This is a genomic window from Paenarthrobacter sp. NPDC089307 (assembly GCF_040685055.1).
Lineage (GTDB): Bacteria > Actinomycetota > Actinomycetes > Actinomycetales > Micrococcaceae > Arthrobacter.
Genome location: NZ_JBFBHE010000007.1, coordinates 171,123 through 284,673, shown reverse-complemented (window position 1 = coordinate 284,673; position 113,551 = coordinate 171,123). Strand labels below are relative to the sequence as shown.

The window sequence follows — 113,551 nt, the reverse complement described above, 5'->3', positions numbered from 1 at the left end:
TGGACTGGAATTCCGCCCCCTTGGGCGCCGAACCCGTCGGGTTGGATATGGACAGCTTCACGTAGCCGTTGGCGTCCGGGTTGCTGACATTATTGGCATCCCAGCTCGCGTTGTACATGGGCGCTCCGCCCCAGAAGCGCTTCTGCCAATTGAATCCCTTCCACGCAAAACTTCCCACCGGGCCAGGATCATCAGCCATGGGCGTGGTGTCCGCCGCATGCGATGGACCTGTTCCCGCAAACATCGACAAGGCAACCGCGGCAATCACGGCCATCCCCATTGCTTTTCTTCCCCCACGTGGAAGGAGCCTCACTGACAGTGCCATAGCTGTTTCCTCCTGCTGATGCGCCCAGAATGCCAGCGGCTGGTCCCGCTGGCCGCAGTACTGTCCATCCCCCGGAGAACGTACAACTCCTCGATTATCGAGTAGCCGGCGCCATGCAGGAAGCGAAATTGGCACGCAAAATCCCGGAATTAACATCGATTGGATAACGGTGGCACTTAGCGGCGTAGCCTTGAGGTGTTCCTTGAAATGTGCAGGCATCTTGGCCGGGGAGGCAACATTACTATCCGCAGCGCGGGCATCATCCTTTTCCGGCAAGCTGGCGCCGGGCAATTGGAGCTATGGATAGCCCATATGGGAGGGCCGTTTTGGTCGCGAAAAGATCAGCACGCCTGGTCAATTCCCAAGGGTGAATTTTCCGACGGCGAAGACGCGTTGACTGCCGCTCGACGCGAATTCACCGAGGAAATCGGCACGCCACCCCCTCCGGGCGAGTACGCAATGTTGGGAGTGTTCAAACAGCCTTCCGGGAAGCTCATCACAGCGTTCGCCGCTGAGGCCGGTGATTTTCAACCTGAAAAGATCGTCAGCAACACGTTCCCCATGGAATGGCCAAAAGGCTCAGGTTCCATCAAGGAATTCCCCGAAATCGATGACGCCCGGTGGTTCGAGGAAGCCGTGGCCCGGACCAAGCTTGTCAAAGGACAATTGCCCATTGTGGACGCCTTGGTCCATCACCTGCACGCGGGGAGCTAGCCGCTCTTACGCGCGATGAACTGCCGGATCCATTCGACAGTCTCCGGATGGTCCAGGTGAAGCCCATGCCCCGCACCAGGTACGCGGACAAGGACCGAACGAGGGATGTGCTCGCGGAGAAGCAGGGCGTTCGGCAAGGGCGCCAGCAGGTCATTGGTGCCGTGGAGTATCAGCGTAGGAGCGGCGATGGAGCCGAGTTCGCTCCAGGCATTGTGCTCGCGGCTGGCTTTGAAGTGGCGTGCCTTGGCCCAGGCCGAAGCCCGGGAGTTGAAGAAGGTGTGGGTGGCTTCGGGGTTGTTCCGTGCCCATTCAGCATCGAAAAAGTGCGGCTGCAGGCGGGTCATGTCACCGCTCACCAAGGCCTCCAGCGCTGCCTTGTCCGGCTGGGTTCCCGCATCCGGCCACTTTCCGCCACTCGTCGCGGCGAGGACCAGGGTACGGACTTTCTGCGGGTGGTCGATGGCCAGCCATTGCCCAATGCGCCCGCCCATCGAGTGACCGTACACGTGGGCTGAACCCGCGTCGGCGGCGTCGAGGACCACGGCTGCGTCTTCCGCCAGGAGCCGAGTGGTGTAGCGATCAGCTTCGCCGTTCCCACTCCGGCCAATCCCGCGGTGATCAAAGCGGATGACGCGGTAAGAGCGGGACAGAAGTTCCGCCGTCGGGCCCCAACCATCCAAGGCCGTGGCCTGACCGGCGATGAGGAGCATTGGCTCGCCTTCGCCTTTCGATGTCCAGGCGAGTTCAGCGCCGTCGGAGGCTTCGGCAAAGTTCACCGTGCCACTGTATCCCTGCCAGTCCAACGGCGCTGCGGCGCAGGACACAAGGAGCCAACCGCGGAAGACACCGCTGGTGGTCGAGGGTTAGCGTTGAGACATGACTGACTTCAGGTACGACGTCGAAGTGCTGCACCTTTTGGTGTCGCCCGCGCACGCCTACTTTGGCCGCGCGCGCGAAGGTGCGGCGGACGTTCCAACAGCCGACGCCGATCGGGCTGAGGTGGTTGCCGGCAAAGGAATTGTTGGGGACAGGTTCTTCGGCAAGGCAGCACACATGGACGCAGCAGTGACCTTGTTTTCGATTGAGGCTCTCGAGGCCATGGCCGCGGAGCTTGGTGCCGGGCCTTTCGACCCCCTGCGGACCCGGCGGAACGTGGTTATACGGGGTGTCGAACTCGCTCCACTGCTTGGGCATGAGTTCAGCATCGAGTCCGACGGCGATGCGGTGCGGCTGAAGGCCGGGCGACCGGCGCATCCTTGCGCATGGATGGACCAAATGCTCGCGCCTGGCGCCCACAAAGCGATGCGGGGGCGCGGTGGCGTGCGGTGCCAGGTGATCTCAAGCGGGGTGCTCCATCGTGGGCCGGCCGTTCTGCACAGCACTGTGCCCCTGGATCCAGGCAAGGCCGGCGACGCCAACGTGTTGCGGCCATCCCGCTTGCCGTAGTGGGAGGCGCAATCCAATATCATCAGGTTCCTGTCTTTCCTGGGGTGACCCGCATAGGGTGAACAGGTGGAGACCGTAAGCAGCATGGAGGCCGTAAGAAGAACAGTGCAGGCCGTTGCAGGCAAGGCCTTGGCTGGGGTGTTCCAAGCCATCAAAGTTGCGCGCCCCCACCGGCCAATCCACCCCAAGGGAATCCGCTTGGTGGGCAGCTTGGACCGGGACCCGGGCGCACGTGAGCCTTCTGGCATTCCCTGGCTGGACGCGGCAGGCAGCACGATGGTTGAAGCCCGTATCTCCCGGTCGATTGGGCTACCGGACGCTTTCCCGGACATCATTGGTCTCGCCGTGCGCTTCACTGAGGAGGACAAGGTCTCGAACCTGCTGCTGGCTACCACCGGCCCCACGGGACTTGGCCGTTTCATCCTCCGGCTCCGGCGGAATGCGGCGGCCGCTTTTTTCTCCAGCATGATGCCGTACAAGTCGCAGACAGGCCCGGTCCTCATCGCCGCGAGGACAATCGGCGGACCGGAGAAGCTGCCAATGAAGCCGGACGCTTTCCGCTCCCTCCTTGGCAAAGGGCCCTGGACGTTGGAACTTGGTCATGCCAGCCCGTTCGGCGCGTGGAACAGGTTCGGAACTCTGACGCTCTGGCTCGCGGACAACGCCGACGACACGGCTGAACGGTTCGATCCGGTGCTTCATCCCTTGCCCACGGCGGGGACCTACGACTGGACGAAGCGGCTGCGGGAACCTTCCTATGCCGTGGCCCGGCGTCGAAGGTAGCGCTCAGACCTCCGCCACCGGCGCCGCAAACTGGGCCTCGTACAGCCGGGAGTACGCCCCGCCGGCAGCAAGGAGCTCCGAGTGCGTGCCCTGCTCCACGATTTGCCCGTCCTCCATCACCAGGATGAGGTCGGCGTCGCGGATGGTGGAGAGACGGTGCGCAATCACGAAGCTGGTCCGGTCCGAGCGCAGGGCATTCATGGCTTTCTGCACCAGCACCTCGGTCCGGGTATCCACGGAACTGGTTGCTTCGTCCAGGATCAACACGGAAGGCCTTGATAGGAACGCCCTGGCAATGGTCAGCAGCTGCTTCTCGCCTGCCGAGACGTTGCCGCCTTCGTCGTCGAGTACGGTGTCGTAGCCCTCCGGCAGGGACCGCACGAACCTGTCCACATACGTGGCCTGGGCTGCTTCAATAATCTCGGCTTCGGAAGCCGTGGGCCGGCCATAGGCGATGTTGTCGCGGATGGTGCCGCCGAACAACCACGTGTCCTGGAGGACCATGCCCATCCGCGAGCGCAGTTCCTGCCGGGAGATTGAAGCAATGTCCACGCCGTCGAGCGTTATCCGTCCGGAATCCAGCTCGTAGAAGCGCATCATCAGGTTCACCAAGGTGGTCTTGCCGGCACCGGTGGGCCCAACTATCGCGATACTTTGCCCGGGTTCGGCCACCAGGCTGAGGTCCGTGATCAGTGGCTTGTCCGGCGAGTAGCGGAAGGACACGTTCTCAAAGACGAGCCGCCCCCGGCCTGCGCCGGCGCCCGACGGAGCGGGTTCGGCCGACTCTTCCTCCTCGTCGAGCAGATCGAAAACGCGCTCTGCCGAGGCAACACCGGATTGGAGCATGTTCGCCATGGAGCCGAGCTGCGCCAGCGGCATGGTGAACTGCCGCGAATACTGGATGAATGCCTGCACATCACCCAACTGCATGGAACCGGACGCCACCTGCAGGCCGCCCACCACGGCAATTCCCACATAGACGAGGTTCCCGATGAACGTCATGGCCGGCATGATCAAGCCGCTGACGAACTGGGCACCGAAGCTTGCCTGGTAGAGCTCACCATTCTTGGCGCGGAACTTCTCCTGAACCTCGTTCTGCCGGCCGAAGACTTTCACCAAGGCGTGCCCTGTGTAGGTTTCCTCGATCTGCCCGTTGAGCTCACCAGTGTTCTTCCACTGGGCCACGAACAGCTTTTGCGACCTCTTGGCAATGAAGAGGGTGGTTCCGAGCGTCAGCGGGATGGTCACCAGGGCAATCAGCGCCAGCAGGGGCGAGAGCAGGAACATCATCACCAGCACGCCCAGCACCGTCAGCAGGGACGAGACCACTTGGCTGATGGATTGCTGCAGGCTTTGGGAGATGTTGTCGACGTCGTTGGTGACGCGGCTCAGGAGTTCGCCGCGCTGGATGGAGTCGAAATAGCGAAGGGGCAAACGATGGATTTTGGCTTCGATGCGTTGGCGGAGCCGGTACACAGTCCGCTGCACGACGCCGTTGAGCACGTACGCCTGCATCCAACCGAACGCTGAAGCCAGGACATACAGGGCCAGCGCCCACAGCAGGACCGAGGACAGCGCAGCGAAGTCGATTCCGACGCCGGGCGTGAGGGTCATGGCACTGAGCATGTCGGCTTTGCTGTTCTCACCCGAGGCACGGAGTCCCGCGATGACCTGGTCCTTGGAGACCCCGGCGGGCAACTGCTTGGACACGATGCCGGCGAAAATCAGGTTGGTTCCTTCGCCCAAGAGCCGGGGCCCGATCACGGACAAGGCAACGCTGGCTATTGCGAACACCAGCACCAGGGTCAGCCACAGCCGTTCCGGCCGCAGGGTTCCCAGGAGACGCAGAGCCGAGGCCTTGAAGTTGGAGGCCTTCTCGGCCGGTATGTTCATTCCAGCGAAGGGTCCTCCCCTGCCCGGGCCCATTCCCGGGCGCTGGGGTCCGCGACCGCCGGCTGGAGCAGTGGTGGTGCTCATGCCGCCTCCTCCGCCGCGAGCTGGGAGGACACGATCTCCCGGTACGTTTCGGACGTTTCCAGAAGCTCATCGTGCGTGCCCTGCCCGACTATCCTGCCGTCGTCGAGTACCAGAATCCGGTCTGCCTCGGCGATGCTGGAGACGCGCTGGGCGATGATCACCAAGGTAGCGCCGTTGGTATGGCGTTTGAGCGCTTGCCGGAGTCGGGCGTCCGTGGCTGTGTCCAAGGAAGAGAACGAATCATCAAAGATGTAGAGCTCAGGCTGTTTTACCAGCGCCCGGGCAATCGCCAGCCTCTGCCGCTGACCACCGGAGACGTTGGTCCCGCCCTGTGAGATGGCCGCGTCCAAGCCACCTTCCATTGCGCGCACAAAGTCATCCGCCTGGGCCACCCGCAGTGCCTGCCAGAGTTCGTCCTCGGTTGCGTCCGGCTTACCGTATTGAAGGTTGCTGCGTACCGTTCCGGAGAACAAGTACGGCCTCTGCGGCACCAGGCCGATATGCCCCCACAGCAGGTCCGGGTGGAGTTCCCGCACGTCCACCCCGTCCATTCGGACTGACCCTGTGGTGGCATCGAACAGGCGTGGCATGAGGTTCACCAGCGTGGTCTTGCCGGCTCCTGTGCTCCCAATGATCGCAGTGGTTTGCCCGGCTTTCGCCGTGAACGTCACACCGCTCAGCACAGGCCGTTCGGCGCCGGGGTAGGCGAATCCGACGTCGCGCATTTCGAGTTCCCCGCGGCGGATGCCGCCGGTGACAGGATTCGACGGCGGCCTGACGCTGGACTCGGTCTCCAGCACCTCCCCGATGCGGTCGGCAGAAACGGACGCGCGCGGGATCATCACGGCCATGAAGGTGGCCATCATGACCGACATGAGGATCTGCATGAGGTAGCTCAGGAACGCGATCAGGGTTCCCACCTGCATGGAACCGTCCTCGATCCGGAACGAACCGAACCAGATCACGGCCACACTGGAAACGTTCATCACCAACATGACCACCGGGAACATGAGCGCCATCAGACGGCCGGCCCGCAGCGCAACATCAGTGACGTCGTCGTTCGCCTTGCCGAAACGGGAGGTTTCCATGTCCTCCCGCACGAACGCGCGCACCACACGAATGCCCGTGAGTTGCTCGCGCAGGACCCGGTTCACGGCGTCGATGCGGACCTGCATTTTGCGGAACAGCGGCACCATCCGTGACACGATCAGGCCAACAGCCACCAGGAGGACGGGCACGCAGACTGCGATCAACCACGACAACTGGGCGTCCTGCCGCACGGCCATGATCACGCCGCCGATGCTGAGCATGGGCGCCGCGACCATGAGCGTGCAGGACATCAGCACCAGTTGCTGTACTTGCTGGACGTCGTTGGTGGACCGGGTGATCAGGGAGGGCGCTCCAAACCTGGTGACTTCCTGTTCCGAGAATTCACCCACCCGGCTGAAGATGGCGTCGCGGACGTCCCGTCCCATTCCCATGGCAGCCTTGGCACCGAAGTACACGGCAACCACGGCGCAGGAGATCTGCAGGAGCGTGATCAGCAGCATCAGGCCACCCATGCGCAGGATGTAATCCGTGTCCCCCGCGGCAACGCCGTTATCTATGATGTCCGCGTTGAGCGTAGGCAGGTACAAGGACGCGATCGACTGCGCCAATTGAAAAACCACGACGGCGGCCAGCAGCCGTTGATGCGGCCGCAGGAAGCGAACCAGGATCTTCCAGAGCATGCTGTCTCCGAGCTTTCGATGTGAACCGAAGGCCAGTTTACGTCTGGTTGCTGGGGGCAACTAGAGGGAATGGGGGCATTGTGGACACAGCCTGCAAACCCCGCAAAGTCGGCCTCAGTCGTTGATCAGCGCGAACGTCCGCATAGCATTGAGCTTTCCTGCGAAAAGGACAGCGGCGTCACTCAGTTCCCTTTCAGCGAGCTTTCGGCTGCCGTCCACGTCGCTGTTCAGGACCGTGGGGGCAAAGCGGATGTGCGTCGCGTCCCGGATACCCACAAAGTTCAGCCAATCGGCGAAATAGGTGCTGCTGAAGTCCGAACCAAAAGCTGCCGGAACACCGGGCGCGTACACACCGCTGGTGTGGATGGCCACTGCCTGCTTGCCTTCCATGAGGCCCGTATAGCCCTGTTCCGGATCGAACCCGAAGCTCCACCCGGGCTGCGTGACGATGTCGATCCACTGCTTCATGGCGTAGGGAACGCCCGAGTTCCACATGGGGATGTTGAAGACGTAGGCGTCCGCTGCGGCGAACTGGTCAAAGACTGCACGGGCCGCTTCCCACGCGGCGATCTGCTCCGGCGTTTGCTCCTGGCCCGTAAAAACGGCCATTTTCGCGGAGGCGGCGACGCGGCCGAAAGCCGGCAGCACGTCGTCGAAAAGGTTCAATGTCTCCTGTTCGAAAGCCTCCGGAGCTGCTGACTGGACCGAATCGATGAAGTGACGTGCCAGTTGCAGCGAGTCGCTGTTGCCGTAGCGGGGGGAGGCATTGATGTGGAGGATGGAGGGCATGTGTGTTCCTTTCAAACCGGGGCTTTCTGACCCTCATTGATCCTCGCCCGCCTCCCCGCAAAGCGTAAGAACGCACTTTGTTGTGCCCAAGGCACCCCGAGGTGCCTGCGATGATTGGGAACATGACACTCACGGCTGACCAGGCCCGGCAGAAAGCGCGGCACCAGTACAACGCCTCCCTGGCACATTGTCCGGCCCGGCAACTGCTGGAGGCCATCAGCAGCAAATGGGTGACGTTGGTGATGCTGGCCCTGGAAGAGGGACCGCAACGCCACAGTGAATTGCGCAGGCACATTCCCGGAGCCAGCCAGAAAATGCTGACCTCCACGCTCCGGTCCCTTGAGCGCGATGGCCTGATCCACCGGGAAGTCACTGCGTCCGTCCCTGTCCGGACTGACTACTGGCTCACTCCCCTGGGCCGGTCCCTCCTGCCGATCATTTTCGGCATGAAGGAATGGGCTGAGGACAACATGGACGCTGTATCCGCGTCGCGACGGCTCCACGATGCGGAGAGCGCCGCCACACCAGAGGCCCCTATTTCTTGAGCCGCAGCTTCAGGGCTTTGGCGCTTTTCGCCAGATACTTGCGCTCCGCGGCTTCCGAAGCGGTGCTTTCCTGTGCGTGCAGCACTCCGTAGGTGAACCCCGAACTCTCCAGACCGGGCGTAGAACCAAGATCCAGCAGTTCCTGACGGGCCACCACGCTGTCGTGGTGGGTCCCCAGAATCGACTGCACCTTGTGCGCAGCCTTGCCAAGCTTTGCGGCACGCTTGCCATGGATGCTCTCCGCAGCGGCCGCCGCAAAACGAAGTTTCTTCGCAGACTTCCGGACTTCGTGAAGGGCTTCGTCGCGGTGGGGCCCGACGGCGGCACCCACCGCCGTGTCATGGCGTTTGCGGAGCCGCTTGACGGCTTTGTTGACGAGCTTTGCCGTGGTCTTCCGGGCCGGAGCCTTGCCCTTTTCACTCAGGGCCGGCGACTCGATGAACTCTTCGAGGTCATCCAGGAGGTGGAAGTAGCCAGGACTGGTCAACCGTGTATGAATGGCGGCCTTTGCTGTATCAGCCCTGAGCACCATCCGTTGTTCAAGCTCATCCTGGAGCGGGCCCAGGACCAGATATTCGGGCAGGTCATCAAGAGCGTTCCGTAGGCGCTGGTGCAGGACCTCGGTGTCCCGGTACCGGCCCAAGGTCTCCGCCAGCGACTTCAATCCGCTTTCAAGTTCACGGACGGGTTCCGGGACGAACAGCTCCCGGTAAGTGTGGAGGACAGAGCGGATGCGCCGGGTGAGCGCCCGCATCTGGTGGACGGAATCGTCCCGGCCCAACCGCACATGGGAGTCCTGGAGGAGCAAGCCCGCAAGTTGCCTTTGAAGATAGCTGAGTATGGGAGTGGCCGCCGGTTTCTTGCCAGTGGCCTTGCGGGAGCCCTTGCCCGCAGCGTCGTCCATTGGGGGCAGCTGGCCAGCTTTCCCGGGCGCGGGCCAATCTTCGCCCAGAGCGGTGGCCAACTTGGAACTTCGCTTGCTGGGCGTAGCGCCGGCTGCGGAAAGCTGGCTGGTCAGGGTGTCCAAAAGGGCGTCACCATTGCCGTCGGAGGCTGCGAGTTCTACTTCCCATTCCCGCCATTGGAGCTGATGTTCCGCCCCGACTGTGACGTGGGCGCGGACGTGGTCATCAACGAAGTCGGCCAGGCGCTCTCCGTCGCTGCCATAAAGGGCGTAGCTCTTGCGGTCCGTGTGCAGTGTGGCCACCGCCCCGACCGCGTGTGCCCGCGTGTAGGCAAGAATGCGATCCATGAGCTCCAGGGGAACGGTATCGGCGCTGCCCAAGGGAGCATGGATTTCAGTCCGCTTACCCGGGCCCAGCGGCAGTTTGAGGTGCCACCCGGCGTCGTGTCCTCCGGTGCGGCGCCGCAGGGTGATTCCATGGCTGGCGAGGGCAAGCTGCCTGGTATCGAAGTAGGTGGCGTCCAGTGTGTGGCTTACCGGTTCGCCGACTCGTCCCACGCCGTCGATTGCGTCCAGCGCCGGAAGCGGAGTGGACTCCACGGCGTCGAACTTCTGCTCTGCCTCCACGCTGCTGGACGTTGCCATGGCCCTCATAACTCCCTTTTACGGTTACCCCAAGTATGCCGCGAGGGCCGGCCCGTTGTAATGGCCGGCCCTCGCTTGGAGCTGAAACTTACAGAGGTGCTCCACCCGTGTCATCCACATCGCCGCCGGACACTGTTCCGCGCCAGGCGCCGCTCTCATGTCCTTGGGCCTCAATGAACTTCTTGAATTTGTCCAGGTCGGCACCCACCCGGAGTTCGTCCACGCCCAGGGCCGATCCTGCCTTTTCGGCAAGCCCTTCGGGCTCCCAGTCGATGGCCACGGTGACCCGGGTCCGTGCGTCCTCGAGCGGCACGAAGCTGACGGAGCCCGAGTTCCGCGGGCCGTCAACGCTTGCCCAGCTCACCAGTGCGTCGGGAACCTGCTCGATGATCTGCGCGTTGTACTCCCGCTTGACACCTCCCACATTGGTGGAAAAGTGCAGGGCCGTGTCATCGATCTGTTCCACCGCCTCCACGCCATTCATGAATTGCGGGAAGGACTCAAACTGCGTCCATTGGTTGTAGGCCACAGATACGGGCACATCTACGTCAATTGACTTATTCACCGTTGCCATGGATTTTGCTCCTTGGATCTAGTCTCTGTTTCCAGATTCGGGATTCGCGGCGGCGCACCAGCTGGCTGGCTGCTTAACCAGTGGCGCGCCAGTCCAAGCGCGCCAGCCAAAGCTCCTAGCCGGCGTCGAAGTTTTCTTCGTCGTCGTCGTTGGGCGACTCTTCCTGGGGAAGGTCGCTTCCACTGCCGTCCGGCAATTCATCGGCGTCTTCCGGCGAGGATGACTGCTCCGCCTGGGACTGTTCATCGATGCCGCCGAAACGGCCTGCGCCGGGTTCTCCCGAGCTGTCCGAGTCTTCCGGATCCAGGTGGCTGAGGTTCGGCGCGCCTGTACCCTCCCCGAGTGCGGCCTCGTCGATGTCTTCCTCTACGCGGGGCTGGGCCTGGCCTCCGCCTGCTTCCTGCTCTGCCGTAGGAGTGCCATAGCCTCCTACTTCCTCTTCCGGTGTTGCGTCCTGCTTGTCCATGTGACGTGTCCTTTCCGATGCGGCGAACGTGTTAATGGAACACTTCGAACCTATAAGGATGCTTAGTGGCATGTCCATGCCTTTGACGAAATTATCAGTAAACTTAGCAATTTCCTGCTTTTTGCCTTATCGTGTCAGCCGCGCGTCGTAAGCAGTGAACCCAGGCCTCAACGCCACCTCCTGCGGACCCATCGCAGCGATGTCCTCCCACAGCACAAGGAATGAACCCCGGTGCCACCAGCGGAACAGTTGGGCCACCGGCCAAGGCTGCGTCAGTCCCTGCCGCTCGTAGCCAAGAAATGACGACGCCGTCCGCGGACTCACCACGATTCCCACAAGCCTGGCCGGGCTCAGGAGCTGGCCGGCGCCAGCATCCAACGCGAACCGGAAGTCAGAGACCTCACCCAATCGCTGTCCCTCGCCGTCCACCACGTCACTGCCCAGGATGTCATTCAGGTTCATGGCTGCCTCCAGGGATCCGCGCGATGACATGGGTCCGAAGCCACCGCTCCACCCACGAGGCATCCAGCGAGTCAGCGCGGACGCCCAACGTCACCACAGTGTCCACGCCGGCCACCACCTTCCAGGGAATCCGGATCAAACGGCTCGACGGCGGCCTGCCGCCGAAGATCCGCGTCCCCAATACCGGCCCGGTCGTCAGAGCCGTAATCTGCGGTGCCGGTGTTCCCTCCGGGATCTTTTCGTTCGGTGCGGGACCACTCAACTCGATGTCGTCAACGGTGGTGACGGGGACGCCGTCGACGTCCAATACCTGCCTGTCCAGAAGGTGCAGTTGGGCATCGAGCACCAGGCCCGCCTGGTAGGGCGGGGTGTGAATTTCCTGCGGTTGGACCCGCTTGGCTTTGCTCATGCTCCCGCTCCTGTGGCGATCATCAGTGGAATGGCGGCCAGGGAAGCGGCCAGGATGATGAACAGGTAGATCACTCCGGCGATGTTCACCGCGCGGCCGTTGACATGCTTGCCCATGTATTGCGGATCATTGGCCACGATCAATATCGGAAGGTAGGTCAGGGGAAGGGCGATCGCCGAAAAGACGACGGAATACTCAGTTACCAGGATGGGATCGACGCCCGTTGCCAGCACCGCCACCCCGGCCAGCAGCACCACGATCATGGACACGTGGAAACGGGCGGCCTGGGCCGGACGCCGGAACTTGCCCCACGACCACCCAAAGAACTGCGCCAGGGTGTACCCGCTGGATAGCGTCGTCTCCAAAGCGGCACCAAACGTCGCTGCCACCACGCCCAGGATCAGGACCGCCAGGGCAAGCTGGCCGCCGGCCTGCGCCACGGGGAGCGCAACTTGGGACAGCGAAGTGACGCTGATGCCGGCAGGGAGAAGAACGACGGCGGCGCACCCGGCGATGGCGATGGACAGAAACCCGCCCAGCGGAAAACCCAGGAGGACGTTGATCCGGGACTGAACCAGGTCCTTGATCTTCCAGCCTTCCTCCACGGCTCCCGATGAGAAGAAGAACACCTCATACGGCGTCATCGCGGCCCCGAACAGGGCAATCGCGTAATACCAGTAGACACCGGCTCCCTCCTGCCCAGGGACGGACGGAGAAAACGCCTGACCCGCCAGCGCGCCCCAGTCAGGCTTGAGGAGGAACAGCGCAACGGCGAACACCACCAACGACAAGCCCACAAGTCCGGTGACGTTCTCCATGATGCTGAACTTCACCCGCCACACCACCAGCCACACGGCCAGCAAAGCGAACGGAACCCAGAGCATATAGGACACCCCGCTGGCCAATTGGAGGGCCAGGGCGATGCCGCCGATTTCCGCGGTGACGGTCATGACATTGATCAGGAAGGATGCACCCAGGTTGGCCAATCCAGCCCTTGGCCCAAGGCGCTCCCGGATCACCTCGAAAGTGGCCCTGCCGGAAACTGCAGCCACCCTGCCGGACATATTCGCGAAAAGGCAGATACCCACTACGCCCACCAGCACCACCCATGTCAGGGACATCCCGAACCGGGAGCCCACCACTGCATTGGTCACAAGGTCCCCGATGTCGACAAAGCCCCCGATCGCCGTCAGGATGCCCAGTGCAACACCGAGGAGCCGTTTCACTGGATGCCGGCCTTGGTCATGAGGCTGTCGAGTTGCTCAGTGGCAACGCGGAGTTCCCCCTGCACGCTGGACAGTTGGGCTTGGCCCTGCCCGTCGTTGGGGCCACCGGAAGATGAGGCCAGGGCATCCCGCGCGTGCAGGAGCGCCCTGGAAATGGAGGAGAAGGCGGTCAGGGCGTCGTTTCGGAGTACGCGCTCTTCCTGGGTTTGCGCAGATAGTCCGTGGACCTCGTTCGTCGCGGACTCCACATCGCCCAACATGTCGTCGGCGGTGGTAGAGGCGGCGGCCGCCGTCGTGCTGTCCGCAATCCTGAGGTCCACCGCCAGGCTTGCCGCGCGCACAGCGGATGAAACCTCTTTTGCAGGGTTTTCCAGCGCCTCCGCTGAGGGACGCTGGGAGCAGCCGGCCAGCAGCGCTGCCAGGATCACCAGGATCGGGAGGACAAGGGTCCGGAACCGCGGCGCTTTGCTCATGACGGCTTCGGAATCTCGCATCCGCCCTGAGGATTCAAACCGGTGTAATTCAGTGGCCCGGCAACAATATTCAAGGCAATGGTGGCCACCTGCGAGCATTGGGCGGGCGGGGCGCTGTAGTATCCGCGTTGACCGGCGGCGACTGCGCCTATAACGAGCCAAACAACTACCAATAGCCCGATGATTGAACCGATTCGCATTTCTACCCCAATCGCTAACTGACAACGCTCAGCAATTAGTGACAAACCGTAGTCTTGGGTTCCAAAGGAGCGCGGCGGCGGACCGGATAACTCCCGTCCGCCGCCCGCTGATCCGATCAATCCGTTGGATTGGTTTCGGTTGTTAGACCGCGGTTGTCCGCGGTCCCTTCATCCTTTTCTTCTGCCGGCCCGGGTGGATTGGCAGATTCGCTGGGACCAGCATCGACGGCGTCATCCTGACTTCCCGACGATGCGTCACCAGTATCCTCCAGGCCGCTGGTTTCTGGCACCCCGGGCTCCCTTGGAATGGGATGTCCTGGGGTGGTGGTTCCATCGCGAACCTCGGAAAAACCGGCAACTTCGCTTGGATCAGTTGTCATACACGCGACCGGCCCCGGCCGACCACCCAACCAATGAGTGCCAGCACGAGCAGGATAATTCCTACCCAGAGCAGGAAACTGAGGGCCTGGTTCAATCCACCTACAAGAAGGAGGATGATCGCGATTACGCCGGCGATTATCAAAAGTGTGTTCATTGAGGTACGCATCCCTTCAATAACTGTTTATCTATTCAGGAAGGCGTCCGCTGATACTCCACACCGTGTGGAGCGCCACCCATGCCAACGGCCACCGATTGGAGAAATTCATCTCCATATTTCTTACGTACCCTTCCGGAAAAGGATTCAAACGAATCTTTGCCCGTCAGCAGTACGTTCATAGCATCATGATAGGCGTGCATCCTCCTTTGGCGTAGTAGTTCGTCAGGAAACTTACTACCGTTTCGTGGAGCCTGTCCAGCGCCCCTCCGTCACGAGCCTCGAGCGGGGCTGTGGCCCGACTCACGGCACAAGGCAGCGCCCCTCTTCGTTGGACAGGAAATGAGGGGAGGGCCCACGCATCTCTACGAGTTTTCGTACAGATAACGCCCGGAAGAAGGCCTCTAAAGGGCGTTATCTGTACGAAAACTCCCGGGCCTTAGTCGCGCGGGCGCATCAGCGGCGGGTTCAGCACCGCGCGGATGGGGTGGCCCGCCGTCGGACGCGATTCGGGTGCGAGCCTGAACAGCGCGGCTGGGCGGCCGGCGTCGCCTGTTGTCATGCGGCCCGTGTCCTCCAGGAAGCCAGGCGTCCCGGTCGCCTTCCGGTGGAAATTCCGCGGATCCAGGCGGGTTCCCCAGACCGCTTCGTACACTGCCCGGAGCTGGGCGATGGTGAATTCCTCACCACAGAAAGCTGCACCCAGGGGCGAGTATTCAAGCTTCGACTTGGCCCGTTCCAGCGCGTCATCGAGGATTTTCGCGTGGTCGAACGCAAGCTCCAACTGCCCGTTGACCACGTCCCGGACCGGGTACCACGCTGCGTGCTCGGCGTCGCTGCCGGCCGCTAGCACCGGGAAGTCGGGCGCCAGCAGCAGGTGCGCGACGGTCAGGACATCGCCGCGCGGGTCGCGCCCCTTTGGCCCGTAACTCCCCAGTTGCTCGAGGTGCCCGGGAAGTTGCTCGACGCCGGTCTCCTCCGCAAGTTCCCGGACCGCCGCCTCCAGAAGGTCCTCGCCGGCGAGGACGAAACCGCCCGGCAACGCCGGCCTGCCGCGGAAGGGCTCGATGAGGCGCGTGATCAGCAGGACGTTCAGCTCGCCGTCGCGCACTGTGAGGGCGACGACGTCGACAGTCACCGGGAAGCGTTCGGGCGCTGGATGAGTGTGAGGCATGAACCAATCCTAGGCGAGTTATCGTCATGTTGACAATAAAGCGGGAGGCTCCTACAGTTTAGTTATCGTCAAATTGACGACAACTAAACGAAAGAGGCGAACATCATGGCAACCATCAAGCGCTACCCCTGGATCAGCCACTTCCTCGGCAGCCCCACCGGCTACGTCGTCCACCTGCAGAAGGGGACGGTCAAGCACCAGGGAGTCGGCCAGGCGTTCTTCTTCCGCCCCGCCAACTCAGTGCTCAGCGAGGTTCCCGTGGACGACCAGGAACTGCCCACCCTCTTCCACGCCATCACCCGCGACCACCAGGACGTCAGCGTTCAAGCCAACGTGACCTACCGCTTCATCGACCCCGTGGCCGTTTCAACCCGGCTCGACTTCGGGCTGCAGACCGCCGGCAAGGCACCGGCCACCGGCCGCGAGCAAGTGTCCACGATCATCGGCCAGCTGTGCCAGAGCCACGCAATCGACCAGATCGCCACCACCACCCTTGCCGAGGCCTTGGAACGCGGCGTCAGCCAACTCCGCGTTGTTCTCAGCGACGCTTTGCGGGCCGATGCTCGGCTCCAGTCAACCGGCATCGAAATCCTTGGCGTGCAGGTCCTGGCCATCCGGCCCGAGGCGGACGTCGAACGTGCCCTGCAGACGCCGGTCCGCGAGCAACTCCAGGCGGAAGCCGACCGCGCTGTTTACGAGAGGCGGGCAGTCGCCGTCGAACGTGAACGGGCCATCTCCGAGAACGAAATGGCGAGCCAGATCGAACTGGCCGTCCGCCGGGAGAACCTGGTGGCGCAAGAGGGTGCAAACGCCCGGCGGGCCGCTGAAGAGAAGGCCGCCGCTGGTCTGATCGAGGCCCAGGGTTCCGCCGAACGCAAGGGAATCGGCGCCGCCGCCGAAGCCAACCAGATCCGGCTGGTGGGCGAGGCAGCAGCCGCCCGCGAGGCCGCCACCATGGAGGTCTACCGCGGCATGGAACAGGCCACGCTCCTGGCCCTGGCGCTCAAGGACGCAGCCGGCAGCCTGCCGAACATCGGCAACCTGACCATTACGCCGGACCTGCTCAGCGGCGCACTGGCCGGCTTGTTCAAGGAACCTGCCACCGCTCCCGAAACCAACAAGTAAGGTCGCACCATGGCAACCCCGCGCATCGTCATCGTCCACCGGCGTACCGAACTCCAGGAACTCCTGGACCGGCACGCCACCCGGGGCCAGGCGGAGTTCTTCCTCCGCACCCGCGGCCGCAGTATCCAGGACGTCCAGGACCGGCACGATCGCCTCATCCAGGCACTCGCCACCATTCGGGCAGCGGTGCCGTCCGACTGGCGGCAGGCCGAGGTGGAACGGGCGGACCTCAGCAGATTCCTGCTCACGGATGACGACATCATCGCCGTCGTAGGACAGGACGGACTGGTTGCGAACGTCGCCAAATACCTGAGGGGCCAGCCCGTGATCGGCATCGATCCGGAGCCGGGCGCCAACCCCGGAGTCCTGGTCCGGCACACCCCGGCCGACGCTGCAGCCCTCCTGGCTGCGGGCGATGCCGGACGGCTGCACTGCCAGGATCTCACCACCGTGACGGCAACGCTCGACGACGGCCAGCAGCTTTCGGCTCTCAACGAAGTTTTCGTGGGGCACGCCTCGCACCAGTCGGCAAGGTACGCGCTCACTGCGCCGAGTTTCACCCAGGCCGGCGGACAGACCGAGCGGCAGTCGTCGTCGGGCCTCATCGTCTCCACCGGAACCGGTGCCACCGGGTGGTGCGCTTCGATTGCTCTGGAACGTGGCGGACGTTCGCTTCCTGCGCCCGCTGATGCCCGGCTTGCATGGTTCGTCCGCGAAGCGTGGCCGTCACCGGTTACGGGAGCCTCGCTGACCGAAGGCGTGCTGGAAGCCGGCGAGGTACTGCGGATTACCGTGGCGTCCGATCAGCTCGTGGTGTTCGGCGATGGCATGGAGGACGACCGGCTGACGGCATCCTGGGGGCAGGAGATTACGGTGCAGTTGGGGCAGAGGCCGCTGCGGTTGGTTGTCTGAGCCCGACTCCCCTCCGGTACCCGATGTGAACCGATCGCGCGGCACGCGCCTATTGCGGCGCTGGCCTACTGAGCTCCGCTATGGTGGGCACACCTGTCCGAATTAAAAACCCAGAGCACATCGGCCTCGTCAACGAAAACAGAGAGTTGGCGCGGGTATTTCCAAGGAGCTTCCGTGAGCCACGCCCAGCAAGCAACGGAGAACCCTCGGGTTTCAGGGCACCGGCCGGACGCCGAGGTCATGTACCCCGCCATAGCCTTGTTGATAGGCGTCTTCTGCGCGGTCCTTGGTCTCGTCCCAGGGTGGATTACCGGCGCGAAGCTGCCTTTGCAAAACCTCTGGGCCAACCAAGTCATGCCGGATCAGATGCCGTTCTCGCTGCTCCCGCTGAGCCAGTACGAAGTCCTCAGTTTGATCGCGCTCCTGACCACCGGCGGCGCCGCGGCGGGGCTGGCGGTACGGCTCTGGAACCCAAATCACCGCCGCGCAGCCACATGGTGGGCGGTCGGCGGCGTCCTACTGGTGCACAGCGTGGCGGCCATTCAGTCATTCGTGACCCTCGGCAGCGGTCTCATGGGCGGAAAGTTGGCGAGCCTCTACTTCTTCGGACTGCTGGCGGGCGTCATGCTGTCGGTCGCCGCCGGACTTGTGGCGGTTTTGCTGTTGGCTTCGAGATCGCGGGCAACCACGACGATCGGGGTTGGGCTCATGGCATCTTCGGTGACTTCCTGGCTGATGTTGTGGGCGGTCGGCATCGCCGACCATCGGAACTTACCCCTCGAGATCGTCACTATCGCGCACTGGCTTCCCGCCGTTCTTGTGGGTTGCTCGCTGGCCTGGTGCGGGCTCAAACCGCCCCTTCGATTGGTGGTCTGGGCGCTGAACCTCGCATTCCTATGGGTCATCCCAGCGGTCTTCACCGCCACTCAATCAGTTGTGGGGACCCGCGTCATAGCCGGAGACATCCCTGAGATGGTCCTCATGGGCCAGCAGGTCCTTGCCGCCGCTTTAGGGCCCGACGGCGGTGCCGGGCAAACGCTGTTGCTCGCCGTGGTCGTAGCTCTGATGGGAGTCGGCATCCGTGCCGTGGTGGCGGCACGGAGGGGCTCCAGTCAGCGGTAAGGCGCTGCCACTGCTTCAAGAATCAACCGTTGTCCCTCGCAGAAGCCCCGGGGTAGGGTGGCCGAACCGTTCGCCCACATCATCGTCTGGCAAAATTCCGGGAGAAACCATGACACATGTGAGACGTCAACTGGCTGCTGTGACGGCAGCCTTCGCACTCAGCGCCACTAGCGTAGGGATAGCCAGTCCGGCACTGGCCGACCCCCGGGAAACCGAGAAAACAGCTACTGCAACGGGTTACGGCGGTGCCGTGAGCACGGTGGATCCCGAAGCCTCCGCAGCCGCCATCGAGGTCCTCCGGAAGGGTGGTAACGCAGCCGACGCCGCTGTCGCTGCGGCTGCCACCCTTGGCGTCACGGAACCGTATAGCGCCGGCATTGGAGGCGGCGGTTACTTCGTGTTCTATGATGCCAAGACCAAGAAAGTCAGCACCATTGATGGCCGCGAAACCGCGCCGGCAACCATGCCGAACGATGCGTTCATCGATCCCGCCACCGGCAAGCCCTATCTCTTTACGACCAAGAGGCCCGAACTGCCAACCAGCGGCGTCTCCGTCGGTGTCCCCGGCACCCCGGCCACTTGGGAACGCGCACTTGAGCAATTTGGGACGTTGAACTTGGGCGACGCACTCAAGCCGGCAATCAAGGTGGCCAACCGCGGCTTCGTGGTGGACGAGACGTTCCGAAACCAGACCCTGGACAACAAGTTCCGTTTCAACACCTTCACCTCCACCCAGAACCTTTTCCTCCCCGGTGGCGACGCTCCCGCCGTCGGGAGCATCTTCAAGAACCCCGAACTGGCCGAGACGTACCGCCTGCTGGCGAAGCAAGGCACCAGCGCTTTTTACACGGGTCCGCTCGCAGAAGAAATTGTCTCCGCAGTAAAAGCACCGCCAAAATCGGGCGCGACTGACCTGCCCGTACCGGTCGGGTTCATGACAACGGACGATCTCGCCGGGTACAAGGCTCTCGACCAGGATCCAACGCATGTGGAGTACCGCGGCTTTGACGTCTATGGAATGGCGCCATCCAGCAGCGGTGGAACCACTGTTGGCGAGTCGCTGAACATCCTGGAAAACTTCGAGCTCAAGGACATGCAGCCGGTAGATGCGTTGCACCACTATTTCGAGGCCAGCTCGTTGGCATTCGCCGACCGCGGCGCGTATGTGGGCGATCCAAAATTCGTTGATGTTCCCACTGATGTCCTCACTGATCCGGTTTTCGGGAAGGAACGCGCTTGCGAGATCAATCCGACTGCGGCGGCTACCAAACCTGTCGCCCCGGGTGACATAACAACCTACGACGGCGCGTGCCCGGCCGCGGCTGCACCGCTCGCCGACGAGACGGACACCGAGAACATTTCCACCACCAACCTGACGGTCGCCGACAAATGGGGCAACGTGGTGGAGTACACGCTGACCATTGAGCAAACAGGTGGATCTGGAATCGTCGTCCCAGGCCGCGGATTCCTGTTGAACAACGAGCTCACCGACTTCAGTGCGGTGTACAACGCGACTGATCCCAACAGGATCCAGCCAGGCAAGCGCCCCCGTTCTTCGATGTCGCCAACCATCATTCTGCAAGACGGCAATCCCTTCCTTGCCCTCGGCTCCCCGGGCGGTTCGACCATCATCACCACCGTGCTGCAGACCATCCTGAACCGCGTTGACCTGGGGATGGATATCTCCGAGGCCATCGCGGCTCCGCGGGCTGCCCCTCGAAACGGCCTCACCGTGAGTTCGGAGCCAGCCTTCATTGATGCTTACGGTTCCGCGTTGGAATCGTTGGGCCATGATCTGGTCCCGGCTGGTGATGCTTTCACCTCGGCAGCCGAAATCGGTGCGGCAACCGCGATTGAATTCGGCGACGGCGGGAAGCTCACCGCCGTAGCGGAGCCGACGCGCCGCGGAGGGGGTTCGGCGATGGTTGTCTCAGCTGATGTTCAGGGCCCTGGCAAGGGTCCGAAGCTCAAGTAGCTTTTACCGTCAGAGCGGACCGCGGCATTTTCAGCCGCGGTCCGCTCTGCGTTCCAGGATTAACCAGCTCATCGATTTGTTGCTCATGGGCGATCCTTTACTTCTGCCTGGCCTGTTGATTCCCGGCGCACACCCAAAGGTTGATCTCTTGAATGCCAGCAGTTTCGGGGCCAACCGTGATCGGCCGGCGTTCCAAAACCCTGAGACCCTCGGCTTTGAGCTCAGCTTCGATGAGTTCGGTGCTCACGAAGGCGACTTCACTCGTGTACTCAGATGACCGGTAGGTTCCGTGCTCATTAAAGCTGATGTGGCTCATGCTCACGTGCCGTGCGCCGTTAAGGGCATCCCGACTTTCAACGGTGACCAGGAAGGAGTCCTGGCCCAGCTGCGATATCGTGGCCACCTTGTTGGCGGATTCTGGCTCGTAGGGGTGGTCCGGATTCAGCACCGTCATCAGAAAACGGCCGCCTGTAGCCAAGCACCGTTTCACTTTGCGGAACAGCGTTCGTCTGCTGTCGGGGTCGAGAAGCGTGGCATAGCTGGCGCCAAGGACGATGCAACCAAAAGCCTGTTCCGGCTGCGGCCCGGAGGGGCGTTGCCCCACTGTTTCCCGCCCTGTGGGACCGATCATCTTAGCTAGCCGACGGGGACCCGCTGCTAACTCGAGAACTGCTCCGGAGGTCTCCGCTGCAGCAGCCAGGATCTCCGGAATCTCAGTGAGGTCGTTGGCGATGATGAGGTGGTCGTAAAGACGGGTTCCGAAGATATCCCGCCCCGCATGCCGAACACCAGCACCTCCCAGAGCCTGCAGGACAGGGTCGATGGTTCTCTCCGGCGTCGTTGTCATCTACGGCACTCCCCAAGCGTGGCGTTGGTATTTGTTCTTGGAACCGACACTACGGGCGCTTTACGCCACCACAGTGCCGAATCGGAAAAACTAGGTGGTGAATGAGGTCAAATTAGGGGCAATTTGGCTTCGTCTAGGTGGTGTAGAGGCCGCCTCTAGGTGTCCTGGTCAATCCGGGCACCAAGATCCACCCAAAAGTCAGCACTCAGTCAGATGCATTCCCTTCACCACCTAGATGGGTGGCAGGAGACACTCATTTCGGACCACTTGGGCACCTAAATCTATCCAGACGACCACTCATTTCCGCTCCCTCGAGCACCTAGGCCGACTTCTACCTTGCAGGCTTATCCCAACGAGATTCCCGATCTAGCCCATGGGGGAATCCCGTTATCAGAAAAGCCAATCCCACTCTCAAGGAGAAGAAATGAACTGGCAGCAATTAAGCTGTTTGGCTGGATTCCTATCGCATGTCATAGCCACGGGCTCTCTGATCGCGGCGGCCTTCACCGGTGGTGCAACACTCGTCATCGGCGGAATCGCGTATTCGGTGAGTGCACTCGCGACCATGCTCGGCTGCAGTTAGCAAGAAATGAAGTTACTGACGCTCACGGCAGCTGCCATGTTCTTCATTACGGCCGTCATCGCGTTTTTCAGTAATCCGACGATGGCAGCGCTCTCACTCACGGCCTCTATTGCAATGGTTGCAACGTGGGTCGTCTACAAGAGGCAGAGCAAGTAGTCGTTCATCATCGGAGCCGTGCCCGGCGCTGGGTCAGGCCGGGCACGGCTCTCCCGACGCGAAGTGACCCCTATTGAGGACGAATGAATTTCATCAACGTTGAGAACCTCTCAAAGCACTTTGGGCCATTTCAGGCTTTGAAAGACATCAATTTCACGGTGGCCGCAGGGGGATCAATGGCCATTATCGGTCCCAACGGCTCAGGGAAAACCACCCTGGTCCGTTGCCTTCTGGGCCTCTTGGCACCGAGTGCTGGAAGGGCCGAAATAGCGGGACTCCCCTACGATTCCGGCCATCGATCATGTGTCGGATATCTGCCCGAAGAACGTGGCAACTTCCAACGCGACACCCCGCTGGAGGTGATCCGCCTCTTCGGGAGACTTCGTGGCCTAAGTTATCGCGAGGCCACTATCCAAGCCTATGACTACCTTGATGATGTGGCCTTGACCGCCCAAGCCCGGTCCCCTATCCAAACACTGTCCAACGGTCAGCAACAGAAGATTCACTTGGGAGTCACCTTCATCGGCAACCCCGAACTCTTGGTCCTGGACGAACCGACCCGCGGGTTTGATCCGATCAACCAAGCAATCTTCAAAACACATTTGCAGAGACAATTGCGTGAAGGGACCACTCTGATTCTGGTGACAAATCAAATGCATGAAGTAGAAGAACTTACTGACAATGTGCTCTTCCTGCGCAAGGGCAACCAACACTTTGCCGGGGAACTGGAAAATGCAAAGCAGATGCTCGGTGGTCGTCGCACCGTGTTGACCTATACAGGTGAGCTGCCTGAAAGTGCGCGGAAATGGAATATTGACGTGCAGGCGACAGGAGTGGCCGTCATGGACTCTCCCCATGAAGTGGGGTCGGCAAAAGAGTTATTGGGACAATTGGTCAGCGACGGCGTGAAGATAACGGACTTCAGCACGAGGTTGTCCAGCATGGACGAGATATTCGTGGCGGTCTATGGCGAGTCGGGGCAGTTCGGAAACCTGGACTAATGACTACTCCAAACCGGATCTTGCTTGCCTTCGAACTCAAGCGACAGTTCAAGAGAAAGAGCTACTGGGTGGCCACCGTCCTGGTTCCACTGGCGGTTATCATTCTGGCCACATTGGCACAAGTAGGAGCCGCAGCAACAGAAAGGAACGGAGCGAACGGAAACGTTGGCGTCATGAAGTTCCAATACGCGGATCCCAGCGGATTCATTGATGCAAAGCTCGCTGAAGAGGCTGGCGGCACCAAGGTAGCGAATGCATCGGCTGCTATTGGCGAGGTGACAGCGGGCGGTCTGCAGACATTGATTGTGTTCCCCGATGACCTCAGCGGCGGTCGGATAGACATCTACGAAAACAACAGGGGTTTGGTTGGGGATCAACGCTCAACTGCGTTGGCCCGCCAACTCCTGCAATCCTCCCTGGTGAAGGGCCTCAAGTCCCCCGAGCTGACCAAGCCTCTGACCGGGAGCATTGACGTCAACCGCGTCGGCTACAGGAACGGGAGCGTCGACCCCGGTTTGTGGTCCGTCGCACCTCCTCTTGTCTTTTTGCTCCTCTATTTTGCGGTAACTATCTTTCTTGGCAACCAGATCATGTCGAGCTTCGCTGAGGAACGGGAACAGAAGATTCGCGAAGTCCTCTTTCTGGACGCATCGCCGTCGAGCGTTTACCTGACCAGAATCCTGACGACTGCCATCCTTGGCCTGGTTCAACTGGCAACGATGTCGTTGCCCCTCATCATCTTCTACCTGACGGCCGGTCGCGATCTTGGCCTTCCCCTGCCGGCTCTCGATCTCTGGGTCCTTGATGCCTCGAAGATGTCCGCTGGGCTTGTGATCCTCGTGCTCGGAGTGTTCTCCATGGTTGCCAGCCACGCCGCGATAGGTGCCCGGATCAGGAGTGCGCGGGAAGGTTCCGCCTTCGCCACACTCTTTGTCATCATGATGTTCGCACCGGGCTACACCTTGGGCTTGCTTTCCGAGGAACCGGGCTCTCCGATCGTGCAGATCTTTACCTTCTTTCCTCCTACGGCGCCCAGCACTTTGCTCTTCAGGAACGCTTTTGGAAACATCCCGGCATCGGAAATCATCCTCAGCTGCGTCTGCCTTTTGTCACTCAGCATCGTTGTCCTGGGCCTGGGAAGGGGTGCCTATTCCGGCCAGCCATTGTGGAAGGCCGAACTTATGACCCGCCGCTTGCGCAGAACCCCTATCAGCTGAAGCACTCGACGTCGGAACCTCAGGCTGGTGAACAAGACGCGAAAAGGCGGCGCGAGGGTGACTGGTGGAATTTGCTGGGCTGCGGGTCGCCGGTTATGAACCTCACACAGTCCCCCGCGCTGAGGGGCAACTTGCAACCTGGGCTCTACTTTAGTGCTGACATACATCCGTGTCGCACTGCAGCAGGTGGCCCAGTTAAGCCACCCGGAAACAGCATTCGCTTGTCCAAGCGCGCCCAAATAGAAACTAACCCGCTAATCTAGCCAGCCCGGCTATGTTCAGTCCTCCAGTCCGAAGAAGGCGGAGAGTTGTTCGATGGTGAATTGGTTGCGTAGGCGGCAAGCGCTGTTCTGGTTGGCGAACATACCCTGTTTCCAAAACGCCTGCTCTCTGGGTTTCGTTGACTGCCAGTCAACCGGGACGACGTACTCTGCCGATTCGTCGGTGTCCCCACCCTCCAAATGCCTGTAGCCTCCGCGAAGCGGGAGATCCGTGAGACGGGTGGAGGTGCCATGAATCTGCAGTTCGGCCCGCTCAAACGGCATTGCTTGGCCTATGACTGTGCCGACCCCAACGTATCCGCGCTTGGGGATGCAGACGAACACCCGAGCACCAATAGGCAACGCTTTCAAAGTGCGGGAAAACCACTCACCCCCGCCGGCCGAGATGAAGCCATAGTCGGCGGCGTCATCCCACGAGCGTCCGTCGGGGTACTCGCCGAAGGACACGTACCAGTCGTAACCATTCCAAGGCTCACGAGATTTGCTGACCTTGGATGAGGTCCCGGAGATCACCTGTGCCTCTTGGTCCACGAGCCAAGTTCTGGCCAGGTAGGAATTGCCGCGATCCTCAAAGTGGCGGAAGAACACAACGTTCACGGGCACACCAAAGTTTTCGTGGAGGAAGCGGACAATACGCTCGGTGGCCGGATCGACACTAGCCGCCACGATTGTGAAAACCTGGGCAACGTTGAGCTCTTCGGGTGGGGCCTCGCCAAACTCCTCGGCAAAAGCCTCCTCGAAGGCGACTCCGGGGCGGTAGTTGGCAAAGATCGACACGATATCGCCTCGGCTGAGACCCGCCACCCACGATCCATAGTCGAGGGTCTGGGCAACCACATCGCGCGGGGTGCGGTCCCGCTTCAGCTCTAGTACGTGGACGAAGCCTTCTCCATCAATGGCGAGAAGGTCTATGAAGCCGCCATGGGCTGTCGGTACCTGCCGACCAATAAGAAGCAGTCGCTGCCCCAGAAGGGCAGGATCGGCTTCTATATACCCCTCCAATTGGGACTCCAGCCCGATACCTGAAGGTGAAAGGCGCATCAAGTCTTTGCCGTCGGCACGCCAAAGTCCCATCTCCAACACCATCTTGACCCCTTGCTCTGAATGAATGTTCTCAATACTTCTACACCCAGAGGCCACATCCCTCTGCTACTCACGCGAGCCCGGCCTTCTCCTGAAGAACTACCCGGCGACTTCCCTTGCTGTGCATTTCGAACCGCCTTATGGATGGCGGGCAGGATCAGGGCCAGCTGAACCGCTTGAGGTATTTGGCCAGCACTTACGCAGCGATTCAGCCGTCCTCGGAGCGTGCTGCCCTCTTCAACTCGGCAATTCGCAGCCGTAAAAAGATTATGGTCAAGACCAGGGCATATACGACCAGGACAGTCACCGCGATCACGAAAACAGCGTAGAGAATCCCGAGAATTCCGAATGCCGGACTTAAATTCACTGTTACCCCCAAAGAGCCATACGTACTATTCCCACCGGACGCCACTCCTGCTCAACGAGGGTATCCCACGGGCTCCGCCCAAGCGTTCCGCAAATGGCCGTGTCATACAATCGCGGTGAGACCAGGCGTCGATCCGAATTCCGGCGCCTGTATTGGGGAAAGAGGTCAGTATGTTCGGTTCGAAGAAGAAGCTCAACCACCTGATGGAGCAACTGAGGCCCGACTTGAGCCGGGAGTCGCTGGGTGTCGGCCCCAACTTCCCCGGCGTCGCCCCGAACCCGATCCTCAGCGGTGAAGCGCGGAAGCGCAATGCGGAACTGCGCAATGGAACGCTGGCGCTTGGTGTTCTCGTCGACTGGCGGGAGGTCAACAGCAACCCGCGCGTTGTCCTGATGCTCGACGTGGAGACCGCCGACGGCACCTCGTTCCGCGGTATCGCGGACGAAAGCCTGACGATCACCGCTCTCACCCGACTCACCCCAGGACAGACGATGCCAGTGCGCTACCGGCCAGCCGTTATGGACCACTACGTCGCCCTTGCGCGGGACGCTGACCCCGCCGAAGTGCAGCAACTCTCTGACCTGATCGCGATCCGCAAGAGGAGCTGACCTGGAAGGATTTGCCGTCGGGCCGCCGGACAGAGGATTGCTGGGGGGAAAGAGGCCAACTATTTCGCGCCCAAGACCTCAAAATCTCCGATTCCCTCGGCGGTGACTACAGCAACCTCCGTCACTACACTCCTGTTCCGCGCCGACTCCTCAACGGCGGCCAGCACCCGCTGGATCTGGAGCCCGTCCCCCAACGACGGCGACGGCTGGCTTCCGTCGCGAACGGCGAGTAGGAAGTCGCGAACCTGGTGCGTGAAGGTGTGTTCCCAGCCGATGATGTGCCCCTGTGGCCACCATGCCCCGGCGTAGGGATGCTCAGGTTCATTGACCAGAATCCGCCGGAACCCCTGCTCCCGCACGGGAAGCGTGGCGTCCAGGAAGCCGAGTTCGTTCAGGTTCTCCAGATCAAACGTCAGAGAACCCAAAGACCCATAGATCTCGATCTTCAAGGAGTTCTTCTGCCCCGTAGCCACCCGTGACGCTTCCACAGAGGCACTCACGCCGCCGGTGAGACCCAAAGTTGCCCACGCGGCGTCGTCAACTGTCACCTTCTCCAGCCCAGCGGCACCGGGGCGCTCGGCCACAAAAGTCCGCAGCGTCCCGGTCACCTCAGTGACGGTCTGACCGGTCAGGTGCTGGACCTGGTCGATGGCGTGCGAGGCGATGTCTCCCAGCGCCCCGGAGCCGGCCGTCTCCTTGCGGAGCCGCCAACTCATGGGGGTTTCGACGTCGGAAAGCCAGTCCTGGAGGTAAGCGGCCCGCACGTGCCGGACGGTTCCGAGACGCCCTTCGGCGATCAGCTCCCGGGCCAGGGCGAGCGCCGGAACGCGGCGGTAGTTGAACCCGATCATCGACTGCACACCCCGGGTCCGCGCAGAGGCAGCCGCGGACGCCATCAACTCAGCCTCGTCCAGAGTGTTGGCGAGCGGCTTCTCCACCAACACGTGTTTCCCGGCGGCCAAAGCTTCTAGAGTGATCTCAGCGTGCATCCAGCCCGGCGCGCAGATGTCCACGATGTCGATGTCGTCCCGCGAGATCACGGATCGCCAGTCGGTGGCAGACTCAGCCCAGCCATACTTGGCGGCAGCCTGGGCCGCCGCCGAGGCGTCCCGGCCAACGAGCACTCTCTGCTCGAAGGCCGGGACATCGAAGAAACTGGCCACATTCCGCCACGCATTCGAGTGGGCTTTCCCCATGAACGCGTAGCCAATAGCGGCCACGCCCAACGGGCGGCCAGCGCCCAACGGGCGATCGGTTGGAAGAGGAGTGGTCATGGCTTAGGCGAACCAGTCCCGGGCGGGGTTGGAGACCTCAGGCGCCTCCCGGAAGACACCGGGTTGGGCCACCCAGCCGACCCCGTTGGCGATGACCTTTTGGATCTGCGGCTGGTGGTATACCGGGTATTCCTGGTCACCGGGACTGAAGTAGAAGATCCGGCCCTTGCCACGCGAGAACGTCACGCCGGAGCGGAACACCTCTCCCCCTTCGAAGGAGCTGATAAAAATCAGGTCGTCGGGCTCGGGGATGTCGAAGAGCTCCCCGTACATTTCCTGCTGCGGAATGACGATCGGGCTCTCAATGCCAGCGGCGATCGGGTGTGAGGGCTTGACTGTCCACACGAGCTCCCGCTCGCCCTCGTTGCGCCACTTCAGGGAGCAGGTGGTCCCCAGCAATCGGGTGAAGATCTTGGCGAAATGCCCCGAGTGCAGCACCACCAACCCCATGCCGCCCAGGACATGCCGCTGCACGCGCTCCACCACTTCGTCGGCGACTTCCCCATGCGCAATGTGTCCCCACCACAGCAACACGTCAGTCTGTGCAAGGACCTCCTCGGACAGCCCGTGCTCCGGATCAGCCAACGTTGCCGTGGTGATCTCCGAGTCGGGGTAGAACCCACGGAGCCCTGCGGCAATGGCGCCGTGGATCCCCTCGGGGTACATCTCCCCGATGGTTGCAGGCTCGTTGCGGGCCTCGTGCACAGCTTCGTTCCAGACAACAATCTTCAGCTTGGTATCAGTCATTTAGAGCACCACTTCGCGTTGTTCGAGGGCGGATTTGTAGCAGGCATCCAGGATCAGTGCACGGCTCAGGGCAAGCGAACCGTCGTGGCTTCCCCACACGGTCTCGCCCCCGCGCACGGCGGCAATGAAATCGTCGACGACGGCCTGGTGGGCTCGCCCGGGTTGGGCCACCACTTCGAAGTCGGCGTTCTCGCCGTCCTTCTCGGTGAAGACATGCACGTCCGCTACCGGGTTCTCGGAGGCGCCAACCGAGCGCAAGTCCGCGCCGCCGTCGGTCCCGTAAACGGTGAAGTCCATCAGGTCCCGCTCGTCGCGATACGTGGCCCAGCCCGCTTCCAGGATCAGTGTCCCGCCGCCTTCCAGCCGGATGAACGCTGACGCGAAGTCTTCCACTTCGAACTTGTGGCTGGAGCTCGTGGCCGTATAGCGGGCATTGCCGCCGAGGCCGCGCGGACCGAGTTCGGAGTGGGTCGACGCCGAGACGGCCAGCACCTTGGGCTCGCCAAGCAGGTGCAGCGAGTAGTCCAGGACGTGCACGCCAATGTCAGCCAACGGACCGCCGCCGGCGAGTTCCGGGTTGGTGAACCAGCTACCCAGCATCGGGATGCCTTGCCGCCGGAGCCAGGATGCCTTGGCATAGTACGGGCGCCCCAGCGTGCCGGCGTCGATAACTTCCTTAAGCGCCTGGATGTCGCCGCGGCGGCGGTGGTTGAACGCGACGTCCAGCACGCGGCCGGCTTTGCGGGCGGCGTCCACCATCTGTTGGCCTTCGACGGCGTTGCGCGCCAACGGCTTTTCGCTCAGGACATGCAGTCCACGCTCGAGCGACGCAATGGCGATCGGCGCGTGCAGGAACGTCGGCACGGCGACGCTGACGGCGTCGAGATCTTCAAGCTCGATCATGTCTTCCCAGCGGGCGAAGGCATGGGGGATGCTGTACTCCTCCTTCAGCTGGGCGAGGAGCTCGGCTTCCATGCCCGCGACGGCGACAATTTCGACGCCGTCGATGTTGCTGTACGCCTTGAGGTGCTGCTGGCCGGCCCAACCGATGCCCACAACTCCCACCTTGAGGGTTGCGGACGGGGCCTGCTGCTGAATACTCACGTTGTTCCTGTTCTTTCTGTGGTTACTAGGTTTGAAAAGCGTTAGCCCTTGACCGCACCGGCCGTCATGCCGGAAAGGATGCGCTTCTGGCACACGAGCACCAAGATCACGAGCGGGATGGTGATGATCACCGACGCTGCGCTGATGGTGCCCAGGGGCTGGTCGAACTCGCTGGTACCGCTGAAGAACGCAATCGCGACCGGCACGGGGCGTGCTTCCGGCGAGGTGGTCAGGGTGACGGCCAGGAGGAATTCGTTCCAGACCGAGATGAAGACGAGGATCGCCGTCGTCGCCAAGCCGGGGACCGCCAGGGGCAGGATGACCTTGCGGAAGGCGACAAACGGCGTGGCGCCGTCCATGTATGCGGATTCCTCCAGCTCACGCGGGATCTCCTTGAAGAACGACGTCAGCGTATAGATCGCCAGCGGCAGCGCGAACGTCAGCTTCGGGATGATGAGGCCGAGCAGTGTGTCGTACAGGCCAATGTCGCGCCAGATGGAGAACATCGGAGCTGCAATCGCGATGGCCGGGAACGTCGTGACCGAGAGGATGAGCGTCAGGATCATCGCCTTGCGGCGCATCTTCAGCCTCGCCAGCGCATAGGCAGCGAAGGACGCGAAGACCAGCGCCACCGTTGTGGTCACGACGGCGATAATCACTGAATTGCGCAAGGCCAGGAGAAACTCGGGGTTCTGGAAGACCACGGCGTAGTTCTCGAGTGTTGGCTGGCTTGGGAAAAGCTCGCCCTTGGACAAGCTGGCGCCCTTCTTGAGGGAGGTGTTGACCAGCCAGTAGAACGGGATGAGTGAAAAGCCCATGACAGCCACCACGAACACCCATACCAAGGGATGGAGTTTCGCTTCGCCCCTGAGCCGGCGCTTCGGCGCCCTGCGCCCGGTGGCGGGTGCCGCCGTCGGGCGTTCTGCAGTCAGCGTGCTCATTGGTCCTCCTTCGCGACGTCGCGGATGTTGCCGCCGCCGAAGCGGATGTAGATGACCGAAACCACCATGACGGTGAGGAAGGTCAGGATGGACAGCGCCGAGCCTTCGCCCACCAGCCGGTTTTCGCGCAGTTCGCCGTAGGCCAGCATGGACATCGATTCCGTGCCGTTGGCGCCGCGGGTGAGGACGAACGGGAGGTCGAAGACGCGGAGGGCGTCCATGGTGCGGAAGATCGCGGCGAGGACGATTGCCGGGCGCAGCAGCGGCAGGGTGATGTTGACGAAGGTCTGCCATTTGCTGGCGCCGTCGAGTTCCGCGGCCTCGTACGTTTCGGCGGAGATGACCTGCAGGCCGGCCAGGATGATGAGCGCCGCGAACGGTGTGGTCTTCCAGACGTCGGCCATCACGATCACGGCCATCGCGTAGCCGTGCTCGCCCAGCCAGACGACGTCGCCGCCCGGCAGTCCCAGCGTGGAGAGGACGTTGGTGACCAGGCCCATGTTGGGCTGGAACATCGTTTGCCAGGTGATGGCGCTGACCACGGTGATGATCGCGTACGGCAGCAGAACCACGGTGCGCAGGACGGCGCGGCCCTTAAACGCGAGGTTGAGCAGGAGCGCCATGGCCGTGCCGAGGACCAGCTCAAGCGAGACTGAGAGGCCCGCGAAGAGGAACGTCTGGCCGAACGCAGCCCACCACTCGTGGCTTGCGAGGGCGTTGATGTAGTTTTCCAGTCCGACAAAGCGTGAGAGGCCTGCAGTGCGGACGCTGTACTGGTTCAGGGAGAGCCAGATCGCGTAGCCGATGGGGACCGCCGCAACCAGGGCCATGATGACCAGCGACGGGGCGGTCATGCGGAAGGCGAGGCGTCGTTCGGCGCGGTCGCGGGCGTTTGTTTTTGGTGCGCTTGGGGGGGCGCCTGGCGTGATGGTTTTGATGGCCATGTTTTAGAAGCTCGCCTTGGCGGTGGCGATTTCGTCGGCCATCTTCTTCACAGCGTCCTCGGTGGAGGCGGTGCCGGAGAGGACGGCGTAGACGTTCTTGTAGATGGCCTGCGAGATCTGCGGGTAGACCGGGGAGATCGGGCGCGGCTTGGCACCCTTCACGGAGGCCAGGAGTTCCGTGGCGAACGGCATCTTCTGGAGCACTGCCGGGTCCGAGTAGGCAGCCTCGTTGACGGGGACCTGCGAGTAGTCCATGGCCACGTGCTTCTGCCAGTCCGGGGTGGTGGCGAAGTCAATGAACGCGACAGCCCCGGCCTGGTTGGTGGAGTGGGCCGAGATCGCGAGGTTCCAGCCGCCGAGCACGCCGGAGGCCTTGCCGCCTTCCCATGCGGGCAGCGGCGCGACCGCGAAGCTGCCAGCCAGCGGTGTCGCGTTGAGCAGGCGGTACACGTGCGGCCAGTTGCGCTGGTATCCGAAGTCGCCGGACTCGTAGGCCAAGCGGGCCGGGTCTTCGTTGTAGGTGAGGACGGCGCGGTCGGCTGAGCCGTTCTTGAGGCCCTCGCTCATGAAGTTGAGGACGTCGCGGGTTTCCTTGGAGTCGATCTTGACGTCGCCCTGGTCGTTGAGCACTTCGCCGCCCGCGCTGTAGAGCATTTCGAGGAAGTTCACCGTGAGGCCCTCGTACTGCTTGCCCTGGTAGACGTATCCGTTGCCGGGGGCTTTGGCGGCTTCCGCGTAGAGCTGCTGCCAGGACTCGGGCTTGGCTACCTTGTCCTTCTGGTAGTAGATCAGGCCCGCGTTGGTGAAGAACGGCGAACCCCAGTACTTGTCCTGGTACTTGGTGGTTTCCACAGTGGAGGGAATGAGCCGATCCTTGTTGGCTTCCACCAGCTTGGTCTGGTCCAGCAGCCAACCCTGGGAGGCGAACTCGGAGGTCCAGATAACGTCCGTGACGAAGAGATCGCACTCAGTGGACTTGCCCTCGAGCCGCTGCACGATCTGCGTGCGGGCTTCGTCTGTGGTGGCGCCGATCTCCGTGTACTTGGCCGTGACCTTACCGTTCGCCTTGGTGAACGCTTCCGCCGTGCCCTTGTAGATGCCGCTCGCGTCCTTGACGCCGCAGATATTCACGGCACCGCTGGCATTAGCGCCCGACGCCGGATCGGCAGCTGCCGCTTGCTCCGCACCTTGGGGTGTGGCTCCCCCGCCGCACGCGCTGAGGAGGAGGGCTGCGGCGATTGCGGTCGCGGCCAGTGCTTTTTTGTTGTGGCGTGTTGCGGGTTTGTTCTGGAGCGGGAGAGCAGGTCGGTTCAAGTCCACAAGTGGCTCCTTTGGTGACTGTGGGGATGGGTGGCTCAGGGGCGCGCTTTGGCTGTTGCCTGTCCTGAGCGTGGCTTCATTGCCGGGTGCTTTGTTGAGTTGTGGAATCGATTCCAATGTTGCTTTCAAAAAAAGCCTTGCGGCCGTGGAATCGATTCCAAAGTAGTCTTGCAGTGGTTGCTCCGTGCTGTCAACCCTTTATTTGGTGGAGTCCCGGATGACGAGTTGGTGCGGGAGGAAGGTCCTGCCCTTGCGGTGGGCACCTTCGACGGTCATCCGTTCCAGGAGTTCCGCGAAGGCAACGCGGCCCATTTCATAGGCCGGCTGGCGGACCGTGGTCAGTTCCGGCACGCACATTTCTGCCTGGGCCGAGTCGTCAAAGCCCGCGACGGCGACATCTTGGGGAACTCTGAGGCCGGCATCAGTGAGCTCGCGGACGCACCCGGCGGCGACCACGTCGGTCCCGCAGAAGATCGCATCCGGGAGGTCTTTGGTTTCCAGGAGTTTCTTGGTGAGTTCGCGGCCCGCGTGGAACCCGAAGTTGCCTTCGCCGAGGAGGATCTCGTCTAGTTCCAGGCCCTCCTCCGTGAGTGCTTGGCGGAAGCCTTCTTCCCTGAGCCGACCCGAACGGGCACCCCTGTGGGCGAGCATGGCCAGCTTCTTGGCACCCGTATCGATGAGGTGTTTGGTGATGTCGTAGGCTGCCTGGCGGTCATCAATGGACACCCCGAATGCAGCCTCCGCGTCGACAATTTCACAGACCTGGATCACGCTGAGTTGCTCGGCGACTGTATTGACGTCGTCGTCCGGCATGGTTGGGGAAAAGATCACCAGCCCATCGACTGAGCCATTGCGGAGCATGTCCACGAGTTGCTGTTCGCGGTCGCGGTCTCCGTCCGTAGCTGCGATCAGACTGACGTAGCCGTTGTCCGCGGCTGCGTCTCCTACTCCGCGGAAGACTTCGCTGATTACGAGGGAATCGAGGTTTTTAGCCAGGGCGAGGACGCGCATTGTGCGGTCTCTTCTTAGGTCCCGCGCTGAGGCCAGCGGCCTGTAGCTGAGCTCCTTGATCGCCGCGTTGACCTTCTCTTTGGCCGATGCGCTGGCTGCCGAGCTCCCATTCAAGACGCGCGACACTGTCCCCACGGACACGCCAGCAGTCCTGGCGACGTCCTGAACTGTCGGCCGAGCCATTCGATTTATCCTTCCACGAGCAGTGACGATTGTCCTTGCCGCCACGTCCTGCCGTGCCCACCGGCGTTCCTTAGCTTAGCTGGCTGTCAGAGCAAAGACCGGGCCTCGCACAACGTTCATGCCTGTGCAGCGGGAGTAATATCCAACTCAGAGGTTGCACGACAAGGTCCCCCAGCCTTCCGACGAGGCCTTCGGAGCCGCTAATGGACGCCAAGGATCCCGAAAGCGCTGGGACGCTCGTCAAGCTACGGTGGAAGTGTAAGAGGTATCCGTTGCTCCAGCAGTGAAGCAGCCGCGCCTTCAAGACTGGCCAAGCGTTAGCGGATGCATGAATCGGATCACGGTTCCCCAAGGACTGCAGGCTCGCTTTCTTAACCCCTTCTGGCGGGCTCCTTCAGGCTCACATCGACGAAACGGTACTCGGCTGACCGCTAGGAATGCTAATGGTGTCTAGCCTGGAATGTGAACGACAAAAAGGAGTTCGGTAGTGCAGAGCCCCTGACGCTGGCCAGCTGTCAGGTTTAAGGGTGAAAGCTTCTGGCGTGAGGTTACCGCGCGTGCTTTGTCAGGGCGAATCGTGATACTGCTTGGATACGTTGTTCTAGCAGCTGGTGGTCTCCTTGGCCTTCCAAAGCCAATAAAAATGATCTCTACTTTGCTGGTCCTCGGACTTGCCGCACTCCTGATATGGCGTCTCGTCAAGCTTTCGCAGCGGGTCTTTGCAATCGTACGTAGCAAAGTAAAAACAGCTTGGCTTAGGCCCACACTCTTGACGTTGTGGTCCGCGTCATTCCTTCTCATGCTCTCCTAATCTGGCCTATGGCGCGGACGATAGCCGTTTGGGCACTGAACAACGCGCCTGGGTAATCTCAGGGGTCTACCGCATGCAAGCCCTTCACCCTGTTTGAATCCAAAGCAGTCGCTAAGTCGTTTTGAGCGGCTTGTTGTTCAACAGCCTCATCTACGGTCGAGACGAGCGTCCGGTGCCTACTCGTGAACATTTGACAAGTCAAAAATACGACACCACATTGTGCTGGTACGGCTCAGACCGCGTTCTATCACGTGACCAAGCTCTGGGACCACGTGCCCGAAAGCTTCCTCCATGGCGTCCCAAGTGTCCAAAACTTCAGCCATGCAGAAATACCGCTGCTCCTCACGATCCCATATCAGTCCAGCCCTATCGGCGCTGAGAAACTGCGCGTAGAAGCGTTCCAGCATACTGTCGATTTCTTCGTCCCAGCCGGCAGTAAAGCCTCCGGACCACCGGACTGTGGAGTCCTCGGAAGAAACCCAGGGCAGTCCAACCGAAATCTGATCGAAAAAGCCAGGTGCGCCCGCAGTATCCGCGACGATCATCGCTACATCGTCTAGATCGAACTCGAGGTCCCCCTGCACACGCCACTCCCGTTCCCAGCGCCAGTCATTCGGCGAACGGCCACCACGGCTACGGACGGTTTCGATGAAGGGAGTCAGTGCCCATATCGGAGAATCCGCCAACCGCGCGGCGTCCTGCATGGCTGCTTGCCATGCCTTCCACTCCGGCGAGGGATCGCTGACATACCAGACAGGCTGCGCGTTGAACTTTGCACGCAAACGTTCCTTATCAAACACAACGCCCCAGGGACGCCTGAAGGTCATCCGTCCGAGCTCATGAAGGGGAGTCTCCGTCAAACACACGGACAAATGGCGGTCCCTTGCTACGGCGTATCCACGTCCGGCACCGTACGGGATTCGCGCCTCGATTCTGCCACTCTTCAGAATCGAGATGAGGTCTGCTTCTGACCGTGTGAGATGAACAAGCCACCGTGACAGGTCCTTTGCTTCGAGATGCTGCGCCGTCCCCTGCCATTCAGGCCTTATCTGATTCATCAAGCCCCTTTCTCCTGACCCAACACTAGCTCCGCTTCTTGGCATTGCGGGTAAACGTTGGGAGAACGCAGCAACGGCTCCAGACGTACAATTCCCTCCGTCGGCTATGCAGAAATGGGGAAATTTTTGGAGTTCATTGTTGTCGGTAATCGCCCGGGTTGTTGGATCGTTGGGGAGCCATGACTGCAGCAGCCTCGATTAGGCCCACTCTCTACGGAAGCAGCGGCCCTAAAATGCGTCGCTATGACGTTCGCGATTCTTGGGTACCTTTGCGGTCTGATGGGACCAATTCTGTTGTACGTCGCCGCCACAGTGCACTCGCAAAGATTCACGCCTCCCGGTCCCATCGGCATCAAAATGACCGCTGCACCGCCTGTCGCCACCCCAGCAGACTGACAGTGAGGGCACGGAACCGCATGGCTTCATGCCCTCACTGTTTTCGCCTGGATTACTAGAAGCGTCGTCAAGTAGAACCGGTTTGGACATTGCTCAGCGCCATGCTCGACACCTGCGTAGCTCACGTCGTAGACATCCGACAAGCTCTTGTCCCGAGGACATTGCGTGGTGGGCCGCCCTCGCAAGTGGTCGGCTGGAAAGCCGCCTGGAGCTTCCAACTACACCAAAGCAGGTCATCTCGAGCCAGCTATAGACCCGGGGTTGGGATCCAACCTAGGAGACCTCACCCGCCGACGCATCGACGCCGGCGACCCACTCCAGCAATGACGCCACTTAGGTCCGCGACTGCGACGATTTGGAAAACCCTGTTCATCGACCAATAGACCCTCCGCACTGCCCCTGAGCTTCATTTGCATGCCATCAGCACCCATGGGTGAGGAACTCAAGGTGATGAGGCACAGCTCGTTGAAGCTGTGGCCGCAGCCCCGGCCGACGGCCTTATCTGGGACAGAATCGGCAGACCGTTGGGATCACACGGCAAGGAGTACGAAAGCGCTAGGACCTCAGAACGTCAACCTAGGACAGGGACAACATCGATGCCCTTGCGCGTCCGCACTCATGGTGCGCGGTAGTCCTGTGTAGTCTCGGCCTCTGACGGGAGACCGTTGAACTCAGAGATCATTTTCGTCCGCCTTGAAGCCCAAACGACAGGACGAGCTCACTGGACCTAGAAGATCGTTGTCGTGTCGATCCTCTTCAGGCCGTCTTCCGCAGCACCCCGGGCGGATCCGCTGCGAGCAGACTCATAGTGGTGACGAGCCGCCGCGGTATCCCCGTCGCGTTCCGCAAGCTGTCCTAGAGCCAGATGAGCTCTGCTCGCTATCCGGCTGTCAGATGGGTTAAGTGCACGTGTGTAAGCCGCTCGCGCCTCATCGAAATGCCCCGCTCGCTCAGCAAGGTTTCCCCATGCCATCGCAGCTAGTCCTGCGCTTCGGGAATCGGTGTCCTCGAGAGCCCGCGTGTATGCACGCCTCGCCTCTCGGATATCCCCTAATCGTTCCGCAAGGGCTCCAAGCGCTAATGCCGCCTCGCCCCTGGCCCTCTTATCAGGCAGATCAATAGCACGCATATAGAAGCGACGAGCCTCCTCAATGTTTCCTTGCCTTTCGGATAGCGCTCCCAGAGCCAGGGCCGCAGCACCAGCCAAACGAGGATCTGATACATCCATAGCATGCATGTAAGCGTTCCGCGCCTCCTCAAGATCCCCTTCCCTCTCGGAAAGGGCACCGAGGGCCATCGCCCCCTCCCCCGCTAGGCGCGGGTCAGACGTGTCTATGGCACGAATGTATGCTTTCCGCGCCGCAGAAAAATCCCCCTGCCTTCGAGCTAGTCTTCCGAGGGCCATGGCCGCCTGAGCTGAAGTCCGCGGTTCTGAACTGTGCATAGCCCTTTCATATGCCTCGCGTGCTTCTTCAACAGAGCCTTGCTTTTCGGCCAGCGCGCCAACGGCCAGGGCGGCCTGACCTGCCGTGCGCGGATCGGCACTATCAAGCGCACGGCTATAGGCTTCTCGCGCGCCTTCTAGATCCTTCTGTTTTTCTGCTAGGGAGCCGGCAGCGAGGGCCGCCTGCGCTGATACGCGGGCATCCAGGGAGTCGATGGCGCGAAGGTACCACTCCATGGCTTCGCGGACAGCACCCTTACCTTGATAAATGCGGCCAAGGTTGAAGGCGGCACGACCAGTCACTTCAGATTCACCTGAGCGGTAAAGTCTTTCATTTTCCGCGATCGCTTCTGATGAATCCGATGTTAGTCCCCTAATGATACGTTCATCAGCAGATGAGAAGGTTCGAGAAATACTTGAAGCTAATCTTGAATAGTCAGCCAACTTAGCACTCAGCTGACTCGCTAGCCGCTCAATATCAGCTTGGACTTCAAGTAGTTTTGCAGGTGGGGCGGAATCACCCCAAACGGTTCTAATCATCGCAACAAGACGATGAACTTCGTGATCTATACGCTGGGATTCAGTCGCAGAAGCCTTGGCTAAGGCTATGAAACCACTTGGATCCAATTCTGACTTAGCCATGGCCTACTCCTCTGTGGAAAAACTTAGATTGAAGTTCAAAACGTAGCGCTTCCGAAATTCTTCAGCATCGCCATAGAGCGTTGCCTTCGAATATGCGTCAAGTAGATCATCGGCGCTTTTCCGAACCTGCTCGGAAAGCGACCGCGTCGACGCTGCTTCTAGTAACTGGGCCTCGCCAGGGAGGAGTGGCTGGACTTCTTTCCGCCTGAGTATTTCAGCGGCTTCAGCTAAAAGTCGAGGAGAACATACGGGGTCCGGAGTCGTTACATCTTCAGCCTGACCCTCCAACGAAAGTTGGAGCATAAATCGCTCAAGGAGAATCGTTTTTTCCTCTGATGTTTTATCGCGCGCCTGGGGATCCAATGCAATAGTCGTCAGGCCCACTGACCGGTCAAGTTTCTCCAGCACAGGATCAGCATCCAGACGAACGATAAAGGAATGAGGCCGCTCATCGGCCGGCACATCGGACATTAGATGACCCAATCTGTGCCAAAGAACACGTATGTTCACGTCACCGAATCCGTACCCCAAGAAAAGAATGCTCTTGCCCAAGAGATCACTCCGCAAGCGAATATCGAGAGGACTGCTGAAATCGAGTCGGTCAAAAAAGCTTTTTTCCGTCAAGACCAAGGATGAGTCATGCTGCATGTCACCGTGGAATTTCATAACCCTGCGGCGGTCTGAGCGGTCTAAGGCTAGGTCTCGCGTGGTTGACATTTTGGTGTATGGGATATTTAGCTGATGATATGTCTCTTCGATTAGTTCATCAAAATTTGTTGTATAAACTACCGGGAGGGCCAAGTTGGAAAGCTCAATATGAGCCGATGAAAAAAACTCCTGCGATGGGGTGAGCTGTTTAGTCATTAGGTGCCTTAATGGACCGATTTGTTCACCTGCGAGAAGAAACATGTACTCGGCTATACGAAGAGGATCACTGTTGCACGAAGATCTGACCGCATCAAATGACGGGTTGGGATCTTCCATCCGAGAATAAATTTCTTCAAGTAATCCTAGCCATCCGGGCAGGCCAGCGGCAGACGAAAACCCCGCTCCAATGAATGGGAGCAACTTTTTTGTCTTCAATGCACTCACCAGATGGTCATTTAACACTGTCAACGGCACCCCTTGAACGCTTCCATCTCATATACCTTACCGGGATCGCACCCTCTTTTAGGAGGAGCCCTAACCTATGGCACACCACTAGCGCTGGCTTCTGCTGCCCCACCCGGTGGGGTTTCTGCGGTTCATACTTGCTTACGAATCGAAAAAGAGAACCTGCAGTCTCCCCTTTGGGCCCAGTGCCGGGGGTAAGCACCCTTCCAACCCGGGTGTCTGGGTCAAAGCTCCCGGGAGCACGGGCGGGTACCGATCGCCCTATTCCTCAACCTGCAACTGGATCTGGACCAGAGGTTGAACTTCGGCCAGCACTCCTTGGTATTCGCGCACTACGCGTTCGTAGAGATCACTTGTCCGCGCGGAAGTCACAGTGATGACCATGGCATATGGGATGGGGGTTGCAGCAGCAGCTTTTCCTCCTCCTTCTCGTGCTATGTAATGGATATCGAAGCAGGGCTGGATAAGGCTGCGCCCCCTTTTCGTGACGGACGAGTGCATCACGGTCTCCCACTTGTAGGCCGCCTTACGAAGGTCGGCCTCCGAGTCGTAGTCACTGTTGCGGAAAAACGACGCTGTTTCCGGGTGCTTCTTGCCCTTGGGATTCTTGGTGACGTCAGGACGGAAGGTCACGTCTATTCCTGCTCGGGTGTAACTCGTGGGATCTTCTGGATCGGTAGGCGACAAATAGCAAACAGTTGCGGTTATCGTAACGTTTCCCTGGAGCTCGTGATGGGGCAGTGGTATTCGGGCACGTACCGTCTTCGAAGGCTTCAGCTCTCCTTGATAAAGGACGCGTACCATGCCATCTCCGCAGACAGTAATAGCGTCAATGTCTTCAGCAGCGCGCCCCCATCCAGCGATATTACGTTCGTTGCCCGGCTCCGAACTGTTAATAAGGAGGGCCTTCGCGGCCAGCGGCCCAACGTAGGGTCCGAACTTGGACCGAATTGTCGCAGCCGTCTTGAGCATGAGGGGCGAAGCGAAGGACGTCCCTGCCGTCGCCGCGACATGTCCGCCACCAATGCGGTCGTAGACGATAAAGGGCTCAGTCGGGGTTCCGCCGAAAGCCAACAAATCAGGCTTAATGACCCCCGGTCGGCGACCTGGCCCAAAGGAGCTGTAAGGTGCTGCAGCCCACCCCCCCTTGCGGGTATCAGCTGCACCTACGCAGAGCATGTTGACCGCGTCACCGGGTACTTGAACTCTCGATTCGGGCCAGACCTTTGTTCCAGTGTTCCCGGCTGCAACCGTAATTAGGGCACCAGAATGCGCTGCGTACTCGTCCAGAACGGCAGTCCAAGCATGTACTTCGTGGTCGTCAGCGGGAAGAGCAGGACCCAAGCTCAGATTCACAAAGCTTGGATTCTTTTCTTCGAGCACCGACTGGACCCTGGCTAGGACGTCATAAAGCTCGAAGGGGTCATCTTTGCTGTCTGTATCCAGCACGCGGTAATGATCTGCGTGGAACTCAGGGGCCGATGGTGCTTTCCCCGGTTCGAGAGAACCAAAAAGAAGAGCTGAAGTCACGTCAAATCCGTGTGACACGAGCTCAGTCTCAGCTGGCCCGATACCTTCCACTTCATGGGAGGTCGCGTAAGGTGCCAGAACAGTCCCGTCCTCCAACCCACCGTCAAACACAGCAACCCTTAGCCCCTTAGCGCGGGGAGAAGGCAGAGGCAATGGAGAGGGTGGGGCAGTCGGCAACGGATTCGACCTCGACAAGGTACCGACGCTCCGAAGGCGCGGCATAGGTCTGACCGCCCGCAGGAAAGCAAATTTTGCAAGCTCTTGGACTTCATCCCTTGTAGCCATGATGGGGACAAATTTCAGCCCTCCGACCTGAAAGGACTTTCGGTCAGGGATCTCCACTCCAAGCGCTTGGGCGAAAGAATTGAATCCCTGTGCGACAGCTCTCTCGAATGATCCCCTGGAGAGATGCAGTACCGTCTCAAATGCGTGGTCGTCCGGAACCTGACCGCACCCTTCCAGCACTGCTCGCGTCGCGGGATTTGGCGCAGTAAAAGACTCCAACAGCCGTACTAGGTTGCGACGGTCGTCCTTGATCCCAGGGAGATGACTTGCCAGCGAGCTGCTCAGCCGCTTGAAATCATCCAGGGCTCCTGCGACAAAAAGTTCAGCTGACTCCATAACGTCGCCTTCGGTAACGGTGTCCTTCTCCGGAACCATATCGATGCGGCGACTACCGATCTGCCGAAGCCCAAAATCACGCAATAGATCCCCCGGGTGGTATGACCTGGCCAGGCCTCGCGGGTGAATCGTCAACTGACCCACAACCTGTCCCGCAGGTTTTGCCAAGGCGGGCAGGGACTCGAACTCGGCCACCGCCCCATCGACCATATCCGACAATCTCGAACAGGCCTCCTCGAAGCCGTAGGGGTAGTCCTTGGTTACCGGTCCGCTGGAAGGGGAAACGCCCGTGATGAGATTTTCTCCCCTGCCAAGGAAGAAGCGGCTGGGTGTACTCATTTACTGACTCCTTGGGAGACACGGCGGATTGTGTCTCGACTCATGCCGAGAACGTGGGCGATAAATCGTTGGGAGTAGAGCCCGGAGGACTGCATAGACAGGGCTAGGTTCTTGCGTTCTTCGATATCAAGCGCTGCTGCCATGCCGGCAACTAAGTGCAGAACAGCATCATCAATGCTGTCGCCAACAAGTGCTGAACGACGCCGGGCCCTTGCAAGATCCGTAGACAGCCGACTGAAGGACCGGCCCACGTACACGGACGCCAGTAGTTCCCTCATCTGCAGTGAAACTCCGTCTGTAAGGGGCTCGTCCGCTAGGAACTCGGATATCTCCGATCGAGTGGGAAGAGAAAATTCCACGACGACGTCGAATCGGCGCCACACGGCAGGATCTAAGGATTCCTCGTGATTGGTGGCGGCAAGGAGCAGGGAGTTCTCTGGCCAGTCGTCCATTTCCTGCAGGAGGACTGTAACGAGTCGCTTGAGCTCGCCTACCTCTGTGGTATCACCTCGACTCTTCGCAACGGCGTCAAATTCATCGAGTAACAAGACCGAAGGCCGGCTGCGTGCATAGTCAAAAACTCTGCGGATGTTGGATCCGGTTTTACCAAGAAAGCTGCTGATGACGCTGGAGAGATCCAAGATGAGCAAAGGCAAACCCAGCCCCTGTGCAACGAAACGCGCAGCCGTCGTCTTTCCGACGCCAGGCGGGCCAACAAAAAGTGCCGTACTACTGGGAGCAAGCCCTGCCTCGAGGAGAAGGTTCGGCTGGGCTCTCTCGGCAATAAGTTGATCCAACAATTCCTGGGGCGAATCTGACAGAACAAGCTTCCGGTCGGGTCGGGTGGGATCCTCCACCCGGATCAGAGGCATACGCGAGTCCAGATCAAGGGGGGTCTCAACGGCCATTGAGGAACGCGCCGGCCCAGCTTTCAAGAGCCGGGTAAGTTCACGAGCGGTCTCAGGGTGCTGATCACGGAGGCTTCGAGCAAGGATTCTTACCGTTTTGGTGGAACGCGGGCTCTGGGAAGCCATTGCATCCTGAGCCAATTGGACCACTTGGTCCGATTGAATCGAAATCAAGTCCATCAGATTATCCCCTACATCGCTATGTTTACGGGGTTTATGTCGATCACTGGACTACCATAGCATCAAAATTAATCAAAGTAGTCCATGCTCTGGCCGCCTGTCGACTCAATTAGATTAGTATGCCCATCGGCGGACGAAGGACGACCGCTCAGACATGCGAGGCCGGATGCGCGGGCCCTCCGGGTTGCTACTCGGTCTTAGAGGCTCAGCACTCTTACGGCCACGCCGAGGGGATCAAAACCTCATGGGCGCCCATGAGGTAGGCTCTGACTCAGCTCGTTAACTTGTGGCATTTTCACGGTCCATTCAGCGCCGTAGACTCAGTCCGAGGAGGGGCCGCCGGATGCGCGATTACGGCAGTGTCGCCGTGTTCCCACGCGCAGGAACTCCTGACAGTGCATGCAACTTTGCGCGGTCTAGTAACTGCTCCGGACAGCGCGTCCAGCAGCGGGGCCGTTCTACGCCCAGACGAAGTGCCAATAGGACCGATCTGCCTACTGCTCCCACCGTCCGAGAGCCTGGACCCGGGCCTGCTTGAGAGGCGTCCCTTGAGCCAGGCATAGAGTACCTCTGACTATTGTTGGGCCGGAAGGCCGGTTGCATGTGCGCCGCTTCGTAATGGAAGGAACATGAGATGCCGCTTGATTTTAGGAAGATCAAACCGGCAAGGGTGCTCAGCTGATCCAGCCGCGCGACATTTTTTCGGCACTTCCGGACAAGCCGTGGCCCAGACTGCGCCCGGAGCAGGGGGAGGCCCTCAAGCTCTAGAGCCATGGCATTGGTACGGTCGCCGCCTCGAAGAGATCGACAGGGAGTCCCGTCTTCCGACTGTGCTCGCCGAAATGCTATTCCCCAGTCGCTCTTGCAGTCGTACCCAAAGCGCCGATAACAACGCATATATCGGGTGAACCTCCGTGAATCCGTACGGCTGAATGAAGACGTCAACCTTCCGTGGACTTCGAGGCTCGGCAGCTTTCCATTATCCTCTCCGTTTCCCCCCTCTTATCGATGTGCTGCCGGTTCCACAGCCGCGGCGTAACAGCTTCAACGCTGACTGCAGTGAGTAATTTCTCGGCCTTTGGCGGGCCGGGAACCTCCGCTTGGTATCCCAAACCCCCACCCCCTTGACTCACACCCCCACCTTCCCTAAACTTTTCATAAAGCAGAATCTAAATTCCACAAAGCGGAAAATAAAGCCAAGCACCAAGGCCGAGACGAAGCACAGGGAAGATAGATCAAAGCCCCTCCTCGGAAGGACCTACGATGACGTACACAGTGAACTGCTCCATCCTCCTGACGGAGCTGCCCTTGCTCGAGCGCCCCGCCGCCGCGAAGGCAGCCGGTTTTGACGCCGTCGAGTTCTGGTGGCCCTTCGAGACCTCCGTCCCCACCGACGCACAAGTAACCGAGTTCGAGAACGCCATTAAGGACGCCGGCGTTCAGCTCACGGGCTTGAACTTCAACGCAGGCAACATGCCTGGCGGCGACCGCGGCCTGGTGTCCTGGAAGGGACGTTGCTCCGAGTTCAAGGACAACATCGACGTCGTAGCCGGCATCGGTGAGCGCCTGGGCTGCAAGGCCTTCAACGCCCTCTACGGCAACCGCCAGGACGAGTTCACCCCTGAAGAGCAGGACGAACTCGCCGCCAAGAACCTCGCCGCGGCAGCTGCCGGCGTCGCACGTATTGGCGGAACTGTTCTCCTCGAGCCGGTGAGCGGCGCACCCAAGTACCCGCTCCTCACCGCCGAAGACGCACTCAAGGTCATCGCCCGCGTCAAGGCAGAATCCGGCGCACAGAACATCAAGCTCCTCGCCGACTTCTACCACCTGGCAGTCAACGGCGACGACGTCGAATCCGTCATCGAGAACCACGCCAAGGACTTCGGCCACATCCAGATCGCCGACAACCCCGGCCGCGGCGCTCCCGGAACCGGCACGCTCCCCCTCGGCGAATGGATCGCCCGCAGCCGCGAACTCGGCTACGACGGCTACATCGGCCTCGAGTACAAGGAACCGCAGGAGACGGCCTTCAGCTGGGCCATCCGTCAGCGCGCCAACGCCAACTAAGCACCGCGAGCCCAACTAGGGGACAGCAAACGCTCCACTGAGCGTTCGTAGCGACGCTTACTGTCCCCTAGTTGGGTAAGCACACCTGAGTTAAAACACACAGACTTCCCCAGAAAGAGAACCACAATGAGCAACGTTGCAGTCATCGGCCTCGGAATCATGGGCCTCCCCATGGCCATCAACCTCGTCAAGGCAGGCCACACGGTCACCGGTTTCAACCGCAGCCAGGACAAGATCGACAAGCTCGTCTCCGAAGGCGGCCAGGGTGCCACGAGCATCGCTGACGCAGTCAAGGACGCCGACGTCGTCATCACCATGGTCCCGGACTCCCCCGACGTTGAGGGTGTAGTCAGCGGCAAGGACGGCGTCTTCGCCAACGCGAAGAAGGGCACCATCTGGATCGACGCTTCCAGCATCCGCCCGGACGTCGCCAAGCGCCTCTCCGAAGAAGCCGTCGAAGCCGGCATCCGCCCGCTCGACGCCCCCGTATCCGGCGGCGAACAGGGCGCAATCGACGCCGTCCTCTCCATCATGGTCGGCGGCGAGGCTGCAGACTTCGAGGCAGCACAGGATGTCCTCAACGCAGTGGGCAAGACCATCGTCCACGTCGGCCCGTCCGGCTCCGGCCAGACCGTCAAGGCAGCCAACCAGCTGATCGTAGCCGTCAACATCCAGGTCCTCGGCGAGGCCATCGCCTTCCTCGAGGCGTACGGCGTAGACACCGACGCAGCACTGAAGGTCCTCGGCGGCGGCTTGGCCGGCTCCAAGGTCCTCGACCAGAAGGGTCAGAAGATGCTCGACCGCAACTTCGACCCCGGCTTCCGCCTGGCCCTCCACCACAAGGACCTCGGCATCGTCACCTCCGCAGCCCGCGAAGCCAACGTCGCTGTCCCGCTCGGCGCCGTCGTCGCCCAGCTCGTCGCCGCAACCGTCAACCAGGGCGACGGCGGCCTCGACCACTCGGGCCTCTTCAAGCAGGTCCTCCAGCTCAGCGGCCGGAAGTAAGCCCAAAAGCCCCACGAGCCAAGAGTTTTTGTACACCTAACGCCCGGAAAACCCCTTCTTAAGGGCGTTAGGTGTACAAAAACTCGCTTCAGCACACCCAAAAACAGACTTCAAGGAGTACACCATGGCAAAGATGCGCACAGTTGATGCGGCAGTAGCCATCCTGGAAAAGGAAGGCGCCACCGAGGCGTTCGGCCTGCCAGGCGCAGCGATCAACCCCTTCTATTCAGCAATGCGTGCCCACGGCGGCATCCGCCACACGCTGGCCCGCCACGTTGAAGGCGCCAGCCACATGGCCGACGGCTACAGCCGCGCAGCTGATGGCAACATCGGCATCTGCATCGGCACCTCGGGCCCCGCAGGCACGGACATGATCACCGGCCTCTACGCAGCGCAGGCGGATTCAATCCCCATGCTCTGCATCACCGGCCAGGCACCCGTTGCCAAGCTGCACAAGGAAGACTTCCAGGCTGTGGACATCGAGTCCATCGCCAAGCCGTTGACCAAGTTCGCCATGACTATCCTGGAGCCGGGCCAGGTTCCGGGCGCTTTCCAGAAGGCTTTCCAGCTGATGCGTTCGGGTCGTCCGGGCCCGGTTCTGCTGGACTTGCCCATCGATGTTCAGATGGCCGAGATCGAGTTCGACATCGACGCTTACGAGCCCCTTCCCATCGAGAAGCCCAAGGCTTCCCGCAAGCAGCTCGAAAAGGCACTGGACCTGCTGACCGCAGCCAAGCACCCGCTGATCGTTGCCGGTGGCGGCATCATCAACGCCGGTGCTTCGGCCCAGCTGGTTGAGCTGGCCGAGATCCTGAACGTTCCGGTTATCCCCACCCTGATGGGCTGGGGCGCCATCCCGGACGACCACCAGCTGATGGCTGGCATGGTTGGCCTGCAGACCTCGCACCGCTACGGCAACGAGACGTTCCTGCAGAGTGACTTCGTGATCGGCATCGGCAACCGTTGGGCCAACCGCCACACCGGCGGCCTGGACACCTACACGGCCGGCCGCAAGTTCGTTCACATCGACATTGAGCCGACGCAGATCGGTCGCGTTTTCTCGCCGGACTTGGGCATCGCGTCCGACGCCGGTGCGGCGCTGGACGGCCTGTTGGAGCTGGCACGCGAGCGCCAGGCAGCCAAGACCCTGCCGGACTACTCGGGCTGGGTTGCCGAGTGCCAGGAGCGCAAGGGCTCCCTGCACCGCAAGACCAACTTCGACAACGTGCCCATCAAGCCGCAGCGCGTGTACCAGGAGATGAACAAGGCCTTCGGCCGCGACACCACCTACGTGTCCACCATTGGTCTCTCGCAGATCGCCGGCGCCCAGATGCTGCACGTGTTCGGTGCCCGCAAGTGGATCAACGCCGGCCAGGCCGGCCCGCTGGGTTGGACCGCTCCGGCTGCCCTCGGCGTTGTTCGTGGAACCCCGGACGCCACCGTTGTTGCCCTGTCCGGTGACTACGACTTCCAGTTCATGATCGAAGAACTGGCCGTGGGCGCACAGTTCAACCTGCCGTACATCCACGTTGTGGTGAACAACAGCTACTTGGGCCTGATCCGTCAGAGCCAGCGCGGCTTCAACATGGAGCAGAACGTTTCCCTGGCGTTCGAGAACATCAACTCCCCGGAAACAAACGGCTACGGCGTTGACCACATCAAGGTTGCCGAAGGCCTGGGCTGCAAGGCCATCCGCGTTGAGAACCCGAACGACCTGCCCGCCGCCTTCGACAAGGCCAAGGCACTGATGGGCGAGTTCAAGGTTCCCGTGGTTGTTGAAGTGATCCTGGAAAAGATCACCAACATCTCCATGGGCGTTGAGATCAACGGCGTGAACGAGTTCGAAGAGCTGGCAGAAACCGCGGCGGACGCACCCACCGCGATCCTGACAAAAGCGTAATTCGCCAGCAGGCACAACACAGTAAGGAGGCACCGGAATGCGTGTTGTCATCGCCCCGGACAAATTCAAGGGCTCGCTGTCCGCGCCCGAGGTCGCCGAGCACCTGGCAACAGGACTGCAGGCGGGGTTCGGCCAAGGCATAGAGGCAACACGCATTCCGGTGGCCGACGGCGGCGAAGGAACCATCGACGCAGCCATCGGCTCCGGCTTCACCCGCCGGACCACCACCGTTACCGGCCCGCTCGGCGAGCCAGTGAAGGCGGACTTCGCAGTCAGGGACCAGGAAGCTGTCATTGAGATGGCGGCGGCTTCCGGTCTCGCCCTCCTGCCGGAAGGCCCCACCAGTGAAACCGCGAAAACCGCAACCAGCATCGGCACGGGCGAACTCATCCGCGCCGCACTGGACCTCGGTTGCCGCAAGATCATCCTCGGTGTCGGCGGCAGCGCCAACACCGACGCCGGAGCGGGAGTCCTCCAGGGCCTCGGCGCCGTGTTCCTGGACAAGGACGGCAACGAGCTCCCCGGCGGCGGCGCTGCCCTCACCGAGCTGGAAACCATCGACTTCTCCAACTTCGACGTCCGCGTCGAGGCAACAGAGTTCGTGTTGGCGTCCGACGTCGACAATCCCCTTTTGGGGGCCAGCGGAGCCCCAGCCATCTTCGGTCCGCAAAAGGGCGCGACGCCGGACGACGTCACCGAACTGGATGCCGCAGCAAGCCACTTCGTCGACGTGCTCGCTGCAGCTACCGGCCAACACGCCAAGTACGCAGCCAAGGCAGAAGGCGCAGGAGCAGCAGGCGGCGTTGGCTACATTGCCATAGCGGCACTGAAGGCAGAGCGCCGGCCGGGCATCGACGTCGTACTTGAATTCACTGAGCTCGAACAAAGGCTGAAGGGCGCGGACCTGGTGATCACCGGAGAAGGAAGCCTGGACGAGCAAAGCCTGCTCGGCAAGACGCCCATGGGCGTCGCGCGAGCGGCGGCCCGCCAAGGGGTTCCCGTGATCGCAGTCTGCGGCCGGAGTACCCTGAGCCGGGAACAACTTACGGATGCCGGCTTCCACACGGTCCACGCCCTGACCGACCTGGAAAAAGATGTCCAAAAATGTATCGCTGAAGCAGGACCGTTGCTTGAACAATTAGGGAAGCACATAGGCGTGTACCTGGCGGAACGGACCGGCAACCTCGACAACAAGGAGTACCTCAATGTCTGAAGCAATCGGCGCCTATGACCTCGTTATCCGGGGCCAGCGCATCCTGACCACTGCCGGCCTCGCAGCACGCGAAGTTGGCATCCGCGACGGCATCATCGTCGCCATCGAACCCCTGGGCAACGGCCTGACGGGCAACGAGGTCATCGAACTCGCAGACGACGAAACCCTCATCCCAGGCCTGGTGGACACCCACGTCCACGTCAACGAGCCCGGCCGCACCGAGTGGGAAGGCTTCGCCTCCGCCACCCGTGCCGCTGCCGCCGGTGGCGTGACCACCATCATCGACATGCCGCTGAACAGCATCCCGCCCACCACCAGCGTGGACGGCCTGGAGCAGAAGCGCGTCGTGGCCAAGGACCAGGCGTTCGTGGACGTCGGATTCTGGGGCGGTGCCATCCCGGGCAACAAGAAGGACCTCCGCCCGCTCCACGACGAGGGCGTCTTCGGCTTCAAGTGCTTCCTCCTGCACTCCGGCGTGGACGAGTTCCCGCACCTGGATGCGGATGAGATGGAAGAGGACATGGCTGAGCTCAAGTCCTTCGACTCCCTCATGATCGTGCACGCCGAGGACTCCCACGCGATCGACCGCGCCCCGCACCCCGGCGGAGACCACTACGAAACCTTCCTGGCCTCCCGCCCCCGCGGCGCCGAGAACAAGGCGATCGCCGAGGTCATCGAGCGCGCCCGCTGGACCGGCGCCCGCGCCCACATCCTGCACCTCTCCTCCTCGGACGCGCTGCCCATGATCGCTTCGGCAAAGCGCGACGGCGTCAACCTCACCGTTGAGACCTGCCCGCACTATCTGACGCTCATGGCCGAAGAAATCCCCGACGGCGCCACGGCTTACAAGTGTTGCCCGCCCATCCGTGAAGCCTCCAACCGCGAGCTCCTCTGGAAGGGCCTCCAGGACGGCACCATCGACTGCATCGTCTCGGACCACTCGCCCTCCACACTGGATCTCAAGGACTTGGAGAACGGTGACTTCGCAGTAGCGTGGGGCGGCGTTTCCTCGCTCCAGCTGGGCCTGTCCCTGATCTGGACCGAAGCCCGCCACCGCGGAATCCCGCTGGAACAGGTGGTCTCCTGGATGGCCGAGAAGCCCGCCGCCCTGGCACGCCTGCACAACAAGGGCCAGCTCGCCCTGGGCTACGACGCCGACTTCTCCATCTTTGCCCCGGACGAAGCCTTCGTCGTGGACGTCACCAAGCTCAAGCACAAGAACCCGATCACGCCGTACGACGGCCGTCCGCTGGCCGGCGTCGTCCGCAAGACCTACCTGCGCGGCACCCCGATCGACGGCCAGAACCCCGGCGGCAAGCTGCTCCGCCGCGGCAACGTTTAGGCCCACCGCCATGGCAGTCAATGCCTACGGGCCGCCGCCGTCGCGCGGGTCTTCCGCCCGGCGGCCCGGCCTGACCGCACACGGTCTGGCGCTCTGGGTCAATCCGGCCGAGGGCGACGAGATCGACCCCGCAGTCTGGGAGCGGGCAGCACGACTTGTGCTGGCCCGCGCCATGAAACTTGCCCCGGAGGCGGAAGTCCGCATCTGGCCCGCCACCGGGGCACAGCACTCCGGCGTCGGCGACACTTCCTGGGGCGGCACTCCGCAGGAAGCCGCCGACGCCGGTAACCACCTCTCCAGCCCTGCTTCAGTGACGCTCGCCGACGCCCTCGCCGAAGCCCGGACCAAAGCCCAGCCCGACGGCGGTGACCGCACCGCCGCGGGCGGCAGCACCGCCGTCGAGCCCGTAACGTTGGCGAGCCGGCGCAGCCAACTTGCGGTGGACCTTGCCGCTGAAGTAGTCCTGCTTGATGGTGAGCCGGTTTCCTTTACTGGCATGGAATACAAGCTGCTGCGCTACTTGGTGGTGAACTGCTCCCGGGCCATCAGTCGTGAAGAATTGCAACGTTTTTTGGAGTCATTTGACCTCCCCGGGGCGGCATTTCGCTCGATTGACGTTTATGTTGGAAGGGTGCGGCGGAAGCTCGGCTCCGCGCGCCACACTGTCGCCACCGTCCGTGGTGGTGGCTACCAGTTCGTGCCAGGCCCATATGCCACAGTGCGCGGACCCGCGGAATACAGCATCTAGGTTCGCTGTTCTACATCTCGAATCCGCTTTATCTTGAATGACCAAACGCCGGTGCACACCGGTTGAATGTAAAGGATCGCCATGACCCAGAAACTCATCGTCGGAACGCAAGCACCTGACTTCACGCTGCTCGACGCCGACGGCAACAAGGTCTCGCTGTCCGATTACCGCGGACGCAACGTCATTGTGTACTTCTACCCGAAGGCAGCCACCCCCGGCTGCACCACCGAGGCTTGCGACTTCCGCGACAACCTCGCCAGCCTGCAGGGCTCCGGCTACGAGGTCATCGGGATCTCCCCCGACGGCCCCGAGGCCCTGGCCAAGTTCACGGGTGATTTTGCCCTGACCTTCCCGCTGCTCTCCGACGAAGACCACGCCGTGGCCCTCGCTTATGGTGCGTGGGGCGAGAAGCTGGTCGACGGCGAAATCGTCGAAGGTCTGGTCCGCTCCACCGTTGTGCTGGACGGAGAAGGCATCGTGCGCCTCACCCAGTACCAGGTGTCCGCCCAGGGCCACGTCCAGGCGCTGAAGGAAGAACTGCTCGGCGTCTGACGCTCGCTCACATCCCGCGCGCTTGAGCCCAACGCTCGCTCACATCCCGCGCGCTTGAGCGAATCCCTCTCTCACACAACTGAACAAATCTTGTAACGCCCGCTCCCTTAAATTGAGCGGGCGTTACGTTTGCCATGACTAAACGTGACAAAAGCCCAGCATCATTAGTTAATGGAGCCATGGTCTCAACCTCGTCCCCTCGCCATGCCGTCGTCGTCGAAGACGACGCCGACATCCGCGGCCTCCTCGTACTGGTCCTCGAGCAGCTCGACTTTGTGGTGACCGAAGCGCCCGACGGGCTGTCCGGCGTCGAGGCAGTCCGGAGGACCAACGCCGAGCTGGTGACCCTGGACATCAACCTCCCGGACATCGACGGCATGGAAGTCTGCCGCCGCCTGCGTGAATTTTCGGACGCTTATGTCCTCATGCTCACAGCCCGTGCCGACGAGATTGACCGCCTCAATGGCCTGGACACCGGCGCGGACGACTACATCAACAAGCCGTTCAGCCCCAAGGAACTCCAGGCCCGCATCCGCGCGCTGTTCCGCCGGGCCCGCACACCTGCCGCTCCCGCCGAAGACACACGCCAGAGCGACGAACTTGAGCGCGCTGCAGTGGTGCAGCAGAGCCTCCTCCCGCGCGAAACCGTCCGCTTGGAAGGGTACGACGTCGCTGGGGCCTTCCGACCGACGCGCAGCGTTGGCGGGGACTTCTACGACTGGTACCAGACGCGCGACGGCATGCACCTCACCTTCGCCGACGCCATGGGCAAAGGGATGGGCGCCGCACTCATCGCCGCTACCGTACGGGCCGTGATGCGCTCCGTGGCGGACACCCCGGCCATCGATGATGCCTTCGGTTCGGCCAGCCTCACCATCGCCTCGGACCTGGACCAGTCCGGCTCGTTCGCCACGATGTTCCACGCCCGCCTGGACAGCGCGTCCGGGAAGCTCAGCTACATCGACGCCGGCCACGGACTGGCGCTCCACATCCCGGCCGAAGGGGCAGCGCAGAGGCTCGTCTCAGCCGGCCCACCGGTGGGCATCCTGGACGGCCAGCACTGGCCCGCCTCCGAACTGGACCTGGCGCCGGGCGATTCCCTGGTGATCGTCAGCGACGGAGTACTCGACGCCCACGATTCGCTCGAAGACTTCGTGCGGAACGTCGAGAAAGCCGCGCGTGACGGCGCTACCTCAGACGATGTCTGCGCGGCTCTTCTTGAACTGGCGCCGGCGGCGACAGCGGAAGACGACGTAACCGCCGTCGTCGTTCGCCGTAAACCTAACGCAACGCACTAAAGCCACAAAGGGGGGTTTGTGACACGTTTCTGGACTCGGTTGATCGTTGTCCTGACAGTAATTCTGGGCGTCAATTATGTGGCGTGGCGTTGGATGGCGTCGCTCAACTGGGAGGCCTGGTGGATTGCGGTACCTCTGGTGATCGCGGAGACGTACAGCCTCATCGATGTGATGCTGTTCGGCCTGACGGTGTGGAACATCAAGTTCCGCAAGCCGCCACCTCCTGCCCCGGACACGGCCACCGTTGACGTTTTCATCACCACCTACAACGAACCGCTGGACCTGGTGATGACCACCGCCTTGGCCGCCAAAGACATCACCTGGCCGCACAGCACCTGGATTCTCGACGACGGCGACCGCCCGGAGATGCGCCAGCTCGCCGAGTCGAACGGGATTGGCTACGTGACGCGCGGTGCGGACTGGACACCTGACATGCCGCGGCACGCCAAGGCCGGCAACCTGAACAACGCGCTCATGGTCACCTCGGGCGAGTACCTGTTGATTCTCGACGCCGACCAGATCCCCGAGCCGGACATCCTGGACAAGACGCTGGGCTACTTCAACGACGACAAAGTGGCCCTCGTCCAGACGCCCCAGTACTTCATCAACGTGCCCGCCGACGATCCCCTGGGCAGCCAGGCACCGCTGTTCTACGGCCCCATCCAGCAGGGCAAGGACGGCTGGAACGCTGCCTTCTTCTGTGGCTCCAACGCGATCCTGCGCAGGGAAGCGCTGATGCAACTGGGCCTGGTGGGCTACGTCAAGGCCACGGAGAAGAGCATCAAACGGGCCCTGGCGGCATCAAGGACCGCCATCAAGAAAGCCCGCCGGTCCCCTGAAGCCGGGAACCCCTTGGTGGAGCAGATGCTCAACGAGGTCGAAGCTGCGACGGAGTCCGCCCAGTCCGAGTTGGAAGCCGGAGCCTCCCTCAGCGAGATCACCTACCGGGTGCGCCGCAAGGTTGATGACGCCGTGCGCACGCTCGTGGCCGCCGACTTCTCCGCGCTCCAATCCGACCTCGAAGAGATCGCCGCGATGGAACTCGCCCACGTCGGCGAGTCGGGCGTTACCACTGTGGCGACTGACGCCGTCGACCGTATGTCCGGGCGTGACTGGTCCCCACTGGGTGCGCTGGAGTCCGTCCACGCCGTCCTGGACGCCATCTCCGTGGAACGCACCGACGAAGCCCAGCCAATCATGCCGCTGGCCACCATTTCCGTCACCGAGGACATGGCCACCGCGATGCGCCTCCACGGCCTCGGCTGGAAGAGCGTCTATCACCACGAAATCCTGGCCAACGGCCTGGCGCCCGAGGACATCAAAACCATGCTGACCCAGCGCCTCCGCTGGGCTCAAGGCACCATGCAGGTCCTCCTCCGCGAGAACCCGCTGACCCAGCGCCGCCTCACCTGGGGTCAGCGACTCATGTACTTCTCCACTATGTGGACCTACCTGAGCGGCTTCGCTGCCGTGGTCTATTTCGCGGCGCCCATCATCTACCTGACGCTCGGCATCCTTCCGGTCAACAGCATCAGTTTCGACTTCTTCATCCGCTTCATCCCGTTCATGGTGGTGAACCAGTTGCTGTTCCTGGTGGCCGGCCATGGCATCCCCACCTGGCGTGGTCAGCAATACAGCCTCGCGCTGTTCCCCACGTGGATAAAAGCCTGCACGACGGCGGCACGGAACGTTTGGTTCGGCCGTCCCCTCGGGTTCGCCGTCACCCCCAAAGCCCGCCAGAGCGGCGGGCCGAGTTGGAGCCTGATCCGGCCGCAAATCATTGTGGCGGTACTGCTGGCTGTGGCGTTGATTGTTGGCCTGATCCGGCTGCTCGCCGGAATGTCCGAGCCCCTGGGAACACTGGTGAACGTAGCGTGGGTTGCGTTCGACCTTGTGGTCCTGAGCGTGCTGGTCAAAGCAGTTTTGTACAAGGGTTTTGTGCCTGAAAGTGGGCCGGAGCTCCAAGAGGAGAGGAATGCAGATGCAGTTTAGCTACGAGGTGAAGGACTCCTACGCGGAGGTCAAGAGCGTGGGCCGGCTGAACATGGTGGCCGCGCCCAAGCTGCGTGAAGTGGTGGCCGAAGTTGTCGCTGCCGGCTCCAGCCGTGTGGTGGTCAACCTTGCCGAGACGGACTTCATGGACTCCTCGGGACTGGGCGCACTCATCGGTTGCCTCAAGGCAGCACGCCAGGCCGGAGGCGACCTGCGCATCGCCGCGGTGCAGCCGCAGGTCAAAATGGTCCTGGAACTGACCAACATGGACCGCGTGCTCACCGCGTACCCGTCAGCTGAAGAGGCGTTCGGGGATGACTGAGGTCATTGCCCGCAGGGGCTTCCACGGACCTTCCAACGACGAAGCCATCGAGGCCATCCACAACGAGCTTGATTCCCTGTGGGACGACGCTTCCTTTGTGCCCGACATGGACCGGATGACGTTCGCGACGGCTGTCATTGAAGCAGCCGCGAATATCGTCCAGCATGCGCTCCCCGTGGCGGAGAAGCCCGTTGAGATCGACGTCGACATCAGCGTGCGCCCAACCCGCCTGATTGCCCGGGTCAGCGCGCATAACGCCCGCGAACCCTTTGCCAATGACATGCAGGCTTCGATGCCCGATGCAGAGGCCGAGTCCGGGCGTGGGTTGGCCCTGATCGAGGCTCTGGTGACCACGGTGACGTTCGAACGCCAGGACGGCACGAACACCTGGATCCTGACCCGCGAAACCTGACCCTCTCTCACATCCCAAGTGCTTGGGCCGGACCCTCCATCACATCCCACGCCCTTGGGCTGGACCCTCGCGCACATCCCACCGGGTCCGCCCGGGCCGGGTAGTTCTGCCCATCGCCAAGCGCAACGCAGCGTGACAGCATTCGGTGGGATCCGCCGTCGAACGCTTTGATGAAATTGGGGACACAATGAACCGCAGCATGCACCGAAAAGTCCGGGTGCTGGCTGTTGGCCTGTTGGTGGCCGCAGTGGCTGGCTGCAGCCCGACTCCCGACCGCCCTACGCGCGAATCCAGCGCACCGCCACCCGTAACGTTGGAACCTGCCCCCGTCGCTGAGAGCATCGCCAAGTACGACGCGTTGCGGGCGGAACTCGTTGCCGCGCTGGAACAAAAAATGCCGGACATCACCTGGCATGCGGAGGAGGCGGCCTCGTTGAGCTTGAGTAAAGACGGCCAGTGCTTTCTCCATCCGCAAACCATGAAAAGCAGCGCGGACATTGTGAAGGCGTCGGAAAACTTCAAGGACGTCTTCGCAGTCTCCGATCCCATCCTGGAAAAGCACGGCTTCCCCGCCTTCGACGGAACCGACCCCGTACCCGGCGGCTGGGTGGTGACACGAAGTGCCGATGGTGCGGGCGCCACAGTGACCATCGAGTCCAAGAGTCCCGCGTACCTGCGGATAACAGCTCCGGTTAAGTCCCGGAACTGCGACGAAAACGAACTGCTCCTGGGGGACAAGTAATGCCGGGACTTTACGGTGCTGACGTTGAACAGTTGCGGTCTCTGGCAAAGACGATGTCCAGGCACTCAGAGGGCGCGGCTTTAACGTACGACGCCGGTCGACTCACCGACGGGATGTGAGCGAGCGTCCCGCCCAAGCACGCGGGACGTGAGCGACCGTCCGGAGATGCAGACCCTCTATCAGATCACAGCTGCTTCAGCGCGATCCTCCTGCACCTAGGCCTTGGCAAGGGCCTCTTTCAGCGCGCCCAGCACCAGGGTTACCGAGGCACTGTTGGCGTTCGGGCCCATCATGCCGATCCGCCACACCGTGTCCGCAAACTCCCCAACCCCTGAGCCAATCTCCATGCTGAAGTTCTGCAAAAGGTAAGCACGGACGGCAGCCGAATTGACGCCGTCGGGCACTTTGACGGTGGTGAGGCTCGGCAATCGGGAGCCTTCGGCCGCAAAAAGCTCCAGCCCCATCTCCTGCAGGCCATCCTGCAAAGCAGTGGCGGCGGCAACGTGCCGCGCTTGAACATTCTCAAGGCCCTCGGCCAGAATGCGGTCCAGCGCGGCCTCTAGCCCGGCGATCATCGTGACGGGTGCAGTGTGGTGATAGGTCCGCGCACCGCTGGCCGCGCCAACGTACCCGCCGAGAAGCCCGATGTCGAGATACCACGTCCGCGGATCCTTGACGCGGCGCTCAAAGGCGCGGTCGGACACGGTGAAGGGTGAGAGCCCCGGCGGGACGCCCAGACATTTCTGGGTTCCGGCATATCCGACGTCGATCCCCCAGTCGTCTGCCAACAGTTCCAGTCCGCCGATGGACGTGACAGCGTCGGTAATCAGCAGGGCGTCGCCCTTTCCCGCACCGAGGGCAGCGATGTCCGAGAGCACGCCGACAGACGTTTCAGCGTGGACGGCGGCAATCACCTTGGGATTAGGGTGCGCGGAAAGCACACGGTCGGCGTCCACGGGCTGGCCCCATTCGTGATCCACGCGGACCACCGTCGCCCCGCAACGCCGGGCGACCTCACACATCCGCGCCCCAAAAAGTCCGTTGACAGCGATAACTGCCACGTCGCCGTCGGACACGGTGTTCACGAAAGCGGCTTCCATGCCGCCTGAACCCGTGGCACTCAGCGGAAGCGTGCGCGCATTCGACGTGCCCCATACGGCGCGGAGGCCCTCGCAGGTGTGGTCAAGCCGCTCGATGAAGACAGGATCGAGGTGCCCCAGCACGGGCCAGGCCAAGGCAGCCATGGCTTCGGGATAGCAATTGCTCGGGCCCGGACCGAACAGGAACCGGGACGTCAGAATGTCGTGCATGCGAACTCCTTCAGCTGGTTGAGGTCATTCTGCCCCAGCGGGCTGTGCGGAGCGAGCTAAGCAGCCGCGTTTGAGGCGACGGCGCCTCCCGGGACCAATTTGCACTGGCGACATAATTCGCAGAATATCGAGGGTTTTCCCGGGCGGATGGCATCATGGCCTTAGTTCGTGGAATGCCGCAACAGCGCGGGCACCAGAATAAGCGGAAGGACAATTCCGTGCTGCTTGCTTGACGAAAAGGGGATCTCTTGAAATACCGGAATTTAGGCCAAAAGGCGGCGCTTCTGCTGGCGGCCACCATGACAGTTTCCTCTTGTGCAGCACCAGCCGCTCCGGCTCCGGCTCCGGCGATTTCAAGTGAATCGAATACGGGATCGCCGAGCCCAAGCACTACAAATTCTTCGCCCTCGTCCAGCGCAAGTTCAAGCCCTACGCCCTCGAAAACCCAGTCTTCGTCGCGGCCAACCTCGAGCATCTCATCCAGCGCTTCGGCTTCCTCCGGCCCAGTTGCCACGGAAAAGGCGGGTTCGACGTTGTCACTGTCCAACTTCTTCGAGCCTGACAGCAGCTGGACGGAAAACCGTTACGACGTCGCTGATAAATCCGGCGTCAGCGGTATCTCCACATCGATCAGTGGGTATTCAGAAACATCCACCCTTGAGCTGAGGTTGGCTAATAACTTCAGCACATTGACCTTCAACGCCGGCCAAGCCAATGACTCCAAGTCTTCGGACAAAATACTGGTTGTCAGGGTTGTGGGTAACGGCAAACAACTGGATGTCCGGAAGGTCCCGTTCAACACCGTACAAGAGATCTCGGTACCCGTGAAAGGTGTCAACGCACTAAAGATCGAGTTGTCGTTGGACGAGGCCACCAACCGGGATTCGAAAGCCGTCACGGCAGTAGTGTCTGACGTCACGCTCGACTAGAGCCTCCATGACTATCCCTGAGCCGCCTGACCGTCCTCCGAGCAGCGATAACCACCAAGGGTCGCGCCTCAACTTGGGGACGATGGCCGCCATAGCCACCATTGCAGCCCTGGTGGTCGCAGTTGCCACCTTCGTGCTTCAGTTCTTCGGACCGTCCTTGGGAATCGGAGCCAACATTTCGCCGCAGACTTCAGCTGCAGCGAGCATTGTGGCGGAAAACCAAGACACCCCGACTGCCGGGCCAGCCCGGGAAACTTCCGCTGCCGCACCGAGCGAAACTCAAGGGCACTGCCTTGACGAGTCCTTGAACCGGGCAGCGTGCGAGCGGACCCACTCGGCAGAGCTGATCTCCACGGATGGCCCCTGTGACGTCCAGGCGCTGACTCAGTTCGCAGGAGGCAATACCCCCGTCGATACGTTGCGCCGTGACCTTGTCCCCAATGCGATTGACGGTGTGGGCTGCATAGTGACTCTGCCGACGGGGTTAGCCGTAACCATCCAGAACGGCCTGTCCCTCCCGGAGCATGCTGCACTCAGGGAATGCTGGGATCACTTTTCGGACCGTGATGTTAGCTGCGACCAGACCCATACTGCGGAGGTTGTGTACACAGGCCCCGGGACAGAGGCAGGGAGTTGCCGTTCCCGCGCCGATACCTACACCGCAGACGCCTTCAGCCGATATGAGGCAAAACTGGAGGTACTTTCCCGGGACGCGGGTGGAACAGTGAGCTGCCTTGTGCAGGTCCGGGGAAGCAACAATCTGACGGGGTCCGTGAAAAATCTAGGGACGAGGGCTCTCCCTGTGTCGCCGCGCTGATTCTCCTTTTTTAGTAAGGCCTAGTAACCCAATGACAGACCCCAGGAACCCCCAAACCAAAAATGCTAAGGTTACTCACTAATATCGAAGCCGCCACGACAGGGGTCGAAAGTGACGACTGAAGGACAAGAGCCCGCAGACAAGGGCGTACGTGGCGAGGTATACGAGGACCGCTACGTCGCCGGGCAGGACCTTACGCGTTGGAAAACCCCCGCCGGCCGGAGTTTGGCCCACGGTGCCGAATGGGTTACCAAGCGCCTGGGCCCATACGCTGCCCTGATCATCACGCTCGCGGCAGGCCTTGCCATTGCCCTTTCGCTGGCCTGGGTCTTCGGTGAAGTGTACGAATCCGTGACTGAGGCGAACGGCGTGGCTAGCTTTGACCACCCGGTCCTGGACGCGGCCAAGACCCTCCGGTCCCCCGCACTGGACGTTGCGGTGACTGCCTACACGGACATCGGCGGCACTGTTGGCATGCCGCTGATAGCGTTGGGCATCATGATTTTCCTCGCCACCAGGCGTCGCTCATGGACACCAGTAATCCTGATCCTGGCTGCAGGACTGGGTTCACTGTTGATCACCATCCTTGGCAAGCCGATCTTTGGCCGCACCCGGCCCAGCCTGGCAGACGCCATCCCACCCTATGAGCACTCCCCATCCTTCCCCAGCGGCCATTCCCTGAATTCAATAGTGATCGCCGGAATCGTGGCCTATTTGATCATCCTGAGGTTGAAGACCACCCGGTCCAGGGTCATTACTGTGCTTATCGCCGCCGTCTTCGCAGCCACCATGGGCTTGAGCCGCGTGTATTTGGGCCACCATTGGCTGACGGATGTGCTGGCCGCGTGGGCCATTGGCATCGCTTGGCTCGCCCTGGTCATCACGGCGCATCGACTCTACTTGACTGTCCGGGCGCGGCGACATGACAACCGCACAGAGGTAGTCTCTTGACACCAACCGGGCCGCTCGGCTTAACTGAATTACGTATGCTGAAATAACAGTTCCATGATGCGGAAGCTCGAAAGCAGAAGGCTTCCTCCCGCCAGCGGGAGTTCCGCATAGCCCACACCATGGATGCCAGCATTTTGCACGAGGATGACAAGCATGGAGCTTGCAGTATTCAACACGGTTGACCGGGACGAGGCCATCAAGACCCTCACCCCTTGCCTGGACATCAGCCGCTGGGTGGAAACCATTGTGGACGCGCGCCCCTATGCCAGCGTCGACGAACTCCTGGACCAGGCCAAGCGCGCTGCCGAGCCGTTCACCCCGGCCGAGGTGGAGTCGGCCATGGCCCACCACCCCCGCATCGGCGAACGTCCCAAGGCCCAGACCGCCGAAGCGGCCATGTCGCGTTCGGAGCAGGCCGGCGTGGGCCCCGGCGACAACCAAACCACAGCGGCCTTGGCTGAGGGCAACCGCGCCTACGAGGAAAAGTTCGGCCGGGTCTTCCTGATCCGCGCCGCGGGCCGCAGCGCACAGGAGATGCTCGCCGCACTCCAGGAACGCCTCACCCACACCCCCGAACAAGAAGACACGATCGTGGCTGGCCAGCTGCGGGAGATCGCACTGCTGCGCATTTCCGGACTGATCAGCGAAGGAGTCAACGCATGAGCGTTTCACAAGTAACCACACACATCCTGGACACCGGTTCCGGTCGCCCGGCGGCGGGTGTCGCCGTCGTGCTTTACGTCCGCGACGGCGACGACTGGACCCTGGTGGGCAAGGGCGAAACCGACGCCGACGGCCGCATCAAGAACCTCGGCCCGGAGCGGATTCCCGGCGGCGCTTACCGCCTGAACTTCGCCACAGGCGCTTACTACGACGGTCTCGGCACCGAGACCTTCTTCCCGGAAGTGGACCTTCACTTCACAGTTTCCGACGCCGGCGAGCACTATCACGTGCCCCTGCTGCTGAGCCCGTTCGCGTTCTCGACGTACCGCGGCAGCTAATCCAACCCGCCGAGATGACAGTTAATGCCAATGTTCCCCGAGGACATTGGCATTAACTGTCACTTGGGTGCGGAACGGTACGCTTGAAGACATGGCTTCAGAGGACACCACCCCCAACACCGCCCGCCGCGAAATCACTGTTCGCCGGGCACCCAAGTTCGTTCCCTTCATGATTCTGGGCGCGGTGGTGGGCGCAATCGTGGCCGCGATCATCGCTTACGGCCGTCCGGCCGACCCCGCCTTCGACGCCAGCACGGTCTTCGGCTTCTTCCTGATCGTCTGCGCCGGCGGCGGCGTAATCCTTTTCTCCGTCCTGGCCCTGATCCTGGACCGCGTCAGCGTCAAGCGCTCCGAGCGCGCGTTGGTGGAAGCCGTCCCGGATTCGGTTCCGGATGAGGGACCAGAGAACGACGACGTCCGCTAAGTCGGGCGTCCGGCGCGCCTCTTTTGAGGGGAGCCAATGTGAGACACACCGCATTTTTCGCCCAACACGCCTGTTCTGAGCATGTTCCGGGCCGATTCCGGGGGTCACATAGGCAGCGGGGGAACGTACCACGGCCACAACATGAGACAATCGACCAGTGGCACGTGGCGACGGAAAACTTTCTCATGATCTTCTCCCCGGCGAAAAAGGCCCCCAGGACGCTTGTGGCGTCTTCGGGGTTTGGGCTCCCGGTGAAGAAGTAGCAAAACTCACCTATTACGGGCTGTATGCGCTGCAGCACCGCGGACAAGAATCGGCTGGTATTGCTACCAGTGACGGCAAGCGCATCAATGTCTATAAAGACATGGGCCTTGTGTCCCAGGTCTTCGACGAGACAACCCTCAACACCCTCACCGGGCACCTGGCCGTTGGCCATTGCCGGTACTCCACCACCGGTGCAAGCCACTGGGCCAACGCGCAGCCGACCCTGGGTGCAACAGCAACCGGCACGGTGGCCCTGGCCCACAACGGCAACCTGACCAACACCGCTGAACTCCGGGAAATGATCCTTGAGCGCAACGACGGCCAGCTCACCGGTGAAATGAAGCAGGGCAACACCTCTGACACCGCCTTGGTGACCGCCCTCCTCGAGGGCGAAGAGGGCAAGACCCTGGAGCAGACGGCACTGGAGCTGCTGCCCAAGATCAAGGGTGGATTCTGCTTCGTCTTCATGGATGAAGGAACCCTCTACGCAGCCCGCGATACCTACGGCATCCGTCCGCTGTGCCTGGGCCGCCTGGAACGCGGCTGGGTTGTCGCTTCCGAGCAGGCCGGCCTGGCCACTGTTGGCGCCAGCTTCATCCGCGAGATCGAACCCGGCGAGTTCATCGCCATCGACGAGGACGGCGTACGTTCGCAGCGCTTCGCCGAGGCAACCCCCGCCGGCTGTGTCTTCGAATACGTGTACCTGGCCCGTCCGGACGCCGCCATTGCCGGCCGCTCCGTGTACGAGGCCCGTGTTGAGATGGGCCGTCAGCTGGCCCGCGAAAACACGCATGAGGCCGACCTCGTGATCCCCGTTCCCGAGTCCGGTACCCCCGCCGCTGTCGGCTACGCCGAACAGTCCGGAATCCCGTTCGCGCACGGCTTCGTCAAGAACGCCTACGTGGGCCGTACGTTCATCCAGCCTTCGCAGACCCTCCGCCAGCTCGGTATCCGCCTGAAGCTCAATGCCTTGGAATCGGTTATTCGCGGCAAGCGCATTGTGGTGGTGGATGACTCGATCGTCCGCGGCAACACGCAGCGCGCAATCGTGAGGATGCTCCGCGAAGCCGGCGCCAAAGAGGTCCACGTCAAGATCTCCTCTCCCCCGGTTCAGTGGCCTTGCTTCTACGGCATCGACTTCGCCTCCCGCGCAGAGCTGATCGCCAACGGCGCCACCATCGAGGAAATCTCCCAGGCCATCGGTGCCGATTCGCTGGCTTACATCTCCGAGGACGGCATGATCGGGGCCACCCAGCAGCCGCGCGAACGGCTCTGCACCGCTTGCTTCACCGGCAAGTACCCCATCGAGCTGCCGCACGCGGACAAGCTGGGCAAGAACCTGCTGGAACGTACCGATCTTGGCGGACTGGAAGCGGCTGCTGACGCCGATTCCGTGGACGACACCGAGGATCCCGCGGAAAAGCCAGGCGCCACGGGATGCGATCCCGGGCCTGACGCCGAATTCGAGAACCTGCTGACCGACGCTGATCGTTTGACCGACGCCGACAAGAAAGAGCCTGTATGACCTCCGCAACGCCCGCCGCTGGAAGCACCCCGAACACTACAGGCATCACCTACGCCTCCGCCGGTGTCGATGTTGAAGCGGGAGACCGCGCCGTCGAACTCATGAAGGACGCAGTCAAGGCGACCCACAACAACTCGGTGATTGGCGGCGTCGGCGGCTTTGCCGGCCTGTACGACGTCTCCAAGCTCCTCACCTACAAGAAGCCGCTGCTGGCTACGTCCACCGACGGCGTGGGCACCAAGGTTGCGATCGCGCAGGCCATGGACATCCACGACACCATCGGTTTCGACCTCGTGGGCATGGTTGTGGACGACATCGTGGTTGTGGGCGCTGAACCGCTGTACATGACCGACTACATTGCCTGCGGCAAGGTTGTGCCGGAGCGCATCGCTGACATCGTCCGCGGTATCGCAGCTGCATGCTCCGTTGCAGGCACCGCCCTGGTGGGTGGCGAAACCGCTGAGCACCCGGGTCTCCTCGGTGAGCACGAGTACGACGTCGCAGGTGCGGCTACCGGTGTTGTCGAGGCTGACGCGCTGCTCGGCCCGGACCGCGTCCGTGCCGGCGATGTTGTGATCGGCATGGCTTCTTCCGGCCTGCACTCCAACGGTTACTCCCTGGTCCGCCGCGTCATCAACCACGCAGGCTGGGCCCTGGACCGCCAGGTCTCCGAGCTCGGCCGCACGCTGGGTGAAGAACTCCTGGAGCCGACCCGCGTCTACGCCGCCGACTGCCTGGACCTGGCACGTGCCTTCCCGGTCTCGGCCGGAGCCGCTGTCCACGGCTTCAGCCACGTCACCGGTGGTGGTCTCGCTGCCAACCTGGCCCGCGTCCTCCCGCAGGGCCTGGTTGCCACTGTTGACCGCGCCACTTGGGAACTGCCCGCCATCTTCAAGCTGGTCTCCGAGCTGGGCAGCGTCCCGCTGGCCGACCTGGAGCGCACGCTGAACCTCGGCGTGGGCATGGTCGCCATCGTTTCGGCAGAAGCTGCCGACGCTGCAGTGGCCCGCCTCAATGACCGCGGCCTGCCGTCGTGGATCATGGGTACCGTCTCAGCTGACAGCGACTCGATCGACAAGACCGGCCCGGACTACGTCCAGGGTGCCAAGGGCGTCGACGGCGGCGCTGTCCGTTTGGTGAACGCCTACGCCTAGGCGTACTGTCCCGGGCACGTTGATGACACGGGAATGGAATTGACGCAGTAAAGAGGACCTCCGGGATTTGTGTGGAGCTTGTCGAGAGCAAAACACATGTCCAGGAGGTCCTCTTGTCTCACGGCAAACACGGCACCCGTGGCTTCTGTGTGTTCGCCGCGAACCAGCCCCGCGACGACTACTGACGTCGGTGGTCATGGTGGAGAGGTATAGTGCCGAAACCAAAAAGTGGGGAAGATCGCTAAAGGATCTTCCCCACTTTTTGGCTATATGGGAGTCACGGTTGCGGCTCCCATGATGTTAGCTATTGCTGGTCTTGCGGTTCCGGACGAACAGCAGTCCTGCGCCGACAACCAGGAGTGCTCCCGCTGCGTAGAGCAGGCCGGTTCCGACGCCACCGGTGAGGGGCAGCTCGAAGCCGCCATTGGACGGGACGTTCTTCACGCTCAGGTCAATGCCAACTGCCGTGGATGCTGAGTTGATCAGGAAGGAGACCGGCTCAGCGAGCAGTTCGTAGCCTGCCGGGGCAGAAGTTTCGACCAAGTAGTACGTGCGGTAGTCGGCCGAACCCGGTGCAACGGCTGCGCCATTGGCCCAGTCCGAGTAGCGCAGACCGGAGATGGTCAGGGTGCCATCGGCGGCGACGGTAAAGACGCTCTCGCCGTTGAGCACGACCGGGTTGGTCCCTGCTTTGGCGTCAGCCTCGTTGGTGTAGACCGAGAAGGAAGCCCCAGCAAGGGCGGTGCCGTTCTGGTCAACCTTCTGCAGCGTCATTTCGCCCCACTTGGTAACGACCGGCGGAGTGACGATCGGGCCGCCGGGCTGGCCAGGGGTGACGTCGAAGCTGGGGAGGTTGGGGTAAACGAGTGCTTCGTTTTCGATTTCACCGATTTTGTTGACGGTGGTGTTCACCACGACCTGAACCCGGGTGTCGTTGTGGGCGGCCAGTACTGCCAGACCTGCGGGGGTGAAGATGACAGAGACCGTGTTGTTCGCTGCATCGAAGACGACGTTGTAGTCAGTGCCTTCGGTGAGGACGGTTCCATCCAGCAAAGTGGCGGTGGCGCCTACGTAGGTCAGCTTGGGATCGAGGGCGTCCACAATCTTGTAACCATCGATGACGGATTCGTTGGGGATGTCACCTGTGATGGTGAAGTCGATCTGATCGCCGAGCTTCACATCGGGGGCGTCTGTGACGGTCTTCTCTGCCCCGGCAACCGAGTTCTTCGGGTAGACGTGAACGTCGTAGATCCAGTTGTCCTTGTTGTCCGGATCGGTCAAAGGAACAGAAACCAGGAACGGAGCCGACGGTGTTACGCCTGCAGGATAGTTGGTCTCAGTGACCAGGTACAGGCCGACAGGAAGATTCGCGAACGATGCCGTACCGTCGGCAGCGGTGGTCTGTGCCTGCCCTGCACCCAGGGTGTATCCGGCGCCCGTGATGGAACCTTCAGGATCCGTGGGAGCGAAGACGCTGCTCAGGTTATGCGCTGCGTCCCAACCAGCGTTGCTGGACAAGTCAATGGTGTTGACCTGCTGAATGGTGAACTCGATGCCACCCAACGGCGTCAGCCCGGAGGTGTCTACCGCAGTGCCGTTGCTCGGAAGGCCTGTGGGAGTGGCGGGGCGTTCGAACTTGTGGACTGTGATGGAACCTGTCTGATCGCCATCAACCAAGGGCGCTGCCGAGGCCGGGGCGACGGAGAAGGACATCGCCAGCACCGCCCCGGCTATGGTTGCGGCGGCGGCTTTCCACAGCCGCGGGGAGCTTGGATTACTCACTTCGTGTTTCTTCTTTCTATTGATGGTTCGGATGCTCGGGAGTGAACATTCAGCATTCCGGGCTGGCCGCACTACGGCCCCCAGGAGGTCTAGATGGCGGTGGCGTTCCGCATGCGGACGTTAAGGAGTCCAAAGCCGAGTGCTATCAGGATGAGAATCGATCCGGCTGCAGTGAATGGCCACCAGCCGATGCCGCCCGACTCCGGCATTTCGAGTGCAGGCACATCGCGCACCGTGATGAGGAAGATCCCATCACCGTCGGTATCGCTTGTGGTGACTACACCAGCCCCGCTGCCCTGCCCAACTGTCACCGAGCCATTGGCTGCAACGGTGAATTGCACAGCTTCGGCCAACAAGTTGAAGCCCTCAGGTGCGGTGGTCTCTTCAAGCCAGTAGGTACCGGGTTTGATTCCCTCGAGTTGGAACAATCCTGTTTCGCCTGCGACAGCAACGGTGGTTGGGCTTACAAGGGCAGGTCCGGGGGCGCCGTTGTTGTTGGTGTAGACGGTCCACGACGAGCCAGCCATTCCGACCCACTCCTCGTCAGACGATTCACCCACCTTTTCGATCAGGACTTTGGCCGGTGTCTGGTGTGTGGTGGTGCAGTCAGGACCGGGACCGTTTGATCCGGATGCGGCGCAGGTTTGGGGAGGCGTGCTGCCGCTGCCGGTCACCGTGTTGATCAAGGCTGCGTTCCACGCGTTGCTCTTGACGGTGACGCTGTAGCGCAACGTCGCTGTTTGGCCAGCGGGAAGGGTGAAAGCCGCTGTTGTCAATATGGTTGACGGGGCAACAGGATCCGCTACAGCAACAGGGGTTCCTGTACCTATGGTGAGAGTTGCTGAGCCGGGGACGTACGTGGCATCGTCCAGAACATTAGCGAGGTTGTCCTTGAGGACCACCCCAGTGATGATGCCGCTGAGGCTGGTTGCTGTCACTGAATAGTTGATCGTCTGGCCAGGTGTCACCCACCCGTTCTCCGGAACAGCGCTGTTTACTGTGGCGGTCTTCTTTATCGTCCACGCTGGGGGTGCCTTGATTTCTGCGTCATCCGTGGCTGTGACTGGTGGCCCAGTAGGCGGTGTTCCGCTGACTTTGGCTGTGTTTGTGAGCACGCCCGTTGTGACATCGCTCTGGGTCACGACGTAGGTGGCCGTCGCCGTTACGGATTGTCCAGCAAGCAGAACACCGGGCAATCCGGGCCAGGTGTATGTCAAAGCAGACATGGTGCCGGTGCCCGAGAACTGCGTTTCACTGATCACGACGCCCGTAAGGGTGACGTTTCCGGTGTTCTGGGCCACGAACGTGTACGTGGCCGTTTGGCCAGCCACGAGCGTGGTCCTGTCCACCGTCTTGACCAACGTGATGGCCGGAGCAGCGGCTGGGGCGATTGTGACCACGTAGTCCTCCACCTCGCCCGAGTTCGAAGGTCCAGTGGGCACCTGGACCTGGCTTGCGGTGTAACCGATCCGGAATCGCGCATAGGTGGTCCCGGCGGTCATGCCTACGGGAACTGCTGTCCAGTTGAGCGTGGCTGATGTGGCTCCGGCCGCAAAGCTGGCACACGCCCGCTCCGCAGTATTGTTGAAGAGTCCGTCCTTATTGACGTCGATCCAGCCACAGGTAGTTCCGGCTTTGCTGGCGCCACTGATTGCGACTGTTCTGGAATAACTGGTTGCGCCCGCCGTCATGGGCGCCATGACGACGCCATCGTCCATTTGGTCCAGCGCAGCAGTAGCGCTGGCGTTGGGGGACGACGTGCCGTTTGCCACGTTGGCGTTGTCCTCGGTGATGTTGGCACCCAGCGTTACGTCGGATGTCACAGCCCTCGCAGCATTGCCTTGGTCGTAAGACGCCGGGGCATCCCCGAAGTCCTGCGGAACCGTTACGGCCATCAGAAAGTTGTCTTGATTGTGTATATTCGCGTTCGTGACGACGTTATCCGTGTATCCGGGTACGGAGTTGCTGACGGGAACGTGAACGCTGCTGACATCGAAGGTCAGATTGGTAACGATGCCGTTGATTCTCACCGAACCGCAAGCAGCTGTTGCCTGTGCATTGAAGGGTGTGGGGTTGCCACTTTGAGCTGTGGTGTTGCACGAAATACCAGTGTTGTCATTCACTGCGGTGATGGAGTTGCCACTTACAGCGAGATTGCCTCCGGACAGCTTGCTCATGGTCAGCCCAGGAGTGGCAAGGTTCAACACGACGTGATACTGCGATTGCTGATCAGTACTGCCGTTGTTGCCGATATCGAGGGCCACGTACCCGCCCATACCTGCAAGGTTCAACACCGGGTTGCGCACTGGCTGGCTGAAGGCAAGAGTGACGGTGCCCAGACCCGAACACGTTCCACTGGCCGGGCAGTTGTTCACCGCGTCCGTCCAGAACTCTACAGCCGGCGTAGTGCTGGGGATTCCCTGCGAAAAGTCCGAAGCGACGTATCCGCGGCTACCCAGAGTCGTCCTGCCAGCAAGATAGGTCAACCCGGACTGGTCATAAGTTGTGGTGAGGCCAGAGCCCGGCATCGTCAGCACGGCGACTCCGCCAGTGACGTTCGCCTGAGTTGTGGCCACTTCGTACGCGTCCGCCGGCGCGCCTAGCGACAGTCCACCAAGGACCACCATCAACGCGGCGATTATGGCCGTCGCTCTTCCGCGGGGAAACTTCAATGGAGGTCCTTCCAAGAACTCTTACTCAACCGCTCCACTGGGAACGGAAACAATTACAGGGCAGAGCCCCCGCCCCCAAGCAGGGCGAGGCTTCACTAAGGGAGTACCGGCTCGGAACGGAATATGTCGCAAGTTCCAGAAATTTTTTGATAGAGATCTATCGGGACAGGGTTGGATCCTTGATCTGCAGGGGATTTACAGCGCCGCCAAGCAAATCGCCGTCGTGCAGTGGCCCGCGTGGTGGCGGGAAGAGCTCAGGTGAATAGTTGGACGCCGACACCGCTGGTGGGACGATCCAATAGGGGGCGGCCGGGTCAGGGCCCGCACCCGAGATGGTCAAGGACCAGCACATTGGGCAGTCGCATGGCCAGAAACCGACACCGGGCACCGGGCACCGGGCACCGGGCACCGGGCACCGGGCACCGCGAATATGATTACCGCACGGGACCGAACACCGTGCTGATCGGGACGGTCCTTTGTCACCAATGTGCCGGGACCGTAAAAGTGGGCAGTTTATTGCTTCAAAAAGAAGCGGAAGGTCTGCCTAAACCTGGATCAAGCTCAGCACGCCGCCTTGGGGATCCGCGATGGTCGCGAGCGATCCTGACTCCGGATTGTCCTCCGGCTCCAGCAGGAGCTCTCCCCCGGCGGCCACGGCAGCCTCGGCAGCCTTCCGGACGTCGGACACCCCGAAGTAGACCTGCCACGAGGGGTCCTCTCCTTCCCCGGCAGGAACAACGCCGGCCACCTCATCACCGTTGACCATCAGGGTGCTGTAGCTGCCGCCGTCGTCCTGGGGGTATTGGGTGACCTCGTATCCGAAAAGCTGTTGGAAGAATGCGACGGCGGCCTGGGGCTCCGGGGTCAGCAGCTCGGCCCACGCCAAGGCTCCGGGCTCGTTGAAGAGCTTGCTGCCGGTATGTGTGCCCGCCTGCCAGATGCCCGTGGTGCCTCCGCCGGGCGGTTCGATGAACGCGAGGACACCCGTGTCAGCAACCGCCTCCGGCCCGAACTGCAGGCTGCCGCCGGCATGGGCAGCATCTTCGGCCACTTCCTCGGTGTCCGTGGCGGCGAGGTAGATGTTCCACTTCCCGTGCGAACCGGCGGCTTCCTGCATGGAATTCTGCGGGGCGATCACGGCTACCAACTGGTCTTTCACGAACGCCTGCGAGTAGCTGCGCCCGTCCGGAGTGGGGAGGTCCTTGTAGGTCCAGCCGAATACGCGCTGGTAGAAGTCCTTTGCTGCCGCCACGTCCCGTGTCTGCAGGTCCGCCCAACACGGCTCGCCGCTGGCGTAGTGCTTTCTCTCAGTCATGCAGTTAATCCTGTCATGTCGCCGAAGCATCACAACGTTAAAAGAAAAAGGGCCCTCAGGGTACGCCAACGAACGGCGTGCCCTGGGGGCCCTTTTCAAAAGATGTACGGCATCCGGGGATGCGCGATGACCTTATGTACGACGGCGGTACGCAACTCAGTGCCAGCGGCACCTGTTGGTTGCGACAGCTATCCGATACGGCGGGTGTCTACCTCGTCGTCATCATCTTCCGCGTACTTATCCTCGTAGGCCGAGTAGTCCGGCTCCGGGGGATCGTCCGGGAAGTGGCTCTTTACACGACTGGATGGACCCGTGAGCTCACGCTCAAGTGCCGAATAGTCAGTGTTCGGGGAGTAGTACTTAATGTCCCGAGCCTGCTTGGTAGCTTTTGCCTTTTGACGGCCGCGCCCCATGGCGTGACCCCCTTTTGTACTTGGACCGGAGGTGGTCACCTTGGCTATCGGTGAGGCCCCGGAATGTTTGGTCAATTTGTCGTATGTCTAGATTACATGCTTTCAGGGGTGCCTGTGCGCCACATCAGCCCCGACTACTGGTCCAACACTGCCAAAACCAGCCCCCAGCACCTCCAAGCCAGCGGAAAATTGGGTAGAGTCGGCCTCAATGCGGCTCCACAGCAGGAAGGCACACCCCGGAACATGAGCCAAGACAACACCTCGCGACGTGATGGTTCGCCCCTCGAACAGGGCAAGGATGGTGCGTCCCCTGCGCCCGAAACAGCTCCCCAGGCTGCCGGCGAACAGCCTCACACGGCACCATGGACCCCACCATCAGGTCTCCAGCCGGATCCCGCACCAGAGCTCGACCCTGACTTCGTACCGAATCCTGGCGATCAGCCGGATCCCGCGCTGCCCCCGGAAAGTGGTGACGAACCCCACTATCCCTGGCAGCAGCCGTACCCCGGCCAGTCGCAGCAGTGGCAGCCGCCCTACCCGGGCCAGGAACCGGCCACAGGCCAGGAATGGCAACCCGGGCAGCACGGAGACCCTGTCAAGCGCCAACGCCTGGTCATCGGCGGAATCGTGGTGGGCGTCCTGATCCTTATTGGAGTGGTGATCTGGGTCCTGCTCAACCTGCTGGGCAGCCGCCCGGAAGCCGCAGAGGCCAGCCCCTCTGCCACGGCGACGCCGGGTCCGCTCCCCCGCGATGCGAATTCAAAGGACTTTCAGGTTGGCGACTGCTTCGCAAACTTCGACGCCAATGCCACTCAGGCGCGGGCTGTAGCGTGCGATACCGAGCACTCGGCCCAGCTTGGTGCTGTTTTCAGCTACGGTGCCGACGAGTCGTTCCCCGGTGCGAACGCTTTGAAGGAGAAAGGCAGGGAAGTCTGCAAGACCGTGAAGCTCAACACGGCGGCCGACAACTACATCCTGCTCCAGCAGAACGTGTATCCCAGCAGCACCAGCTGGGATCGTGGCGACCGCCGCGTTGATTGCTTCATCGTGGTGGACTCCGGCAACACCATCAAGGAAGACCTGCTCGAAAAGTAGCGCCTTCCCGGGCCTTACTTCCTGCGGACGATGAGGCCCGTGCCCACTGGCGAGCCGCCGTCGGGGTCTGACAGTGCCTCCAGACCCTCTATGGTGAGCTCGTTGACGTCGGCCGCAGTGTCCACCAGGACAGTGTCGCCGTCGCTGATCGCACCCGCCAGGATCTCCTTGGCCAGTCGGTCGCCGATCTCGCGCTGGACCAGGCGCCTTAGCGGCCTTGCGCCGTAGGCGGGATCGTAGCCGGACATGGCCAGCCATGCGCGGGCACCCTCGGTGACCTCCAACGACAACCTGCGGTCGCGCAGGCGCCTGCCCAGTTCGGCCACATGCAGCTCAACAATCCGGGCAAGTTCCTCAACGGTCAAAGGCTCGAACAGCACGATCTCGTCCAGGCGGTTCAGGAACTCCGGCTTGAAGGACGCCTGGACCACCGCCATGACGGCCTCGCGCTTGGCCTTGGCGTCCAGCGACTGGTCTACCAGGAACTGGCTGCCGGAGTTGGAGGTCAGCACCAGGATCGTGTTGCGGAAGTCCACGGTCCGGCCCTGGCCGTCGGTGAGGCGGCCGTCGTCGAGAACCTGCAGGAGGATGTCGAAGACCTCAGGGTGGGCCTTTTCCACCTCGTCCAGCAGCACCACCGAGTAGGGCCGCCGGCGCACGGCTTCGGTGAGTTGGCCGCCCTCTTCGTATCCGACGTATCCCGGAGGGGCACCCACCAGGCGGGCCACGGCATGCTTTTCGCTGTACTCGGACATGTCGATCCGGATCATGGCGCGTTCGTCGTCGAAGAGGAAGTCCGCCAGGGCCTTGGCCAGCTCCGTTTTACCGACGCCGGTGGGGCCCAGGAACAGGAACGAACCCGTTGGACGGTTGGGGTCGCTGATGCCGGCACGCGCCCGCCGCACGGCGTCAGACACGGCCTGCACTGCCTTGCTCTGCCCGATGAGGCGTTTGCCAAGCTCTTCTTCCATGTGCAGCAGCTTCTGGGACTCTCCCTGGAGCATGCGGCCGGCCGGGATCCCCGTCCAGGCTGAAATGACCTCGGCAATGTCGTCCGCGGTGACGTCCTCTGCCACCATCAGTTCCGACTTCGACTCTCCGCGGGCAGACTCCTCTTCGGCGGCGGCACTCAGCTCCCGTTCCAAGGCAGGCAGTTCGCCGTACAGGATCCGCGACGCCGATTCGAGGTCACCTTCACGCTGGTGCTTGTCGGCAGCGGACCGCAGCTCGTCAATCCTTGCCTTGAGGTCGCCCACGCGGTTGAGGCCAGCCTTCTCGGCTTCCCACCGCGCGTTCAGGGCGCTCAGCTCTTCCTTCTTGTCAGCCATGTCGGCACGGAGCGCAGCGAGACGTTCAACTGACGCGGGGTCGGTTTCGTTCTGGAGGGCCAGTTCTTCCATGGTCAAACGGTCGACGGCGCGGCGGAGCTGGTCGATCTCTTCCGGTGCCGAGTCGATCTCCATGCGGAGCCGGGACGCGGCCTCATCCACGAGGTCGATGGCCTTGTCCGGCAACTGGCGCCCCGAAATGTAGCGGTTGGACAGCGTGGCGGCAGCCACCAAGGCGGAGTCGGCGATCGCGACCTTGTGGTGTGCCTCGTAGCGTTCCTTCAGGCCACGGAGAATACCGATGGTGTCTTCCACGCTGGGCTCGCCCACGTACACCTGCTGGAAGCGGCGCTCCAGCGCGGGATCCTTCTCGATGTTCTCGCGGTACTCGTCCAGGGTGGTGGCACCGATCAGGCGCAGTTCACCGCGGGCCAGCATGGGCTTGAGCATGTTGCCGGCATCCATGGCACTCTCACCCGTGGCACCTGCACCGACTACCGTATGGATTTCGTCAATGAACGTGACGATCTGCCCGTTGCTGTTCTTGATCTCCTCAAGCACCGCCTTGAGCCGTTCTTCAAACTCGCCGCGGTACTTGGCTCCAGCCACCATGGAGGCAAGGTCAAGTGCGATGAGGGTCTTGCCGCGCAGGCTTTCAGGTACGTCTCCGGCCACCATGCGCTGGGCCAGGCCCTCGACAACGGCGGTCTTTCCAACGCCCGGCTCACCGATGAGCACGGGGTTGTTCTTGGTGCGGCGGCTCAGGACCTGAACCACGCGCCGGATCTCGCTATCGCGCCCAATTACGGGGTCCAGTTTGCCCGACCGAGCAACCGCGGTCAGGTCCGTGCCGAACTTTTCCAGGGCCTGGAAGGTGTTTTCGGGGTCCGGCGAGTTGACGTTCCTGTCACCGCGGACGCCCGGCAAGGCGGCGAGAAGCGCCTCATGGGAGGCGCCGGCGTCGCGCATTAACTTCCCGACGGCGTCACTTCCGGCCGAGAGTCCCAGCAGCAGGTGCTCGGTGGAGACGAAGGAGTCGCCGAGTTTGTCCGCCTCGTTTTGGGCGGCCTGGATGGCCTGCATGGACTGGCGGGAGAGCTGGGCCTGCTGGACGGAACTGCCCGAAGATGATGGCAGCGCCTTGATGGCCGAGCTCGCCTGCACGCTCACGGCGTCCGGATCCGTTCCCGTGGCACGCAGCAGTGCCACGGCGACGCCCTCGCGCTGGTCCATCAGGGCCTTGAGCAGGTGAGCTGGCTCCACTTGGGGGTTGCCGGCGGTGGAAGCGTTCATGGCGGCCGCAGAAAGGGCCTCCTGGCTTTTGGTGGTGAATTTGATGTCCAAAGAGTGCTCCCTTTCTGGAGTGTGACCAATACTTTCAAAGTTGAGTCTACTACGCTCAACTTTAATTTCGAGGCCATTGGGTTCAATGTTTGCCCACGGCGAAACGGCTGTCCAGCGTCGTCCGGTTAGGCTGGGGTCCATGGACACCATCTCCACCGCTGACGAACTCGAAGACCTGATCGGATTGCCCCTGGAGCGCGTGCGAAAGAAGGTCCGGACTGCGCTCAGCGAATTCGACAGGCAATGGCTTGCGGCCAGCCCGTTCTGCGTCCTCTCCACCACGGATGCCAACGGCCGCGTGGACGCTTCGCCCAAGGGCGACCCAGCCGGTTTCATCCACGTCCTGGACGAGCACACCATTGCCATTCCCGAGCGCCCGGGCAACAAGCTCGCCTTCGGCTTCCACAACATCCTGGAAAACTCGAACGTCGGAATACTCTCCATCGTTCCGGGCCGAACAGACACGTTGCGGATCAATGGCAGGGCACTCATTGTCCGCGATGCAGACTTCTTCGACCAGATGGTGGTCAAAGGCCACCGGCCGCGTGCCGCCGTCGTGGTTTGCGTGGAGGAAGTCTTCACGCACTGCGGCAAGGCCTTTATGCGCAGCGGACTGTGGGAGCCCGGGACCTGGAATCCGGACCAGCTTCCAAGCATCGCGGCGCTCGCCCAGGCCTACACCCAGCCGGAAACGCCCCTGGAAGACCTGGAAGCGTACTACGGGCCGTCATATGCCGAACGGATGTACCGGGACTAAGTAGCCGCAGCTGGCTTCAGGACAGTTCGTGAGTCCCGGGTTGGGCGTCATCGGAAGGATCCAGGCCTCACGCCGGGTACACCGACACCAGCGCCGACTTCACCACGAATCGCACTTCCATGCCGGGAGCCAGGCCCAGGTCGGCAGACGCGGCCGGGGTGATGTCTGCGGACAAGGTGCCGTCCGTACCCGCGCTGGCGCGGACCCGGATTTGGTCGCCGTGCGGCTCGAGGTCGGATATGGTCACCGGGAACGAATTGCGGGGGCTTCCGTGCACGTCCCCCAGGAAAACAGAAACGCTCGACGGTGGGAACGCCGCCACGCCTGCCTGGCCGGGGACAGGTGACCAGCCGGGATCGTGCTGTCCCGCGAAAACCCGGCCATCCGGCGTCGTGATACCTTCCTGGCTGAGGGCGCCGGTGACAATATTCAGTCCTGCAAGTCCGGCGGCAAAGTGGCTTCTGGGCCGTTCAAGGACCTTCCGCGTGGGGCCCTCCTCGACGATCCGGCCGTTTTCCACCACCACCACACGCTCAGCGAGCATGTAGGCGTCCAGGACATCGTGGGTGACGATGATGGCCTTCCGATCCTTCAGGACGCGCTTGAGCACGCGGCGGAGCAACGGGGCGGCATGGATGTCCAGTGCTGCCATGGGTTCGTCCAGGAGCAGCAGTTCAGGCTCGGCCGCAAGGGCGCGGGCCACCGCGACCCGCTGCGCCTGTCCACCGGAGAGCTGGGCTGGTTTCCTGTGCGCGAATTGCAAGGCGTCCACTTCGGCCAGCCAATGCTGAGCCGTTTCCCGTGCTGCGGCTTTGGAAGCACCACCGCTGCGGGGCCCGAACGCCACGTTGTCCAGTACGCTCAGGTGCGGAAAAAGCAGCGCCTCCTGGGCCAAAAGGGCGGTACCACGCAGGTGGGGTGCAGCCCAATGGCGAGTGCCGGCGTCGAGCGTGAACAGCTGTCTGCCCGCGATGTTCGCCCACCCGGAATCGGGCCGCAACAGCCCGGCGATCACGCCCAGCAAGGTCGACTTGCCCGCGCCGTTGGGACCGAGGACCGCTACGGTTTCGTGGTCGCCGAGGCTCAGGGACATGTCGAAATTTCTGGCCTTGAGGATTGCCTCCAACTCGAAACTCATTGCTGGACCGCCGCTGCTGCACGCCGTCGGCTACCGTAACTGAGCCCCACCACCGCGACTGCCACGGCAACCAGCACCAGGGACAGCGCGACGGCGGCATCGGGGTCGGTTTCGCGCTGCAGGTAGATCTCCAGCGGCAGCGTCCGGGTGACACCTTCCAGGCTGCCCGCGAACGTCAGCGTGGCGCCAAACTCTCCCAGACTGCGGGCGAAGGACAACACAGCCCCCGACGCCAGCCCGGGCAAGACCAACGGAAGCGTGACGCGGCGAAGAACCGTGGTGGGCCGGGCACCCAGCGTCGCGGCTACGGCTTCGTACCTTCCTCCGGCCGACCGCAGCGCACCCTCCAGGCTGACCACCAAAAACGGCAAGGCAACGAACGCCTGGGCCAGGACAACTGCGGTGGTTGAAAACGCGATGTGGATGCCGGCAAGCTCCAGCGACTTCCCCAACAGGCCCTGCCTCCCGAAGGTGTACAGCAGCGCAATACCCCCGACGACGGGAGGCAGCACCAGCGGCAACAGGACGAAGGACCTTAGGAGCTTCTGTCCGGGGAACTCCCCCCCGGCCAGCACCAACGCCAACGGAACGCCCAGGACGATGCACAAAAGCGTGCTCGCAGCGGAGGTCCGCAGGCTCAGGCCCAGGGCGGCGAGTGAAGACTCCGAGGTCACCAAGGGGATGAACTGCGGCCAGTTCACGCGCAGCAGCATCGCCACCAAGGGAAGAATCACCAGGAGGCCGCCCATAGCTGCCACGGCATAGATCCATCGCGGGATGCCGTGGTACGCGGTGCTCATGATCTCCTTAGGGATTGCCAAAACCGGCGTCAGGGTGTGCCAAAACCGGCGTCGCCCAGGACCTTTTTGCCCTTGTCGCTGGTGACCTGGGCAATGAACGCCGCAGCCAGGGCCTTGTTCTTGCTGGAGCCTACCGTGGCTATCGGGTAGGTGTTGACGGCCTTGTCCGATTCCGCGAACGGAATGCCCTTCACATTCTCGCCTGCTCCCTTCACATCCGTGACATAGACCAGGCCGGCGTCCGCTTCGCCGGAGACCACTTTCCCCAGAACGTCCGTCACCGACGACTCCTCGCTCACAGGACTCAAGGTTGTACCGGAGGCCTTCTCGACGGCGTCCGTTGCCGCTCCGCACGGGACCTGGCTTGCGCACGTGACCACTTTGACGTCAGGTTTGGCCAGGTCCGCGAAGGACGTGATCGACGCCGGGTTGCTGGGGGGGACCGCGATCTCCAGGACGTTGCTGGCGAAATTGGTGGCTGATCCTTCAAGCAGGCCTGCGTCAGCGAGTTTTGCCATGTTCTTGGTGTCCGCGGAAGCGAAGACGTCGGCCGGGGCGCCCTGGGCTATTTGGGTTGCCAGATCGGAGGAACCGGCAAAGCTGAGCTTCACCTTGGTGCCGGGGTTTGCGGCTTCGAAGTCCTTGGCCAACTGTGTGAAGGAGGCTTTGAGGGATGCCGCCGCGAACACCGTGATCTCACCTGAAGACTTTCCGGGGGCCTGGGTTGCCGCTGCGCTGGTGTCCGGAGCGCAGCCCACGAGGCTTGCCGACAAGGTACAGGCCAGTGCGCCTGCCACCAGCAGTGCGGCGAAGGGTTTGCGGACGCGGCTCATATGATGCTCTTTCCCTGGGGTGATTCGATGATGACCGTGGTGGCTTTGACCACCGCCGTGGCCACAGACCCCAGTTCCAGCCCCAGCTCCCGCACGGCTTCACTGCTCATGAGGGAGACCACCCGGAATGGACCGCATTGAAGCTCCACCTGCGCCATGACCTTGTCCGCGGTGATGCCGGTGACAAGGCCCACGAATCGGTTCCGGGCGGAGCTCCCGGCCCTGGCGGGGTCGTCCGGAAGGTGCGACTGATCCCGGGCAAGCTTGGCCAGCTCCAAGCCATCCACTGCCAGGCGCCCGGCCGGATCCTTCAGGGGAGTCAGCGTTCCATTCTCAGTCCAACGCCTCACAGTGTCGTCGCTGACCCCGAGGAAGCGGGCGGCCTCGGAAATTCGTATTTGCGGCATGGATTCAGTGTAGATCCGTATTTGCGTAGATATCTATTGTGAGACTCCGCAAACACGGTGTGACCTTGATGGGCGGCGCGCACCTATGCACTCCATGCGCCCGTAGGCTCAGGGGCGCCAGGCGGGAACTGGTGCGCACCGCCGTCGAACGTCCACCTCTCAGCACCTCGGACGAACTTGCTCCCCCACCCGGCTGAACATGGCCGAATCGGCGGCATTGCCGGAACCCGGCAGCCTAGGGTTGGAGCATGTCACCGAGAGCCCTGGCCTTCCGCCCCGTTGCAGCACCGTTGGTGGGCCTGGCCATGCTCGTTGCGCTCATGGTCCTGGAGGAGCGCAGTCTCGATGCCGCGAGCGCAACTCTGGTGGCATTATCCGCTGCCGTCGCCGCTGCCGAACTGATTCCGGCAGCGGCCGTGATCTTCGCATTCGCAGCACTGGGGCTTCAAGCGTTTGGCTTCTTCCCAAGCGTCATGCTGTCCGGAGCCGCCCCTTACGTTTGCTTGCCCGTACTGTTCTTTTTCGCAGCTCTCGGCTGGAAGGAGCCGAAACGGTGGCCCCTTCCCGTGGCTGCCATGGCTGCTGCCGGCATGGTCACCGTGAACTGGTTCGCCGACACCACGTGGATCAACTTTGTGTTCGGCAAGCAGTTGGCGGAGGCCGGCGCCTTCCGTATTACCGTCTACGCCTTCCTGGTGTTCGCCTCCTTCTCGGCGCTGAACCTGGCCGGTTGGGCAGCGGCAACCTCCGTCCGTCAAGCCGCCGCCAACCGGCTCGCCAGGGAACAGGCTGAGTCCCGACTTGAATCAACGGCTGACGCCTTGGTGATCGAGCAGGAGCGCAACAGGATCGCCCGCGAGTTGCATGACGTCCTTGCGCATTCCCTCGCCGTCATCACAGCCCAGGCAGACGGTATCCGGTACGTCCACCGGTCGGAGCCGGAGCTGGTGGAGGAAGCGGCCCACGTCATTGCGTCCTCGGCACGGGGTGCCCTTCAGGAGACCCGGCGCCTCGTTCAAAGTTTCGGCTCGGAACTGGAAGGACCCGCTCCCGGAGCCGCTGAACTACCGGCCCTTGCGAAACGACTGCAAAGCAGCGGCATGCCCGTGGAGCTTCGCGCCGATGGCTTGGAAGGTCTCTCCCCCGTGCAGGATCTCACCGTGTACCGCATCATCCAGGAGAGCCTGACGAACGCCTTCAAGCACGGCGATCGAAAGGCCGGGGCCACCGTGACAGTTGCCCGCGACAGCTCGGGCCTGCAACTGAAGATCCGATCAAGGCTCGCCGACGGCGGAACGGAAGTACCGTCGTCGGGAACCGGCCGCGGTATCCCCGGCATGCGGGAACGGGCGACGGCGGCCGGCGGCCGACTCACGACAGCCACCAATGGCCAACTCTTCGAAGTGGAGGCAACCCTGCCATGAACGAAACCCCAATCCGCGTGGCCTTGGTGGACGACCAACCCCTGTTCAGCGCCGGCCTGAAAATGATCCTTCGCAGCCAGCCCGACCTCGACCTGGTGGGCGAGGCGACCGACGGCGGGCAAGCCGTTGAACTTGCCGGAACCGTGGAACCGGATGTGATGCTCATGGATATCCGAATGCCGGTCATGGACGGGATCACGGCCACCCGGCGCATCACCGAGAGGGCGGGCCGGACCAAGGTCATCGTGCTCACCACCATCCAGCACGACGAAGCAGTGGTCCGGGCCATCCAAGCGGGGGCCGGCGGCTTCCTCACCAAAGACGCGACGCCGGAATTCCTGCTGGCCACCATCCGCACCGTTCACTCCGGGCATGCCGTCATGGCCCCGTCCGCCACCAACGAACTCCTCAGGGACTACACCACCCCCGCCGAGTCCAACACCGCCGTCCTGGCACCCCTCTCGGCTCGCGAGCACGATGTCTTCATGTTGGCAGCGAAGGGCATGGCCAATGGTGAGATCGCTGCGTCGTTGGTACTCAGTGATGCCACGGTGAAGTCCCACATCGGCAACATCCTGTCCAAGCTCAAACTCAAGAACCGAATCCAGTTGGTGGCCTTTGCCTACCAAAACAGGCTGATCGGCTGACTTTCCACGCTCCAACCAGGCCCTGCAACCACCAGGGCCAGCTACCGCATTGCCTAAAACAGACCATAATTCGTCCACAAGGAGATAAATCGTGAAGAAGAAGACTATCGGGGCGCTGATTCTTACCGTCGGCGCGGCAGTCACCATGGCAGCTGCCGCCACGCCCGGAGCACATTCCCTGCTGACAAAGGCTGCGGAACATCCCGTGTCCGGGATGACCTTGGCAGCAGAGAAGTTCGCATCCGCGGACCCTGTGGCCGAAAAGGGCGTAGCTGAAGCCATACGGCAGTGCATGGCAAAGTCCGGTTACGTCTACACGCCCGTTTCCGCGGGACAGGACTCAGTGGACCTCAAGAAGACCATCGGGTTCGACGCGCTCACTGTAGAGACAGCACGCGCTACCGGCTACGCAACGTTTAAGCCGGCGGGTGCGCATGAGCCTGTGGAGAACTCCGATCTTGGGAAGCTCATGGCCGACCCCGGCTTTCAGCAGGCGCTGCATGGAGGGGGCTCCCCGGAACAGAATGTGGTCCAGTCTTCGGCAGGGACCGGCATGCTGTGGGGTGGTTGCAAGGCCGAGGGAATCACGGCTATCTATGGGAATGCCGACAGCTACATGAGGGCCACGGCACTGGCCTTGAACTCGCTGATGGTTGCAACCAACGCTGCCAGCCAGGACGTTGGGATCGAATCTGCCGTGAATTCCTGGAAGGAGTGCATGTCCACAACGGCATTCCCTTACAGCCGTCCCGGCGAGGCAGCCTCGGCCGGACTTGACGCAGGAGGCCAGAAGGAGCTGAAGATCGCCGTCACGGATGCCACATGCCGCGAGAACACTGGATTCGACGCGAAGATCACCTCAGTTCTGGACAAATACCTGACCACGCGCATGAAGGAACTCGAGGCAGAGGTGGCTGACGTGAAGCAGATCCGCCACGACGCTTCGGAACGGGCGCAACTGTTGTTGGGCCAACCCGCTGCGGGGTAGCTGTTCAGGTGCGCCAGGCGCTCCTTCCGTCCCAGCCGCAGCCGCCCTCCCGGACGGCAACTGGGAGGGAACGCCCGGGACTACACTTTGGCCATGGCCATCTACGTCGATCCGCCCCTGTGGCCCGCCCACGGCACAGTCTTTTCGCACTTGGTATCAGACAAGTCATTGGATGAGCTGCACGCATTCGCAGCAGCAGCCGGAGTACCCGAACGGGCATTCGACGGAGACCACTACGACGTTCCCGAACGCCGTTACGACGATTTGGTCCTGGCCGGAGCCATCCCCGTCGAAGCCCGGATCCTGGTCCGCAAGCTCATTGCCAGCGGCCTGCGGATCCCTGCCCGATCACGCAGCAAAGCCCTGACCGTTCCACTGCTGGAACGGTGGAACACCACGTTCCCGGGGCACGAGGAACTTGGCTTCGAGCTGTTGGAACGTTGGGGCGAAGACGGCAGGAAGTACCACAGCCGGACCCATCTGCTGGCGGTTCTTGAGGCCTTGGACGTGCTGACCGAGCCCGCCCTACCGGCCAGAACTGTATCCCTTGCGGCGTGGTTTCATGACGCCGTTTATGAAGGTGTCGCCGGACAGGACGAGGAAGAATCAGCGCTCCTGGCAGAGGCCCGGTTGTCCGTAGCAGGACTGGCTCCCGGTGACGTGGCAGAAGTTGCCCGATTGGTCCGGCTCACTTCCACCCATAAGCCCGAACCTGGCGACCACGCCGGTGCCCTCCTCTGCGACGCGGACCTCTCCGTCCTTGGTGGGGACGAACAGTCCTACGCACGGTATCTCGCCGCCGTCCGCGAAGACTACGCCCACGTCAGCGACGACGACTTCGCCAAGGGGCGCGCCGCCGTCGTACGTCACCTGCTTGGCCTGGACCCGCTGTTCCATGGCGAACGCGCCAAGGCGCTGTGGCTCGAGGCCGCACGCCGCAACCTCGCAGCGGAATTGGCGTGAGCACTTTGCTCAGAGAACCCGCAGCGGCACAGCGTCAGCTTCCGTATTCGGTCCGGTTCGAATGGGGGCTCGACGGCGCCCGCGCGGTTGTGCCTGGAGCTGACCTCGCGGTGGTGGTTGACGTTTTGTCGTTCACCACGTGCGTCAGCGTTGCGGTAGACCGCGGGGCGATGGTGTTTCCGTATCCCCAAAGAGACGCCGCGGCCGGCGAATTTGCCGCCCACCATCAGGCATTGCTCGCCGGACCGCGTGGTTCAGAAGGGCTGAGCTTGTCGCCGGGGAGTCTTCGCGCGGCCCGGACGTTGGACCGGGTGGTCCTCCCGTCGCCCAACGGTTCTGCGATCAGCCACGAGCTCGCCACGTCCGCCCGGCAAGTGGTTGCGGTCTCGCTTCGGAACGCCGCGGCCACCGCCGACTGGGTCCACTCAACGCTTCCCGAGGACGCCGTCATAGCCGTTATTGCGGCAGGTGAAAGGTGGGCTCACGGAGCACTGCGTCCGGCACTGGAAGACGAACTGGGCGCCGGCGCTTTCATGGCCGGGCTGATAGCGGCGGGGCGCCACAGTTTTTCACCGGAATCCGTAGCTGCGGCGGCAGCGTTCGATGCCGCAGAACCCCATCTTTCAGCGGTCCTGCGCGGCTGTTCCAGCGGGCGTGAGCTGGTGGATGCCGGCTACTCCGAAGACGTGTCCGTCGCGGCGGAACTGGATGCGAGTTCCGTGGTGGCCGTTTTGCGGGATGGGGCCTACCAAGGGGCCTAGGGCGGCTCCCGGATGGTCAGCCGTGCGGGGAGTCCCTGGGGCAGGCTAGCATGGAGGTGTGACATCCCACCTCTTTCCAGACTCCCTTCCAATGGCTGTTCCGTCTACGGAGCACGTTCTGGCAGTTCGCGGAGTTGGCGGCTACCGGCAGTACCGGATTCCGGCCTTGGCTGTCAGCACTCGAGGCACACTCTTGGCCGCGTACGACGGCCGCCCCAATCTGGACGACCTCCCCAACCCCATCGACCTCCTGCTCCGGCGCAGCCACGACAACGGTGCCACTTGGGGTCCACAGCAGGTGGTTCGCACAGGGGCTGGGCTTCAGGGCTTCGGCGATCCAAGCCTGCTGGTGGACGCTGAAACCGGGCGCATCTTCATGTTCCATGCGGCCGGGACCCACGCTGGCTTCTTTGAAGCCGTCGCCGGATTGGAGCCGGATGTCGACGTGCAGCATGCTGACGTCAGCTATTCAGACGACGACGGCGACACCTGGCAGCACCGTCGGCTCACGGACCAGCTCAAACTTGCCCATCCCGGAATCACGGGCCTGTTCGCGGCCGCCGGGCAAGGGATCCAGATACATTCAGGACCGTTCAAAGGCCGTTTGGTGCAGCAATATGTGGTTCTGGTGGACGGTGCCATCATGGCTGCTTCGGCATTCAGCGACGATCATGGAGATACCTGGAGCCTGGGGTCGCTGATCGGGCCCGGCCACTCCGGTATTGGCCCAAACGAGAACAAGGTGGTGTGCCTGGACGACGGCCGCCTACTGCTGCACACGCGGGCAACACCGTGTCGGATGTCGGCGGTGTCCGAGGACGGCGGACAGAGCTGGAGCCCACTGCAGCGTGTTCCCGATCTACCTGATCCAAGCGACAACGGCTCCTTGGCGCGTTTCGACGGACTTCCCATTGTCACAGGGCTGGCCTCGCCTCAAACGTCGGCCTGGCTGCTAGCCAGCAACAACCAAGACCCCCACCTGCGCCGAAACACGGTGCTGAGCCTATCGGCGGACAACGGCGCCACCTGGCCCGCCAAGCTGATGATCTGTCCGGGCAGCTCCGCGTACTCCACCGTGACACGGCTGCCAGACGGCAGCATCGGCGTGCTGTACGAGCGGCAGGGGTATCGGGAGATCGTGTTCGCATCCGTGCCTGCCGAACAGTTGACCAGACAGCTTTCCGGGGATGCTGCTGTTGCCCGGGCTGCCACCCCTGCGGGGCTCATTTTCGACATGGAGCTGCGGTCCATCACTCCGGGCCGGCCAGCTACATGGCTGAACGCAGGAGAATTCCACGTGATCCCCTCTGCCAGTGACGGCCAGTGGGACGTCCAAACCTGGAAGGAAATCGGGCAGGGCTACGAGGGAGACCAGATTCTGGGCACGCGCGAAGCCCAGAATCTCAACTACGGCCCCATCACCGCAGGCTACAAAGCCGGGGACATCCTTGCCTTCACCGGACGGGTCCGCAACTGTACCGCAGAGGTGATGACCGGCGTCGTATTTCACGGGCCGCACCGAAACCCCGGCGACTTTCCGGCAACGGATCTTCAGCCCGGCGAACACGCGCTCTACTTCACGCCGACGTACACCATCATGGAATCCGACCTTGGCCAGGGCACGCTTGAACTCACCTTTGCTGTAGAGGCCGACGGCGGTACCTCACGCTCGGTGCGGCAGTTCAGTTTCGATCTGCGCACCGGAGCTGTGGTTGCTTCCTAGCGGTAGCTGCGGACGAACGGCTGGTTGGTGGGCACAATCTGTTTGCCGAGGGGCATCAGCGATACCGGAATCAGCTTCAGGTTGGCGATGGCCAGCGGAATACCGACAATGGTGATGGCCATGGCTACTGCCGTGACCACGTGGCCGATGGCGATCCAGATGCCCGCGACGAGCAACCAGATAACGTTCCCCAGGAGCGCGAACACCCCGGCGCCACCAGGCTTCTCCACCACCATCTGGCCGAAAGGCCACAGGCAGTATGCACCGATGCGGAACGAAGCAATGCCCCACGGGATGGTCACGATGAGAACGCAGCAAATGATTCCCGCCGCGAAGTAACCCAGGGCAAGCCAGAAGCCGCCGAAGACAAGCCAGATGATGTTGAGCAGCGTTTTCATACTCTTCATTCTGCCTTGTTGCCCCGACAAAAAGCCTCGGGGTCTGCCCTGAATCTCCCCTGAGGTTTGGATGTGATGGAGCGTCGGGAGGAAAGGCTCGGGACGTGATGGAGCGTCAGGAGGAAAGGCTTGGGATGTGATGGAGCGTCAGGCTTTGGCGGCTTCGACGAACGCGCGGATCTTGGCCAGGTCCTTCACGCCCCGGGACGCTTCGACACCGGACGAGACATCCACGCCCCACGCACCGGCGGCCGCAGCTGCGAACGCAACGTTGCCTGGTTCCAAGCCGCCGGCGAGCAGCCATTCGCGGCCGTCGAGCCCTTTCTCCCTAACGGAGGCGTAGTCCCAGGACTCCCCCGAGCCGGGCACGGCGGCGTCGATCAGGAACACATCCTCGCCGAGGTCGGCGAACTCTTCGTGGGAGGCACCCATGGTGACTGCCCGGATAAGCCGCATTCCGGCGTCGTGCACTGTTTTTACGTCGTCTGCGGTTCGGCGACCGTGAAGCTGAACCCATTCAAGCCCGGCGGCCCGTGCAGTATCTACGGCATCGGCGGCCGATTCGTGGCGGAACACCGCAACCGCCCGGACAGGAGAAGGCACCAACGGCAACAGCACGCGGACCTGGTCCGGGCTGACCTCACGCGGGCTGCTGGTCAAGACGAACCCGACAGCGTCCGCACCGGCGTCGACTGCTTCACGGACGGATTCGGGCGTGCTCAAGCCACACACTTTGACGAACATTCCCGCGCCTCCAGCCAATTCCGCAACGTTTTCCACATATGACGTTAGCAAGCCTCAACGACAAGGAAGAAGCGCTGTCCACCACTAGGCTGGTCGAATGGAGATTATCCGCTTTGCCGATGTCCGTCCCGAACCCTGGCGCAACGGGGGCGGGGTGACGCGCGAGCTCGCGAGCCACCCGAAGGCAGCGTCGGCCCAAGACGGCGCCTGGGATTGGCGCGTCAGCATCGCGGACGTCTCCAAGGCCGGCGATTTTTCGGTCTTCCCGGGCATGGAGCGGGTTATCACCATCATCGACGGCGAACTGCTGCTCCTTACGGTGGATGGTTCAGAGCACCCGCTGGAGAAGTACCGTCCCTTCCGTTTCTCCGGCGAAGCCGCATCCTCCGCAACCTTGCCCACTGGTGACATACGGGACCTGAACGTCATCGCGCGGGAAGGCGCCTTCAAGGGCTACACCTCAATTGTGGAGATCTCCAAGAAGCGCGCCCACCCGGTGTTTGAGGGGCAGCTGGCCGTGCTGCTGGAGGGCAAAGCGACCGTCGCGCCAGGTGCGGCTGAGGAGTCCGACGGCGACCAGCCCGCCACCAGCGACGCCGAACCGGTGGAGTTGTCCCGCTATGACACCGTGGTCGGTTCGGATACTCGCAGTCCCGAAATCTCCGGCCGGGGCTTCGTTGCCGTGATCTCGATCGACCACGTCGGCGCCTGAACTGGTGACGTTAACCACCGGAAGTGGCCACGCTGCGCGGGAGTTGCTAGCCTGAAATGAAGGTTCCGCTCTGGAACCTCCGGACGACGGTTCAGTACCCGGCACGCGACAAGACTGGCCAAAGGAAATGTCATGTCGTGGTTAATCCTCATCTTTTCCGGTGCGCTCGAAGCCGTCTGGGCCGCAGCACTGCACCGTTCCAAGGGCTTCCGTAAGCCCGTCCCCACTGTAGTTTTCCTGGTCGCTGTCATCGCCAGCATGGGCGGCCTGGCCATCGCCATGCAATCCATCCCCACAGGAACGGCCTACGCCGTGTGGGTGGGCGTGGGCGTTGTGCTGACTGCGGCCTACGCAATGGTCACCAAGGTTGAACCCACGACGACGGCCCGGCTGCTCCTGCTCGCCGGCATCGGCGCGTGCGTGGTCGGCCTGAAGGTGGTGGCGTAGCCATGAGTACCGAAACTTCCGTCGCAACCGACACCCGCCAGGCCAAGAATGGCGTGTTCTGGCTGATCCTGCTGGCCTCGGCAATCCTGGAGGCCGTGTGGGCGACCGCATTGGGACTCTCCAATGGCTTCACCCAGCCCCTGCCCACGGTGGTCTTCGCCATCACTGCGGTACTGAGCATGCTCGGCTTGGGGATTGCCGTGAAACGCATTCCCCTGGGCACCGCCTATGCGGTGTGGGTGGGTATCGGCGCCGCATTGACTGTTGGCTGGGCCATGATCACGGGCGTGGAGTCAGCCAGCCCGTTGAAGTTGCTCTTCATCGCCGGGATCGTGGGCTGTGCTGCCGGTTTGAAGGCATTGCCTGCCGGGAAACCCGGAGCCAAGTAAAAGTAGCCAGTGCGCGCGTCATGGCGGTGCTCGCGCCATTTCGATGCATCGCTGCGCACCGTACCGTTCGCCCGGCCGTTTCTGCAGCCAACCCACGAATCGGGCCAGGGGACAGAACCCGCCGCGTAGATCCTTCCCGCAAGTAAGGAATACCCACGCAAGCCATCGGGTTCACGCCTTCAAGAACACCCACACGCACATTGGAGACGTTCATGACTGCAGTTCAACTTGGTGATGGCCTCAGTGTCAGCCCCCTTGGCTTCGGAGGCATGGCCCTCACGCCGGTCTATGGCGGGATTGACCCCGAGGAAGGCCTGCAAACACTCAGGCACGCGGTGGACGCCGGCATCACGTTCATCGACACCGCGGATGTGTACGGGGCCGGAAGCAACGAGGAACTCGTGGGCAGGCTCCTCAAGGAGCGCCGCGACGGGATCCAGGTGGCCACCAAGTTCGGAATTGAGGGCAGCCCCGCGGACGGATACACGGGAGTCCGCGGGGATGCACCCTACGTCAGGCAGGCGGCGGAAGCGAGCCTCCGCCGCTTGGACACTGACGTCATCGACCTCTACTACATGCACCGCCGTGACCTCCGCGTTCCGATAGTGGAAACCGTGGAGGCCATGGCGGAGCTGGTCCGTGAGGGCAAGGTCCGGCACCTCGGGCTGTCCGAAGTAACAGCCGAGGAGCTCAGGCAGGCCAACGCCATCCATCCCATTGCCGCGGTCCAGAGTGAATGGTCAATCTGGAGCAGGGATGTTGAGCTCAATGTTGTGCCTGCAGCCAAGGAACTTGGCGTTGGGTTCGTGCCATACTCGCCGCTGGGCCGCGGGTTCCTCACAGGAACCGTCAACGCGGGCGACCTTGGCGAAAATGACTTCCGCCATAAGATCCCCCGCTTTGGCGACGAGGCACTTGATGCGAACCAGGCCGTCGTGGCCGCGGTTCGCGAGGTAGCCAGCGGGCTGGATGCAACTCCGGCCCAGGTAGCCCTGGCTTGGCTGTTCGCCCAAGGCCAGCGCCTTGGGATTTCGGTGGTCCCCATCCCCGGAACGCGCAAAGCGCACCGGATTGATGAGAACCTGGGGGCGCTGTCCCTGCAACTGGGAACAGCGGACCTTGAGCTGCTCGATCAGGCCGCGGCCGCCGTCGTGGGTTCACGATCGGCGGACCCCAACTGGGTCTCGCAGGGCCGCGAAGCCAACAACGTAGGCTGAACGGATGGATTCACTTACTCACTCACTGCGTGAAGTCACTATCCGCAGCATTTCAGTCAGCGAGATGAACAACAACGTGTACCTGTTGACCTCGAAGTCCACAGGTGCGCAGTTGCTGATCGACGCGGCCGACGACCTTCCAGCGATCCAGCAACTCCTGGCCGACGGCGCGGCCGATGCCACCGAGCCTGCCAAGCTCGTCAGGATCGCTACCACCCACCAGCACTGGGACCACGTCCGGGCGCTGGCGGAGTTGGTGGAAGCTACCGGGGCCACTACGTCAGCAGGAGCGGACGACGCCGATGCGCTGCCCGTTCCGGTGGATGTCCGCCTTGGTCACGGCGACGTCGAGCGGTTCGGGGACTTCGAGGTCCGGGCAATCCACCTGCGTGGACATACCCCGGGCTCGATCGCGTTCGTGTACCAGGATCCGGACGGGCCTGCCCACATTTTCAGTGGCGACTCGTTGTTTCCGGGCGGCGTCGGCAACACACAGAACGATCCTGCACGCTTCACGTCACTGTTGAACGACGTGTCGGAGCGACTGTTCGACGCTTATCCGGACGAAACCCTGGTGCACCCCGGCCACGGGCTGCCTACCACCCTCGGAGCCGAGCGGCCACACCTTGAGGAATGGCGCGCACGGGGCTGGTAGCGCATTTGTTGGGCCTGCTCTGCAGGGTAATTCTCACGAATACCCTGCTAAGCGGGCCTCACAACGTCAGGTCCACGTGTTGCGGGGCCTGCTCTGCAGGGTAATTCTCACGAATACCCTGCTAAGCGGGCCTCACAACGCGTGGGTTAGCGGCCGCGGCGCTCGTTCGACGCGGGTGCAGATGCACGGCGCGGGCCGCTGCGGGCCGGACGACCAGCACCCGAGCCACCGCGCCCGGAGTTACCCGAGCCCGAACCGTAGGACCCACCGGACGTAGCGCCCGTGGCGGAAGACCAGACGGCCTTGTTCCCACCGGTACGCGTCGAGGTGGTGGAAGCTGAACGCGGAGCCGAGGCTGCGCGCTGACCGGTAGCCGGACGGCCGCTGCGGCCACCCTGGCCCTGCGAGCCTGGAACGTCATTGCGGTGAGTGGCACCGGACTTGCCGCGACCACGCGGGCTGCGGGCGACGTCGTCGTTCATTGCTGCGCGACGCTCGGCGCGGTTTACGTCGGTACGGACCGGCTCAGCCGCGACCTTCCCACGTCCGCCGCGTCCGCCACGCCCACCAGCAGTGGGTGCAGCCTGGCCGCCGGTACGGCGTGCGCGCTTGCGCTGGGCGTTGGCGCCGGTGGACGTGCCGCCACCCTGCTGCGGGGCTTTCGCCGCGAGGAGTGCTGCACGGGTGCGGGGATCAACCTTGTCCGCGATCTCGCCAACCAGCTCCGAAACCAAGGGCGAGTTGGCGGTGACGCGCTCGAACGAAACGTCAACGCCGGCAGCCTTCATGAGCTTCTTGACGTCGCTCTGCTGCTCCGGGAGGGTCAGCGTGACCACGGTGCCATCGGAACCGGCGCGGGCCGTGCGGCCGGAGCGGTGCAGGTAAGCCTTGTGCTCTGTGGGCGGGTCCACGTGGATGACGAGTTCGACGTCGTCAACGTGCACGCCGCGGGCCGCGACGTCGGTAGCCACCAGGACGCGGACGTCACCGTTGGAGAACTCGGCCAGGTTGCGGTCGCGGGCGTTCTGCGACAGGTTGCCGTGCAGGTCGACGGCGGGGATGCCGGCGTCCGTGAGGGTCTTGGCGAGCTTGCGGGCGTGGTGCTTGGTCCGCATGAAGAGGACGCGGCGGCCTGCGCCGGAGGCCAGTTCAACGATGAGCTGCTTCTTGACGGTCTGGTCGTTGACCACCAGGACGTGGTGTTCCATGGTGGTGACGGCGGCCTGGGGATCGTCCACGGAGTGCGTCAGCGGGTTGGAGAGGTAACGGTTGACCAGCTTGTCAACACCGTTGTCCAACGTCGCAGAGAAGAGCAGGCGCTGACCCTGGGAAGGGGTCATGTCCATGAGCTTCTTGACCACCGGGAGGAAGCCAAGGTCAGCCATATGGTCGGCCTCGTCCAGCACGGTGACCTCAACGGCTTCGAGGGTCAGGATGCGCTGGCGGATCAGGTCTTCGAGGCGGCCCGGGCAGGCGATGACGATGTCGACGCCGGCGCGCAGCGCCTTTTCCTGGCGTGCCTGGGAGATGCCACCGTAGATGACCGTGGTGTTCAGGCCCATGGCCTTCGCCAGCGGCTCGATGGTGGCGTTGATCTGGGTTGCCAGTTCACGCGTCGGGGCAAGGACGAGGCCCATGGGGCGGCCCGGCTTGCGGAAGTGCTTGGCTTCGCGCTCGGCGAGGCGTGCCACGAGCGGGATGGCGAAAGCGATGGTCTTGCCGGAGCCGGTGCGGCCGCGGCCCAGGACGTCGCGGCCTGCGAGCGTGTCCGGGAGGGTCTTGACCTGGATGGGGAATGCTTCTTCGATGCCGTCTGCGGCGAGGGATTCAGCAATGGCCTTGGGCGTGCCAAGGGCAGCAAAAGTAGTCATAAACTTCATGTCTTTCGGGCGGTGTCCAGTGCGGACATCGGCCCCCGACGCCGGTTGGGCCAGGGGTTCGCCGAGGAAAAGTCAGGTGGTCTACCGATTCGCTGCAGCAGCGTTGGCCGGGACCAAATGGAACGCGTTCATCGACGCAGGATGTGCCTCTCACATGAAAAATGCCCTGCCGCGCAGCCTGTCAGGCCACCTGCTTCAGGGCGTCACCGCACATCAAGTGTTCTTATTCTATCAGTGTTCGGCGCCCGCCCTTGCATCGGGCTGGTTCAGGCCTGCGTTGTGGGGCCCGGTCTGCATGCCTCCGAGCCCAATTAGTGCGCAGAGCGGGCCCCACAAGTCACAGCCCTAGTTGGGTTGGGTGAGCGAGAGGTCCGGTTCTGCGTCCCGGGCATCGGAACCCCGGGGGCCGCGCGGCGACCCGCGGCGCCACGACAACCCCGACGACGGCGATCACCGCAGTCAGCGCGAAGACCGCAGCGAAGGGGCTGGCAGTGAATGCTGCGAAGACCAAGCCCGTGGCCGCGAGGGACAACGCTCCACCGAGGGAGTCGGAGATCGACATGGCCGCACTGTTGAAGCCCTGGTTTTCCTCCGTGGACAGCGCCAACGTCATCACCGAAAGCCGCGGATACATGAGCCCCATGCCGCCGCCGGCCAGGATCCAGCCACCGATGGCCACAGCCGCGGGAAGGGCCAACGCGGCAGTCGCGAGTGTCAGGACAATGGCCACCAGCACCAGGACACCGCCGATCCTGATGGCCAGATCGTCCGCCAATCGGGTCCCCAGGCGTCCCTGGACAGCGGACGCGCCCGCCCATGCAAGTGCTGCGCCTGTGAGGGTCAGCCCGGCGAACGTCGGAGTGAAGGCGTACCGTTCGGTCAGCAGGTACGGCAGGTAGACCTCGGCTCCGAAGAACGCGGCCGAGGCCAGGCCACGGACCAGGATCACGCTTGGCAGCCCCCGATGGGCCGTGAGTGTCCCCCGGGGGACCAGCGGCCGGACGGCCACCAGGGCTAGGACAAGCGCGACGGCGGCAATCGCCCCGCCAACGCCTGGAACCTCCGCGGAAAGGTTGAGTCCGAGGACCGCAATGGCTGCGAGCGCAGCCCACCCCATCCGGCCGAACGCCCACGGCACTGGCTCTGCCACGGGCTCGGACCCCATGCCCCGGACTGCCGGAACCACCATCAGCAACGCGGGCACGACCAAGCCGACGACGCCCAGGAACACCCAGTGCCAGCTGCTCAACTGGGCCACGACACCTGCTGCAAAGGGCCCAACCAGGGAAGGAACCACCCAGGATGCGGCGAAAGCGGCGAAGATTTTGGGGTGCAGCTCCGGTGGGTATACCCGGGCTACCAGAACGTACAAAGCAACGGTCATGGCGCCGCCGCCCAGACCCTGCACCAGCCGGCCCAGCACCAGGATCTCCATGCTTCCGGCCATACCGGCGATCAACAAGCCAATGACGAACAATGCCACCGAAGAGTACAGCGGCGCCGCTGGACCCCGACGGTCGGACCAGTTGCCGGCCCCCACCATGCCCACCACGCCGGTGGCCAGCGGCCCTGCGAAGGCCAGGGCGTAGAGGCTGGCTCCGTCCAGGTCCCTGCTCACGATGGGCATGATGGTGGTCACCGCGAGCGACTCGAACGCGCTGAGGAATACCAGCGCGCAGGCCCCCACCGTGGCAAGGAGGTACGGGCGGCTCAGAATCCCGGCCGTAGAGGTGTCAGAGGTCATGGACGCCAGCCTAGAACCTCAACTAATGTTGAGGTCAAACCGCCCCGCCCCCACTGGAAGCAGCCTCAATGCCCACTGCCCCCGCCCACCGGCCGCTGACCATTGGTGAGCTCTCCGAGCGCAGTGGAGTCTCGCCGTCGGCCCTTCACTTCTACGAACGCAACGGCCTCATCGAGGCTGAGCGGACGGCAGGCAACCAACGGCGGTATCGTCGGGACACCCTGAGGCGCGTGGCATTCATCAAGACCTCGCAGCGGGTGGGCCTGCCCCTCAGGGACATCCGGGAGGCATTGGATTCGCTGCCGGAAGGCCGCACGCCCACCAAGCAGGATTGGGGCAGGCTGTCCCTGCGTTGGCGGGCGGAGCTCGACGAACGGATCGCGGCCCTGCAGCACCTGCGCAATGACCTGGACGGGTGCATCGGATGCGGCTGCTTGAGCCTGAAATCGTGCACCCTGCAGAACCCTTCGGACGAACTCGGTGCCTCGGGAGCGGGGGCCCAGCGCTGGACACTGCCCAGGTAGGCACCTGCCGGGGTAGGCACCTGCTGAAGCGGACGCCTTGCCGAAACAGCAAAAGGCATTGCCTTGCGCTGGAGATTCTTGGCACGCTTGGGTCATGACTGAACAAGCGCACGACGCCGGAACCCACCAGCACGAAAACGCCCAGCAGCGCGGACTGAACCTTGACAAGGACGCAGAGAACGCAGTGGATATGTGGGACGGGATGTACCGGGAACGGGCAAAGATCTGGAGCGGAAATCCGAACCCGCAACTGGTGGCCGAAGCCAAGGACCTGAAGCCCGGCAAAGCCCTCGATTTGGGCTGCGGGGAAGGCGGCGACGCCATCTGGCTCGCAAAGCAAGGATGGACCGTAACCGCCCTGGACGTGTCCGCCGTCGCGCTTGAACGCGCAGCCGCGCACGCAGAGGAGGCGGGCGTCGCTGACCGGATCACATGGCAGCAGCAGGACCTTACGCAATGGGAACCCCAACCCGACTTCGATCTGGTGTCTGCCCAGTTCCTGCACTCACCCCTCCTGCCTTGGCGTGATTCCGTCACGTCAGCTGCCGCTGCCGTAGCACCCGGCGGAACATTGTTGGTGGTGGGGCACCACCCCCACGGGCTGCCCTCCTGGAGCCGGCACCATCACGAGACGGACCTCTTCTTCAGCCCTGAACAGCTGGCGGGGGCCCTGCGACTGGATCGCGAGCCGTGGTTCGTCAACGTCCTGACGGACAGGGAACGAACCGTTTCCGGTCCCGACGGCGAAACCGGGACCACCCTGGACACGGTCCTGCGGGCAACCAAGCACGCCTAGATTCCGGCAGGCAGCAGCTCTCCGTAGGGCGGCACAACTGTGCCGGTGGCCGTCGAGTCCGGATTCAGCATCCACCCCACGCGCTTTGCGGTGTTCAACATGACCACGCTTTCCACCAGCTCGATTCCCGGGATCCGCTGCTGGATAGTGAGCTCCATTTCCATGACCTCCGCCAGTGAACGCAGCCACATGATCATGGTGAAGTTGGTGCGGCCGGTGGTGGACGCCGAGAAACGGACGTTGCGGATGGCCCGCAGTTCGGTGGCGGCGGCCTCGTGGTGGCCTGCCGGGACATTGGCGAACCATTGGACAGTGATGGGAAATCCTGAATACTGCTGGGCTATCTCGCAACGGAAGGACAGCATGCGGCTGGCCAGCACCCGGCCAAGCTGGCGCTGGACAGTAGCCGGGTTCCGGCCAAGGGCCCGGGCCATTTCCGCTGCGGTGGCGCGGCCATCCCGGGCGAGGAATGGGATCAAGGCGAGGTGGGTTTCCGGCAGCGGTGCCACCACGGTGTCAGGAGCTGAAGGATTGGCCGATTCAGGACCTGCAAGTGCCCGCAAAGCCTGTTGCTCGGCTTTGCTGAGCACGTTCAGCCGCCACGCGTAGCCGCTGGTGTGGATACGGGTGCAGAGTGCCGTGTGGTACTTGGTGAGCCCGCGCACTTCCTTGAGCCGGGGCAGGACGTGGGTGCTGAACTGCTCCAGGTCCTGGGTAATGACTGTCAATGTCAGGTCCCGGTTGCTGGCAGCTTCTTCCACGGTGATGACTTCGGGGAGTTGCGCTACTGCGGCTGTGACATCGGGCCGCAGGTGCATTTCACAGTCGATGTCCACCATGGCCAGGCACATGTCCTTGGGGTCGCCCATGAGGTGCGCCGTTGTCCAGGCGGCGCCTGCCGCCCTGAGCCGATCCCAGCGGGACGCCAGCGTGGTGGCGTGCACGCCCAGGACGCTGCCGGCGTCGGACCAGCTGATGCGGGGAGATATCTGCAATGCGTTGACCAAGCGCAAATCTTCTTCGCTGAGCTCCATGAGTCAATTCTCCCTGTTGCGCACATGATTTCTGCGTTTTCCAGCGTATGAGTGCATATTTACAGTTGTTTCGGAGTATGTGAAGCAGGTCACCCCACAATGGCATGAGGAACACAGCACCGGATAGATCCAGGAGAATTCATGACCATCGCCGCCGACGCCAAGGAACTGCAGGAGGACATTGTCCGCCTCCGCCACGACCTCCACCGCGAACCGGAGATCGGCTTGCAACTTCCCCGCACCCAGGAGAAGGTCCTCAAAGCGCTGGACGGACTCCCCTACGAAATCACTTTGGGGAAGGAAACGACGTCGGTCACTGCGGTTCTGCGCGGCGGTGCGGCCCACGCGTCGGCTGAGAAGCCCGTGGTGTTGCTGCGTGCAGACATGGACGGGTTGCCCGTACAGGAGACCACTGGCGTGGACTACACCTCCCGTGTGGACGGTGCGATGCACGCCTGCGGCCACGACCTCCACACCTCCATGCTCGCCGGCGCTGCCACACTGCTGGCAGAGCGCAGGGATCAACTGGCCGGCGATGTCATCCTCATGTTCCAGCCTGGCGAAGAAGGCTTCGACGGCGCCAGCTACATGATCAAGGAAGGCGTCTTGGACGCCGCCGGCCGCCGCGCGGACACGGCCTACGGAATGCACGTCTTCTCCGCGCTGGAGCCCCACGGCCAGTTCGTCACCAAGCCCGGAGTCATGCTCAGTTCCTCGGACGGGCTTGTAGTGACCGTCCTGGGCGCGGGCGGCCATGGTTCAGCTCCCCACTCCGCGAAAGACCCCGTCACCGCCGCCGCGGAAATGGTCACGGCCCTCCAGGTGATGGTCACGCGCCAGTTCAACATGTTCGATCCCGTAGTCCTGACCGTCGGCGTCCTCCACGCCGGAACCAAACGCAACGTGATCCCCGAGACCGCCCGGATCGAAGCCACCATCAGGACCTTCTCCGAAGAGTCCCGCCGGAAGATGATGGAAACAGTACCCAGGCTGCTGCACGGTATCGCCGCAGCCCACGGTCTGGAGGCTGATGTGCATTACCAGGAGGAATACCCCCTCACCATCAACAACGACGACGAGACAACCACGGCGGAGAAAGTCATCGCCGGAATGTTCGGCGAATCCCGGCATACACGGATGGCCACTCCCCTGAGCGGATCGGAGGACTTCTCCCGGGTCCTCGCCGAGGTCCCGGGAACCTTCGTGGGGCTCAGTGCCGTCGCTCCCGGAGCCGACCACGCGACGTCGCCGTTCAACCACTCGCCGTACGCCACGTTCGACGACGGCGTCCTCACCGACGGCGCTGCGCTCTATGCAGAACTCGCCGTATCCCGCATCGCAACCCTCTCCGGCAACTAGCCTCCCCACACCTTGGAGAACCACATGACCACCACCGTAGGAACGTCCACGGACGTCAAGGTCCACAAGTCGCACGTGCGAACTTTGGTCGGCACAGGAATCGGAAACGCAGTTGAATGGTACGACTGGGCGATTTATGCAACGTTTGCGCCATTCATTGCGAGTGCCTTGTTCAGCCAGGCGGATCCCACCTCGGCGATGTTGTCCACGTTGGCGATCTTCGCCGTCGGATTCGTTGCCCGCCCGTTCGGCGGGTTCGTGTTCGGTTGGATCGGCGACAGGATCGGCCGCAAAACGTCCATGACCGTGGCCGTCGCCCTGGGCGCTGTGGGCAGCTTGCTCATCGGCATCGCCCCGACGTTTGAGTCCGTGGGAGTCTTCGCCTCGGTGATGCTGCTGGTGGCCCGACTCATCCAGGGCCTTGCCCACGGTGGTGAGTTGCCGTCGTCGCAAACGTACTTGTCCGAGATGGCACCCAAGGAACACCGCGGCTTCTGGGCCACCCTCATCTACACCTCCGGCACCGCCGGAATCCTTGCCGGCACGCTGCTGGGCGCCATCCTCACGGCAGTCCTGAGCAAGGCCGAGATGAGCGCCTGGGGTTGGCGCATCCCGTTCCTGATCGGCGGCGCCCTGGGCATCTACGCCCTGTTCATGCGCGCCAAGATGAAGGAAACGGAGGCGTTTGAGGCGGAGGCTCCCAAGGAGAAGCGCCAGCCGATCTGGCCCCAGATCGTGAAGTACCGGAAGCAGGCGCTCCAGGTCATCGGCCTGACCGTAGGCCTCACGGTGGTCTACTACATCTGGGGCGTCGTGGCTCCCAGCTACGCATCCACTGCGCTGAAGATGGACCGTGGAGCAGCATTGTGGGCTGGTGTGATCGCCAACGTTGTGTTCATCGCAGCCCTGCCGTTCTGGGGAAAGTTGTCGGACCGGATCGGCCGCAAGCCCGTCATCATTGCCTCTTCCCTGGGCGCGGCACTGTTGCACTTCCCTATGACGTGGCTGCTGAAGGACTCCCCCTGGCAGCTGGCGGTATCCATGTCCGTGATGCTGTTCTTCATCGCCGGAAGCGCCGCGATCGTTCCTGCCGTGTACGCGGAGCTCTTCCCCACCCACATCCGGACCATCGGCGTCGGCGTTCCGTACTCCATCTGCGTCGCGGTCTTCGGCGGTACGGCCCCGTACCTGCAGACCTGGCTGGGCACCATGGGACAGGGCTACCTCTTCAACGTGTACGCAGTGATCCTGCTGCTGGTGGGCATCGCGTTCGCGTTCTCCATCCCTGAGACGAAGGGCAAGGATCTGACCGTCTGAGTTCCTCCCAACTGGGTCGCAGTTCAGGTCGTTGTCAGCGCTGGGAACGACTGAACTGCGACCCAGTTGGGTTAAACGAAGCGGTCGCGGCCGGCCCGGTACCCGAAGAACGCCGCCAGCGACCCCACCACGAGGAACAGGATGCCGGCAGCCCCGAACCCGCCCGTGGCCTGGTGGAGCTGGCCCACCATCAACGTTCCCACGGAACCCACTCCATAGCCAACGCCCTGCATCATCCCGGAAAGGTGCGCGGCAGTGTGGGCATCGCGCGTACGGACCATGATCATGGTCAGCGCCACGGCGGTCAGCGATCCCTGTCCCAAGCCGTTGAGCCCGGTCCACACCCATATGAGCTCAGTCGGACCGAAAATCGTCAGTGCGAAGCCGCCACCGGTCATCAGCGCCACCACCATGTTGATGATCCGCTGGTCTTTGAAGCGCGTCGCCAGCGCAGGGGCGAACAGCGAGCCAAGCATCTGCAGCACGATCGACACCGACACAATGAGCCCGGCCGTTGCCCCGTCGATTCCCCGATCACGCAGGATGGGGGCCATCCACGCGAACACGCTGAACGACATCATGGCCTGCAGCACCATGAACATCGTCACCTGCCACGCCACCGCGGAGCGCCACACATTTACGCCGCCGTGGATGGCTTGGTGCCTTACCGACGGTTGTCTGACGGCCAGCGGCAGGAACAGCAAAACCACGACGGCGGCAGGCACCACCCAGAACCACAGCGCCGAAGTCCAGTGGCCGGTTGCCGTAAACACCGGATACGTAAACCCTGCACCCAAGGCCGCTGACGCACAGATCGCTGTGGTGTAAAGGCCGCCCATGAGCCCGAGCCGATGCGGGAAGTCCCTCTTCACTACTCCGGGAAGCAGCACGTTGCAGAGTGCGATGGCGGCGCCACACGCTGCTGTTCCGGCCAGAAGCGCCGGAAGGTGACCCGCCCCTCCGACTTCCAGCGGCCTGAGCAGCAGACCGGCCGTGAGGACCACCATGGCTCCGAGCAACACCCGCTCGGCACCGAACCTGCGGGCCAGGATCGGGGCAAGGGGTGCGAAGACGCCCAGCAACGTAACCGGCACGGTGGTGAGGACAACCAGCGACCAGCCCGGCAGGCCGGCGTCGGACGTTATTTCCGGGAGGACTGCGGAGAAGCTGGAGAAAACGGTCCGCAGGTTCAGGCCAATGAGTATCAGGCAAATACCCAGGAAGACCAGGCCCCTCTTGCCCCTGAGCTGCGTGGGGGCGGCGGCGGGTTCCTCGTCGATCTCGGCGTCGACTGTGAGGTCGGGGAAGGCAGGCTTCTCTGTATTACCGGGCATCTTGGAGGAGGTCACACGTCCTATTCTGTCAGCCGGTGGTCACAGGGACTTGGTTATCCGCCGCAGCGGGAGCCACGCCCACCGCCGTCGAACCCAACAGCAGGGCGCCCAGTGCCGCTGACTTGAAGGCAAATGACCGAAAGCTTCCCATGTTTCCCCCAGACCACAGACGAACAACGCTGTTGCAGCCGAGCCTAACATCCTCCAAATTTCAGCCCTGTTCAGGCGCCGGATCCCTTTTTCCACATACGACGATTGCCCACTGCCACGCCTACGCGCGGATCCCTAGCGTTGAACCATGGATCAAACGCATGCACCGTCAGCCGAGTCATCGGAAAAGCCCGGCCCTCCACCCGGTAGCCTCTATCTCCCTCCGCAGCAACCGCCCGGCTTGAGTCAAGCCATTGCAAGCGTAGTGCTCGCTCTGGCAACCCCGTTTTCGCTATTCGTCAGTTTGCGGGTAGCGCTCTTTGCAGCCCTGATGACAAGGTCGGAGTCTTCGAACGGTCCCCTGGGCTGGGTTGCTCCCGCTACCCTTTGGAGCTTTCCGTCTTTATTGGCAGCAATGTCCATTGTGTTGGGCGTCCGGTCGCTGCGGCTGGCCCCTCACGGTCGCCAGGATGGTCGAAGAACCAGGACGTGGAAGACGGCATTCGTAGGTTTAGGCGTCATCGGCTTGCAAACCGTACTGGTTGTGGCGTGGCTCCTCACCACTCGGCGCTACATGATCCTCTTTTGAGGCGTTCCGGTTCCCTCTGCCGCTGGGAGCCCCTTGAACCCAAGTATTCTGGAAAGGATGAGTGAAACCCCAGATTCCCCGCGCCCCATGACGCCCGGCAGCCAGGCCTCCTTCGGTACCTACGGTGGCCGGCCGGTGAGCTTCGTGCGCCGCGGTACACGCTTGCAGGGCCGGAGGCAGGCCGCTTGGGAAGAGCACGCAGAACGTTGGGCCATCCAGGTCCCCCGCCATGTCGCCAATACTTCCGTACACCCCGACTACACGTTCGACGCCGAGGCGGTCTTTGGCCGCAAAGCTCCCCTGATCGTGGAGATCGGCTCGGGTTTGGGTGATGCCGTGGTTCACGCCGCTGAGCAGAACCCGGACAAGGACTTCCTTGCCGTGGAGGTCTACACACCGGGTCTGGCGAACACCATCATCAAGATCAACAGCCGCGGCCTGACCAACGTGCGGGTGGTGGAAGCCAACGCCCCCGAGGTCCTCGAGTCCATGCTCCCGGCAGGATCCGTCAGCGAGCTCTGGGTATTCTTCCCCGACCCCTGGCACAAAGCACGCCACCACAAGCGCAGGCTCATTCAGCCCGCGTTTGCCTCTGTTGCTGCCAAGGCCTTGAAAAAGGGCGGGTATTGGCGCATCGCCACCGACTGGTCCAACTACGCCGTCCACGTCCGCGAAGTCCTCGCGGGATCTACGGAGTTCGAGAACATGCACGAAGGCGAGCGCAGCGGCGAGGAAAGCCCGCTGACGCAAGTGTGGCAATCCGGCGTCGAATCCGTTGTGGGCGGCGCTCCCGTCAGGGAAGGCCGGGCCCCGGTCAGCACAGAGCACACGGGCCCCAACGAAGGCGTGGATGAAGAGGGTGGCTGGGCTCCCCGGTTTGAGGGCCGGATCCGGACAAGCTTTGAGAACAAAGCCCACGAGGCCGGGCGTATGATCTTCGACCTCACGTACCGCAAGATCTAGCCGACGGACTTTGGGGGAATCATGAGCTATCAGCCACCGCTCGATTACTACCAGCAGCCGCAGAGGCGAGGTACCCGTGGATTGGGTGCCGGCATCACCAGCATTGTCTCCGCAGTCCTGTCGCCCATTGCCGCGGTGGTCAGTATTCCGCTTGGCCTTGCCGCCATCGCCTCGTCGATAAGCCGTTACAACCCGAACAACGATGCTTGGTGGATCGGCGCCCTGGTTCTGGCCGGGGTGGCTGTCCTGCTGTCAATTGTGGCCGTGGTCAGTGGACTGGTAGCCGTATTCCGCGCCGGAGGCATGAACGCCGGACGCATCACGGGGATCATCGGGCTGGCCATTATGGCGGTCAACGTCTTCGGTATTGCTTTCATAGTGTTCCTGGTACTCGGTTCGGGGCAGGGCTTCTGATGCCGCAGGTACGTGCGGAACGCTTCATCCGGCTGGATCCTGAAACCGCGTTTGCCCTCTCCCAGACAACGGGCGCATTCCGGCTCAAGTGGGACCCTTTCATCTCCGCCCAGGCCTTCATGGATGGAGCCCAATCCGCTGGAAAGGGCGTGCGGACGCGGACTGTCTCACGCATGGGCCTGAAGATGGTCAGCGAGTACGTTTCCTACACTCCCCCACGCAACGTCGGCATGACCATGGTGTCGGGCCCCTGGTTCTTTGAGAACTTCGGCGGTGGCTGGCGCTTCACCCCCGACGACGGCGGCACCCGGGCAGTCTGGAAGTACACCTTTTCCTGCCGCCCGGCTTTCCTCAAACCGGTGGCGGAGAGGATAGGCAGTTGGCTGCTTGGACGCGAGATTGAACGCCGGATCGAAGCTTTCGCAAGGGCGTGCGAAGATCCTGCGCTGGTGGCTGAGCTGAAAGCCCAGGCTGCGGGCGCCTAAAGCAGGGTCAGGGCACCGAGATGGACGCCACTGTCTTCTGGGCTTCGTCGCGGAGCTCCACCCCGGCGATGCCGGCAAGTTGCACGGGCGTGGCACCGGTGATTTTGATCCGGCCACTAGGTGTTGCCGTCCAGCCGCAGGTGCGTTCTTCGGCGCCGTCGCGGCCTTTGACCCAAAGGTACAGAGTGCCTTCGAGCGGCATGCTCCGGCCTTCAACGTCCAGCTCCGTGCCCCAGGTCTTCTTCACCATTCCCACCGTGAGTTGCAGACCACCGTCCGATTGGACGGAGTAGCTCGCATCCGGCTTAGGCGCTTGGTTAAACAATGGCCCGGCCAGGAAACCGACAGCAAGGCAGGCAGCGGCAACGGCGCCCACAAAGGCTGCCCACCGGCGTCGTGATTTCCGCCTGCGGGCCGCCAAATCAACCAGGACCTTTTCCGCAAGCGGTTCGGGTTCCGTTGCCAACGGCGGGAGGGAGCTGGCTCCTGTGGTGGTGAGCGCCACGGCGTCCGCAGCGGGCACGGCGTCCAAAAGCGCAGGGAGGCTTGCGAGTTCCTCTACTTCACGCCGGCATTCCGCGCAGGATTCGAGGTGGTCCTCAAAGGCACGGGCTTCGCCAGGTTCCAGGCCGCCCAGGAGGTAGGCGCCCAGCAATTGGTGGACGGAGTTGCCGTTCATCGTTCCACCCCCATTTCATCAAGGATTGTTCGGAGGGCTTTCACGGCGTAGAAAGCCCGGGATTTCACCGTTCCGGCCGGAATGTTCAACTGGAGCGCCGCTTCCACCACCGTGAAACGCTGGTAATGCAGGGCCACCAGGACTTCGCGGTGTTCGTGGCTGAGCCGCAACAGGGCCTCCTCCATGAGTACCCGGTTCAGCAGTTCGTCAACGCGTTCGGTCGCTGCGTTGTCCGGGAGGTCGTACTCACCGGTCTCGTGCGGACGCCGCTGGGCCTTCCGGTAGTTGTCGATGATGACGTTCCGTGCTGTCCTGAAGAGGTAGCTGCGCAGGCTTCCCGTGATCTGTGGTGCGTGCTGCCAGACCCGGAGAATGGTTTCCTGCACAACGTCGTCTGCTTGGTGCGTGTCCGATGTGCAGCTGACCACAAACCGTTTCAGTGCCGTGCCATGGTCGCGATAGATCGCCGCCACGACGTCTTCATCCAACGGCATCGGCACCTCCCTTTCGCAGCTTCCCGCCTATACGACGCGCCAAGCCCCAAAAAGGTTCAGCACCCATGAACCATTCTGGCCCCGCCGGCGTCGTACGGGTTAGCGCCGGCCCACCCGACCGGCTCGTCTCAAGGAGCTGGACATGAAAAACCTGGACACGAAAACCCGCGTTGGCTTTGGACTGGGTGCATTGATCGTTGCGGCGGCACTGGCGGGCTGCGGCGGCAGCTCGGGAACAAGTACTTCCACTCCCCCGCCGGCAGCTGCCTCGTCGTCGGCATCTTCCAGCGCCCCAAGCGCGACCTCGACGACCAGTTCCGCCGCCGTCGAGATGAAAACAGCGTCATCCAGCGCAGGGCAGATCGTGGTGGACAGTAAAGGCATGAGCCTCTACTTCTTCACCAAAGACGTGAAGGACTCGGGAACCAGCGCATGCACCGGCGCCTGCCTGCAGGCCTGGCCCGTTTTCACGACGACGTCGGCCGCCCCCAGCGTTGACGGCGTCACCGGGAAAGTGGGAACCATCGCGACGCCTGACGGGAAGAAGCAAGTGACCCTGAACGGCATGCCCCTGTACTACTACGCCAAGGACAAGGCCGCCGGGGACGTCACCGGCCAAGGTGTCGGCGGTGTTTGGTACCTCGTCAGCCCAAGTGGGGAGATGATCAAGGGCGCGGCGGCATCCGGGTACTGAGGAGTAGCGCCGGTTCGTGGGAAGCCTGCGGATTCGCGGGAGCGCCGCGGCGAATCCGCAGCGTTCCCCCGATCCGGGCCAGATAAGGGAAAGACCTACGCGTCCGCGAATTCCCCGGACTCTTCGAACTCCACGGCAGCGATGATCTCCTTGGTCTCCGGGTGGATCATGAAGGCCTCGTCGTCGTCCTCGATCATGAGGTAGTCGCCGTGGTCGGTGGAGAAGTGCCAGGCGAGGGTCTTCACGCCGTCGTGCTCGTAGTTGGGGTCGCCCATGGTGATCTTCTCCAGGGCGTAGCCGGCCACGTCGCAGAGCTCACGGATGATGATCTCGAATTCGGGGGCGTTGGCCAGCGCTTCCTCATCAGCCTCGGCCTGGCGCTCGGCGAGGTCCGGGATCCGGGCCACGCGCTCGGCGATGTGCTCCTCGATCTCTTCGTCGGAGAGAACCAGGAGCCCGGACTGGTCGCGGAGGTACGCCGCGTTGAGGTCGATGATGTCTTCCTCCTCAAGCAAGGCTTCGAATTCGCCGTCGAGCTCGTCCAAGGCAACAACGGCGGCGACGGGAGTCTCGGACTCGTCCAGTTCACCGTCCAGGTATGCCTCGGCTTCCTCCTCCGTCAACGCATCAAATGCCGACGCCGTGCGGTTGAAGAGGTCCAGGTGCCGCTCCGCACCCATCGCTTCGAGTCCCGCGCGGACGTACGCATCAACTTCTTCACGCTCCGGAGCCGTGAACACGTACTGGGCGAAACCGCCGGACAGTGCCTGGGTGAGGTAGAAATCCACAAAGTAGCTGTTGAGTGCAGCGGGCGCGATTTCGTCGCTGTTCAGGAGCTCCTGGTACATCAGGTTCACCACCGTGACGTTGGAATCCACTACATCCGCGTTTCCGGCTTCGAAGCCGGCCTTGTTCAGGACGACGGGGTACTCGTTGGTAGTCATGGGAAATCCTCACTGCTGAAAGCTGTTGGTGCTCCGGACACATTCAACGTACGCGTGGGAGCGGCGCCGCAATCGAGGTTGAGGTTAACGGAGGGCGAAGTTTGGGAGCTGTTTTCTGCTGACTAAGATTGAGCAGATAACCTCCTTCCGAAAGTAGCCCGACGCATGCCGTCCCACACAGACGAATCCTGGGAACTGGCCATTCAGACTCCAGCCATCAACGACCGCTCCCTGGCGGCCGGACTGGCCTATGCCATGGGCAGCAGGGTCAGCGGCATCACCTTCGATTCGGCTACCGGGCTCCTCCTCGGCAAGGTCCGGGGCAGCGGCCCGCAACCGTATTCGACGTCGGCGAAACTCGTCCGCAAACCCGCAGGGTGGAGTTGCACAGTGGGTATCTGCAGCTGCCCTGTCCGCAAGGATTGCAAGCATGTGGCGGCGTTGCTCTTCACCGCCGAAGACCACCCAAGCATCCGTGCCCAGCTGCTGTCGCAAGCGCCGGGCATTCAGACCGCGAGGCCATCGACAAACGGCTCGGTGCGTCCTGCCTGGGAACAAGCCCTCAACAGGTTGATCACCAAGCCCGGCACCTCACCCAGCGCCGCCGGGATCCCGCTCGCCCTCCAGTTTGAGGTGGAAGAACCCGCCGCCCACTTCTCCTACACAGGCCGACGCGACCCCATGCGCAGCGTCAGGCAGCTCAAAGCACGCCCGGTCATGATGGGCGCCAAAGGCAAGTGGATCCGCGGCGACGTGTCTTGGAACAACCTCAGCTACGTGAGCTTCCGGCGCGAATTCAACGAAGTCCAGGTCGAATGGCTTCAGACTTTCCTGGCCGCCCACGGCTCCAGCAACGGCCGGCAACAGCCCTCCGGGGCCATGTGGTTGAGCCTGAACGACTTCGCAGCCAAGAACCTGTGGACCCTCCTGTCCGACGCTACCAAAGCCGGCATACCTCTCGTCCACTCCGCTGGGAGCGAGCCCGTCCGCGTCGAGACGCAACCCGCCGTCGTCGGACTGAGCCTGGCGCGCGTGGACACCAACGGAACCACAAGCGAAACGCCCGACGGCGGCCTGCAGCTCGCGCCGTCGGTCACCGTCGGCGGGGACGCCGTGGACCCCGGAACCGTTGGCTTTCTGGGCAAACCTGCCAACGGAATCTTCTTCACCCATGACGGCGAAACCTTGCCGGGCGTGCCGCAGCAAAAGAACTTGATCACCCTGGCGCCCCTTGAAGGCAGCATCAGCGATGAGCTGCTTGAATTCATCACCGAGGGCCAAACACTCCAGATCCCGGCTGAGGACGAGAGCCGCTTCCTCACCTCGTTCTACCCCAAGCTCCGGCAGTCCACGCCCGTGCAGGCCGCCGACAAGTCAGTGGAGCTGCCCACCCTGGCTGTGCCCACTTTGTCGCTGCTGGCCAATTACGGCAATGACCACAAAGTCCGGCTGCACTGGGAATGGCACTACAAAACAGGCACGCTCGTCACGGCCCAGCCACTGTGGCGGCATCCGGATGACCGAGGTTACCGGGACGACGCGGAGGAAGCCCGCATCCTGGAATCGCTCGGGCGGCCGTGGGACGTGGTGCCCGCGCTCGCGGAATCAGCTACGGGTGGTTGGGGTGCCCCACGCCTGACAGCCACCGCGGAATTGGGCGGCCTGGACACGCTCGCCTTCACCGAAGAGGTGCTCCCCGCGCTCAAGGAACTGCCCGACGTCGTGGTGGAAACCTCAGGCGACATCGCCGATTACCGCGAGGCCGCCGAGGCTCCTGTGGTGTCCATTTCCACCAAGGAAACGGCCAGCGGCGACTGGTTCGACCTCGGTATCGTGATCACGCTTGAGGGCGAACCAGTGTCGTTCGCTGCGGTTTTTTCCGCCCTCGCCGCCGGGATGAGCCGCATGTTGCTGCCCAGCGGCGCCTACTTCTCACTGGACCTGCCGGAGCTGCACCAACTGCGCGCGCTGATCGACGAAGCCCGTTCCCTGCAGGACAATCCGGACAACAAAGACGGCACCCTGCAGATCAGCCGCTTCCAGGCCGGCCTCTGGGACGAGCTTGCCCAGTTGGGAATCGTGGACGAACAGGCCGCCGCGTGGCGTGAAGCCGTAGGCGGACTGCTCGACGACGGCGTGACCGGGCTTCCGCTGCCGGCCGGCCTTAACGCTGAGCTGCGTCCGTATCAGCTGGAAGGTTTCAACTGGCTCAGCTTCCTGTACAAGCACAGCCTGGGCGGCGTGCTTGCTGACGACATGGGCCTCGGCAAAACCGTCCAGGCAATCGCGCTGATCTGCGCGGCGAAGGAGTCGGCCGCTGAGACAGCCGCCGCCGCACAGGGCGCCTCTGCTGACGTAGTCCCACGCGCGCCCTTCCTGGTGGTTGCGCCTACCAGCGTGGTCAGCAACTGGGCGCTCGAAGCGCAGCGGTTCGCCCCAGGGCTCGTGGTCCGCACGGTGGGTGAAACCTTCGCCAAAAGCGGGCTGTCAGCGTCCGAGGCGTTGGCGGGTGCCGACGTCGTCATTACCTCGTATGCGCTCTTCCGCATTGATTACGATGCCTACGCGTCATTCCAGTGGGCCGGCCTGATGCTGGATGAGGCGCAGTTCGTGAAGAACCACCAGTCGAAGGCGTACCAGTGTGCCAGGAAGCTGCCTGCCCGGTTCAAGCTGGCGATCACCGGCACGCCGTTGGAGAACAACCTCATGGAGTTCTGGGCACTGACCTCCATCGTGGCCCCCGGCCTGTTCCCGAGTCCTAAACGGTTCGCCGAGAACTACCAGAAGCCGGTCGAGAAGAACGGTGATTCGGCGCAGCTGGGTAAGCTCCGGCGTCGAGTCCGTCCGCTGATGATGCGCCGCACCAAAGAGCAGGTCATCAAGGACCTTCCGCCCAAGCAGGAGCAAGTGCTGGAAGTGGTGCTCAACCCGAGGCACCAGAAGGTTTACCAGACCCATCTGCAGCGCGAGCGGCAAAAGATCCTGGGCCTGATCGACGACGTCAACAAGAACCGTTTCACGATTTTCCAATCGTTGACGTTGCTGCGTCAGTTGAGCTTGGATGCTTCGCTGGTGGATTCTTCGCTGTCCGGTGTTCGCTCCTCCAAGCTTGATGTGTTGTTCGAGCAGCTTGAAGACATCATCTCGGAAGGGCACCGGACCCTGATCTTCAGCCAGTTCACCGGCTTCCTGGGCAAAGTGCGCGAGCGTTTGGATGCCGAAGGCGTGGAGTACTGCTACCTCGACGGCAGCACCCGAAACCGCGGCGATGTGGTGAGCGAGTTCAAGAACGGCACAGCTCCGGTGTTCCTGATTTCGCTGAAGGCCGGTGGATTCGGGCTCAACCTGACCGAGGCGGACTACGTGTTCCTGCTGGACCCGTGGTGGAATCCCGCTTCCGAAGCGCAGGCCGTGGACCGCACACACCGGATCGGGCAGGCGCGTAACGTCATGGTGTACCGGCTGGTTGCCAAGGACACCATTGAAGAAAAGGTCATGGCGTTGAAGGCCAAGAAGTCGCAATTGTTCGCTGATGTGATGGAAGGAGACGCCTTGGCTGGCGGCTCGTTGACGGCGGACGACTTGGCGGCGTTGTTCGCGGAGTAAGGGGCGGGTGCTGTCCGATTCCGGCCAAGAGTTGTGACTTCACTGGTTCTCCCGGCTTTCATTAAACGGGTTCGCAGCGATGTCCGCGCGCTCCGCCCATTTGAGGGCAATGATGTCTACGTCTTCGTCTGCGCTGAACAAGCGGCGTCCAATGCCGTTGACGTAGACCCATAGCCCGGCGCCGTCGGGCATGACATCAACAACCAGCCCTGTCTGCAAGTCGGCGTTGGACTGCTTCACTTCGACTTCGTCGCCAGGCACAAAATACTCCCATGCCTTGTAGTACCGGACCGGCAAGGCATCCGGATCCGCCAACCTGAAGACGGTGCTGTTGTCCCCCAACATTGGGCCCCCCTCGTTTCCCGCTTAATAAGCAGTGCACCTGAGGGCCGGAATGTGACGGCTGATTCAGTCGTCCAGCCGCACACCCCGCAGAAGGAGCATGGTTCCACCGACGGCAACAGCGGACGCCAGGAACACTCCCGCCGCACCGAGCCCCACCGCCACCACGCCAATGGCGCTTGGCAATACCACCTGGCCAACGCGGTTGCCCGCCAGCCTCAACGCCAGCGCGCGCCCCCGCTGCCCGGCAGGGGCCTGCGCGGAAAGCCATGACATCGTGAGCGGCTGCCCGATACCCAGTCCCAACCCCAGGAAGGCCATGACAACAAACAAAAGCCATTCGGGCATCGGTACTGCCGCCACTCCCAAGGCCACCGTGGAGATAGCAAGGCTCAGGATAAGGAGGCGCATACGCCCCAACCTGCGGGACATTCCGCCCAAACCTAACCGCGAAACCATGGAGAACAAGGCGCGAACGGTCAGCATCAGGCCCACGGTGGCGGCGGTGAGGCCGCGCTCGGCACCGAGGGCGGGCAGGTAGACCACCGTAAGGTCGACGACGGCCAGAACAGTGGCGCTCGTGGCAAGGGCCCGGACGACGCCCGGGGTTTTGAGCAACGCGATTGAACCCCCTTTGGGCGCGTTCTTGGCCTTTGCTTTCCCGGCCCGGTCGCTGACCCGACGCGAGATCACGAATGTGGTCAGGAACAGCACCAGGCTCATGCCGACGGACAGGAGGAAGATCGCCTGCGTATTCGGACGTACCGAGGCGCCGCCCACCAGCGAGATAGCCAATGGGCCCAGTGCCTGCCCGAGCGAGGCCGCAAAAGTCAGATACCCGAACGCCGAGTCCAGCCGCGACGCCGCAGCATTGTTCGCCACCACCGCCTGCTGCCCCACCACGCACGCCAACTGTCCAGCGCCAAGGAGGGCCGTCCCGGCCACCAAAGCCGCCACCGACGTCCCCCAGAAAAGCAGGAAAGCAGAACAACCAAGAACGACGGCGGACCCGATCGCCATGAGGCGACGCTCACCCAGCCTGTCCACAAGTCCGCCGATCGGCAACGCAAGCAGCAACGGGAAGACGGCGTAACTGGCTGCCAGGACGCCAAGGGCGAACGCCGGGACATCCAGTTCAAGTGCCCGATAGGTGGCCGCCGGCCGGACCAGGAAAGTCACAGCCTGGATCAGGGCCGAGTGGATCAGCAGAGCAGTGGACGAGCGCCGCCCGAGTTCGCCGATCATCGGACGTCGAGACCCTGGTGGGAGATCACGCGCAAGGTCTCATCGCGCGCGCCTATGACGTGCTCGAAAGCCACCTTTGCTGCCTTTTCCGCGTCTTTGGAGGCAATGGCGTCCACCAGCAGCCTATGATTTGCGAGCGCCTCGTCGCGTCGTTCGGGAGCGTTGTTCGTGAAGTACCTGTAGCGCTCCACCTGGCTGGCGATTTGTTCATGGAAGCGTTGTGCCCACGAGTTTCCTGCGATCCTGACGATCGCGGCATGCAAGGCAACGCCGTACTTCATGGCTTCGTCAGCGAACTCCACCATCGCCGCGTTGCGGACTACGATCCCCCGCAGCTCTTCAATGTCCGCTGCAGTGGCGTTGGCACAGGCCTCCCTTGCCATCAGTGACTCCAAGGCCGCCCGGACGTCGTACAGCTCCGAAATTGCTTTCTCGTCCAGAAGCGGAACCACCACTCCCCCGGTGGGTTGCTGCTCCAGGAGGCTTTCGGAGATCAGCCGGCGGATCGCTTCCCGAAGCGGGGTCCGGCTGACTTGAAGTTCGGTAGCCATCGCGGGCTCGTATATGCGCTCCCCCGGTTTGAGTTCCAAGCTGAGGATCCGCCGCTTCAACTCGCTGTAAACGAGGTGCGCTCCCGTGTTCCGGGTTGGGGTTTCTGCCAAGGATGCCGCCAATGTCGAGGAAGTGTACTTGTATACATCTATACACGGCAGCCCCCACCCAAGCAACGCGGGGTCAGATATGGCCCATTAATGAACCCAACATGGGCCTTAAGTGACCCCGCGTTGCTGTTTGCGGGGGTGGGAGGGGGAGGTCAGCCACGCGCCCAACGGTAGGGAGTCGTCGTCGAGACCTTGAGCAATCCGGAGCGTTCCAAAATGGGACGTGAGTACTCCGTGGAGTCGCTTTGGATGAAGGTCTTGCCCTTGGCCAAGGCTGATTGCGCGCGGCGGGCGGTCAGGGCCCGGTAAATCCCACGGCCACGCCACTCCGGACGGGTTGCCCCTCCCCAGATACCGGCGAAATCAGTTCCGGCCACCGGATCAAGTCGCCCGGCACTGATCACCCGGCCCTCGGCCTCTGCGACCCACAGCTCCATGCCGTCGTCCAGGGTCAACCGGTGCAGCAGGCCATCGGCCATCTCGTCCGAAGGGGGACCTCCGAAGACCTCGTCCTGCATGGCTGTCATGGCCCGCACGTCCGGTTCGTCGACGACGAGACGCAACGTCACGCCGTCGGGAAGTGGCACGTCCGCACTTAGCGCCTGTGCCTCGCCGATCATGATCGATTCGGGCTCATCAGCGGTGAAGCCGTTGGCCAACAGCGCGTCGTGGAGCCCCGGGGCGTGGTCGTGCCCACGGGTCTTCCACTCCACCCGGCTAATGCCTAACTGGACTTCGAAGTAAGCAACGGCCTCAGCAACGAGGCCACGGATACTCTCCTGATCTGCGCCACCCAAGTCCCGGTAGGTGATGAAGCCGCGTCCACCCAGGAAAGTGGCCAACCGCAGCGGCCCAAGCGCCGTAACTTTGAGGGCATCCGAAATCTCCGCGTCGGTGCGAAGCTGCTGGTCGTAGGCGGCGAGAAGGCGCGCCTTTACATCGGGTTGAGTCATTCGGAGAGCCTACTTCACCGCCGCTGAATCATAACGGCGCGGCCCGATTCGTTGGTTCACTGCCGGACATGCCGCGCGCTACGTCGAATGCGCAGCCAAGCAACGAAACGGCTACCCGGCCCAGGAAAAAAGAACGCTCCCCCACCGTTGGCCCCGCAAAGGAGCCAGGTGGGAGAGCGCTAAAGAGCTACTGTCCGCCGCCGCAGAGCTGGCCGAACTTGGCTCCAGCTTCCTGGAAGTTGGTGGTCAGTTCACCCATCCGTTCTTCATTTGGGTTCTCCTTTGACTGCTCGTCCAGATACTCCAGGATGGCGGTGACCACAGGCTTCATGTCGTCGGATGCCACGGACTCAATGGGTCGGACGGCGTTTGCTGCGCGGGTTGAAAGGGTCCGGCTAGGGTTTTGCGAAATACCGCCGGCCGCGGCGACGTTCACGCGGTCGCAGGTCTCCTTGGTGCTCAGCTGCTGCTGAGCGGAACAAGCGGAGGCCGAGACAAGCAGCCCGGCAGCGATCAGGACAGTGGTGAGTTTCTTCATGATTCCCTCAGTGGTCGACGTCCCTTTGATTGTAAACAGAGCAGGGCCAAGCCCACGCATTGGGCCATGCTTAAGGACAAGATCCCGGCTGCCCTAGGCTGGGGGACATGGCGATCATTCACAAGGCAACCCTGTCCCCGTCCAAGCTCGAACTCATCGCTGACTACCTGCCCAAGCAGCCCTGGTTCATCCAGGACGGCGAACCGACACTTATTGGCGCGTACCGCTTCGACGATCCCGCCGACGACGTGGGCCTTGAAACCCATGTGGTGAAAGCCGGTGAGCGAATCTACCAGGTTCCCCTCAGCTACCGCGGCCACGAGCTGGGCGGTGCCGAGGAATGGCTCATCGGCACTATGGAACACTCCGTCCTCGGGAAGCGCTGGGTGTACGACGCCTGCGCCGACCCCGTCTACGTCAAAGCCCTCGCAACTGCCATCCTCACCGGGCAACAGCAGGCCGAATTGAACGTTGAAGGCGAGTCTGAACCCCGCCCCAGCAGCGTCACCGTGAAAGGCAGCGGAACGCTCGACGGCGGCGTCCCCGCCTTGAGTGCCTCGGCTCCGGTCTCGGGCAGCGGCGTAACGATCATCGACGCCGGTGGCCTTAAGTTGAAGGTTGCGCGCGTCGTGGATGTGGAAGCGGACGCTTCGGCAAACACCGCT

Annotated in this window: 107 protein-coding genes and 1 riboswitch (2 of these 108 only partly in view); of the genes, 54 read left to right on the top strand and 53 right to left on the bottom strand. The window is 62.5% G+C overall.

Annotated elements, in window-relative coordinates; genetic code table 11:
• Positions 1-325: the beginning of a hypothetical protein gene (locus AB0N72_RS18375; protein WP_363933764.1), read on the bottom strand. The gene continues 1,046 nt to the left of window position 1, outside the view; 325 of the gene's 1,371 nt are visible here — the first part of the coding sequence; its start codon is at positions 323-325; its stop codon lies off the left edge, out of view.
• 237 nt (positions 326-562) lie between these two features.
• Between AB0N72_RS18375 and AB0N72_RS18370 the strand changes: the two genes are divergently transcribed.
• Positions 563-1,039, top strand: a complete 477-nt coding sequence (locus tag AB0N72_RS18370) for an NUDIX domain-containing protein (protein WP_363933854.1) — start codon at positions 563-565, stop codon at positions 1,037-1,039.
• Here the strand turns inward: AB0N72_RS18370 and AB0N72_RS18365 are convergent.
• Complete coding sequence (locus tag AB0N72_RS18365; protein ID WP_363933763.1) at positions 1,036-1,815, bottom strand: alpha/beta hydrolase; 780 nt, start codon at positions 1,813-1,815, stop codon at positions 1,036-1,038. The genes AB0N72_RS18370 and AB0N72_RS18365 overlap by 4 nt on opposite strands.
• 100 nt (positions 1,816-1,915) lie before the next feature.
• On the opposite strand from AB0N72_RS18365, the gene AB0N72_RS18360 reads away from it, so the two are divergent.
• Complete coding sequence (locus tag AB0N72_RS18360) at positions 1,916-2,485, top strand: MOSC domain-containing protein (protein ID WP_363933762.1); 570 nt, start codon at positions 1,916-1,918, stop codon at positions 2,483-2,485.
• A gap of 66 nt (positions 2,486-2,551) precedes the next feature.
• Positions 2,552-3,268 carry a hypothetical protein gene (locus AB0N72_RS18355; RefSeq protein ID WP_363933760.1) on the top strand — a complete coding sequence of 239 codons (717 nt, stop codon included), beginning with the start codon at positions 2,552-2,554 and terminating at the stop codon, positions 3,266-3,268.
• Between the two features lie 3 nt (positions 3,269-3,271).
• Here AB0N72_RS18355 and AB0N72_RS18350 read toward each other — a convergent pair whose 3' ends face one another.
• From AB0N72_RS18350 to AB0N72_RS18340, 3 genes are all read right to left on the bottom strand, one after another.
• On the bottom strand, positions 3,272-5,245 hold the full coding sequence (locus tag AB0N72_RS18350; protein WP_363933758.1) for an ABC transporter ATP-binding protein: 1,974 nt from the start codon (positions 5,243-5,245) through the stop codon (positions 3,272-3,274).
• Entirely contained in the window at positions 5,242-6,975 is a 1,734-nt protein-coding gene (locus tag AB0N72_RS18345; RefSeq protein WP_363933756.1) for an ABC transporter ATP-binding protein, read from the bottom strand. Before AB0N72_RS18345 ends, AB0N72_RS18350 begins: the two co-directional genes overlap by 4 nt.
• A 114-nt stretch (positions 6,976-7,089) precedes the next feature.
• The gene (locus AB0N72_RS18340) at positions 7,090-7,764 is read right to left on the bottom strand and encodes an NAD(P)H-dependent oxidoreductase (protein WP_363933754.1); all 675 of its coding nucleotides are present in this window, start codon (positions 7,762-7,764) and stop codon (positions 7,090-7,092) included.
• A 122-nt stretch (positions 7,765-7,886) separates the two neighbouring features.
• On the opposite strand from AB0N72_RS18340, the gene AB0N72_RS18335 reads away from it, so the two are divergent.
• A complete protein-coding gene (locus AB0N72_RS18335; RefSeq protein WP_363933753.1) occupies positions 7,887-8,309 on the top strand; it encodes a helix-turn-helix domain-containing protein in 423 nt (140 codons plus the stop codon).
• Here AB0N72_RS18335 and AB0N72_RS18330 read toward each other — a convergent pair.
• The 9 genes from AB0N72_RS18330 to AB0N72_RS18290 all read right to left on the bottom strand — a co-directional run bounded on the left by AB0N72_RS18330 (position 8,299) and on the right by AB0N72_RS18290 (position 15,377).
• Complete coding sequence (locus tag AB0N72_RS18330) at positions 8,299-9,858, bottom strand: CYTH and CHAD domain-containing protein (protein ID WP_363933751.1); 1,560 nt, start codon at positions 9,856-9,858, stop codon at positions 8,299-8,301. The genes AB0N72_RS18335 and AB0N72_RS18330 overlap by 11 nt on opposite strands.
• Before the next feature lie 88 nt (positions 9,859-9,946).
• Positions 9,947-10,432 carry an SRPBCC family protein gene (locus AB0N72_RS18325; RefSeq protein WP_363933750.1) on the bottom strand — a complete coding sequence of 162 codons (486 nt, stop codon included), beginning with the start codon at positions 10,430-10,432 and terminating at the stop codon, positions 9,947-9,949.
• A gap of 115 nt (positions 10,433-10,547) precedes the next feature.
• A complete protein-coding gene (locus tag AB0N72_RS18320; RefSeq protein ID WP_363933749.1) occupies positions 10,548-10,898 on the bottom strand; it encodes a hypothetical protein in 351 nt (116 codons plus the stop codon).
• Positions 10,899-11,024: 126 nt separating this feature from the next.
• Entirely contained in the window at positions 11,025-11,360 is a 336-nt protein-coding gene (locus AB0N72_RS18315; RefSeq protein WP_363933748.1) for a PRC-barrel domain-containing protein, read from the bottom strand.
• A complete protein-coding gene (locus tag AB0N72_RS18310; protein WP_363933746.1) occupies positions 11,347-11,769 on the bottom strand; it encodes a hypothetical protein in 423 nt (140 codons plus the stop codon). The genes AB0N72_RS18315 and AB0N72_RS18310 overlap by 14 nt, the downstream gene beginning before the upstream one ends.
• Positions 11,766-12,995: an Nramp family divalent metal transporter gene (locus tag AB0N72_RS18305; protein ID WP_363933744.1), complete on the bottom strand. Its 1,230-nt coding sequence runs from the start codon at positions 12,993-12,995 to the stop codon at positions 11,766-11,768. Before AB0N72_RS18305 ends, AB0N72_RS18310 begins: the two co-directional genes overlap by 4 nt.
• Entirely contained in the window at positions 12,992-13,468 is a 477-nt protein-coding gene (locus AB0N72_RS18300; RefSeq protein WP_364081370.1) for a hypothetical protein, read from the bottom strand. Before AB0N72_RS18300 ends, AB0N72_RS18305 begins: the two co-directional genes overlap by 4 nt.
• 576 nt (positions 13,469-14,044) lie before the next feature.
• Positions 14,045-14,203, bottom strand: coding sequence for a hypothetical protein (locus tag AB0N72_RS18295; RefSeq protein ID WP_167267257.1), 159 nt, complete (start codon positions 14,201-14,203; stop codon positions 14,045-14,047).
• A gap of 439 nt (positions 14,204-14,642) precedes the next feature.
• On the bottom strand, positions 14,643-15,377 hold the full coding sequence (locus AB0N72_RS18290) for an NUDIX domain-containing protein (protein WP_363933740.1): 735 nt from the start codon (positions 15,375-15,377) through the stop codon (positions 14,643-14,645).
• Positions 15,378-15,482: 105 nt separating this feature from the next.
• Between AB0N72_RS18290 and AB0N72_RS18285 the strand changes: the two genes are divergently transcribed.
• The 4 genes from AB0N72_RS18285 (at position 15,483) to ggt (ending at position 20,511) form a co-directional block, all read left to right on the top strand.
• Positions 15,483-16,502, top strand: a complete 1,020-nt coding sequence (locus AB0N72_RS18285) for an SPFH domain-containing protein (RefSeq protein ID WP_363933738.1) — start codon at positions 15,483-15,485, stop codon at positions 16,500-16,502.
• 9 nt (positions 16,503-16,511) lie between these two features.
• Positions 16,512-17,414 carry a hypothetical protein gene (locus AB0N72_RS18280; RefSeq protein ID WP_363933736.1) on the top strand — a complete coding sequence of 301 codons (903 nt, stop codon included), beginning with the start codon at positions 16,512-16,514 and terminating at the stop codon, positions 17,412-17,414.
• Between the two features lie 174 nt (positions 17,415-17,588).
• Entirely contained in the window at positions 17,589-18,536 is a 948-nt protein-coding gene (locus AB0N72_RS18275) for a hypothetical protein (RefSeq protein ID WP_363933735.1), read from the top strand.
• A gap of 109 nt (positions 18,537-18,645) precedes the next feature.
• Positions 18,646-20,511 (top strand): gamma-glutamyltransferase, encoded by a 1,866-nt coding sequence (gene ggt, locus AB0N72_RS18270; protein ID WP_363933733.1) that lies wholly within the window; start codon positions 18,646-18,648, stop codon positions 20,509-20,511.
• Between the two features lie 97 nt (positions 20,512-20,608).
• Here the strand turns inward: ggt and AB0N72_RS18265 are convergent, their stop codons facing one another.
• A complete protein-coding gene (locus tag AB0N72_RS18265) occupies positions 20,609-21,358 on the bottom strand; it encodes a class I SAM-dependent methyltransferase (RefSeq protein ID WP_363933731.1) in 750 nt (249 codons plus the stop codon).
• A 424-nt stretch (positions 21,359-21,782) separates the two neighbouring features.
• On the opposite strand from AB0N72_RS18265, the gene AB0N72_RS18260 reads away from it, so the two are divergent.
• The 3 genes from AB0N72_RS18260 to AB0N72_RS18250 all read left to right on the top strand — a co-directional run bounded on the left by AB0N72_RS18260 (position 21,783) and on the right by AB0N72_RS18250 (position 24,315).
• On the top strand, positions 21,783-21,941 hold the full coding sequence (locus AB0N72_RS18260) for a hypothetical protein (RefSeq protein ID WP_363933730.1): 159 nt from the start codon (positions 21,783-21,785) through the stop codon (positions 21,939-21,941).
• A gap of 239 nt (positions 21,942-22,180) precedes the next feature.
• On the top strand, positions 22,181-23,098 hold the full coding sequence (locus tag AB0N72_RS18255) for an ABC transporter ATP-binding protein (RefSeq protein ID WP_363933728.1): 918 nt from the start codon (positions 22,181-22,183) through the stop codon (positions 23,096-23,098).
• Entirely contained in the window at positions 23,098-24,315 is a 1,218-nt protein-coding gene (locus AB0N72_RS18250) for an ABC transporter permease (RefSeq protein ID WP_363933726.1), read from the top strand. Before AB0N72_RS18255 ends, AB0N72_RS18250 begins: the two co-directional genes overlap by 1 nt.
• A gap of 278 nt (positions 24,316-24,593) precedes the next feature.
• On the opposite strand, the gene AB0N72_RS18245 is transcribed toward AB0N72_RS18250, so the two are convergent.
• Positions 24,594-25,736, bottom strand: coding sequence for a hypothetical protein (locus AB0N72_RS18245; protein ID WP_363933724.1), 1,143 nt, complete (start codon positions 25,734-25,736; stop codon positions 24,594-24,596).
• 480 nt (positions 25,737-26,216) lie between these two features.
• Here AB0N72_RS18245 and AB0N72_RS18240 point away from each other — a divergent pair, with 480 nt between their 5' ends.
• A complete protein-coding gene (locus tag AB0N72_RS18240; RefSeq protein ID WP_363933722.1) occupies positions 26,217-26,654 on the top strand; it encodes a hypothetical protein in 438 nt (145 codons plus the stop codon).
• A gap of 59 nt (positions 26,655-26,713) precedes the next feature.
• On the opposite strand, the gene AB0N72_RS18235 is transcribed toward AB0N72_RS18240, so the two are convergent.
• The 12 genes from AB0N72_RS18235 to AB0N72_RS18180 form a co-directional block, all read right to left on the bottom strand.
• On the bottom strand, positions 26,714-27,928 hold the full coding sequence (locus AB0N72_RS18235; RefSeq protein ID WP_363933721.1) for a Gfo/Idh/MocA family oxidoreductase: 1,215 nt from the start codon (positions 27,926-27,928) through the stop codon (positions 26,714-26,716).
• A gap of 3 nt (positions 27,929-27,931) precedes the next feature.
• Complete coding sequence (locus AB0N72_RS18230; protein WP_363933720.1) at positions 27,932-28,675, bottom strand: ThuA domain-containing protein; 744 nt, start codon at positions 28,673-28,675, stop codon at positions 27,932-27,934.
• Entirely contained in the window at positions 28,676-29,779 is a 1,104-nt protein-coding gene (locus AB0N72_RS18225; protein ID WP_363933718.1) for a Gfo/Idh/MocA family oxidoreductase, read from the bottom strand.
• Positions 29,780-29,820: 41 nt separating this feature from the next.
• Positions 29,821-30,720, bottom strand: coding sequence for a carbohydrate ABC transporter permease (locus AB0N72_RS18220; RefSeq protein ID WP_363933716.1), 900 nt, complete (start codon positions 30,718-30,720; stop codon positions 29,821-29,823).
• Positions 30,717-31,664 (bottom strand): sugar ABC transporter permease, encoded by a 948-nt coding sequence (locus tag AB0N72_RS18215; protein WP_363933714.1) that lies wholly within the window; start codon positions 31,662-31,664, stop codon positions 30,717-30,719. The genes AB0N72_RS18220 and AB0N72_RS18215 overlap by 4 nt, the downstream gene beginning before the upstream one ends.
• A 3-nt stretch (positions 31,665-31,667) precedes the next feature.
• Positions 31,668-32,984, bottom strand: a complete 1,317-nt coding sequence (locus AB0N72_RS18210) for an ABC transporter substrate-binding protein (protein WP_363933712.1) — start codon at positions 32,982-32,984, stop codon at positions 31,668-31,670.
• Positions 32,985-33,182: 198 nt separating this feature from the next.
• Positions 33,183-34,178 (bottom strand): LacI family DNA-binding transcriptional regulator, encoded by a 996-nt coding sequence (locus tag AB0N72_RS18205; protein ID WP_363933711.1) that lies wholly within the window; start codon positions 34,176-34,178, stop codon positions 33,183-33,185.
• A gap of 987 nt (positions 34,179-35,165) precedes the next feature.
• The gene (locus AB0N72_RS18200) at positions 35,166-35,789 is read right to left on the bottom strand and encodes a hypothetical protein (protein ID WP_364081367.1); all 624 of its coding nucleotides are present in this window, start codon (positions 35,787-35,789) and stop codon (positions 35,166-35,168) included.
• Between the two features lie 1,381 nt (positions 35,790-37,170).
• Positions 37,171-38,529, bottom strand: coding sequence for a tetratricopeptide repeat protein (locus tag AB0N72_RS18195; protein ID WP_363933707.1), 1,359 nt, complete (start codon positions 38,527-38,529; stop codon positions 37,171-37,173).
• Positions 38,530-38,532: 3 nt separating this feature from the next.
• Complete coding sequence (locus AB0N72_RS18190) at positions 38,533-39,621, bottom strand: SIR2 family protein (protein ID WP_363933706.1); 1,089 nt, start codon at positions 39,619-39,621, stop codon at positions 38,533-38,535.
• Positions 39,622-39,903: 282 nt separating this feature from the next.
• The gene (locus AB0N72_RS18185) at positions 39,904-42,132 is read right to left on the bottom strand and encodes a S8 family peptidase (RefSeq protein ID WP_363933704.1); all 2,229 of its coding nucleotides are present in this window, start codon (positions 42,130-42,132) and stop codon (positions 39,904-39,906) included.
• Positions 42,129-43,040 carry an ATP-binding protein gene (locus AB0N72_RS18180; protein WP_363933702.1) on the bottom strand — a complete coding sequence of 304 codons (912 nt, stop codon included), beginning with the start codon at positions 43,038-43,040 and terminating at the stop codon, positions 42,129-42,131. Before AB0N72_RS18180 ends, AB0N72_RS18185 begins: the two co-directional genes overlap by 4 nt.
• A gap of 1,443 nt (positions 43,041-44,483) precedes the next feature.
• Between AB0N72_RS18180 and AB0N72_RS18175 the strand changes: the two genes are divergently transcribed.
• The 12 genes from AB0N72_RS18175 to AB0N72_RS18120 all read left to right on the top strand — a co-directional run bounded on the left by AB0N72_RS18175 (position 44,484) and on the right by AB0N72_RS18120 (position 56,813).
• Complete coding sequence (locus AB0N72_RS18175; protein WP_363933701.1) at positions 44,484-45,287, top strand: TIM barrel protein; 804 nt, start codon at positions 44,484-44,486, stop codon at positions 45,285-45,287.
• Positions 45,288-45,347: 60 nt separating this feature from the next.
• Positions 45,348-46,292 carry a 2-hydroxy-3-oxopropionate reductase gene (locus AB0N72_RS18170; RefSeq protein ID WP_363933852.1) on the top strand — a complete coding sequence of 315 codons (945 nt, stop codon included), beginning with the start codon at positions 45,348-45,350 and terminating at the stop codon, positions 46,290-46,292.
• Positions 46,293-46,416: 124 nt separating this feature from the next.
• Positions 46,417-48,192, top strand: coding sequence for a glyoxylate carboligase (gene gcl, locus AB0N72_RS18165; RefSeq protein WP_363933699.1), 1,776 nt, complete (start codon positions 46,417-46,419; stop codon positions 48,190-48,192).
• A gap of 37 nt (positions 48,193-48,229) precedes the next feature.
• A complete protein-coding gene (locus tag AB0N72_RS18160) occupies positions 48,230-49,405 on the top strand; it encodes a glycerate kinase (protein ID WP_363933697.1) in 1,176 nt (391 codons plus the stop codon).
• The gene (gene allB, locus AB0N72_RS18155; RefSeq protein ID WP_223946961.1) at positions 49,398-50,747 is read left to right on the top strand and encodes an allantoinase AllB; all 1,350 of its coding nucleotides are present in this window, start codon (positions 49,398-49,400) and stop codon (positions 50,745-50,747) included. Before AB0N72_RS18160 ends, allB begins: the two co-directional genes overlap by 8 nt.
• Positions 50,748-50,757: 10 nt before the next feature.
• Positions 50,758-51,495 carry a winged helix-turn-helix domain-containing protein gene (locus AB0N72_RS18150; RefSeq protein WP_363933695.1) on the top strand — a complete coding sequence of 246 codons (738 nt, stop codon included), beginning with the start codon at positions 50,758-50,760 and terminating at the stop codon, positions 51,493-51,495.
• A gap of 81 nt (positions 51,496-51,576) precedes the next feature.
• A complete protein-coding gene (gene bcp / locus AB0N72_RS18145; protein ID WP_363933693.1) occupies positions 51,577-52,047 on the top strand; it encodes a thioredoxin-dependent thiol peroxidase in 471 nt (156 codons plus the stop codon).
• A 179-nt stretch (positions 52,048-52,226) separates the two neighbouring features.
• Positions 52,227-53,345: a SpoIIE family protein phosphatase gene (locus tag AB0N72_RS18140; RefSeq protein WP_363933691.1), complete on the top strand. Its 1,119-nt coding sequence runs from the start codon at positions 52,227-52,229 to the stop codon at positions 53,343-53,345.
• An 18-nt stretch (positions 53,346-53,363) separates the two neighbouring features.
• The gene (locus AB0N72_RS18135; protein WP_363933690.1) at positions 53,364-55,337 is read left to right on the top strand and encodes a glycosyltransferase family 2 protein; all 1,974 of its coding nucleotides are present in this window, start codon (positions 53,364-53,366) and stop codon (positions 55,335-55,337) included.
• Positions 55,327-55,659: an STAS domain-containing protein gene (locus tag AB0N72_RS18130; protein WP_363933850.1), complete on the top strand. Its 333-nt coding sequence runs from the start codon at positions 55,327-55,329 to the stop codon at positions 55,657-55,659. Before AB0N72_RS18135 ends, AB0N72_RS18130 begins: the two co-directional genes overlap by 11 nt.
• Complete coding sequence (locus tag AB0N72_RS18125; RefSeq protein WP_363933688.1) at positions 55,652-56,071, top strand: ATP-binding protein; 420 nt, start codon at positions 55,652-55,654, stop codon at positions 56,069-56,071. The genes AB0N72_RS18130 and AB0N72_RS18125 overlap by 8 nt, the downstream gene beginning before the upstream one ends.
• 199 nt (positions 56,072-56,270) lie before the next feature.
• On the top strand, positions 56,271-56,813 hold the full coding sequence (locus tag AB0N72_RS18120; protein WP_363933686.1) for a hypothetical protein: 543 nt from the start codon (positions 56,271-56,273) through the stop codon (positions 56,811-56,813).
• Between the two features lie 215 nt (positions 56,814-57,028).
• Here AB0N72_RS18120 and AB0N72_RS18115 read toward each other — a convergent pair whose 3' ends face one another.
• On the bottom strand, positions 57,029-58,123 hold the full coding sequence (locus AB0N72_RS18115) for an alanine--glyoxylate aminotransferase family protein (protein ID WP_363933684.1): 1,095 nt from the start codon (positions 58,121-58,123) through the stop codon (positions 57,029-57,031).
• A gap of 533 nt (positions 58,124-58,656) precedes the next feature.
• On the opposite strand from AB0N72_RS18115, the gene AB0N72_RS18110 reads away from it, so the two are divergent.
• The 7 genes from AB0N72_RS18110 to purM all read left to right on the top strand — a co-directional run bounded on the left by AB0N72_RS18110 (position 58,657) and on the right by purM (position 65,188).
• Entirely contained in the window at positions 58,657-59,052 is a 396-nt protein-coding gene (locus tag AB0N72_RS18110) for a hypothetical protein (protein ID WP_363933683.1), read from the top strand.
• A 928-nt stretch (positions 59,053-59,980) separates the two neighbouring features.
• Complete coding sequence (locus AB0N72_RS18105) at positions 59,981-60,820, top strand: phosphatase PAP2 family protein (RefSeq protein WP_363933681.1); 840 nt, start codon at positions 59,981-59,983, stop codon at positions 60,818-60,820.
• Positions 60,821-60,973: 153 nt separating this feature from the next.
• On the top strand, positions 60,974-61,483 hold the full coding sequence (gene uraD, locus AB0N72_RS18100; RefSeq protein ID WP_363933679.1) for a 2-oxo-4-hydroxy-4-carboxy-5-ureidoimidazoline decarboxylase: 510 nt from the start codon (positions 60,974-60,976) through the stop codon (positions 61,481-61,483).
• Positions 61,480-61,821, top strand: coding sequence for a hydroxyisourate hydrolase (gene uraH / locus AB0N72_RS18095; RefSeq protein ID WP_363933678.1), 342 nt, complete (start codon positions 61,480-61,482; stop codon positions 61,819-61,821). The genes uraD and uraH overlap by 4 nt, the downstream gene beginning before the upstream one ends.
• Before the next feature lie 91 nt (positions 61,822-61,912).
• Positions 61,913-62,245: a hypothetical protein gene (locus tag AB0N72_RS18090; protein ID WP_363933677.1), complete on the top strand. Its 333-nt coding sequence runs from the start codon at positions 61,913-61,915 to the stop codon at positions 62,243-62,245.
• A 157-nt stretch (positions 62,246-62,402) separates the two neighbouring features.
• A complete protein-coding gene (gene purF / locus AB0N72_RS18085; RefSeq protein WP_363933675.1) occupies positions 62,403-64,034 on the top strand; it encodes an amidophosphoribosyltransferase in 1,632 nt (543 codons plus the stop codon).
• The gene (gene purM, locus AB0N72_RS18080; protein ID WP_363933674.1) at positions 64,031-65,188 is read left to right on the top strand and encodes a phosphoribosylformylglycinamidine cyclo-ligase; all 1,158 of its coding nucleotides are present in this window, start codon (positions 64,031-64,033) and stop codon (positions 65,186-65,188) included. The genes purF and purM overlap by 4 nt, the downstream gene beginning before the upstream one ends.
• A gap of 300 nt (positions 65,189-65,488) precedes the next feature.
• On the opposite strand, the gene AB0N72_RS18075 is transcribed toward purM, so the two are convergent.
• The 4 genes from AB0N72_RS18075 to AB0N72_RS18060 all read right to left on the bottom strand — a co-directional run bounded on the left by AB0N72_RS18075 (position 65,489) and on the right by AB0N72_RS18060 (position 71,370).
• Positions 65,489-66,970 (bottom strand): SpaH/EbpB family LPXTG-anchored major pilin, encoded by a 1,482-nt coding sequence (locus AB0N72_RS18075; RefSeq protein ID WP_363933672.1) that lies wholly within the window; start codon positions 66,968-66,970, stop codon positions 65,489-65,491.
• Between the two features lie 89 nt (positions 66,971-67,059).
• A complete protein-coding gene (locus AB0N72_RS18070) occupies positions 67,060-69,642 on the bottom strand; it encodes a GEVED domain-containing protein (protein ID WP_363933670.1) in 2,583 nt (860 codons plus the stop codon).
• A 544-nt stretch (positions 69,643-70,186) separates the two neighbouring features.
• The gene (locus AB0N72_RS18065; RefSeq protein ID WP_363933668.1) at positions 70,187-70,957 is read right to left on the bottom strand and encodes a VOC family protein; all 771 of its coding nucleotides are present in this window, start codon (positions 70,955-70,957) and stop codon (positions 70,187-70,189) included.
• Positions 70,958-71,145: 188 nt separating this feature from the next.
• Entirely contained in the window at positions 71,146-71,370 is a 225-nt protein-coding gene (locus AB0N72_RS18060; protein ID WP_011776148.1) for a DUF3073 domain-containing protein, read from the bottom strand.
• Between the two features lie 243 nt (positions 71,371-71,613).
• Here AB0N72_RS18060 and AB0N72_RS18055 point away from each other — a divergent pair, with 243 nt between their 5' ends.
• The gene (locus tag AB0N72_RS18055; protein WP_363933667.1) at positions 71,614-72,465 is read left to right on the top strand and encodes a septum formation family protein; all 852 of its coding nucleotides are present in this window, start codon (positions 71,614-71,616) and stop codon (positions 72,463-72,465) included.
• A 14-nt stretch (positions 72,466-72,479) separates the two neighbouring features.
• Here AB0N72_RS18055 and clpB read toward each other — a convergent pair whose 3' ends face one another.
• Positions 72,480-75,137: an ATP-dependent chaperone ClpB gene (gene clpB / locus AB0N72_RS18050; RefSeq protein WP_363933665.1), complete on the bottom strand. Its 2,658-nt coding sequence runs from the start codon at positions 75,135-75,137 to the stop codon at positions 72,480-72,482.
• Positions 75,138-75,276: 139 nt separating this feature from the next.
• On the opposite strand from clpB, the gene AB0N72_RS18045 reads away from it, so the two are divergent.
• Complete coding sequence (locus AB0N72_RS18045) at positions 75,277-75,894, top strand: MSMEG_1061 family FMN-dependent PPOX-type flavoprotein (protein ID WP_363933664.1); 618 nt, start codon at positions 75,277-75,279, stop codon at positions 75,892-75,894.
• A gap of 67 nt (positions 75,895-75,961) precedes the next feature.
• On the opposite strand, the gene AB0N72_RS18040 is transcribed toward AB0N72_RS18045, so the two are convergent.
• From AB0N72_RS18040 to AB0N72_RS18025, 4 genes are read right to left on the bottom strand one after another with little or no spacing between them, the layout of a single operon-like run.
• Positions 75,962-77,032, bottom strand: coding sequence for an ATP-binding cassette domain-containing protein (locus AB0N72_RS18040; protein WP_363933662.1), 1,071 nt, complete (start codon positions 77,030-77,032; stop codon positions 75,962-75,964).
• Positions 77,029-77,832 (bottom strand): ABC transporter permease, encoded by an 804-nt coding sequence (locus AB0N72_RS18035; protein ID WP_363933660.1) that lies wholly within the window; start codon positions 77,830-77,832, stop codon positions 77,029-77,031. The genes AB0N72_RS18040 and AB0N72_RS18035 overlap by 4 nt, the downstream gene beginning before the upstream one ends.
• Positions 77,833-77,861: 29 nt before the next feature.
• Positions 77,862-78,665: a molybdate ABC transporter substrate-binding protein gene (modA, locus tag AB0N72_RS18030; RefSeq protein WP_363933658.1), complete on the bottom strand. Its 804-nt coding sequence runs from the start codon at positions 78,663-78,665 to the stop codon at positions 77,862-77,864.
• Complete coding sequence (locus tag AB0N72_RS18025; RefSeq protein WP_363933657.1) at positions 78,662-79,072, bottom strand: TOBE domain-containing protein; 411 nt, start codon at positions 79,070-79,072, stop codon at positions 78,662-78,664. The genes modA and AB0N72_RS18025 overlap by 4 nt, the downstream gene beginning before the upstream one ends.
• A 248-nt stretch (positions 79,073-79,320) precedes the next feature.
• Between AB0N72_RS18025 and AB0N72_RS18020 the strand changes: the two genes are divergently transcribed.
• The 6 genes from AB0N72_RS18020 to AB0N72_RS17995 all read left to right on the top strand — a co-directional run bounded on the left by AB0N72_RS18020 (position 79,321) and on the right by AB0N72_RS17995 (position 85,578).
• Positions 79,321-80,496 carry a histidine kinase gene (locus AB0N72_RS18020; protein WP_363933655.1) on the top strand — a complete coding sequence of 392 codons (1,176 nt, stop codon included), beginning with the start codon at positions 79,321-79,323 and terminating at the stop codon, positions 80,494-80,496.
• The gene (locus tag AB0N72_RS18015; protein WP_363933653.1) at positions 80,493-81,143 is read left to right on the top strand and encodes a response regulator transcription factor; all 651 of its coding nucleotides are present in this window, start codon (positions 80,493-80,495) and stop codon (positions 81,141-81,143) included. The genes AB0N72_RS18020 and AB0N72_RS18015 overlap by 4 nt, the downstream gene beginning before the upstream one ends.
• 91 nt (positions 81,144-81,234) lie before the next feature.
• Positions 81,235-82,131 carry a hypothetical protein gene (locus AB0N72_RS18010; protein ID WP_363933652.1) on the top strand — a complete coding sequence of 299 codons (897 nt, stop codon included), beginning with the start codon at positions 81,235-81,237 and terminating at the stop codon, positions 82,129-82,131.
• Positions 82,132-82,224: 93 nt separating this feature from the next.
• Positions 82,225-83,094, top strand: a complete 870-nt coding sequence (locus tag AB0N72_RS18005) for a DUF4031 domain-containing protein (protein ID WP_363933650.1) — start codon at positions 82,225-82,227, stop codon at positions 83,092-83,094.
• Positions 83,091-83,855: a 2-phosphosulfolactate phosphatase gene (locus tag AB0N72_RS18000; RefSeq protein WP_363933648.1), complete on the top strand. Its 765-nt coding sequence runs from the start codon at positions 83,091-83,093 to the stop codon at positions 83,853-83,855. Before AB0N72_RS18005 ends, AB0N72_RS18000 begins: the two co-directional genes overlap by 4 nt.
• A gap of 91 nt (positions 83,856-83,946) precedes the next feature.
• Positions 83,947-85,578, top strand: a complete 1,632-nt coding sequence (locus AB0N72_RS17995) for a sialidase family protein (protein WP_363933646.1) — start codon at positions 83,947-83,949, stop codon at positions 85,576-85,578.
• On the opposite strand, the gene AB0N72_RS17990 is transcribed toward AB0N72_RS17995, so the two are convergent.
• Entirely contained in the window at positions 85,575-85,976 is a 402-nt protein-coding gene (locus AB0N72_RS17990) for a YccF domain-containing protein (protein WP_363933644.1), read from the bottom strand. The two genes, AB0N72_RS17995 and AB0N72_RS17990, sit on opposite strands and share 4 nt — an antisense overlap.
• Positions 85,977-86,123: 147 nt before the next feature.
• Positions 86,124-86,720 (bottom strand): phosphoribosylanthranilate isomerase, encoded by a 597-nt coding sequence (locus AB0N72_RS17985; RefSeq protein WP_363933642.1) that lies wholly within the window; start codon positions 86,718-86,720, stop codon positions 86,124-86,126.
• A gap of 97 nt (positions 86,721-86,817) precedes the next feature.
• On the opposite strand from AB0N72_RS17985, the gene AB0N72_RS17980 reads away from it, so the two are divergent.
• The 5 genes from AB0N72_RS17980 to AB0N72_RS17960 all read left to right on the top strand — a co-directional run bounded on the left by AB0N72_RS17980 (position 86,818) and on the right by AB0N72_RS17960 (position 90,140).
• The gene (locus AB0N72_RS17980) at positions 86,818-87,432 is read left to right on the top strand and encodes a HutD family protein (RefSeq protein ID WP_363933641.1); all 615 of its coding nucleotides are present in this window, start codon (positions 86,818-86,820) and stop codon (positions 87,430-87,432) included.
• Between the two features lie 57 nt (positions 87,433-87,489).
• A riboswitch (guanidine-III (ykkC-III) riboswitch) is annotated at positions 87,490-87,555 on the top strand.
• Positions 87,556-87,564: 9 nt separating this feature from the next.
• Complete coding sequence (locus AB0N72_RS17975) at positions 87,565-87,879, top strand: multidrug efflux SMR transporter (protein ID WP_363933639.1); 315 nt, start codon at positions 87,565-87,567, stop codon at positions 87,877-87,879.
• A gap of 2 nt (positions 87,880-87,881) precedes the next feature.
• On the top strand, positions 87,882-88,268 hold the full coding sequence (locus tag AB0N72_RS17970; RefSeq protein WP_363933637.1) for a multidrug efflux SMR transporter: 387 nt from the start codon (positions 87,882-87,884) through the stop codon (positions 88,266-88,268).
• A gap of 212 nt (positions 88,269-88,480) precedes the next feature.
• Positions 88,481-89,485 (top strand): aldo/keto reductase, encoded by a 1,005-nt coding sequence (locus AB0N72_RS17965; protein WP_363933635.1) that lies wholly within the window; start codon positions 88,481-88,483, stop codon positions 89,483-89,485.
• A 4-nt stretch (positions 89,486-89,489) separates the two neighbouring features.
• The gene (locus AB0N72_RS17960) at positions 89,490-90,140 is read left to right on the top strand and encodes an MBL fold metallo-hydrolase (protein WP_363933633.1); all 651 of its coding nucleotides are present in this window, start codon (positions 89,490-89,492) and stop codon (positions 90,138-90,140) included.
• A gap of 146 nt (positions 90,141-90,286) precedes the next feature.
• On the opposite strand, the gene AB0N72_RS17955 is transcribed toward AB0N72_RS17960, so the two are convergent.
• Both AB0N72_RS17955 and AB0N72_RS17950 read right to left on the bottom strand, forming a co-directional pair.
• On the bottom strand, positions 90,287-92,011 hold the full coding sequence (locus AB0N72_RS17955) for a DEAD/DEAH box helicase (protein WP_363933632.1): 1,725 nt from the start codon (positions 92,009-92,011) through the stop codon (positions 90,287-90,289).
• 346 nt (positions 92,012-92,357) lie between these two features.
• A complete protein-coding gene (locus AB0N72_RS17950; protein WP_363933630.1) occupies positions 92,358-93,764 on the bottom strand; it encodes an MFS transporter in 1,407 nt (468 codons plus the stop codon).
• Between the two features lie 68 nt (positions 93,765-93,832).
• Between AB0N72_RS17950 and soxR the strand changes: the two genes are divergently transcribed.
• Together soxR and AB0N72_RS17940 are read left to right on the top strand one after the other, a co-directional pair.
• Complete coding sequence (soxR, locus tag AB0N72_RS17945) at positions 93,833-94,288, top strand: redox-sensitive transcriptional activator SoxR (protein WP_363933628.1); 456 nt, start codon at positions 93,833-93,835, stop codon at positions 94,286-94,288.
• Positions 94,289-94,382: 94 nt separating this feature from the next.
• Complete coding sequence (locus AB0N72_RS17940; protein WP_363933626.1) at positions 94,383-95,084, top strand: methyltransferase domain-containing protein; 702 nt, start codon at positions 94,383-94,385, stop codon at positions 95,082-95,084.
• On the opposite strand, the gene AB0N72_RS17935 is transcribed toward AB0N72_RS17940, so the two are convergent.
• Positions 95,081-96,118 carry an AsnC family transcriptional regulator gene (locus AB0N72_RS17935; RefSeq protein WP_363933624.1) on the bottom strand — a complete coding sequence of 346 codons (1,038 nt, stop codon included), beginning with the start codon at positions 96,116-96,118 and terminating at the stop codon, positions 95,081-95,083. The genes AB0N72_RS17940 and AB0N72_RS17935 overlap by 4 nt on opposite strands.
• Positions 96,119-96,259: 141 nt before the next feature.
• Between AB0N72_RS17935 and AB0N72_RS17930 the strand changes: the two genes are divergently transcribed.
• Together AB0N72_RS17930 and AB0N72_RS17925 are read left to right on the top strand one after the other, a co-directional pair.
• The gene (locus tag AB0N72_RS17930; RefSeq protein ID WP_363933622.1) at positions 96,260-97,477 is read left to right on the top strand and encodes a M20 family metallopeptidase; all 1,218 of its coding nucleotides are present in this window, start codon (positions 96,260-96,262) and stop codon (positions 97,475-97,477) included.
• Positions 97,478-97,501: 24 nt separating this feature from the next.
• Positions 97,502-98,794, top strand: coding sequence for an MFS transporter (locus AB0N72_RS17925; protein ID WP_363933620.1), 1,293 nt, complete (start codon positions 97,502-97,504; stop codon positions 98,792-98,794).
• A 71-nt stretch (positions 98,795-98,865) separates the two neighbouring features.
• Here AB0N72_RS17925 and AB0N72_RS17920 read toward each other — a convergent pair whose 3' ends face one another.
• Positions 98,866-100,128 (bottom strand): MFS transporter, encoded by a 1,263-nt coding sequence (locus AB0N72_RS17920; RefSeq protein WP_363933849.1) that lies wholly within the window; start codon positions 100,126-100,128, stop codon positions 98,866-98,868.
• Positions 100,129-100,156: 28 nt separating this feature from the next.
• The gene (locus AB0N72_RS17915) at positions 100,157-100,279 is read right to left on the bottom strand and encodes a hypothetical protein (RefSeq protein ID WP_364081364.1); all 123 of its coding nucleotides are present in this window, start codon (positions 100,277-100,279) and stop codon (positions 100,157-100,159) included.
• Positions 100,280-100,924: 645 nt separating this feature from the next.
• Between AB0N72_RS17915 and trmB the strand changes: the two genes are divergently transcribed.
• From trmB to AB0N72_RS17900, 3 genes are read left to right on the top strand one after another with little or no spacing between them, the layout of a single operon-like run.
• Positions 100,925-101,830, top strand: a complete 906-nt coding sequence (gene trmB / locus AB0N72_RS17910; RefSeq protein ID WP_363933618.1) for a tRNA (guanosine(46)-N7)-methyltransferase TrmB — start codon at positions 100,925-100,927, stop codon at positions 101,828-101,830.
• Positions 101,831-101,851: 21 nt separating this feature from the next.
• Positions 101,852-102,244, top strand: coding sequence for a hypothetical protein (locus AB0N72_RS17905; protein WP_363933616.1), 393 nt, complete (start codon positions 101,852-101,854; stop codon positions 102,242-102,244).
• Positions 102,244-102,729 (top strand): SRPBCC family protein, encoded by a 486-nt coding sequence (locus tag AB0N72_RS17900; RefSeq protein ID WP_363933614.1) that lies wholly within the window; start codon positions 102,244-102,246, stop codon positions 102,727-102,729. The genes AB0N72_RS17905 and AB0N72_RS17900 overlap by 1 nt, the downstream gene beginning before the upstream one ends.
• Before the next feature lie 7 nt (positions 102,730-102,736).
• Here the strand turns inward: AB0N72_RS17900 and AB0N72_RS17895 are convergent, their stop codons facing one another.
• Both AB0N72_RS17895 and AB0N72_RS17890 read right to left on the bottom strand, forming a co-directional pair.
• Positions 102,737-103,408: a zf-HC2 domain-containing protein gene (locus AB0N72_RS17895; RefSeq protein ID WP_363933612.1), complete on the bottom strand. Its 672-nt coding sequence runs from the start codon at positions 103,406-103,408 to the stop codon at positions 102,737-102,739.
• Positions 103,405-103,902: a sigma-70 family RNA polymerase sigma factor gene (locus tag AB0N72_RS17890; RefSeq protein WP_363933610.1), complete on the bottom strand. Its 498-nt coding sequence runs from the start codon at positions 103,900-103,902 to the stop codon at positions 103,405-103,407. Before AB0N72_RS17890 ends, AB0N72_RS17895 begins: the two co-directional genes overlap by 4 nt.
• A 142-nt stretch (positions 103,903-104,044) precedes the next feature.
• Between AB0N72_RS17890 and AB0N72_RS17885 the strand changes: the two genes are divergently transcribed.
• Positions 104,045-104,596, top strand: coding sequence for a hypothetical protein (locus AB0N72_RS17885; protein ID WP_363933608.1), 552 nt, complete (start codon positions 104,045-104,047; stop codon positions 104,594-104,596).
• A 95-nt stretch (positions 104,597-104,691) separates the two neighbouring features.
• Here the strand turns inward: AB0N72_RS17885 and AB0N72_RS17880 are convergent, their stop codons facing one another.
• Positions 104,692-105,540 carry a hypothetical protein gene (locus AB0N72_RS17880; RefSeq protein ID WP_363933606.1) on the bottom strand — a complete coding sequence of 283 codons (849 nt, stop codon included), beginning with the start codon at positions 105,538-105,540 and terminating at the stop codon, positions 104,692-104,694.
• Positions 105,541-105,705: 165 nt separating this feature from the next.
• On the opposite strand from AB0N72_RS17880, the gene AB0N72_RS17875 reads away from it, so the two are divergent.
• On the top strand, positions 105,706-109,146 hold the full coding sequence (locus AB0N72_RS17875) for a DEAD/DEAH box helicase (RefSeq protein ID WP_363933604.1): 3,441 nt from the start codon (positions 105,706-105,708) through the stop codon (positions 109,144-109,146).
• A gap of 39 nt (positions 109,147-109,185) precedes the next feature.
• Here AB0N72_RS17875 and AB0N72_RS17870 read toward each other — a convergent pair whose 3' ends face one another.
• The 5 genes from AB0N72_RS17870 to AB0N72_RS17850 all read right to left on the bottom strand — a co-directional run bounded on the left by AB0N72_RS17870 (position 109,186) and on the right by AB0N72_RS17850 (position 112,886).
• Positions 109,186-109,491: a hypothetical protein gene (locus AB0N72_RS17870; protein WP_363933602.1), complete on the bottom strand. Its 306-nt coding sequence runs from the start codon at positions 109,489-109,491 to the stop codon at positions 109,186-109,188.
• A gap of 63 nt (positions 109,492-109,554) precedes the next feature.
• On the bottom strand, positions 109,555-110,733 hold the full coding sequence (locus AB0N72_RS17865; protein WP_363933600.1) for an MFS transporter: 1,179 nt from the start codon (positions 110,731-110,733) through the stop codon (positions 109,555-109,557).
• Positions 110,730-111,395: a GntR family transcriptional regulator gene (locus tag AB0N72_RS17860; RefSeq protein ID WP_363933598.1), complete on the bottom strand. Its 666-nt coding sequence runs from the start codon at positions 111,393-111,395 to the stop codon at positions 110,730-110,732. Before AB0N72_RS17860 ends, AB0N72_RS17865 begins: the two co-directional genes overlap by 4 nt.
• Before the next feature lie 152 nt (positions 111,396-111,547).
• Entirely contained in the window at positions 111,548-112,348 is an 801-nt protein-coding gene (locus tag AB0N72_RS17855; protein WP_363933596.1) for a GNAT family N-acetyltransferase, read from the bottom strand.
• Between the two features lie 187 nt (positions 112,349-112,535).
• A complete protein-coding gene (locus AB0N72_RS17850) occupies positions 112,536-112,886 on the bottom strand; it encodes a hypothetical protein (RefSeq protein ID WP_363933594.1) in 351 nt (116 codons plus the stop codon).
• A gap of 107 nt (positions 112,887-112,993) precedes the next feature.
• On the opposite strand from AB0N72_RS17850, the gene AB0N72_RS17845 reads away from it, so the two are divergent.
• A protein-coding gene (locus AB0N72_RS17845; RefSeq protein ID WP_363933592.1) for a hypothetical protein crosses the window boundary here: on the top strand, positions 112,994-113,551 show its 5' portion. 93 nt of this gene lie beyond the right edge of the window; 558 of the gene's 651 nt are visible here — the first part of the coding sequence; it begins with the start codon at positions 112,994-112,996; its stop codon lies beyond the right edge, outside the window.

Bases quoted from the DNA above. Each gene is read 5' to 3' on its own strand.
- AB0N72_RS18180 (WP_363933702.1), bottom strand. From the start codon at position 43,040: ATGGCCGTTGAGACCCCCCTTGATCTGGACTCGCGTATGCCTCTGATC.
- AB0N72_RS18195 (WP_363933707.1), bottom strand. From the start codon at position 38,529: ATGGCTAAGTCAGAATTGGATCCAAGTGGTTTCATAGCCTTAGCCAAG.
- AB0N72_RS17880 (WP_363933606.1), bottom strand. From the start codon at position 105,540: ATGACTACCAACGAGTACCCCGTCGTCCTGAACAAGGCCGGCTTCGAA.
- AB0N72_RS17955 (WP_363933632.1), bottom strand. From the start codon at position 92,011: ATGACTACTTTTGCTGCCCTTGGCACGCCCAAGGCCATTGCTGAATCC.
- AB0N72_RS17890 (WP_363933610.1), bottom strand. From the start codon at position 103,902: ATGCCGTTGGATGAAGACGTCGTGGCGGCGATCTATCGCGACCATGGC.
- AB0N72_RS18055 (WP_363933667.1), top strand. From the start codon at position 71,614: ATGAGCCAAGACAACACCTCGCGACGTGATGGTTCGCCCCTCGAACAG.
- AB0N72_RS18315 (WP_363933748.1), bottom strand. From the start codon at position 11,360: ATGAACCTGAATGACATCCTGGGCAGTGACGTGGTGGACGGCGAGGGA.
- AB0N72_RS18345 (WP_363933756.1), bottom strand. From the start codon at position 6,975: ATGCTCTGGAAGATCCTGGTTCGCTTCCTGCGGCCGCATCAACGGCTG.
- AB0N72_RS17975 (WP_363933639.1), top strand. From the start codon at position 87,565: ATGTCGTGGTTAATCCTCATCTTTTCCGGTGCGCTCGAAGCCGTCTGG.
- AB0N72_RS17980 (WP_363933641.1), top strand. From the start codon at position 86,818: ATGGAGATTATCCGCTTTGCCGATGTCCGTCCCGAACCCTGGCGCAAC.
- AB0N72_RS18320 (WP_363933749.1), bottom strand. From the start codon at position 10,898: ATGGACAAGCAGGACGCAACACCGGAAGAGGAAGTAGGAGGCTATGGC.
- bcp (WP_363933693.1), top strand. From the start codon at position 51,577: ATGACCCAGAAACTCATCGTCGGAACGCAAGCACCTGACTTCACGCTG.
- AB0N72_RS18265 (WP_363933731.1), bottom strand. From the start codon at position 21,358: ATGACAACGACGCCGGAGAGAACCATCGACCCTGTCCTGCAGGCTCTG.
- AB0N72_RS18290 (WP_363933740.1), bottom strand. From the start codon at position 15,377: ATGCCTCACACTCATCCAGCGCCCGAACGCTTCCCGGTGACTGTCGAC.
- AB0N72_RS18280 (WP_363933736.1), top strand. From the start codon at position 16,512: ATGGCAACCCCGCGCATCGTCATCGTCCACCGGCGTACCGAACTCCAG.
- AB0N72_RS18330 (WP_363933751.1), bottom strand. From the start codon at position 9,858: ATGGCAACGTCCAGCAGCGTGGAGGCAGAGCAGAAGTTCGACGCCGTG.
- AB0N72_RS17970 (WP_363933637.1), top strand. From the start codon at position 87,882: ATGAGTACCGAAACTTCCGTCGCAACCGACACCCGCCAGGCCAAGAAT.
- AB0N72_RS18215 (WP_363933714.1), bottom strand. From the start codon at position 31,664: ATGGCCATCAAAACCATCACGCCAGGCGCCCCCCCAAGCGCACCAAAA.
- AB0N72_RS18235 (WP_363933721.1), bottom strand. From the start codon at position 27,928: ATGACCACTCCTCTTCCAACCGATCGCCCGTTGGGCGCTGGCCGCCCG.
- AB0N72_RS18255 (WP_363933728.1), top strand. From the start codon at position 22,181: ATGAATTTCATCAACGTTGAGAACCTCTCAAAGCACTTTGGGCCATTT.
- AB0N72_RS18260 (WP_363933730.1), top strand. From the start codon at position 21,783: ATGAACTGGCAGCAATTAAGCTGTTTGGCTGGATTCCTATCGCATGTC.
- uraH (WP_363933678.1), top strand. From the start codon at position 61,480: ATGAGCGTTTCACAAGTAACCACACACATCCTGGACACCGGTTCCGGT.
- AB0N72_RS18340 (WP_363933754.1), bottom strand. From the start codon at position 7,764: ATGCCCTCCATCCTCCACATCAATGCCTCCCCCCGCTACGGCAACAGC.
- AB0N72_RS17870 (WP_363933602.1), bottom strand. From the start codon at position 109,491: ATGTTGGGGGACAACAGCACCGTCTTCAGGTTGGCGGATCCGGATGCC.
- AB0N72_RS18185 (WP_363933704.1), bottom strand. From the start codon at position 42,132: ATGAGTACACCCAGCCGCTTCTTCCTTGGCAGGGGAGAAAATCTCATC.
- AB0N72_RS18285 (WP_363933738.1), top strand. From the start codon at position 15,483: ATGGCAACCATCAAGCGCTACCCCTGGATCAGCCACTTCCTCGGCAGC.
- AB0N72_RS18045 (WP_363933664.1), top strand. From the start codon at position 75,277: ATGGACACCATCTCCACCGCTGACGAACTCGAAGACCTGATCGGATTG.
- AB0N72_RS17960 (WP_363933633.1), top strand. From the start codon at position 89,490: ATGGATTCACTTACTCACTCACTGCGTGAAGTCACTATCCGCAGCATT.
- AB0N72_RS17895 (WP_363933612.1), bottom strand. From the start codon at position 103,408: ATGAACGGCAACTCCGTCCACCAATTGCTGGGCGCCTACCTCCTGGGC.
- AB0N72_RS18160 (WP_363933697.1), top strand. From the start codon at position 48,230: ATGCGTGTTGTCATCGCCCCGGACAAATTCAAGGGCTCGCTGTCCGCG.
- AB0N72_RS17990 (WP_363933644.1), bottom strand. From the start codon at position 85,976: ATGAAAACGCTGCTCAACATCATCTGGCTTGTCTTCGGCGGCTTCTGG.
- soxR (WP_363933628.1), top strand. From the start codon at position 93,833: ATGCCCACTGCCCCCGCCCACCGGCCGCTGACCATTGGTGAGCTCTCC.
- AB0N72_RS17900 (WP_363933614.1), top strand. From the start codon at position 102,244: ATGCCGCAGGTACGTGCGGAACGCTTCATCCGGCTGGATCCTGAAACC.
- AB0N72_RS17995 (WP_363933646.1), top strand. From the start codon at position 83,947: ATGGCTGTTCCGTCTACGGAGCACGTTCTGGCAGTTCGCGGAGTTGGC.
- AB0N72_RS18015 (WP_363933653.1), top strand. From the start codon at position 80,493: ATGAACGAAACCCCAATCCGCGTGGCCTTGGTGGACGACCAACCCCTG.
- AB0N72_RS18060 (WP_011776148.1), bottom strand. From the start codon at position 71,370: ATGGGGCGCGGCCGTCAAAAGGCAAAAGCTACCAAGCAGGCTCGGGAC.
- AB0N72_RS18025 (WP_363933657.1), bottom strand. From the start codon at position 79,072: ATGCCGCAAATACGAATTTCCGAGGCCGCCCGCTTCCTCGGGGTCAGC.
- AB0N72_RS18175 (WP_363933701.1), top strand. From the start codon at position 44,484: ATGACGTACACAGTGAACTGCTCCATCCTCCTGACGGAGCTGCCCTTG.
- AB0N72_RS18040 (WP_363933662.1), bottom strand. From the start codon at position 77,032: ATGAGTTTCGAGTTGGAGGCAATCCTCAAGGCCAGAAATTTCGACATG.
- AB0N72_RS18295 (WP_167267257.1), bottom strand. From the start codon at position 14,203: ATGAACACACTTTTGATAATCGCCGGCGTAATCGCGATCATCCTCCTT.
- AB0N72_RS17920 (WP_363933849.1), bottom strand. From the start codon at position 100,128: ATGCCCGGTAATACAGAGAAGCCTGCCTTCCCCGACCTCACAGTCGAC.
- AB0N72_RS17940 (WP_363933626.1), top strand. From the start codon at position 94,383: ATGACTGAACAAGCGCACGACGCCGGAACCCACCAGCACGAAAACGCC.
- AB0N72_RS18240 (WP_363933722.1), top strand. From the start codon at position 26,217: ATGTTCGGTTCGAAGAAGAAGCTCAACCACCTGATGGAGCAACTGAGG.
- trmB (WP_363933618.1), top strand. From the start codon at position 100,925: ATGAGTGAAACCCCAGATTCCCCGCGCCCCATGACGCCCGGCAGCCAG.
- AB0N72_RS17985 (WP_363933642.1), bottom strand. From the start codon at position 86,720: ATGTTCGTCAAAGTGTGTGGCTTGAGCACGCCCGAATCCGTCCGTGAA.
- AB0N72_RS18300 (WP_364081370.1), bottom strand. From the start codon at position 13,468: ATGAGCAAAGCGCCGCGGTTCCGGACCCTTGTCCTCCCGATCCTGGTG.
- AB0N72_RS18310 (WP_363933746.1), bottom strand. From the start codon at position 11,769: ATGAGCAAAGCCAAGCGGGTCCAACCGCAGGAAATTCACACCCCGCCC.
- AB0N72_RS17930 (WP_363933622.1), top strand. From the start codon at position 96,260: ATGACCATCGCCGCCGACGCCAAGGAACTGCAGGAGGACATTGTCCGC.
- AB0N72_RS17875 (WP_363933604.1), top strand. From the start codon at position 105,706: ATGCCGTCCCACACAGACGAATCCTGGGAACTGGCCATTCAGACTCCA.
- AB0N72_RS18360 (WP_363933762.1), top strand. From the start codon at position 1,916: ATGACTGACTTCAGGTACGACGTCGAAGTGCTGCACCTTTTGGTGTCG.
- AB0N72_RS17935 (WP_363933624.1), bottom strand. From the start codon at position 96,118: ATGGAGCTCAGCGAAGAAGATTTGCGCTTGGTCAACGCATTGCAGATA.
- modA (WP_363933658.1), bottom strand. From the start codon at position 78,665: ATGAGCCGCGTCCGCAAACCCTTCGCCGCACTGCTGGTGGCAGGCGCA.
- AB0N72_RS18125 (WP_363933688.1), top strand. From the start codon at position 55,652: ATGACTGAGGTCATTGCCCGCAGGGGCTTCCACGGACCTTCCAACGAC.
- allB (WP_223946961.1), top strand. From the start codon at position 49,398: ATGTCTGAAGCAATCGGCGCCTATGACCTCGTTATCCGGGGCCAGCGC.
- AB0N72_RS17850 (WP_363933594.1), bottom strand. From the start codon at position 112,886: ATGAAGAAACTCACCACTGTCCTGATCGCTGCCGGGCTGCTTGTCTCG.
- AB0N72_RS18230 (WP_363933720.1), bottom strand. From the start codon at position 28,675: ATGACTGATACCAAGCTGAAGATTGTTGTCTGGAACGAAGCTGTGCAC.
- AB0N72_RS17965 (WP_363933635.1), top strand. From the start codon at position 88,481: ATGACTGCAGTTCAACTTGGTGATGGCCTCAGTGTCAGCCCCCTTGGC.
- AB0N72_RS18090 (WP_363933677.1), top strand. From the start codon at position 61,913: ATGGCTTCAGAGGACACCACCCCCAACACCGCCCGCCGCGAAATCACT.
- AB0N72_RS18020 (WP_363933655.1), top strand. From the start codon at position 79,321: ATGTCACCGAGAGCCCTGGCCTTCCGCCCCGTTGCAGCACCGTTGGTG.
- AB0N72_RS18140 (WP_363933691.1), top strand. From the start codon at position 52,227: ATGGTCTCAACCTCGTCCCCTCGCCATGCCGTCGTCGTCGAAGACGAC.
- uraD (WP_363933679.1), top strand. From the start codon at position 60,974: ATGGAGCTTGCAGTATTCAACACGGTTGACCGGGACGAGGCCATCAAG.
- AB0N72_RS18120 (WP_363933686.1), top strand. From the start codon at position 56,271: ATGCACCGAAAAGTCCGGGTGCTGGCTGTTGGCCTGTTGGTGGCCGCA.
- AB0N72_RS17915 (WP_364081364.1), bottom strand. From the start codon at position 100,279: ATGGGAAGCTTTCGGTCATTTGCCTTCAAGTCAGCGGCACTGGGCGCC.
- ggt (WP_363933733.1), top strand. From the start codon at position 18,646: ATGACACATGTGAGACGTCAACTGGCTGCTGTGACGGCAGCCTTCGCA.
- AB0N72_RS18350 (WP_363933758.1), bottom strand. From the start codon at position 5,245: ATGAGCACCACCACTGCTCCAGCCGGCGGTCGCGGACCCCAGCGCCCG.
- AB0N72_RS18065 (WP_363933668.1), bottom strand. From the start codon at position 70,957: ATGACTGAGAGAAAGCACTACGCCAGCGGCGAGCCGTGTTGGGCGGAC.
- AB0N72_RS18005 (WP_363933650.1), top strand. From the start codon at position 82,225: ATGGCCATCTACGTCGATCCGCCCCTGTGGCCCGCCCACGGCACAGTC.
- AB0N72_RS18130 (WP_363933850.1), top strand. From the start codon at position 55,327: ATGCAGTTTAGCTACGAGGTGAAGGACTCCTACGCGGAGGTCAAGAGC.
- AB0N72_RS18220 (WP_363933716.1), bottom strand. From the start codon at position 30,720: ATGAGCACGCTGACTGCAGAACGCCCGACGGCGGCACCCGCCACCGGG.
- AB0N72_RS18250 (WP_363933726.1), top strand. From the start codon at position 23,098: ATGACTACTCCAAACCGGATCTTGCTTGCCTTCGAACTCAAGCGACAG.
- gcl (WP_363933699.1), top strand. From the start codon at position 46,417: ATGGCAAAGATGCGCACAGTTGATGCGGCAGTAGCCATCCTGGAAAAG.
- AB0N72_RS17925 (WP_363933620.1), top strand. From the start codon at position 97,502: ATGACCACCACCGTAGGAACGTCCACGGACGTCAAGGTCCACAAGTCG.
- AB0N72_RS17885 (WP_363933608.1), top strand. From the start codon at position 104,045: ATGAAAAACCTGGACACGAAAACCCGCGTTGGCTTTGGACTGGGTGCA.
- AB0N72_RS18035 (WP_363933660.1), bottom strand. From the start codon at position 77,832: ATGAGCACCGCGTACCACGGCATCCCGCGATGGATCTATGCCGTGGCA.
- AB0N72_RS18205 (WP_363933711.1), bottom strand. From the start codon at position 34,178: ATGGCTCGGCCGACAGTTCAGGACGTCGCCAGGACTGCTGGCGTGTCC.
- AB0N72_RS18335 (WP_363933753.1), top strand. From the start codon at position 7,887: ATGACACTCACGGCTGACCAGGCCCGGCAGAAAGCGCGGCACCAGTAC.
- AB0N72_RS18325 (WP_363933750.1), bottom strand. From the start codon at position 10,432: ATGGCAACGGTGAATAAGTCAATTGACGTAGATGTGCCCGTATCTGTG.
- AB0N72_RS17855 (WP_363933596.1), bottom strand. From the start codon at position 112,348: ATGACTCAACCCGATGTAAAGGCGCGCCTTCTCGCCGCCTACGACCAG.
- AB0N72_RS17865 (WP_363933600.1), bottom strand. From the start codon at position 110,733: ATGATCGGCGAACTCGGGCGGCGCTCGTCCACTGCTCTGCTGATCCAC.
- purM (WP_363933674.1), top strand. From the start codon at position 64,031: ATGACCTCCGCAACGCCCGCCGCTGGAAGCACCCCGAACACTACAGGC.
- AB0N72_RS17905 (WP_363933616.1), top strand. From the start codon at position 101,852: ATGAGCTATCAGCCACCGCTCGATTACTACCAGCAGCCGCAGAGGCGA.
- AB0N72_RS18150 (WP_363933695.1), top strand. From the start codon at position 50,758: ATGGCAGTCAATGCCTACGGGCCGCCGCCGTCGCGCGGGTCTTCCGCC.
- AB0N72_RS17950 (WP_363933630.1), bottom strand. From the start codon at position 93,764: ATGACCTCTGACACCTCTACGGCCGGGATTCTGAGCCGCCCGTACCTC.
- AB0N72_RS18115 (WP_363933684.1), bottom strand. From the start codon at position 58,123: ATGCACGACATTCTGACGTCCCGGTTCCTGTTCGGTCCGGGCCCGAGC.